Below are 96,617 nucleotides of genomic sequence, written 5' to 3' on the forward strand. Positions count from 1 at the left end.
GCGGCGTCGTCGTCGGCCCCCGCGCCTCCGAGCTGATCCACCCGATCACCCTCGCGGTCTCCACCGGGCTGACCGTCGACCAGATCGCCAACACCTTCACCGTCTACCCGTCGATCTCCGGCTCCACCGCCGAGGCCGCCCGCCGCCTCCACCACGTCGAGTAGTCGCTCCCGTCGGCCGAGACGGCAGTTGCGTCGGCCGAGAGTGCAGTTGTGGGCGACGAAACTCCTGTTTCGTCGCTCACAACTGCGGATTCGGCGGGAGATACGCCGACCCAAAAACGGTGTGCGGGCGGGTTCGCGGCCTCGCTAACCTGACCGCCATGGGTAACTGCTGCATGACGATGATCGTTCGGATCCGCCGCCGCTGACGGCGCGGATCCCACCGAAGCACTCGTCGCATTCGCGCCGCCACCTGGCACCCTGCCGGGCGGCTCTCGAGTGCTACCCGCATGCCGCCCGGCTCCTTCTGTCTCGAGGAGCATCCATGTCCGACGTACGCCCTGGCCGGCACGAGCTCGGCCAGAACTTTCTCACCGACCGGTCGACGGTCGACCGCATCGTCCATCTCGTCTCGCAGCGGCACGGTCCGCTGGTCGAGTGGGGCACGGGCAACGGTGCCGTCACGCTGGCGCTGGCCGAGCTGGGCCGTCCGTTGCAGGGGGTCGAGATCGACCCGCGCCGCGCGGCCGACCTGCGCCGGCGGATCGGCCCGCACGTGTGCATCGCCGAGGGCGACATCCTGCGGCACGCGCCGCCGCAGGACGCGGTCGTCGTCTCCAACGTCCCGTTCCACCTGACCACACCGATCCTGAGGCACCTGCTCGCCTCGACGACGTGGCGCCATGCCGTACTCCTCACCCAGTGGGAGGTCGCCCGCAAGCGCGCGGGCGTCGGCGGCACCACCCAGCTCACCGCGCAGTGGTGGCCGTGGTTCACCTTCACGCTCGACCGGCGCGTCCCGGCGACCGCCTTCCGCCCCCGGCCCAGCGTCGACGGCGGGCTGCTGCTCGTCGACCGGCGCCGGGAGCCGCTGCTTCCCGAGTCCCGGCGCCGCGCCTTCCAGTCGTGGGTGGCGAGGGTCTTCAGCAGTCGCGGCCGAGGTGTCGCCGACATCCTGCGCCGCAACGGCGTCCCCGGTGCGCTCGCCGACCGGATCGCGCGGCGCCGCCGGCGCTCCTCGGCTCCCGTGCTGCCGCGGGATCTGCGTGCGGAGGACTGGGTCGAGGCGTACGCCGCCCGTCCCTGACCCGCCGAGGCGTCACATACGTCGGCCGAGATGGCACCAAGGTGCCGTCTCGGCCGACGCGGCTGACGCTTCGGCTCAGCCGAGCACGAGCACCAGGTCGCCGCCGTCGACCGCCTGGGTGCCGGAGAAGGCGAGGCGGGAGACGGTGCCGTCGACGGGGGCGGTGATGGCGGCCTCCATCTTCATGGCCTCGATGGTGGCGACGGTGTCGCCGGCCTTGACCGACTCGCCGGCCGCGACGGCGATGGTGACGACACCCTGGAACGGCGCCGCGACCTGGCCAGGGACCGACGGGTCGGCCTTCTCGGCCGCGGCGACCTCGGCCGCGACGGAGCGGTCGCGCACGCCGATCGGGCGCAGGTGGCCGTTGATCGTCGCCATGACCGTGCGGATGCCGCGCTCGTCGGGCTCGGAGACGGCGGTGAGCCCGAAGATGACCGTCTTGCCCTCGGAGATCTCGACGATGTGCTCCTCGCCCTCGCGCAGGCCGTAGAGGTAGTCGAGGGTGGAGATCACCGACACGTCGCCCCACTTCGAGCGGGCCTCGGCGAAGTCCTTCGTCGGGCCGGGGAAGAGCAGCCGGTTGAGCGTGCCGCGGCGGTCGGAGACGAGCCCGGCGGCGTCCTCGGCCGACAGCGTCGGCGAGGGCTCCTTCCAGGTGCGTCCGGCGATCGCCTTGCTGCGGAACGGCTCGGGCCAGCCGCCCGGCGGGTCACCGAGCTCACCGTTGAGGAAGCCGATGACCGAGGCCGGGATGTCGTACGCCGCCGGGTCGGCCTCGAACGCGGCCGGGTCGGCACCGGCCGCGACGAGCGAGAGGGCGAGGTCGCCGATGACCTTGGACGACGGCGTGACCTTCGGGACCCGGCCGAGGATGGAGTTGGCCGCGGCGTACATGTCCTCGATCTGCTCGAACTTCTCGCCCAGGCCGAGCGCGATCGCCTGCTGACGCAGGTTGGAGAGCTGACCGCCCGGGATCTCGTGGCGGTAGACCCGGCCGGTCGGCGCGGGCAGTCCGGACTCGAAGGGCGCGTAGACGCGGCGTACGGCCTCCCAGTAGGGCTCCAGGGAGTTGACCGCCGCCAGCGAGAGGCCGGTGGCACGCGGGGTGTGGTCGGTCGCCGCCACCAGCGAGGAGAGCGGGGGCTGGGAGGTGGTGCCGGCCATGGACGCGGTCGCGGCGTCGACGGCGTCGACACCGGCCTCGATCGCGGCCGTCAGGGTGGCCAGCTGGCCGCCCGCGGTGTCGTGGGTGTGCAGGTGGACCGGCAGGTCGAACCGCTCGCGAAGTGCGGTGACCAGCGTGCGTGCGGCAGGCGCCCGCAGCAGCCCGGCCATGTCCTTGATCGCCAGCACGTGCGCGCCGGCCGAGACGATCTCCTCGGCCAGCCGCAGGTAGTAGTCGAGCGTGTAGAGCTTCTCGTCCGGCGAGGAGAGGTCACCGGTGTAGCACAGCGCGACCTCGGCGACGGCGGTGCCGGTCGAACGCACCGCGTCGATCGCCGGCCGCATCTGGGAGACGTCGTTGAGCGCGTCGAAGATGCGGAAGACGTCGATCCCGGTCTCCGCGGCCTCCGAGACGAACGCGTCGGTGACCTCGGTCGGGTAGGGCGTGTAGCCCACCGTGTTGCGACCGCGCAGCAGCATCTGCAGGTTGATGTTCGGGATCGCCTCGCGCAGCTGCGCCAGCCGCTCCCACGGGTCCTCGGAGAGGAAGCGCAGGGCCACGTCGTACGTCGCCCCGCCCCAGGCCTCCATCGACCACAGCTGCGGCGTCAGCCGGGCGACATGGCCGGCGACGCCGAGCAGGTCGGTCGTGCGGACCCGGGTCGCGAGCAGGGACTGGTGGGCGTCGCGGAAGGTGGTGTCGGTGACCGCCACCGCCTCCTGGGCACGCAGCGCGGCCGCGAAGCCCTCCGGCCCGAGCTGGCGCAGGAGATCGCGAGAACCCGCCGGCGGCGCCGCCGTCAGGTCGACCGGCGGCAGCTTCTCGACCGGGTGCAGCGAGACCGGCGCGGCGCCGTACGGCTGGTTGACGGTCACGTCGGCCAGGTAGGTGAGCAGCTTGGTGCCGCGGTCGCCGGAGGCCCGCGCGGTCAGCAGCTGTGGGTGGGTCTCGATGAACGAGGTGGTGATGTTGCCCGCGATGAAGTCGGGGTCGTCGAGCAGCGCCTGCAGGAACGGGATGTTCGTCGCGACGCCACGGATCCGGAACTCCGCCACGGCCCGGCGGGCCCGGGTGACGGCGTCCTCGAAGGTGCGCCCGCGGCAGGTGAGCTTGGCGAGCATCGAGTCGAAGTGGGGCGAGACCTCGGCCCCGGCGTACGTCGTGCCGCCGTCGACCCGGATCCCGGCGCCGCCGGGGGAGCGGTAGGTGGTGATCATGCCCGTGTCCGGGCGGAAGTTGTTGGCCGGGTCCTCGGTGGTGATCCGGCACTGCATCGCGGCGCCGCGCAGCTGCACTGAGTCCTGGGACAGGCCGAGGTCGGCCAGCGTCTCGCCGGCGGCGATCCGCATCTGCGAGCGGACCAGGTCGACGTCGGTGACCTCCTCGGTCACGGTGTGCTCGACCTGGATGCGCGGGTTCATCTCGATGAAGACGTAGTTGCCCGCGGGGTCGAGCAGGAACTCGACGGTGCCGGCGCAGGAGTAGCCGATCTCCTTGGCGAACCGCACGGCGTCCGCGCAGATGCGTTCGCGCAGCTCAGGGTCGAGATTCGGGGCCGGCGCGATCTCCACGACCTTCTGGTGGCGGCGCTGCACGGAGCAGTCCCGCTCGAAGAGGTGGATGACGTTGCCCTCGCCGTCGGCGAGGATCTGCACCTCGATGTGGCGCGGCTCGACCACGGCCTGCTCGATGAAGACGGTCGGGTCGCCGAAGGCGGCCTCGCCCTCGCGCATACAGGTCTCGACGGCCTCGCGAAGCTTCTCCGGCGAGTCGACCCGCCGCATCCCGCGACCGCCACCGCCGGCGACCGCCTTCACGAACAGCGGGTAGGGAAGCGCGGAGGCGGCCGAGACGAGCGCGTCGACGTCGGTGGACGGCTCGACCGACTGCAGCGTGGGTACGCCGGCAGCCTTCGCCGCCGCGATGGCGGTGGCCTTGTTGCCGGTGAGCGTGAGGACCTCCGCGGACGGTCCGATGAACGTGATCCCCGCCTTGGCGCAGGCCTCGGCCAGCGCCGGGTTCTCCGAGAGGAACCCGTAGCCGGGGTAGATCGCGTCCGCGCCGCTCTGCTTGGCGACCTCGACGATCGCGTCGGGATCGAGATAGGCCCGGATCGGGTGACCGAGCTCTCCGATCTGGTAGGCCTCGTCGGCCTTCAGCCGGTGCTCAGAGCCCCGGTCCTCGTAGGGGAACACGGCGACCGTCTTGGCCCCGAGCTCGAAGCCGGCACGGAAAGCTCGGATCGCGATCTCGCCGCGGTTGGCAACCAACACCTTCTTGAACATGGCCGCCACGGTACCCATCAGAATCGGCTTGTCCAGGGTGTGGGACGTTACCGCCCGGTGGGTGGACGCATCATCGGCCGAGCAGGGCGTCCTGCTGCTCGGCCATCTGCTCCCGGAGCCCGCCCACGACCGCGGCGACGGCCGGCCGGCGCCACGACTCGGGATGCACGACCGCCCAGTAGGGCAGCCGCTGGTGCATCTCCTCGTGGAGCATCCGGACGAGGTCGGGGTGACGGTCGGCCATGAAGCAGGGCAGCAGGCCGAGACCGGCCCCGGCCCGGGTGGCCTCCACGTGCACGAACACGTTCGTCGAGGTGACGGCGTCGCGGATGCCGGGCAGCAGCCGTCGGGGGATGTCGAGGTCGTCGACCTGGAGCATCGAGTCGACGAAGTAGACCAGGCGGTGGCGTACGACGGCCTCCTCGATCGTGGCGGGGGCGCCGTGGCGTTCCAGATAGCCCGGCGAGGCGTACAGACCGAGCTCGTACTCACCCAGGCGCATCGCCCGGCCCCGGTTGACCGCGGGCTCGCCGACGACCACCTCGATGTCCACGCCGGAGCGGTGCTGTGCCGCCTGCCGGGTCACGGTGACGATCTCGACCGCGAGCTCGGGATGGTCCTGCCGCAGCGCCGCGACCGCCGGAGAGGCGATGTACGCCGCGAACCCGTCGGTCGTCGACATCCTGACCACACCGGCCACCGGGTCGGCGGGCTCGTCCGCGGCCAGCCGGGCCAGCGACTCGGCGACGCCCTCGGCGGCCCGGGCCGCACGCTCGCCCAGGGCGGTCAGTGCCCACCCGTCGGAGCCGCGCACCAGGACCCGGCCGCCGAGGGCGCGCTCGAGGGCGGAGATGTTGCGGCTGACCGTCGTGTGGGTCAGGCCCAGCGAGCGGGCGGCGGTGGTGAAACGCCCGCTGCGCGCCACCTCCAGCAGCACCAGCAGCTGGTCGGCGGAGGGCGGTGTCGGGGTGGAGGTGGCCATCAGTCCACCCTAGTCCTGAATGTGCATTTTCGTTCACAGCGTGTGCCAACATGCGCGTTGCAAGCACAATATGATCACTGTCACACTCCCAGCCATGTCCTCGACACAGCCGGGCGCCACCGCCGCCCCCACCGATCCCCCCGCCGACGAGCGGAGCCTGCTCCGCAGGACCGTGGCAGCCTCCATGGCCGGCACGGTCGTGGAGTGGTACGACTTCTTCCTCTACGCCACCGCCTCGGCGCTGGTCTTCGCGAAGGTGATCATGCCGGCCACCGGCAACGCCTACGACGCGATCATCGCCGCCTTCGTCACCTACGCCATCGGGTTCGTCGCCCGCCCGCTGGGCGGCGTCGTCTTCGGCCACATCGGCGACCGCCTCGGCCGCAAGTACACGCTCCAGCTGACCATCATGCTGATCGGCGTCGCCACCGTGCTGATGGGCTGCCTGCCGACGTACGGCCAGGTCGGTCTCGTCGCGCCGATCGCGCTGGTGCTGCTGCGGTTCGTGCAGGGGCTCGCGCTGGGTGGGGAGTGGGGCGGTGCCGTCCTGCTCGTCGCCGAGCACGCCCCGGACGCCAAGCGGGCGACCTGGGCCGCCTGGCCGCAGGCCGCGGTGCCGGTGGGCAACCTGCTCGCCACGCTGGTGCTCACGCTGATGACCATCACGCTCTCCGACGCCGCGTTCCTGGCCTGGGGCTGGCGGGTCGCGTTCTGGCTCTCGGCCGTCGTCGTCCTCGTCGGCTACTTCATCCGCCGCTCGGTGACCGACTCGCCGATCTTCGAGGAGGCGAAGGCGGAGCAGGCCGACGCCGCCTCGGCCGGCTACGGCGTCTTCGAGGTGCTGCGCCGCTACCCGGTGGGCGTGCTCAAGGGGATGGGCCTGCGGTTCGCGGAGAACATCATGTACTACCTGGTGGTCTCGTTCTCGATCGTCTACCTCGTCGAGGACCAGAAGATGGACCAGGGTGCGCTGCTCGGCCTGATCGCCATCGCCCACGCGTGCCACTTCTTCTTCATCCTCGCCGTCGGCCGGATCGCCGACGGTGTGGGCCGCAAGCCGGTCTATCTCGTCGGTGCGGTCCTGGGTGCCACCTGGGGGTTCTGGGCGTTCCCGATGCTCGACACCAAGAGCAACGTCGCGATCGTGGCGGCGCTGATCGCCGGCCTGGCGATCCACGCGCTGATGTACTCCACCCAGCCCGCGATCATGGCCGAGATGTTCCCGACCCGGATGCGCTACTCGGGCATCTCGATCTCCTACCAGGTGACCTCGATCTTCGCCGGCTCGCTCGCCCCGCTGCTGGCCATCGCCTGGCTCAAGGACACCGGCACCTGGACCAACACCGCGATCTACCTCGCCGTGGCCGGCATCATCACCGCGCTCGTCGTGCTGACCCTCAAGGAGACCAGGGGCACGTCGCTGCGGGCGCTGGACCGGGCCGACGCCGACCGTGAGGCCGCACGCGAGGTGAGCCCGGCGTGAAGTCGGATACGGCTGTCTCGGGCGCCGTCGATCCCGGACGTACGCTGCAGGGCCGGCGGGCCCTGGTCACCGGCGGCGCCTCGGGGATCGGCGCGGCGGTCGCCCGCGAGCTCGCCGCCCGCGGCGCGCGGGTCGTCGTCGCCGACGTGGCCGGGGACGCCGCCCGCGCCCTCGCCGAGGAGATCGGCGGCGAGGCGTGGGTGGTGGACCTGACCGCCACCGAGGAGCTCGACGACCTCAGCCTCGAGGTCGACGTCCTGGTCAACAACGCCGGCATCCAGCGGGTCAGCCCGATCGAGGAGTTCGACCCCGACGACTTCCGCCGGATCCACTCGATCATGCTCGTCGCGCCGTTCCTGCTGGTCAGGGCCGCCCTGCCGCACATGTACGCCAACGGCTGGGGCCGCATCATCAACATCTCCTCCGTGCACGGCCTGGTCGCCTCGCCCTTCAAGAGCGCCTACGTCTCGGCCAAGCACGGCCTGGAGGGACTCTCCAAGGTCACCGCCCTCGAGGGCGGGCCGCACGGCGTGACCAGCGTCTGTGTCAACCCGGGCTACGTGCGTACGCCGCTGGTGGAGAAGCAGATCGCCGACCAGGCCGCGGTGCACGGCATCGAGGAGTCCGAGGTCGTCGAGCGGGTGCTGCTGCAGGATGCGGCGGTGAAGCGGCTGGTCGAGCCGGCCGAGGTCGGCTCGCTGGTCGGCTGGCTGACCGGTCCGGACGCCTCGATGGTCTCAGGCGCCTCGTGGGCCATGGACGGTGGCTGGAGCGCCCGGTAGCCCCAGCCCGTCCCCGCTCAGGCCTGCGTACGCCACCAGTCCACCGTCGCCTTGGCCCCGGTCTCGAGCGGGGTGGGGGACAGGCCGAGCAGCGACTCGCTGGCCGAGGAGTCCAGCACGAACGGCTTGTCGAACTGGTAGACCATCTCGGCCAGCTCCCGGGTGCCGGCGTGCACCGCACCGATCGCCTTGAGCGTCCAGGTCGGGATGCGGCCGACCCGCGGGGCGGCGACCCCGGCCACGTCGGCGTAGAGCTCGACCATGGCCCGCTGCGAGATCGCCGGCGCGGTGGGGGCGTGCAGGAAGGTGTTCCACAGGCTCTCCTCGTCGGCCGCCCGGATCATCGCGGCGCCCAGGTCCGGGACGTACGTCCAGGAGTGCGGTGCGTCCGGGTCGCCGAGGACGCGCATGGTGCGGCCGGCGAGGACCGTCGGCACCATCCGCTCTCCGGCGTGCGCGTTGCGCACCAGCGGGCCGTAGAAGTCCGAGGCCGCGACGCTGACCGTCGGTGTCGGGGAGGCGTCGCGGGCGCGGAGCAGCTCGACCCGCACGGCGGGCTTGCCGAAGTCGGCGTTCCGCGGGGTCTGCTCGGTCATCGGCCCGGTGACGTGGCCGTAGGCGTAGAGGCTCTCGGGGAAGACGACCACGGCGCCCGCCTTCCCGGCGGCCTCGAGCACGACCTTCTCGGCCCGCGGGAGCTCGGCACGCCAGGTGTCGGCGGCGTAGGCGCTGCCGTGCATGCAGTGGAAGACGGCGCGGGTCCCGTCAGCGGCGTGGGTGAGGGTGTCGAGGTCCGAGGCGTCGCCGCGGAGCCGCTCGATGCTCGCGTGCACCGGGCCGCTGCCGGAGCGGGTGAGGAGGCGAACCCGATCACCGCGGGCGGCGAGCTGCTGGGCGATGGTCGCGCCGACGGGGCCGGCGCCGATGACGAGGTAGGTGCTGTTCATGGCTGTGTCCTTTGGTTTCTGGGGTCGAGCCTGTCGAGACTCCGAGAGCAGTGCTCTCGGAAAGAGTCTGACGGTTGCCGACGGCAAAAGCAAGAGCAGTGCTCACTTTTGTTGACAGCGCTCTCCGGGACGGGTCACGATGACGCCATGACAGCCACCTCACGAGACGGCACCCCACGCGAACGGGCGCGGGCGCAGACCATGGACGAGATCGTCCGGATCGGCCGCGAGCACCTGGCGGTCCACGGCGCCGCCGCGCTCTCGCTGCGCGCGGTCGCCCGCGATCTCGGCGTGGTCTCCTCGGCGGTCTACCGCTACGTGAAGAGCCGCGACGAGCTGCTGACGCTGCTCCTCGTCTCCGGGTACGACGAGCTCGGCGACGCCGTCGACGCGGCCGTCGCGGCCGCCCCCGAGGACGACCACCGCGCCCAGTTCCTGGCCCTCGGCCGCGCGGTCAGGACCTGGGCGCTCGCCGAGCCGGCGACGTACGCGCTGCTCTTCGGATCGCCCGTCCCCGGCTACGCCGCGCCGGATGAGCGCACCAGCGTGCCGGGCACCCGGGTGCCGGCCGCGATGCTGCGGATATGTGCGGGCGCTCTCGCCGCGGGCAGGCTGACCCTCCCCGAAACGTCGGAGGAGATCTCGCCCGCGCTCGCCGTGGGTCTCCAGGGCATCCGCGACCAGCTCGGCCTCGACATCCCGGACGCCGGGCTCACCCGCGGCGTACTCGTCTGGACCAGCCTCTTCGGCCGGGTCAGCTTCGAGATCTTCGGCCAGTTCGGCCCCGATGCGTTCGGTGACCCCGCCACCCTCTTCGAACTCCACCTGGCAGTCCTGGCCGACACCCTAGGACTCGCCGAGTAGTCAGTTCCTGGTGTCGAGAGGTCAAAAACTGACGGCGAGAGGTCACCGGAGTGACCTCTCGCCGTCAGAAACCGACTAGTCGCCGTCAGAAATCGACGTCTCGGCGAGCTACTTGATCTCGGCGATGACTGCGCCGTTGGCGACCGTCTCGCCCACCGTCGCATTCAGGCCGGTGATGACGCCGGCCTTGTGGGCCTTGAGGGGCTGCTCCATCTTCATCGCCTCGATGACCACGACGACGTCGCCCTCGGCGACCTCCTGGCCCTCCTCGACGGCGATCTTGACGATGGTGCCCTGCATCGGCGAGGTGACGGAGTCGCCGGAGGCGGCCGCGCCGGCCTTCTTCGCCGAGCGCTTCGGCTTCTTGGCGGCACCGGTGCCGCCGCCGACCGCGAGGCCACCGAGCCCGGCGGGCAGCGAGACCGAGAGCCGCTTGCCGCCGACCTCGACCACGACGGTCTGACGCTCGACGTCTTCGGCCGGCTCGCCGGCAGCACCGGCGTACGGCGTGATCTGGTTGTCGAAGTCGGTCTCGATCCAGGTCGTGTAGACGTCGAAGGAGCCGTTCTCGGCGGTGTAGGCCGGGTCGCTGACGACGGCCTGGTGGAACGGGATGACGGTGGGCATGCCGTCGACCTTGAACTCGTCCAGGGCGCGACGCGAGCGCTCGAGTGCCTGGGTGCGGTCGCGGCCGGAGACGATCAGCTTGGCGATCAGCGAGTCGAACGAGCCCGGGATGGTCTCGCCCTTCTCGTAGCCGCCGTCGAGGCGTACGCCCGGGCCGGCCGGGGGCGCCCACTCGGTCAGGGTGCCGGGGGCGGGCATGAAGTTGTTGCCGCCGTCCTCGGCGTTGATGCGGAACTCGATGGAGTGGCCGCGGACCTCGGGGTCGTCGTAACCCAGCTCCTCGCCTGCGGCGATGCGGAACATCTCGCGGACGAGGTCGATGCCGGTGACCTCCTCGGAGACGCAGTGCTCGACCTGGAGGCGGGTGTTGACCTCGAGGAAGGAGATGGTGCCGTCGGCGGCGACGAGGAACTCACAGGTGCCCGCGCCGACGTAGCCGGCCTCGCGCAGGATCGCCTTGGACGACTCGTAGAGGCGCTTGTTCTGCTCGTCGGTCAGGAACGGCGCGGGGGCCTCCTCGACCAGCTTCTGGTGGCGACGCTGCAGGGAGCAGTCGCGGGTGGAGACGACGACGACGTTGCCGTGCTTGTCGGCCAGGCACTGGGTCTCGACGTGGCGCGGCTTGTCGAGGAACTTCTCGACCAGGCACTCGCCACGACCGAAGGCACCGACGGCCTCGCGCACGGCCGACTCGTAGAGCTCGGGGATCTCCTCGAGGGTGCGGGCGACCTTCAGGCCGCGACCGCCACCACCGAAGACCGCCTTGATGGCGACCGGGAGGCCGTACTCCTCGGCGAAGGAGACGATCTCGGAGGCGTCCTTGACCGGGTCCTTGAGGCCCGGGGCCAGCGGCGCACCGGCCTTCAGCGCGATCTGCTTGGCCTTCGCCTTGTCGCCCAGCGCGTCGATCGCCTCGGGCGAGGGGCCGATCCAGGTCAGGCCGGCGTCGATCACGGCCTGGGCGAAGTCGGCGTTCTCCGCCAGGAAGCCGTAGCCCGGGTGGACCGAGTCAGCACCGGACTGGCGCGCCACATCGATGATCTTCTCGATGGACAGGTAGGACTCCGCCGGCGTGGCTCCGCCGAGTGAGTAGGACTCATCGGCCAGGCGCACGAAGAGCGCGTCACGGTCGGGGTCCGCGTAGATCGCTACGGAGCCGATTCCGGCGTCCTTGCACGCGCGGATCACTCGGACGGCGATCTCACCGCGGTTGGCGATCAGGACCTTTGTCAGTGGCTTGCTCAACGAGAACTCCTCCATCGTGAATGCAAGGACATGCTAGGGGAGGCCTTCCGGCCTGGCTTCAGACAGCCGTAGTAACGATTGTCACACTCCGGTGAGCTGAGCGAGCGACGAGGTTACCCGTGCGTAGACCTCGTCGTCGACGAGCTCACCTCCGTGACGCAGCGCCAGCACCGCCGCTCCGGCCAGTCCGTCGGTGGCGAGAACCGCCCCGGGAGCGACCCGTGCGGCGAAGTCCGGCTGCCGGGCCAGGACGCTCCCGGCAGCGACCAGCGGCCCCTCGACATCAGACGTACGCACCGCCGCCAGCGTCTCTGCCAACCCGGCCGCGGCCCGGTCGAGGATGCCCGCGGCGACCTGGTCGCCGGCGCCCGCCGCGGTGAAGACGAGCGCTGCGAAGTCGGCCAGTCGCAGCGGCGGCATCGCGTAGAGGGCAGCGGTCGCCGCGACCAGGGTCGCGGTCCGGCCGCCCTGTCGACGGTCGTCGACGGCGATCCCGAGCCGGTCCAGCAGCAGGCCGGTCAGCGACGTGGTCGCGCCCCGCCCGTCGAGGGGCGCCAGCCCGGCACGTACGACCTCACGGCCCAGCCAGAAGCCGGAGCCGACGTCGCCGAGCAGCCAGCCCAGCCCGTCCGAGATACCCGCCAGCCGGCCGTCCTCGACCCGCACCGCCGACGCCCCCGTGCCGGAGAGCAGCACATAGCCGTCCGGCGCCGCCGTCCCCGAGAAGTACGCCGCCAGCACATCGAAGTCGAAGACCGGCTCGCTCGCGACCAGCCCGGAGAGAGCGGACACGATCGCCGCCCGGTGCCCGGGGTCGGCCGCACCGGCGACCGCCAGCGCGGCGCCGGCGACCGGACCGGCGTTCGCGGAGGTCACGGCCTGGGTGACCGCGTCCCTGATCGCCGCGGTGGCGGCGTCGACGCCGGCGGAGGTCGGGTTGCCGCTGCCGGCCTTCCCGACGCCTCTGCAGAGCCCGTCGGAGGAGACGACGACGGCCCGAGTGCTGGTGCCTCCAGCGTCGAGGCCCAAGTAGTTGTTATTCATTGACACCTTTTCGTAACAGAAAACCATTGCCAGGCGTACTCTCTCCAAATAGTTTTCGAGCGCAGGCCTCGGCATACAGTCGCGGCGCGAGTTTGCTAGGTGGGTGGACTAATTGACCAGAGACGTGTTCGGAGCCTTCGACGAGCAGGTTCGCACACGCCTGTCCGAGCTGCAGTCGATTGCGCAGTCCGGGGGTCTCGACGAGGCGGTCGAGGCGATGGTGACCAGCATCCGCAACGGCGGCGTGCTCCAGGCCTTCGGCACCGGCCACTCCCAGGCGTTCGCGATGGAGATCGCCGGACGGGCCGGTGGTCTGATCCCCACCCACGCCATCGCGCTGCGCGACACGGTCCTCCAGGGGGACCGGCCGGCGAGCGACCTCAAGGGCGGTCTCCTCGAGCGTGACACCAACATCGCCGACGAGCTCTGGGAGCTCCACGAGTTCCACCCCGAGGACGTCTTCCTGATCGCGTCCAACTCCGGCGTCAACGGCTCGATCGTCGGCATCGCGCTGCGCGCGAAGCAGGAGGGCCACACGGTGATCGCGGTGACCAGCCTCGAGCACACCAACGCGGTCACCCCCAAGCACCCCAGCGGCAAGCGCCTGGCCGAGATCGCCGACGTGGTGATCGACAACCTGGCCCCGTTCGGCGACGCGACCGTCCCGGTCGGCGACGGCGGCATCCTCGCCGGTGCCGTCTCCTCCATCACGGCGGCCTACATCGCCCAGCTCCTGACCCTCGGCACCGCCGCGCGGATCCAGGAAGCGGGCGAGACCCCGCCCCTCTATCTCTCCGCCAATATCCCGGGTGGCGATGAGCACAACGATGCGTTGAAGGCTCGCTACGGCGAGCGCATCGGAAGCATGGCCTGAACACCCGTAAGAAGAAGTAAAGAGGAACCCACCCGAAAGAAGGCAGCACGATGTCCCAGCAGCTTCACCGGCTCGACCGCCGGACTCTTCTGCGCGGCACCCTCGCCGGCGCGGCGCTCGTGTCGTTCTCCGGAGCGCTCGCAGCGTGTGGCGCGCCCGGTAGCGACACCGACAAGTCCGGCGGTGGCACCAAGTCCGCGTCCAACCCGTTCGGCATGGCCAAGGACGGCACCGTCGACGCGGTGATCTTCGACGGTGGCTACGGCTACGACTACGTCGAGTTCGCCGCAGGTGTGGTCGCCAAGGAGTTCCCGAAGGCCGACCTCAAGGTCAGCGCGACCACGAAGATCGCCACGGAGCTGCAGCCGCGCTTCGTCGGCGGCACGCCCCCGGACCTGATCGACAACTCGGGTGCGGACCTGATCGGCTTCAGCTCGATCGCCGCCCAGCTCGAGGAGCTCGACGACGTCTTCGAGGCCGACAGCTACGAAGGCGTCAAGATCGAGGACACCCTCTACCCGAACGTCAAGGTGCCCGGCACCTACAGCGACCGGTTCGTGGCGATCAACTACGTCATGACCCTCTACGGCGTGTGGTACTCCGCCTCCCTCTTCGAGGAGAACGGCTGGACCCCGCCGAAGACCTGGGACGAGGCGCTCGACCTCGGTGCCAAGGCCAAGGCCAAGAAGAAGTACCTGTGGACCTGGGGCAAGGAGGCGGCGACCTACTACCGCACCCTGGTGATCGACTCTGCGGCCAAGGAGGGCGGCGACGAGGTGCGTCTCGGCCTCGAGAACCTCGAGAAGGGCATCTGGTCCCACAAGGTCATCCAGGACATCCTGGGCAAGCTCGGCGAGATGGTCAGCAAGGACATGTTCATCCCGGGCGGCGCCGGCACCCAGTTCACCGCCGCGCAGGCCAAGTGGTCCAACGACCAGCAGGCGCTGCTCTACCCGAGCGGTGGCTGGATCGAGAACGAGATGAAGGACGCCACCAAGGACGGCTTCGAGATGACCGGCATCCCGGAGTTCGTGCTCAGCGACAGCTCGGCGCTGCCGTACGAGGCCGTTCGTGCCGCGGCCGGTGAGGCCTTCATCGTCCCGAGCAAGGCGAAGAACCCCGCCGGCGGCAAGGAGATCCTCCGCGCCATGCTGTCGAAGGAGGCCGCGACCAACTTCGCCAAGACGAAGCTCGCGCCGACCATCGTCAAGGACACCATCCCTGCCGACGGGTTCGGCTCCGCGGCGCTGAAGTCGCAGAGCGCGATGCTCGACGCCGCCGGTGAGAACACCTTCAACTTCCAGTTCTACGACTACTACGGCACCAACGCCGACGAGCTGGTCGTGTGGAACTCGTTCCTCTCCGGTGACCTGGACGTGAAGGGCCTGACCAAGGCCGTCCAGGGCATCTTCGACAAGGTCGCGGACGACTCCTCGATCGAGAAGCTCAAGGTTTCCTGACACCATGCCGGACCCATCCACCACGATGGCCGTGACGGCAGGCGGCCCCACCGAGGAGAATCCTTGGGGGGCCGCCCCCGGCCGGCGTCGCCGCAAGCTCACCCTCGACCGGGCACTGTTCATGACAGTCTTCCTCGGCCTTCCGGTCGCGGTCTTCGTCATCTTCGTCGTGGTCCCGATCGGGCAGGCACTCTTCTACTCGCTGACCGACTGGACCGGCTTCTCCCCGGTCATGAACTTCGTCGGCCTGGACAACTACGCCAAGCTGCTCCACGACGAGACCTTCCTCAAGGCGCTGCGCAACAACGTACTGCTGACGATCGTGGTGCCGCTGGTGACGCTGGTCGCGGCCCTGGCGATAGCGGTGGTGGTGACCACCGCCGGTCCCAGCACCGGTCAGGTACGCGGTCTCAACGGCTCCGCCTTCTACCGGGTCGTCTCGTTCTTCCCCTACGCCGTCCCGGCCGTCGTCATCGGCCTGCTCTGGGCGCAGGTCTACGACCCGGCCGCCGGCCTGCTCAACGGGATGCTCACCGGCATCGGGCTCGACGGCTTCAAGGACTACGCCTGGCTCGGGGAGGTGCGCGCGGCGATGCCGGCGTCGATGTTCGTGATGATCTGGGCCAACATCGGCTTCTACACCGTGCTCTTCGTGGCCGCGATCAAGGGCGTACCGGCGGAGATCTACGAGGCCGCCCGCATCGACGGGGCCGGCCGCTTCCGCACCGCCATCTCGATCACGCTCCCCTCGATCCGTGACAACGTGCAGACGGCCTACATCTACCTGGGCATCCTGACCCTCGACGCCTTCGTCTTCATGGCCGCGCTCAACCCTGGCGGCGGCCCCGCCAACAGCACGCTGACGATGAGCCAGCACCTGTTGAACATCGCCTTCAAGAAGAGCCAGTTCGGCTACGCCACTGCCATGGGCGTCGTGCTCGCCCTGGTCACGCTGCTCTTCGCCGCCCTGGTCTTCGCCGTCTTCCACTTCGCCGGTGGACGGGACAAGAAGGGAGACGTACGCCGATGAGCACCGTCACTCTGGACAAGCCTGTCGCTGCCCGCTCCGGCGGCCAGCGGCGCACGCCCGGCGACGCGCTGGTCGCCGGCACCTCGCACACGATGCTGATCATCTGGTCGGTGATCGTCATCGTCCCGTTCTGCTGGGTGGTGCTCTCCTCGTTCAAGACGTCGAAGGAGATCCTGTCCTCGCCGTTCTCGCTGCCGGCCGAGTGGAGCTTCGAGAACTACACCAGCGCCTGGACCAAGGCCGGCATCGGGACGTACTTCTTCAACACCGTCATCGTCGTCGGCACCGCACTGGTGCTGGTGATGCTGCTGGGGGCGATGTGCGCCTACGTGCTGGCGCGGTTCGAGTTCTTCGGGCGCAACTTCATCTACTACACGATGCTCGGCGGGCTGACCTTCCCGGTCTTCCTGGTCATCGTCCCGCTGTTCTTCGTGCTCCAGGGCTTCGGGCTGCTCAACACGCTGCCCGGGCTGATCCTGACCTACGTGGCGTACGCGCTGCCGTTCACCGTCTTCTTCCTCTACGCCTTCTTCAAGACGTTGCCCGACGACGTCTACGAGGCCGCGATGATGGACGGTGCGGGGGAGTGGCGCACGTTCTTCCAGATCATGCTGCCGATGGCCGCACCCGGGATGGCCGGCGTGGCGATCTTCAACTTCCTGGGGCTGTGGAACCAGTTCCTGCTCCCGGTGGCGCTCAACACGCAGCGGGAGAACTGGGTGCTCACCCAGGGGATGGCGTCGTTCTCCTCCCAGGCGGGCTACAACGTCGACTTCGGCGCGCTCTTCGCCGGGGTTGTGATGACCGTGCTTCCGGTGCTGGTCGTCTACCTGATCTTCCAGCGGCGGATCTCCGGGACGGTCTCGACCGGCACGTTCCGCTGAGCTCGATCTGACCGGATGTGATGCGGGTCTCGCGCCCTAGGTTAATAAGCGCTAACCTAGGGCGCGTGACCGCATTTCTCCAGCCCGAGCACGAAGAGTTGCGTGCTGTCGTCCGTGACTTCGCCCAGAAGGAGATCGCGCCCCACGCCTCGCAGTGGGACCGCGACCACCACTTCCCCGTCGACGTGGTCCACAAGATGGGTGAGCTGGGCCTCTTCGGCCTGACCGCTCCCGAGGCGTACGGCGGGGGTGAGGGTGACCTCGTCGCGCTCTGCGTCGCGATCGAGGAGCTCGGCCGCGTCGACCAGTCGATCGGGATCACGCTCGAGGCCGCCGTCGGGCTGGGCATCAACCCGATCCTCACCTACGGCACCGACGAGCAGAAGGAGCGCTGGCTCCCCGACCTCGTCGCGGGCAGGAAGCTGGCCGGGTTCGGGCTGACCGAGCCGGGTGCCGGCTCCGACGCCGGTGCGACCGCCACCAAGGCCGTCCTGGACGGCGACGAGTGGGTCGTCGACGGGTCCAAGCAGTTCATCACCAACTCAGGCTCCTCGATCACCTCGGTCGTCACCGTCACCGCGCGCACCGGCACCCGCGAGAACGGCAAGCCCGAGATCAGCACCATCATGATCCCCTCGGGCACGCCCGGGTTCACCGCCGAGAAGGCGTACGACAAGCTCGGCTGGCACGCCTCCGACACCCACCCGCTCTCCTTCGACGGCGCCCGGGTCCCGGCCGACCACCTTCTCGGCGAGCGTGGCCGCGGCTACGCCCAGTTCCTCGCCACCCTCGACGACGGCCGTGTCGCGATCGCCGCCCTCGCGGTCGGCTGCATCCAGGCCTGCCTCGACATGGCGCTCGAGTACGCCGGGGAGCGGCAGACCTTCGGCGGCCCGATCGGCCGCAAGCAGGGCGTCGCGTTCCAGATCGCCGACCTGGAGGTCATGCTGCGGGCCTCGCGCCTGCTGACGTACGAGGCCGCCGCGATGAAGTCGGGGCTCGACTCGGGTGCGGTGACGATGAAGGAGTTCAAGCAGGCGGCCGCCGCCGCGAAGCTGTATGCCACGGAGTCGGCCGTCACCGCGACCCGGATCGCCACCCAGATCTTCGGCGGCTACGGCTTCATGGAGGAGTATCCGGTGGCCCGTTTCTACCGCGACGCGAAGATCCTGGAGATCGGCGAGGGCACCTCCGAGGTCCAGCGCATGCTCATCGCGAGGGGTCTCGGCCTGCCCGTCGAGTGAGGGCGGATCCTACTGCGTACTGAACAAACCGCGGGAAGTAATCAAGAGCCATCTCACCATTGACCGTTTACTGTGGCTCCATGGTGTTCGGGGGACAGCTGCTGGGACGGCTGCGTCGCACCCGCCTCTTCGGTGAGGTGGTCCGCTTCATGATGGTGGGCGGGATCGCGACTGCAGTCGCCTTCGTGCTGTTCAACGGACTCGTCCACGGGTTCTTCCTGGGGGCGGGTCCGATGAACGGCCAGCCGATCCCGGCCTACATCATCGCTAACACGGTCGGCATGCTGATCAGCTACGACCTGAGCCGCCGCTGGACCTTCCGCCACCGCGTCTCCGACCATCCCGACGGCGGCTTCACCGCCTACGTCGTGATCAACGCGGTCACCATGCTGCTACCGATCGCCTGCCTCTACGTCACCCGCAGCGTGATCGGCTGGGACAGCGCCATCGCCGACAACCTCTCGGCGAACGTGGTCGGTGTGCTGATGGGTCAGGTGGCGCGATTCTTCCTGTTCCGGACGTTCGTCTTCGGCCGCCCGATCCGCTACACGCAGGTCTATGGCAGCGTCGACGAGGAGGCGGCCGCGCTCGAGGCCGCCGCCGGACCGCTCCTGGTGGCCCCTGACCGTCGCGAGCCGATCAGCGGTTCCACAGATCAGGCCACGCATGACCGAGCCGGCTGAGCAGATGGCGTAGCAGCGGCAGGCTCAGCCCGACCACGTTGTGGTGGTCGCCCTCGATCCCGGTGATGAAAGCACCGCCGAGCCCGTCGATCGTGAACGCGCCGGCCACGTGCAGCGGCTCGCCGGTCGCGACGTACGCCGCGATCTCCTCGTCGCTCACCTCGGCGAAGTGCACCGTCGTGGCGGCGGTCTGCGACACCTGCCGACCTGTCGCGGTGTCGGTCAGCGCATGCCCGGAGACGAGTACGCCGCTGCGTCCCCGCATCTCCCGCCAGCGCTGGATCGCCTCGTCGGGGTCGTGCGGCTTGCCGAGCGCCTTGCCGTCGAGCTCGAGCACGCTGTCACAGCCGAGCACGAGCGCTCCTTCGGGGACGTCCGACCGGTCGGCGACGGCGTCGCGCTTGAGCTCGGCGAGCCCCAGCGCGAGCTCGGTCGGCGCGAGGCCGTCCAGGACGCTCTCGTCGACGCCGGAGACGATCACCACAGGCTCCACACCTGCGCTGCGCAGCGTCTGGAGCCGAGCGGGGGACTGGGAGGCGAGGACCAGCGTGGTCATGGCTCCACCCTAGGGGGTCGCGGTCCTTTACCTCGGTGCCCGTCCCGACTAGGTTTCGCACATCCAATTCATCTCGACGAGGAGATATCCGACGTGACGGATTACCCGCCGCCCCCGCCCCCGCAGCAGCCGTACGGCGCTGGCCCCGTGGGGGAAGTTTCACTGAGCCAGCCGCTCCGCGGCGCTGCGCCGCGCGACGCCATCGTGCGCTTCTTCAAGAAGTACGCCACGTTCGAGGGGCGCGCCAGCCGCTCCGAGTTCTGGTGGCCCTGGGGTGCCGCTGTGGTCGTCAACATGGCGATCAACCTGCTCCTCGGTTCCGACTCGACGGCCGGGTCCATCGTCGGTGGCCTCTTCTCGCTCGCCATCCTGGTCCCGTCCCTCGCCGTGGGTGCCCGCCGGCTGCACGACACCGGCCGCTCCGGCTGGTGGCAGCTGCTCTGGCTGCTCCCGTGCATCGGCTGGATCGTGCTGATCGTCTTCTGGGCTCTTCCGGAGAAGCCCGAGGGTGACAAGTACAACGTCGCCTGATCGGCGGCTAACCACGAGCGCCGATCAGTCTCTAGACTGATCGGCGCTCGGCCGAAGTGGTGGAATTGGCAGACACGCAGGATTTAGGTTCCTGTGTCTTAGGACGTGCGGGTTCAAGTCCCGCCTTCGGCACCCAGAATCCGGGTCGGACCCGGGGCGCACCAGGGTCGATCCCCATGGACAACAGAGACCTGACCCCCAAGGATGGAAGAACAACACCCCATCCAGAGAGGGATGAAGTCATGTCGTTCAAGGACAACGCGTCCAACTGGCGCGATGGCGTCCAGAAGGGCGTCGAAGGCGCCAAGCCCGCAGTCGAGGACGCCAAGGTGAAGTCGGCACCTCACCTTGTCACCGGCGGCGAGAAGACCATCGAAAAGGCCGGCGAGTTCAAGGCGCAGATCGAGGCCAAGCGGGCCGAGATGGCGTCGGCCCCCGACGCCGACTCGCCGCGCAACCAGGCGATCTCCGGTCTGCTCCAGGTCGGCGCCGCCGCCACCGAGGTCGCCGCCCACGCGGGCGAGTGGCTGAAGGAGACCGGCGCCAAGTGGAGCGCCGGCACCGGCCCCGTGGTCGTCGAGCCTCCCAAGGAGATCCCGGGGGACGTACCTCCTCCGCCGGACTTCAAGAAGCCCGACGACCAGCAGTAGACCCTACGAAGCCAGACCGAGGTCGCGGCGGAGCTTGGCGACGTGACCGGTCGCCTTGACGTTGTACTGCGCGACCTCGATCTTGCCGTCCTCGTCGACCACGAACGTCGAGCGGATCACGCCCTCGACGACCTTGCCGTAGAGCTTCTTCTCGCCGTAGGCGCCGTACGCCTGGTGCACCGCCAGGTCCTCGTCGGAGGCCAGGGTGATGGTGAGCCCGTCGCGCTCGCGGAACTTCGCGAGCTTGGCGGGCTTGTCCTTCGAGATGCCGACGACCTCATAGCCGGCGGCCTTGAGCGAGTCGATCGAGTCGGTGAAGTCGCAGGCCTGCTTGGTGCAGCCGGGGGTCATCGCGGCGGGGTAGAAGTAGACGATCACCTTGCGGCCACGGAGGCTGCTGAGCGAGACCTCCGCTCCGGTGTCGTCGGGAAGAGTGAAGTCAGGGGCAACATCGCCCGGCTCGAGACGCGTCATGTCGACAACCTACCCAACTGATCCGGCGAACCGCAGCGGTGGAGCACGCAGTGGACGTACGCCGGTTGCTAAGGTCTGCGCATGTCCAAGGACCAGACTTCCTCGCTCGAGTCCGAGATCGAAGAGATCCGCGAGCGGCTCGCAGGCACCATCGACGAGCTGATCTACCGGGGCAGCCCGAAGACGATCGTTCAGCGCCAGGTGGCGGCCGTCAAGGCGGTCTACGTCGACCCGGTCTCCGGCGAGCCGAAGATGGGCAACATCGCCAAGACCGTCGGCGGGGTGGTGGGCACCGTCCTGCTCATGGCGACGCTGCGTAAGATCACCAAGGTCAACTGACCACCCCCACCGGCAAGGCAAGACGGAAGTGACCGACAAGACCCCCATCAAGATGCTCCACGACCGGGTGCTGGTCGAGGTGGGTTCCGACGCAGGTGAGCGCCGCTCCTCGGGCGGCATCGTCATCCCGGCGACGGCCGCCATGGGCGCGGCCCGGCGGCTCACCTGGTCGCGTGTGGTCGCGGTCGGCCCGCACGCGCGGGCCGTCGAGATCGGTGACCGGGTGCTCTTCGACGCCGATGACAAGCCCGAGGTCGAGGTCGCCGGAGAGGTCTACATCCTCATGCGCGAGCGCGACGTGCACGCCGTCGCCGCCGAGCGGATCGCGGATGAGTCCACGGGGTTGTATCTCTGAATTTACTGCCGAGTCGGCGCATCCGACCCCTCTGGCTCGCTTCGCTTCGCCAGGCACGGGGTCAGATGCGCCGACTCGGCATCACGAAGGTAGCGCGTTGAACCGGTGCGCCATCACGACGATGTTGCTGTCGTAGCTCGACCCGTTCCAGTCGGTGCAGGTGATGATCACCAGCCGGCCGTCGCCGTGGTCCTGGCCGAAGATGCGCTGGGCCTGCTCGGCCAGCTCCTTGCGGCTGAGCACCTCGACGGAGTCGACCTGGTGCTGGAAGGTCCCGTCCTTGGTGACGACGTCGACCTCCTGCCCCTCCTTGATGTGGTCGAGCTTGTTGAGGCTGCCGCCGCCGGTGTGCACGGTGTGGCCGGTGACCACGGTCTGACCCTGCGCCGAGCCCGGCTTGGCGCTGCCGACCCACCAGCCGATCTCGCGCGGGTTGCGCGGCGGGTCGAGCACCTGACCGTCGAGCCGGATCGGCACGACCTTGGCCCTCGTGTGCAGCCCGGGCAGCTCGAGGCGCTTCGGGGCACCGGGCGGCACCTCCACCGCGGCGCTGCCGGCGGGCCACACCAGCCCGGCCAGCACCATCGCCACGGCGAGCACGACCAAGCCGGTCCACAGGCTGCTCGCCGCCGCGGCGAGCCGCGACGGCGAGTCAGCAGTGGTTTCAGCCACGCCGCAGCATGCGGACGTACGTCGCCGCACCGGCGCCCGCGGCCGCGAGGAGCAGCAGGGTGACGAGGGCGATACGTCCGGCGCTGCCGTCGTCGTAGCTCTCCATGCCGGCGGTCACCACGGTCGGGACCGAGGCCGGAGGGTTGTTCTTCGGCGGGTTGTTGACGACCGTCTTGGTGATCGGGCTGTTCGGGCCGCAGTGGCTCGTGCCGATCGTCAGGTGCGCGAGGCTGCCGCCGACGAACCCCTCGGCTGCCGGCAGGACCTTCGCGTCCAGCGCGGTCACCGTGATCTCGCCGGGCGCGGTGTCCTGCTTGTTGAGGGTGATGTCGAGGACGTTCTCCTCCAGCGGCGCGAGCTGCGACTGGATCTGGCCGAGGGCCGTGTCGAGCACCTGCTTCTGGAGCTGGTCGAGCCCGCCGTTGGCCGGTGCCAGGGCGCCGTTCAGGGCCTTGCTGAACTGGGTGCGCAGAGCATCCAGGATCGCGTCGGTCACGCCGGTCAGGTCGGTGACGACCTTCTGGTTGACGGCGGGGTCGACCGGAAGGTCGACCAGGGTGACGTCGCCGACGGTCGGAACGGTGATGTAGGCCCGGCTGTTCGCCAGGCTGCTGTCGCCGGAGGCGGTGTCCTTGTCGGCGGTGCAGCTGCTCTGCACGGCGCCGAGGTCCAGGTGCAGACCGGGATCGCCCATGGCCGCGAGGAGATCCCCGAGCGCCTTCGACAGCGGGTCGGTGACCGCGGTCTGACTGAGCCCGGCATCCTTCAACGCGGTGATCAGCTGCTGGTCGACGCCCTGGAACAGCCCCGACGAGACGAGCTCGACGTCGCTGAAGTCGAGGCTGGCCGCGTCGAGCGAGATGTTGTCGCCGCCGCTGAGGCAGTTGCCGGACCCGACGGCGACCACGGTCGCGCCGTCTCCGGCGAGACCGGAGCAGGCAGCCGAGGTCGCGTTCTTCTTGGCCACCGCGTCCTGGGCCAGCGTGCCCGCCTGGATCGCTTCCTGCCCACCGAGCGCCGTGATGAGCGGCTCGTTGGTGCCGGTGGCGGACTCTGTGGAGCCGTCATTGGTGACGGCATATGTGCCTGTGTCCCTCGCCCCGGTGCCGGCGAGCTCCAGGCTCAGCGCGGTTGCGGACGCCTGCGACACCGTTGCGGCGCTTGCAGGTGCGGCTGACAAGGCAACCATGGCGGCCGCAGCCGCGACTGCGGCTCCCCGCGCGATGAGTGTTGTGCGCACGTACTTCTCCCCTCCCTTTGACCTTCGTCACACACAACGGTCGAGGAACGCCGGGGGTTACGGGCAGGTAACCCGTTCTGTGCAGCGGAATCAGCTGTCGCAGACCGTGCCGTCCTTGTCGCCGTCTCGATACCACTCGTACTCGGCGTCGCGTCCCTTCCGGTAGGGCCCGTAGCCCTTCGCGGTCGCCTTGGCGCAGGTGTCGAAGCGCGGGTCCTCGCCGGAGCCGCCGGCGGGGGTGCCGCTCTGGCCGGTGCCGGCCTCGGGTGGTCCGGCCTGGGCCAGCCGTACGGTGATCTCGGGGTCGTCGCAGCCCGCGGCGGTCCTCTTCAGCGCGGCCTTCTCGGCACGGTCGACGAAGAGGCTCCAGCGGATCTTCACGGCGACCCAGTCGGCGACGTACGTGCAGTGGTAGCTCGTGGCGTCGGGCATCCAGTCGGCCGGGTCCTGGTCGCCCTTGCTGCGGTTGGTCGCGGCGGTGACGGCGATGAGGGTGCGCGGGTCGCCGAGGTCGTTGGCGTACGCCTCCCGCTCCTCGGCGTTCCATGCGTCGGCGCCGGACTCCCAGACCTCCTTGAGCGGGACCATGTGGTCGATGTCGAGTCCGCCGGGGCGCTTGAGGGTGACGCCGTCGTACGCAGAGAGCCATACGCCCTTGGTGGCCTCGCACCTGCCGCGTGCCTTCTTCCTCGACTCCTCCAGGAGCACCTCGGTGCGGGCGTCCTGGCAGTCGCCGTCGGCGTCGACCCAGTGGTGGAACTTCTCGCGCTCGTAGCCGGAGGTGACCTCCTTGGCCACCGGCAGCCTCGCGATGGCCTCGGTCAGCGGAAGGCTGACCTCTTCGCCGCTGTCGGCGCCGTACCCGGCTTGGACGGCGGTGTCGGGTTCGGCGATCTCGGCGCAGCCGGAGCAGAGGAGTACGACGGCGCACAGGGTCGCCAACGGGCGCAGCATGGGGGACTCCAGAGAATTGGGGAAGAGCTCTGGGGAGCATCGGGGGCGGCGTAACTTTGTCGGATCCTGCGGCGGTCGGCACGCAGGCGCGCCGCCGATCGCTTACCGCAAAAGGAATCCCGGGCCAAGGCTGAGAGCCTTGGCCCGGGACCGGGTGCTGATCGGTGGATCAGGCGTGTGCGCGACGCAGCAGGAACCACCGGGTGGCGGCGGCCGCGGCGACGAGCAGCACGAGCGCGCCGGCGGCGACCCCACCCTTGCCGGCCGGGGACGAGAGCAGGTTCAGCTCGGCGTTGGCCGGGGCGTTGTCGGGCTTGGCCGCGACGCCGGCCTCCGGGTCGGACTTGTCACCGGAGGCGACGACGTCGACGTTCGTCTTCTTGCCGGTGGTGACGGCCTTCTCCTCCGACGCGGTGAGACCGTTGGTGCCGCAGGTGCTGGTGCCGATGGCGACCTTGGCGGCGGTCGGGGCGCCGACCTTCTTGACCGCGTCGAGGACCTTGACGTCCAGAGCGGACACCTCGAGGGCGTGAGCGGACTTGTCCTGCTTGTTCAGGGTGAGCTTGACCAGGTCGGTCTCGAGACCCTTGAGGACGGTGGCGAGCTGCTGCTTGACCAGCTCGATCAGGTTGGTCCGGATCGAGATGTCCAGGACGCCCGGCGCGATCTCGCTCTTCAGGCCCGACCGGAGCAGGGTGTCGACCCGGCCGAGGACGGCGTCGGTTACCGGGGAGAGGTCGGGGACGACCGTCGTGTTCTTCTTCGGGTTCACCGGCAGGTCGGCGACCTGGACGTCACCCTTGCCGGGGACGGTCACGGTGACGGCGGCGTTCTTGAGGCGGGTCGTGCCCTTGAACGAGCTGTCCTTCGCCATGCAGGTGCTCTCGGCGGCATCGAGGTTGATGCCGACCGACAGCCCGCTGACCTTCTTGAGGACGTTGGCGACGACGGTCTGGACCAGGTCGTTCACCGGGCCGAGCTTGACGTGGACGTCCTTGCTCTCGTCGGTGAGCAGGTAGTCGGTGGTTGCGCCCAGCTTCTGGAGGTCGAGCTCGGCGAGGTTCACCCTGACGGCCTCGCCCGGCTTGACGCAGCTGTCGCCGTCACCGATCGCGACCAGGGTCGCACCCTCGCCGGCCAGCGCCGAGCAGGCGCCGGAGTAGACGGTGCCGTTCCGGAGCGCAGCGGCGGCGTCCTGCGCGAAGACGCCGACGGAGATCAGCTGCTGCTCGCCCTTGAGGAGTGGCAGGGCCGGCTTGTTGGTGCCGGAGTTGACGGTCTTCTTGCCGTTGTAGGTGGCGGTGTAGCGGCCGGTGTCCATCTTGACCTTGTCGGACACGTCGACGGTCAGAGCGACCGACGAGGCCTTGGCCTGCGGCTTCTTCTCCGCCGCCGTCGCCGGGGCCGCGGTCACGCAGAGACCGATCATCGCGGTCGCCGCGACAACGGCGGCTCCGCGGACCGAGAGTGGGGAGCGCAAGTGACTTCTCCAATGATGTTGATAACTGTCGATGACAGGGCACGACGAGTAGAAGTCAGCTGCTGCAGCCCCCCGGTTGCTGTGACTCGCCGTGACGAAGCGGGGAGTCTAACCACGTCGATTCGCCGTCGCCCAGCGCTCGACCGCCGCCGTAATTCGCAAAATTTCGCCGTAACTTCGCCGGTAACAGGTCGTGTTCGCGGTCGAGATCCGGACGGAAATGACGAAGGTCCCGGAAGCCGCCTCCGATATGGACCGGGCGTATGGATCTTGTGCCCCGGTTGTTCTTTTCGGTCGCGATGGCAAAAAGTCGTGCTCAATCCCCCGTGCGGGAACTTAGGGTAACCTAAATTAGATCTTGAGAACTTTTTGACAGTGTGTCAGTATCTTTGTCCGGAACGCCGATCGCCCGACGCCCCGACCTCACTGGAGCACACATGTCCGCCCAACTCGTCGACGAGACCACCGAGGCTCCGCTCTCCGCACTGATGCGCGAGGGGTCCCGCGCCGAGCACACCGCCGCCGAGACCTCCTCGTTCATGGGGGAGCTGTTGGCGGGCCGGGTCAACGAGCAGGGGTACGCCGACTACCTGCTGCGTCTGCGCAAGGTATATCTCGCGCTCGAGTCGGTGGGCCGTGACCTGGCGGCCACCGACGCCATCGCGGCCGCCGTCCATGACGTGGCTCTGGAGCGCCTGGCCGCGATCGACGCCGACCTGGCCGTATGGGCGCCGGGCGTCGACACCGATGCCGTGGAGTCGGCGGCCGCCGATGCGTACGTCGCCCGGATCGAGGCCACCCGCGCCTGGGGTGGTCTCTACGCCGCCCACCACTACACCCGCTACCTCGGCGACCTCTCCGGCGGCCAGGCGATCGGCCGGCTGCTCGACCGGTTCTTCGAGCTCGGCGGGGACGGGGTGGACTTCTACGAGTTCGCCGAGATCCCCAAGCCGAAGCCCTACAAGGACGGCTACCGCGCTCGCCTCGACGCGCTGGACCTCGATCCCGCGGAGAAGATCCGCATCGTCGAGGAGGTCCGGGTCGCCTTCGGGCTCAACCAGGCACTCTTCGAGGAGCTCGGCGCTCGCCTCGACGACTATCGCCTGTGAACTATGGTTCGTCCTCGTGCCCCGTATCGCCGCCGAGAACGTCCCCGAGCACCGCAAGCTGGTGCGCGAGCGGATCTTCACGGCGTTCGCGGAGCTGATGGCGGAGGGCAGCTATGACGCTGTCACCATGTCGAAGCTGGCGCAGCGCGCCGACATCGGGCGCACCGCGATCTACCACCACTTCAAGGACCGCGATGCGGTGATGGTCGCCTTCGCGACCCACGAGACCGCCGAGTACGTCGCCTCCCTGCAGGCTCAGCTCGCCGCGAGCGACCAGCCGGCGGAGCGGCTGCGGATCTACGTACGCAACCACCTCACGCTCGGCGAGAGGTTCCACATGGGCTTCGGCCCTCAGGTCTACGGCGGGCTCCCCGAGGAGGCCCGGCAGGAGATCCGCGAGCACGTCGTCGCCGTCGAGCGGGTCCTCGCCGAGATCCTCGAGCAGGGCGCCGAGCAGGGCATCTTCGCCGTCACCGACATCGACGCCACGCTCGCCCTCATCCACGCCGTCCTCGGCACCCGTCACCTTCCCGCCGAACGGATCGAGGAGTTCGTGCTCCGCGCCGTCGGCGCCTGGTGAGCTGCGCGCGCAGGTCGGCTAGCCCTGCGGCAGGCCGACACTGTTCCGCTGGAAGTCCAGCAGCCGCTCGTTCTCGTACGTGATGCGGTCGGCGGTGCCCTCGAGCTCGCGAAACATCTTCTTCAGGGTGCGGACCCCGTCGGACGACTGACGCGCGACGAGCCCTGCCAGCTCGAGAGCGATCGCCTCGGCTTCGTCGGCAGGAGCCCTCCGCTGGGCCAGGCCCAGCGCGACAGCCTCGTCCGCCCCGACAGGGCGCCCGGTGTAGATCAGCTCCTTGGCGCGCGAGAGGCCGACGAGCTGGGTCAGTCGGGCCGGTCCGACCGGAACGCCCAGCCGAGCCCCCGCCCATGCCAGCTTCAGATTCTCCCCGGCCACGCGCAGGTCGCAGCCGGCGATGATCTCGGCGCCGGCGCCCACGCAGTTGCCGACGCAGACGGCGATCGTCGGCACGGGCACCTGCTCGACGAGCCGGTAGAGCTCCGCGAACGCCTCCATCCGTGCGACTCCGCCGGCCGCGTCCAGGGCCTCGGTGACGTCCGCGCCTGCGCAGAAGGCCTCGGGAGACGTCGTCGAGAGGACGACGGCACGAACGTCGCCGTCATCGGACAGCTCCCTCAACACGTCGTTGAGCAGGCGCAGCGTCGGGGTGTCGAGAGCGTTTCGCTTCTCGGGACGGTTGAGCCGGAGGATCTCGACCTCTCCGCGCCGCTCTCTGACCAGGCTCGTCATGGCCGGTCCACGAAGATGTCGTACTCCAGGTCGCCGGTGCCGCCGTACTTCGAGAAGTCCGTGACTCCGGCATCCCGAAGCACGTCCACATCCAGGAACGCGTTGCCGGTGCACTCGCGCGAGGGGCGCCCCAGGATCTCCATCGCGGCGTCGGCGACGATCTCGGGCGTACGCGACCTCTCCACCGCTGCGTCTCCGCCGAGGAGGTTCTGCACCGCGGCGGTGGCGATGAGGGTCTCCGGCCACAGGCAGTTGGCGGCGATGCCGTGCTCGGCATATTCCGCCGCCCAGCCGAGCGTCAGCAGACTCATCCCGTACTTCGCCAGGGTGTACGCCGGGTGCTTGCCCAGCCACTGCGGCGACAGGTTGACCGGCGGCGACAGCGACAGGATGTGCGGGTTGGCCGACGCGCGCAGGTGGGGGAGCGACTTGCTGGTGAGCAGGTACGTGCCGCGCAGCTGGATCTGGGTCATCAGGTCGAACCGCTTCATCGGCAGGTCCTCCGTGCCGTCGAGCGCGATCGCGGAGGCGTTGTTGAGCACGATGTCGATGCCGCCGAACCGCTCGACGGTCTGCGCGACCGCGTTCTCCACCGAGGCCTCGTCGCGGACATCGCCCACGACCGCCAGCGCCTGCCCGCCTGCTTCCTCGATCTCGGCGGCGGCGGTGTGAACGGTGCCGGGGAGTCGCGGGTCGGGTTTGTCCGTCTTCGCCAGCAGCGTGACGTTGGCTCCCAGTCGCGCCGCGGCGATGCCCACGGCCAGGCCGATGCCGCGGCTGCCGCCCGACATGATGATGGTGCGTCCAGTAAGGCTCATGCCTGGGAACGTTACAGATCCCCTGCGGTTGTGGCAATGACGTAAATAACACATCGTCTGCGGACGTGGGATTGATGTAAGGTCGCAGCGATGTCATCGAACAACGCCGCCGCGAGCGCCCTTCGCCCTGTGTCCGCCCGTTCGGCGCTCCTGGGCCTGCTCATGGGTGCCGAGGTGCCCACGCTGTCCGCTCGCGAGCTCGTCGCAGGCGGCGGTCTGGTCGGCTTCTCGGAGACGACGGTCCGGGTCGCGCTCTCCCGCATGGTCGCCGCCGAGGACCTGGTCCGAACGGTGGACGGGAGATATCGGCTCTCCGAGAGGTTGAGCCACCGCCAGCGCCGTCAGGAGGCGGCGATCCACGTGCAGACCAGCGCGTGGGACGGCGAGTGGGACATGGTCGTCATCACCGCTACCGGCCGCTCCGCCGCCGACCGCGCGAGCCTCCGCGCGACGCTCACCGACCTCCGGCTGGCCGAGCTGCGTGAGGGTGTCTGGGTACGCCCGGCCAACCTCGACCTCGCCTGGTCCGATCACCTCGCCGGTCTGTGCGAGCGGCTGACGATGCGCCCCACGACCGACCCTGCCGCGCTCGCCGGCAGGCTGTGGGACCTGACCGGCTGGGCCGACCGGGCGCGCGAGCTGCTGGCGGCCACCGACACCGACGACCCCGTACTCCGGTTCACCGCCTGCGCGACGTCCGTTCGCCACCTGCTCGAGGATCCCGCCCTGCCCGACGAGCTGCTCCCCGCGGACTGGCCCGGTGCCGCGCTGCGCAAGGCGCACCTCGACTACAAGGACTGGCTGATCGAGACTCGTCGAGCGCTCATCGAGCGCGTCTCCTGAATGTGCGGATGAGCAGACGGGCTGGTGACCGCATTCCTTGCGCGATTCCTTACGCACGCAGTATCGGGTCCCTGAAATGCAAGAAACTCCTGACCGTCTATCCAGGTCAGGAGCCTTGTTTGGTACGCCATGTAGGACTTGAACCTACAACCCGCTGATTAAGAGTCAGCTGCTCTGCCAATTGAGCTAATGGCGCATGTCCTTCGCGCGTCAGGCGCGCTCGGCGACGAGAAGAACATTAGCAGCGGGCGCGGATGCGGCCCAAATCGAGGAGGGGGTCAGCGGAGCTCCAGAACCGCCTGGGCGGCGTTGTGGCCGCCGAGGCCGGAGACGGCGCCGCCGCGGCGGGCGCCGGAGCCGCACAGCAGGACCGATCCGAGGTCGGTGGCGACGCCCCAGCGGGCGGCCGGAGTGGTCAGGTCGGCGTCGTCGGGAGCCCAGGGCCAGGCGAGGTCGCCGTGGAAGATGTGGCCGCCGGGCATGGCGAGGTCGGCCTCGATCTCCTGGGGGATCTTGGCCTCGATGCACGGCTCCCCGTCCGCGGAACGGGCGACGACGGAGGAGATCGGGTCGAGCAGGTGCCGGTCGAGGGAGGCGATGGCGCGCTCGACCGCAAGGGCCTTGCGCTCCTCGCGGGTGGCCGGGTCCTCGAAGAGGGTCGCCGGGGCGTGCAGGCCGAAGTAGGTGAGGGTCTGGGTGCCGGGCGGCACGTCGCCGAGGATGGAGGGGTCGGTCAGCGAGTGGCAGTAGACCTCGCCGGGCATCTCGGTCGGCACCGAGCCGGCGGCGGCCTCGGCGTACGCCTTCTCCAGTTCCGAGTAGGACTCGCCGAGGTGGAGGGTGCCGGCGAAGGCGACCTTCGGGTCCTCGCCGGAGCGCAGCCGGGGGAGCCGCTCGAGGAGCATGTTGATCTTGAGCTGGGCGCCCACCGGCTTGGTCGCGGGGGACGGGGTGCGGCCGAGGAGGCCGTCGAGGACGTACGGGGCCAGGCCGGAGAGCACGTAGTCGGCGGCCGCGGTGTGGGACCCGGAGCCGTCGGTCCAGGTGACCTCGGCGCCCTCGCCGGCCGCACCGCCCCGGATCGAGGTGACGGTCGCGCCGGTGAGGACCTGCGCCCCGCCGGCGTACGCCGCCTTGGCGATCGCGCCGGTGACCGCACCCATGCCGCCGACCGGGACCCGCCACTCGCCGGTGCCGTTGCCGATCAGGTGGTAGAGGAAGCAGCGGTTCTGGATCAGGGTCTCGTCGCCGAGGCCGGCGAAGGTGCCGATCAGGGCGTCGGTGGCGACCACGCCACGGACGAGGTCGTTGCCGAACCGGCGCTCGATCGCCTCGCCCAGAGGCCGCTCGACGAGGTCGCGCCAGATCGGCGCGCCCACCTGCGACCTGATCGCGGTGGCCGTGGACAGCGGGGAGGTGAGGGTGGGGGCGACGACCCGGGCCAGATCGGCGACCTCCGCGTAGAACGACTGCCACGCGGCGTACTCCTCCTCCGACCCGGTCACCGCGCGGAAGCTGGCCGCGGTGGCCTCGCCCTCGGGCGTCTCGACGAGAAGGCCGGTGGCCCGGGAGCCGTCCAGATAGGGCGAGTACGACGCGGTCTGCCGCGACGCGAGCTCGATGTCGAGCCCGAGGTCGGTGCGGATCTGCTCGGGGAGCAGGGAGACCAGGTAGGAGTAGCGCGAGAGCCGGGTCGGGAATCCCTCGAACGCCTGCGCCGAGATGGCCGCGCCGCCGACATGGTCGAGCCGCTCCAGCACCAGGACCGAGAGGCCCGCCCGGCTCAGATAGGCCGCGGCGGTGAGGCCGTTGTGACCGCCGCCGGCCACCACTACGTCGTACGTCTCCTGTGCCATGGGCCGATCTTAGGAGGTGGCCAGAGCGGCGTTGGCCCGTTCGGTGAGGGTGGCCAGGACGCGTGCGGTCGCGGCGAGGTCCTCGGCCGGGATGTCGGCGAAGAACGTCCTGGTCAGCGGCTGGCTGCGCTCCGTGATCTGCTGCTGGAGGCGCTCGCCCGCAGAGGTGAGGGTGAGGCCGTCGGCGATCAGACCGCGGGCGATCGCGGCGTCGAGGTGGGACTCGACCTCGGCCGCGGAGACCTTGATGTTGCCGGCGGTCGTCGTGATCAGTTCGGCCCGCGTCGCATCGCCCCGGCTCAGGTAGTTGAGCAGGAGCGACTGCTCGAAGGTCAGGTCGTAGTCGTCGAGCACGTCGAGGAGGTTCTTGCGGATCGCGAAGTAGGCGACGCCCAGGTTGGCGCCGGTGACGGGAGGAGTTGCGGTGGTCATGATCGTTCTCCAGGTGTGGGGTCGGTGTCGATGGGTGCGGTGAGCATCGCCTCGAGCGCTGCCTGCGCCTCGGCGGCACGGCGGCTGGTGCGGCCGCCGAGCGGTGCGGTGAGCTGGTCGAGCAGTCGGCTGGTCACCGTGATCGCCTCGCGGGTCACCTCGGTGCCCTCGGGTGTGATGGCGAGACGTACGGCTCGGGTGTCCTTGGCGTCGCGGACGCGCTCGACCCAGCCCTTCGTCTCGAGCTGGCGGGCGAGCTTGGAGACGTACATCGGCTCGAGTCCGGTGAGGTCGGCCAGCTGTTTCTGGGTGGGGGCCTCCGAGGCGCGGAGGCCGTAGAGGGAGGCGATGAGCGAGTACTGCGCGTGGGTGAGCCCCAGGGGCGCGAGCGCTCGGTCCATCGACACCCGCAGACGCATGGCGAGCCGCCACACGACGTATCCGATCGTCTGCTTCTCCATGCCAGAAACCGTACATGTTGATCATAAACATGTATAGCAATTAAGGATGTCGGTGCTCCCTGGCAGGATCGGAGGCATGGCTGAGCGTCCAGAGGTTCCCGAGGCGATGGTGGCGCGGCTGCGGGAGATCCTCGGCGCGTTCCCGAAGTGCCTCGAGGACGACGCCTGGGTGGGGGTGCGCTGGCGGGTCGGCCAGGCGACGATCGCGCACGTCTTCGGCGGTGAGGACCAGCTCTTCCGGATCGTGTTCCGGGGCGAGCCTGACGAGGTGGTGGCCTTCGAGCATCTGGGCCACCCCTACTTCAAGGCCGGCTGGGGCGGCAATGTGGTCGGGATGATCCTCGACGACGACACCGACTGGGACGAGGTCGCTGAGCTTCTCACCGATTCCTACTGTATCCAGGCTCCGGCGAAGCTGGCCGCTCTCGTGGAACGCCCGGCGGTGGGGTCCGAGTAGGGTCCGCGCGAAGGTCTCGCTGGTCACGCCCTGATTTCTCGTGGTGGCGCTGATTTCGACGCTCGTCCACGGCGTCTGCCTGTGGAAGAAGTTGCGAAGAGTAGAGGCTTCGATTGGGACCTTAGACCCTAGGCTGACCGCTTGGACTCCGGCATGTTGCCATGGTAAATCCAGGGGAACAATTTCCTATCCACGGCAACAAATTTCATAAGGAGTGCGTGTGCGTCGTTTGGCCATGCTGATCCTCGGGGGAGCCGTTGCGGCGGCCGGGGTCGGCTGCGGTTCGGACAGTTCCGTCGACTACGGGTTGTACAGCAACAACCACGGTGAGAACCCGGCGATGGAGAAGAAGGTGATCACCGTCGACAGCACCGAGAGGATCCAGCAGAACCAGCAGCTGGGGCTGACGGGCGAGGGCACCATCAAGGGCGAAGCACCCGGAATCCTGTTGCGGGTGATCGTGCAGGACGTCTTCGAGACGTCGTTCACCGACGGCACCGTGACTCCGCCGGGGTCGCGCGTGATGGCCGTCGAGATCCAGGTCATCAACGCCGGGTCGAGGGTCTTCAACGACACCCCGGCCACCGGTACGACGGTGATCGATGCCTCGGGCAAGAAGTACAAGAGCCAGCCCAGCACGGTGAAGGTCGACGGCGGCGAGGTGTTCCCGAACCCGTTCGGGCTGCAGCCGCGTGACCAGCGGACGGCCCTGGTGCCGTTCGTCGTCCCGGTCGGGGCGACCATCAAGCAGGTCGCGTTCCAGATCGACAAGGGCGGCGAGAGCGGCCTGTGGCGGGTTCCGTAGACCTGAAGCCCTAAATCTGGGCTCAGTACGTCCTCCAGGCAACCTTCTGGCGGCATTCCGCGTCACCATCGGTGTGGTGATGAGACGATGGTTCGTCTCGGACGTAATGCTGCGTGGTCAACTGGAGGTGTGGTGCGGGTCCGGGTCCTTGGCGCCGTCGAGCTGATCTGTGACGACGGCACGGTGCAGAGGCTGTCGCGTACGCGACGGACCCTGCTTGCCCTGCTGGCCGCCGCGCGTGGAGCGCCGGTCTCCTCCGACCTGTTGGTCGACGAGCTGTGGAGAGGTTCACCTCCGGCGACGGGGGTGAACCTCCTTCACCAGCGCGTCCGCGACCTGCGCCGTGCGCTCGGCGAGGATCGTCACCGCCTGGAGAGCCGGGCGAACGGCTACGCGCTCGTCGGCGCGGACATCGACCAGGCCCGCTTCGAGGACCTGGTCGAGCAGGGCCGTGCCTCCGCCGAGGCCGGTGACCACGAGCGGGCCAGCATGCTCTTCGACGCCGCGCTGGGGTTGTGGACCGGAGGCGCCTACGGCGCGGTCGGTGAGTCCCGCATGATCGCGACCGAGGCCGCGCGTCTCGAGGAGCTGCGCCTGGTCGCCGTCGAGTCGCGAGCCGCCGCCGACCTGGCGCTCGGCCGTCAGGCCGCGGTGGTGGGCGACCTGGGGCCGGTCGTGCAGGCCAACCCGCTCCGGGAGGGCCTGTGGCTCTTGCTGATGACGGCGCTGTGGCACTCCGGCCGTACGGCCGAGGCCCTGGACGCCTACCAGCGTCTCTTCCGTGTCCTCCGCGACGAGCTCGGGGTCGAGCCGTCCAAGGACGTACGCGACCTGCACCTGCGCATCCTCGACGGCGACGATCCCGAGCCCGCGCCGGCCCGGACCCACGAGGAGATCGTGCCGCGCCAGCTGCCGCCGGTCGTCGCCACCTTCGCCGGTCGCGAGGACCAGCTGACGAAGCTGGACCAGCTGGTCACGGAGGACGACGGCCGGGCCGTGGTGATCTCGGCGATCGCGGGCACCGCGGGGATCGGCAAGACGACGCTGGCGCTCTACTGGGCGCACCGGAGCGCCCCGCGCTTCCCGGACGGGCAGGTGTTCGTGAACCTGCGTGGCTTCGACCCGCGCGACGCGCTCGACCCGCTGGACGCGCTCGGCGTGGTGCTCGAGGCGTTCGGGGTGGAGCGGTCCCGCCAGCCCCAGGACATCGACGGCCGGGCCGGGCTGCTGCGCAGCAAGCTCGCCGGCAAGCGGGTGCTGCTCGTGCTCGACAACGCCCGCGACAGCGAGCAGGTCCGCAGCCTGCTCCCCGGCAGTCCCGGGTGCGTGACCCTGGTGACCAGCCGGAACAGGCTCTCCGGCCTGGTCGCGGAGGCCGGCGCGAGACCGATGGAGCTGGGGCTGCTCGACGACGCCGAGGCCTACGAGCTGCTGGCCGGGCGGCTCGGGAAGGAGCGCCTCCTGGCCGAGCCGGAGGCCGTCGACCGGATCATCGAGCTGTGCGCCTCGTTGCCGCTGGCGCTGTCGGTCGTGGCCGCCCGGGCGGCGACCAGGCCCGCCTACGCCCTCGCCGACCTGGCCGAGGAGCTCGGCGAGTCCCGCCTGGACGGGTTCGGCGGTGGTCGCGGGGACATCCGGGCGACCTTCTCGTGGTCGGTGCGGCACCTGTCCGAGGAGGCGGCCCGGCTGTTCCGGCTGATCGGGCTGCATCCCGGGCCGACGCTCACCGTCCTGGCCGCGGCCAGTCTCGCCGGGATCTCCCGGGTGCGGGTGCGCCGCCTGCTCGACGAGCTCACCGAGGCCAACCTGCTGACCGAGGTCGCGCCCGGCCGGTTCGTGCTGCACGACCTGCTCCGGGAGTACGCCGCCGACCTCGCCACGGGCGAGCCGGACCCGGTGCGCGAGGAGGCCGAGCTGCGGATGATCGACCACTACGTCTTCAGCGCTCGGGCCGTGCACAGCGCCTACGACCCTCATCAGAGCCACCTCGGCACCACCGAGCCGATGCGCGACGGGGTCACCATCGAGGTCGTCGGCGACAGCGGCGAGGCGCTCGCCTGGATCGCCACGCAGCTGCCGGTGATCTCCCGGGTGATCGACGTCGCCGTGGGCCGGGGTATCGCGCCCGATCGGATCGTGCTGCTCGTCGGAGCCCTCGAGCGCCTGCTCGACCTCCAGGGGCGCTGGATCGAGCTCGCGGCGCTGGCCGAGGCGGCGCTCCCGGGCGTGCGACGCAGCGTCTCGCAGGGCGGCGACCCGGCCGGGCTCGGCGTCATGCACCGCGCCGCCGGGGCGGCCTGCGGGCGCCTGGGCCGGGTCGAGGACGCCCTCGACCACCTCGGCCGGGCACTCGACCTGGCGATGGAGTCCGCCGACCTGGTGGCGGAGGGCAAGACCCTGCACCGGCTGGCCACCGTGGCCACGGCCTCCGGCGACCACGCCGGGGCTGCTGCGTACGCGGCTCGGGCGGCGGACGTCTTCGCGCGCGGGGGCGACCCGATCCGGGCGGCCTGGACGACCGGCCGGCTCGGCCTCTACGAGGCCCTCGACGGGGCGTACGAGTCGGGGCTGCGGCACTGCGAGGCGGCGCTCGCCGAGCTGCGCCGGGTGGCCCCCGGCTACCGCAGCGAGGGCAACGTCGTGGCCACCATCGGCTGGATCCACCAGCAGCTCGGCGCGGTCGACGAGGCGGCCGGCCACTTCGACGAGGCGGTCACCAAGCTGCGTGCCGCCGGCGACCTGCCCGGTCTGGCCGACGCGCTCGGCCACCTGGCCGAGACCCGCGCCGCCCTGGGCAAGCACGAGGACGCCCGCTGCGCGAGGGTCGAGCGCGACTCGATCCTCGCGCAGCTGGGCTGAGCTCGGGCTACGCCGTGGGCAGCTTGTAGTCGGCGTACTCCTCGCGCAGGGTCTTCTTGGAGAACTTCCCGACCGAGGTCTTGGGCACCTCGTCGATGAAGACCACGTCGTCGGGCACCTGCCACTTGCCCAGGTTGTCGGCGAGGTAGCCGAGCAGCTCCTCCTTGGTCACCGACTCACCGTCCTTGACCACCGCGAACGCCAGCGGCCGCTCGCCCCACTTGGGGTGCGGCACCGCGACGACCGCGGCCTCGGCGATGCTCGGGTGGCCCATGATGAGGTTCTCGATCGCGACGGTCGAGATCCACTCGCCACCGGACTTCACCAGGTCCTTGGTGCGGTCGACGATGCGTACGTAGCCCAGCGGCTCGATCGCGGCGATGTCACCGGTGCGCAGCCAGCCGTCGGGGGAGAAGGAGGTCGGTGCGTCGACCTTGTAGTAGCCCGAGGCGATCCACGGGCCGCGGCACTCGAGCTCGCCGGTCGTCTCCCCGTCCCAGGGGAGCTCGTCGGTGGTGCCGGGCTCGACGATGCGGAGCTCGACGCCGACCGCCGGGATGCCCGGCGACGTACGGAAGTCGGCCTTCTCCTCCTCGGAGAGGTCGGCGATCTCGGCGCGCTCGTTGAAGACGCTGCCGAGCGGCGACATCTCGGTCATGCCCCAGGCCTGGGTGATCGGCAGGCCGATCGCCTCGCGCCAGGCCTCCGAGAGCGACTTCGGCACCGCGGAGCCGCCGCAGATGACCACGCGCAGCGAGGAGAGGTCGGCGTCCTTCAGGAGCGGGACCATGCCCATCCAAATGGTGGGTACGCCGGCCGCGATCGTCACCTTCTCGGCCTCGAGCAGCTTGATGATGCCGGCGGGCGAGAGGTCGGGGCCGGGCAGGATCAGGTTGGCGCCGGCGAGCAGCGAGGAGTGGGCGAAGCCCCAGCCGTTGGCGTGGAAGAACGGCACCACCGGCAGCACCCGGTCACGGTCGTTGGTGCCGAAGAGGGTGCCGGACAGGGAGGCCAGCGCGTGCAGGTACTGCGAGCGGTGGGTGTAGACGACGCCCTTCGGGTTGCCGGTGGTGCCCGAGGTGTAGCAGATCCCGGCGGCGGTGCGCTCGTCGGTGACCCGTCCGTCGATGTGCCCCTCCTCGGCGTCGGCCATCAGCTCCTCGTAGGAGACGACCCGCGGGTCGTCGGGGAGCGGCGTCGGCGCCCCGTCGTCCATCACGACGACGTGCTCGAGCGTGGTCAGCTGGGGGAGCAGCGGAGCCAGCAGGCCGAGCAGCGACCGGTCGATGAAGACCGCCTCGTCCTCGGCGTGGTTGAACGTGTAGACGAGCTGCTCGGGGAAGTAGCGGATGTTGCCGGTGTGCAGCACCCGGCCGGTGCAGGGGACGGAGTAGTAGAGCGCCAGGTGGCGCAGGGTGTTCCACGCGAAGCTCGCCACCCGGCCGTCCTCGGAGATGCCCAGCCGGTCGAGCACGGCGGCCTGCTTGCGCACCTCCACGGCCAGGTCCTTGAACGTGTGGCGCTCCAGACCGGTGGCGGTCTTGGTGACGATCTCCCGCGTCGGGAAGACGCGCTCGGCGCGCCGGATGATCGTGTCGATGGTCAGCGGTGCGTCCTGGATCAGTCCTTGCATGCCCCACATCCTGACGGAATGTGGCACGGGTCACAACAGATTCGCCGAGTCGGCTCGGTCAGACGACGGCTTCCGAGGTGGTGAGGGCCAGGGCGGGGGTGGAGGCGGCGCGCGGCCATACCTCAGCGAGGATCTCGACACCGCGCCGGACCAGGTCGGGGCGGGGCGTGATCGCCAGCCGCAGGTGACGCTCGTAGGCGCCGTCGACCCCGAACCGCGGCCCGGCCGTGACGAGCAGTCCGTGGGGCCGGGCGGCCAGGGTGAGCTGGGAGCTGACCGGTGCCGGCAGGCCGACCCAGGCGGAGAGACCGCCGTCGATACGTGGCGGCAGCTCCCAGTCGGGCAGGTGCTCGCGCATCGCGTGGTAGAGCGCGGCACGGCCGGCGGCGAGCTGGGCGGCGCGCTCCTCGAGGATCTCGGGGAGGTGCTGGAACAGGATCGTGGTGACCAGCTGCTCCCAGATCGGGGTGCCGAGGTCGGTCGCCGAGCGCCCGCTGGCGATCTGGGTCAGCAGCACCGGGTCGGCCCGGATCCAGCCGACGCGCAGCCCGCCCCACAGCATCTTGCTCGCCGAGCCGATGTGGACGACACGGGCCTGGTGCTCACCGGCCATCGCGGCCAACGGTGGGTAGGTGTGCGGGCGGTCGATGTTCAGCTCGGCGGTGGTGTCGTCGGCCACCACGAGGGTGTCGACCTTCGCGGCGGCGTGCAGCAGCCGGAGCCGGTCCTCGGTCGACATCGATCGGGACGTCGGGTTGTGGAAGTCGGGCATGACGTACGCCATCACGGGGGTGGTGCGGGCGATCGCCGCCGCCATCGCCGGCATGTCCCAGCCGGCGTCGGTGGTGACCGGGCTCGTGATGATCCGGGCGCCGGCGAGGCTCAGGGCGTCGTACGCGTTGGGGTAGGACGGGCTCTCCGCGTAGGCCCGGTCGCCGCGGCTGATCACGGTGCGGGCGAGCAGGGCGATCGCGCTCTGGCCGCCGGTGGTCACCATGATCTGATCGGGATCGGTCGGCAGGCCGCGCGCGGTGTAGCGCGCCGCGATCTCCGCGCGGAGCTCCTCGATGCCCCACAGCGTGTAGCCGGGGCCGGTCATGTGGTCGGCCAGTCGCCGGGTCGCCTCGACGGCGGCCTCGGGGAGCCGTCGGGTGGCCGGCAGGGTGGCCCTGACCAGGTCGATCTCACCGCCCTCGGTGAACGAGTCGGGTGCGGTGGGCGGGAGCTTGGTCGTGGTGCCCGACCCCTGCACGCTCAGCGCGTAGCCGTGCTCCCGCAGGCGCCGGTAGGCGGCGGTGATCGTGGTGCGGCTCAGAGTCAGCCGCTCGGAGAGCTCGCGCTCGGAGGGGAGGCGTACGTCGGCGGAGAGCCGTCCGTCGATCAGCAGCAGCTGGATCCGTTCGGCCAGGTTCTCGTACGCCGGGCCTTCTCCCTGCCACTGACCGAGCAGGCCGGCGAGCGCAGTGGCTCCGATTCTTCCGCGAGGCATGAGGCCACCTTACGCTGATTGGCTCCTTTACCTTCGATTGGACCCGTGATTGGCTTTGCAATCGTGAAGGATCTCTCTGTGAAGTCGCTCTCCTGGTTGATAACTGGACTCTTCCTCTATGGCATCGCACTCGCTCTGCTCTTGCGTGCCTCGCTCGGCGTCGGGCCGTGGAACGTGCTGACCTCGGGTCTGGTCGAGGTCACCGGCATCTCGTTCGGCCTGATGACCAACCTGATCGGGCTCGGCGTGCTGCTGGTGTGGATCCCGCTGCGCCAGCGGCCCGGGATCGGGACGGTGCTCAACGTGCTCCTGGTCGGGACCTCGGCGGACATCGGTCTGTGGCTCATCCCGCCCGTCTCCGGTCCGGTCGCACAGGTCGCGGTCTTCGCGGGCGGGCTGTCGCTGCTCGCTGCCGCGACCGGGATCTACATCGCTCCGGGCCTCGGCCCCGGCCCGCGTGACGGCCTGATGACCGGGCTGCACGAGCGGACCGGTGCCCCGGTCTGGCTCTGCCGCGCGGGCGTCGAGATCACCGTGCTCGCCATCGGCTGGCTCCTCGGCGGACTGGTCGGGATCGGCACGGTCGCCGAGGCGCTGCTGATCGGTCCGATGGTGCACCGCACCCTGCCGTTCTTCCGGGCGATGTACGCCGGGAGGACCGCCGCGACCGCCGTCGCCGCAGAAACACGCGCGGGCGCATGATTTAACCCACACGAATTTCCGGTGGCGCCCCCGACAGGATTCGAACCTGTGACCGTCGGATTAGAAGGCCGATGCTCTATCCAGCTGAGCTACGGAGGCGTGGCCCGCGTGAGCACCCCACCGGAAGGGGGTTTGCGCAGGCCGCGCCCGATCTTACCGGTGCCCGTATCCCATGTGTGCATCGGAAACCGAAACGCTGACCGGAGTGTTACCAAGGTGTGGGGGGTATTTGGGCGCACTGTCCCCACACTGTCGACCAACGTGTCCGGGTGGTGGACCACGAGGGTTCGAGACTCGACCGGATCATCGGTAAGGTCCCCGGACATGACTATGGAGTCCATGTGCACCTCGTGCGGTGCAGCCGTCACCGGTATGCGCTTCTGCACAGGTTGTGGGACCCCCGTCAGAAGCGCTCATCAGCCGCCGTCGCAGGGTGCACCGGAGCCGGTCGCACCGCCGCGACTGCCGCAGCGGGGTGCCGATCCTGACCAGGGTGGTCTGTCGTTGCCGAGGCGTGGGCAGGAAGCTGCGAGGCCCGCGCCGCAGGCCGACGCGGAGCCGGCGCCGTTGCCCCTCGGGCAGGTCCGGCGTACGCCCGGGGCGTCGATGGCGCCCCAGCTGAACATCACCGCCCCGAGCGGTGAGCAGCCGGCCTTCGGCGGTGGCATGGCGCCGCCGCCGGCAGGTTCGGAGGGCGGTGGCCTGTTCGGGCTGGCGGCGCGTACGCCGAAGTTCGAGCCGGAGCTCGCCTCCGAGTCCCAGTCGCTCTTCCTGCCGAAGCGCAAGCGCGTGGCGGAGGAGCCCGAGCCCGAGCCGGCTCCGCAGGAGCCGCAGCCGCAGGCCGATGCGCCGTCGCCGGCCTCGGGGCTGCCGACGAGGTCGCCCGTGCACGAGCGCGCCCCCGAGCCGCCCGCGCCTGCGCCCGAGCCGCAGCCGCGGGAGCCGCAGACGCCCGAGCCGCAGGCGTTCGAGGCCCAGACGTTCGAGGCTCGGACCCCCGAGCCCCAGCGGCCGGAGCCGCAGGCGCCACCGGCGCCGGAGCCCGAACCGGAGCCCGCGGCCATGCCGCCGCTGCCCACGCGTCCGGCCGCGGCCCACAACCAGAGCGCGGAGCACCCGGCCTTCGCCGAGCCCGCGCCGCGGCCGGATGGTCCGGCGTACGAGGCGACCCAGGAGGCGATGCCGCCGGTCGAGCGACGCCAGCCCGAGCCGGTCCGCCCCGAGGAGACCACCGTCGCGATGAGCCCTCGCTTCGACACCGTCGAGGAGGAGGCCACCGGCGGCACCCGTCCGCGCGACGAGTTCGAGCAGTTCGCGCCGCCGCAGCAGCAGTCGTTCGACGCCCCGGCGCCCGAGGCACGCTACGACGGCGGCCAGCAGGACTTCGGCCAGCAGGACTTCGGCCAGCAGGACTTCGCCCAGCAGGACTTCGGCCAGCCCGACCAGGGGCAGCAGCCCCCGGCGTACGGCGACCCGGCCTATGCCCCGCTCGCGCCGCAGCTGGAGCCGGACCAGGCCCAGTGGTCCCCGAGCTACGACCAGCCCCATGAGCAGGCGTACGACCAGGGTTACGAGCAGCCTTTCGGTCAGCCGCAGAACTCGTCCCCGGACCAGTTCGGCCAGCCGTACGGTGACCCCTACGGCCAGAACACCTACACCGACGCCACCCTCGTCGGGCAGCCGCCGGTCGGCGGTGGGCCCAACACCCCGGCGCCGCCGCCGATGGCGCCGCAGGGCTACGACCCGTACGGGAACGCCTATGACGCCCGCTACGAGCCGCAGCGCGGTCAGGGTGGTCAGGGCAAGGGGCAGGGCTTCGACCGCAAGCGCTGGGTCCTGATCGTCCTGGTGCTGGCCGTCGTGGTCGCGATCATCGCCTTCGTCATCGGCCTGGTGAACAACAGCGACGACGCCAACGCGAAGACCGGCACCGCCGAGGGCACCACCACGAGCGCAGGTGGAGCCGCGGCGGAGGCGAAGAAGATCGACGACCTCATCAAGACCTCTGCGGAGGACAAGGCGGCCATCGGCGCCGCTCAGGCGGACCTCGAGGCCTGCGAGAACATCGACGAGGCGGTGCAGACCTTCCAAGACGCCGCGGCCTCCCGCAAGGAGCTGGCGACGAAGGTCGCGTCGATCGACACGGCCGTCCTCCCCGGATCGCAGAAGCTCGTCAAGAACCTCGAGTCCGCATGGATGACCTCGCAGAACGCAGACCTGGCCTTCGCCGCCTGGGGCGAGAAGCGCAAGCTCAACGCCGACGGCGAGTGCGTCGGCGGCAAGCGCAAGCTGGAGAAGGCGACCACGCTCAGCCTGGCCAGCCATGACCCGAAGAAGGCGGCCGCCAAGGCGTGGGGGCCGATCGCGGAGGAGTACGGCCTCGAGCCCGTCGAGTGGACGAAGCTCTGAGACGACTGGAGCGAGGCCGAGCGAAGGAGTGACCGCGCGAAGCGCGGATCGGAGCCTGAGCTCGGCCTGAGCTCAGCGTGAGCGGAGGTACGCCGCCATCGCCCGTTCGATGGCGGCGGCCACCTTCGCCTGGAACCGGTCGGACTTGAGCAGGCGCGCGTCCGCGGCGTTGCGCATGTTGCCCGTCTCGAGCAGCACCTGCGGCACCGTGGTCAGGTTGAGCCCGGCCAGGTCGTCGCGCTCCACGAAACCGCCCTTGCCGAGGTAGGAGGCCAGCGGCATCCCGGTCTTCCCCATCTCGGTACGCAGCAGCTCGGCGTAGCGCCGCGAGGGCTGGACGATCTCGTCGTTCGTGCCCGACGGCACCGGGATCAGCAGCGAGTAGCCCCGCTCGGAGGCGGCCGCGCCGTCGGCGTGGATGTCGATCGCGACGTCGGCCTTCGCGTCGTTGATGATCTTCGCCCGCTCGTCGATGCACGGTCCGACCCCGTCGTTGCTGTCCCGGGTCATGACCACCTTCGCGCCCGACTCGCGCAGGTCGGCGGCGAGCTTGGTGGCCACGGCCCAGGTGAAGTCGGTCTCCGGGTAGCCGTCGTTCGTCGCGGTGCCGGTGGTGTTGCACGGGCTCTTCGAGCGCCCGTTCCACACCGGCTCGTCGATCACCTCGGGTGCGCCCGCGTTGCCGCCGTTGTGACCCGGGTCGATGCCGACCACGGTGCCCTCGAAGACGTCGCCCGGGACCGGTGCCGCCGATGTCGAGGCGCTCGGGGTCGCCGACGCGGCGGGCTGCTGTCGTGGCGTACGTCCGGGGCTGCAGGCCGTCAGGGCCGCGGCCAGCGCGAGGCAGCCGGCGACGGCGGCCGCTGACCGAGGTACCTCGGTGAGCAGTCGCTGCCCTCGTGGAACTCCACGAAGGCAGCGCGGCTCGACTGAGTCACCTCGGTCAGTATTCACGTCACAGATACTGGCCCATCCAGGCTTCGACGTCGTCGGCGGTGCGGGGCAGGCCGGAGGAGAGGTTCACGGCGCCGTCGGCGGTGACCACGATGTCGTCCTCGATGCGGATGCCGATGCCGCGCAGCTCCTCGGGGACGAGCTTGTCCTCCTTCTGGAAGTAGAGGCCCGGCTCGACGGTGAGGACCATGCCCTCCTGCAGCGGCCCCTCGACGTAGGTCTCCTTCGACGCGGACGCGCAGTCGTGCACGTCGAGGCCGAGCATGTGGGAGACGCCGTGGAGGGTCCAGCGGGAGTAGGTCTTGTTGTCCTCGGAGAGCGCCTCGTCGACGGAGACGGGCAGCAGCCCCAGGTCGTCGAGGCCGTGGGCGAGGATCTCCATCGCGGCGAAGTGGCCGGCCCGGAAGGTCACGCCGGGGCGAATCGCCTCGATGCCCGCCTGCTGCGCCTTGTAGACGAGCTCGTAGAGGTTGCGCTGCAGCGGCGTGAACGTCCCGGAGATGGGGAGCGTGCGGGTGATGTCGGCGGTGTAGAGGTTGTGGCCCTCCACACCCATGTCGAGCAGAACCAGCTCGCCGGGGACGATCGGGCCGTCGTTGTCGATCCAGTGGAGCGTGGTGGCGTGGGAGCCACCGCCGACGATCGAGTCGTAGCCGAGGTCGTTGCCCTCGGCACGCGCGCGGCGGAAGAAGGTGCCCTCGATCCAGCGCTCGCCGTGCTTCAGCACCTGGTCCCACTCGCGGACCGCGTCGGTGAAGCCGCGCACGGTGATGTCGCAGGCCTCCTTGAGCTCGCCGAGCTCCCACTCGTCCTTGATCAGGCGCAGCTCGGAGAGCGCCTTGGTGAACTCCTCGTCGCGGCCGCCCTCGGCCGGGGTGACCAGCTTGTCGACGTCGGCCGAGACCCCGCGGAGGACGCGGGTCGGGGTGTTGGCGGAGAGCCCGGACGCGAGCTGGTCGACGTGGCGTACCTCGATGCCGAGCGAGTCGGAGAGCTCACGGGCCGAGGGACGCGCACCGGCCCAGAGCGCGCCGTACTGACGGTCGCGGAAGAACTCGTCGGTGTCGCGACCGCTGCGCGGGCGGGCGTACAGGACCGAGCTGCCGTCGGGCTCGATCACGACGACGGCGTCGGAGGTCTGGTTGCCGGTCAGGTGCACGTGCGCGGTGTCGGCACGGAAGCGGTAGTCGGTGTCGTTGGCGCGGACCTTGTAGGTGCCGGCCGGGACGACCAGGCGCTCGCCCGGGAAGATGCTCGCCAGGCGCTCCCGGCGGGCGGCCGCCCACGGGGTGATCGGATGCTCGGGAACCTCGGCCTCGCGGTCGTCCCAGCCCTCCCTCATGAAGTTGGACCACGCCTCCGGAACCGACTGGTCATGGCTCTCGGTGTGGTCGTCTGCAGGAGTGGGGGCGCCGTTGTCCGTCATACCGGAATCGTACGCCGCGCCGTGACGACGACGCTCGTGAGTTCCCAGGCCACGGGGCCACGAGCGTGTCTCGATCGGTGTCTGGTGGCACGTCCGGTCCGCGCGCCCGATAGTCTGGCGCGCATGGGGGCGATCCCGAAGGATCCGACGAGAAGCAACCGCACGTTCACCATCGTGGTGGGCGTGCTTGTCGTGCTGGCCTCGTTGCCGGTGCTGGGCATCGTTCTGTTGAGCACCAGCGTCGTCAACGACCATCTCGCACCGACCGGCGCGATCCTCGGGGTGCTCTTCGCGGCCGTTCCGGTGGCGCCCCTCGTCTACGCGTATCTCTGGCTGGACCGCTATGAGCCGGAGCCGAAGTCGCTGCTGGCCCTCGGTCTGGGCTGGGGTGCCTTCGTCGCGGTCGCGGCCGCGCTGATCGTGCAGAGCGTCGGGGCGCTGCTCGCCGGGTGGAGCCAGCCGACCCAGCTCGCGATCGTCGCGCCGGTCACCGAGGAGGCGGCCAAGGGGCTGTTCCTCTTCGTGCTGCTGGTCTGGCGACGCCACCTCCTCGACGGCGTGCTCGACGGCATCGTCTACGCCGGCATGGTCGGCATCGGCTTCGCGTTCACGGAGAACATCCTCTATCTCGGCGGCACCTACAACGGCACGCCCGGCATGGGCGACAGCTCGGCCGGACACATCGGTGAGTTCACCGTCGTCTTCGTGATGCGCTGCCTGTTCAGCCCGTTCGCGCACCCGCTCTTCACCGCCTTCACCGGTATCGGCATCGGGGTCGCGGTGGTGACCCGCAAGCGCTGGCTGAAGGTGGTCGCGCCGGTGCTGGGCTACAGCATCGCGGTGCTGGCCCACGGCACCTGGAACGGCTCGACGCTGCTCTTCGACGGGGCCGGCTTCCTGCTGGCGTACGTCGTGGTGATGGTGCCCGCGTTCGTCTCGATGGTGGCCTTCGCGATCTGGCGGCGGAAGTCCGAGCGGATCGTGCTGACCCGGTCGCTGACCGACGCCGCCCAGCGCGGGCTGATCCCCTACACCGACATCGGCTGGGTGGTCGATCTGCGGCGGCGGGAGCAGGCGCGGAAGTTCGCGTCGACCCATGGTGGGGCTCAGGGGGTTGCGGCGATGCGTGAATACCAGCAGGCTGCGATCGAGCTCGGATACTTGCACTGGCGATTTCTGCGCGGCAACCCGCCGCCGGACTTCGCCGCCCGGGGGAGGGCATACGTTGACCGCATCAGTGAGGTACGTCCACACATCGCGTTCCCGAGCGGACAGGTGATGACCGGATGAGCGAGTATCCGCACAACTCTGGGGCTCCGGGCGAGGAGTCGAAGGCATACGAGGCGCTCACGGCGGGGATGCTCGCCGAGAAGCCGACCACGGAGTTCGAGGCCGCCAGGGCCCAGATCCTCGCGGGGGGCGGCGAGAGCAACCGGATGGTGACCTCCCTCATCCAGCTCCATCAGGCGCTGACCGAGGTCACCCTGCCGCTGGACCTGCCCGGTGCCGACGAGCAGCGAGCCGCGCGGCAGACCATGGTCGAGCAGCTCGAGGACTACATCATCCCGCGGATGATGACGATCGACGCGCCCATGCTGGCGGTGGTCGGTGGCTCGACCGGCGCCGGCAAGTCGACGCTGGTCAACTCGCTGGTCGGCACCAAGGTGACCACGCCGGGCCTGCTGCGGCCGACGACCCGCTCGCCGGTGCTGGTGCACAACCCCGAGGACGGCCACTGGTTCGGCCAGGACCGCCTGCTCCCCGAGCTGGAGCGGGTCGATCACCCGACCAACGACCCGGGTGCGCTGCAGCTGGTCGCCAGCGACCGGCTCCACCCCGGACTGGCGATCCTGGACGCCCCCGACGTCGACTCCGTCGAGGAGGCCAACCGGGTGCTCGCGGCCGAGCTGCTCGCCGCGGCCGACCTGTGGATCTTCGTCACCTCGGCCGCGCGCTACGCCGACCAGGTGCCCTGGGAGTTCCTCCAGCTCGCGGCCAACCGTTCCACGGCGGTGGCCGTGGTGCTCGACCGCACCCCGACCGACGCGGTCCAGACGGTGGCCGGCCACCTGGCCCGGATGCTCGCCTCGCGCGGGCTCAAGGACTCCCCGCTCTTCATCGTCCACGAGGGCGAGGTCTCCGAGCACGGGCTGCTGCCGCCCGAGCACGTCGCCGAGGTACGCGCCTGGCTCGACATGCTCGCCGACGACGCCACCGCGCGTCACCAGGTCGTCACCCAGACCCTCGACGGTGCGGTGCGGGCGCTGACCCTGGAGGTGCACCCGATCGCCGACACCGCGGACGGTCAGGGCGAGGCCGCGCAGCGGCTGCGTACGGATGCGGACATGGCCTACGACGAGGCGCTGAAGTCGATCATGGCGGCGACCGCCGACGGCACGCTGCTGCGTGGCGAGGTGCTCGCCCGCTGGCAGGAGTTCGTCGGCACCGGCGAGATCCTCAAGGCGCTCGAGACGCGGGTCGGGATGATCCGCGACCGGATCCTCGGCTCGATCAAGGGCAAGCCCCAGCAGGCCGAGCGGGTGACCGCGGCCGTGCAGGGTGGCCTGGAGATGCTCATCCTGGAGCAGTGCGAGGCGGCCGCCGAGAAGGCAGAGGCCGCCTGGCAGATGAGCCCGGCGGGTCGTGGGCTGCTGGCAGCCGGCCCCTCCGACCTCGGCCGCGCCTCGCGCGCGCTGCGGCCCAAGGCCGAGCGAGCGGTGCGCGACTGGCAGCAGGACGTGCTCGAGATGGTGCGCAGCGAGGGTCAGGACAAGCGTACGACCGCGAAGTTCCTCTCCTACGGGGTCAACGGCCTCGGTGTCGCGCTGATGGTGGTGGTCTTCGCCTCGACCGGAGGAGCGCTCGTCGGTGCCGAGGTGGGCATCGCCGGCGGCACCCTCCTGCTCGGCCAGAAGCTGCTCGAGGCGGTCTTCGGTGACCAGGCCGTACGCGGGCTGGCCGCCAAGGCGCGCAAGGCGCTTGAGGTACGCATCGTGGGGCTCGTCGACGAGGAGCGTGCGCGCTACACGGGGCAGGTCGACGCGCTGCAGATCGACCAGGGTGCACCGGAGCGACTGCGGCACGCCGCGCGTAAGGTCGGCGACGCCAGGTTCGCCAGCCAGCGCGGCGATGACTGAGACTTGTCAGACCGAGACATTCCAGGAAGGGACGGGGGAGCATTGAGCGGCCTGCTCGAAGGTGCAAAGAACCTGGTCGGCCGAGGTGGAGACCTCGGTGACCGGCTGGACGGACTCACCGCTGCGACCGCCGCCGCGACCGGACGTCTCGACGACGGCCTCGTCGAGAACGCACGCAGCGTGGTCACCAAGGCCCAGGGGCGGCTCAAGCTCTCCGCCGACCACACGGTCGTCGGTGTCGCGGGGGCGACCGGGTCGGGCAAGTCCTCCACGTTCAACGCCCTGACCGGGCTGGAGCTCTCCGCCGTCGGGGTCCGCCGGCCGACCACGTCGTGGGCCACCGCCTGCGTGTGGGGCTCGGAGGGCGCCCAGGAGCTGCTCGAGTGGCTCGGCATCCCCGAGCGCCACCAGACCACCCGCGACTCGATGCTCGACACCCGTCGTGAGGGTCACGAGCTCGACGGGGTCGTGCTGCTGGACCTGCCCGACCACGACTCCACCGAGGTCTCCCACCATCTCGAGGTCGACCGGCTGGTCGAGCTCGCCGACATGCTGGTGTGGGTGCTCGACCCGCAGAAGTACGCCGACGCCGCCATCCACGACCGCTACCTGCAGCCGCTGCGCACCCACTCAGAGATCATGGTCGTGGTGCTCAACCACATCGACCGGGTTCCCGAGGACCGCCGTGAGTCGATGCTGGCCGACGTACGCCGCCTGCTCGACCAGGACGGGCTGCGCAACGTCCCGGTGATCCCGGTCTCGGCCAAGCTCGGCTGGGGGATCCCGCAGCTCAAGACGGAGATCGCCCAGCGGGCCGCGGCCAAGCGGGCCAACAAGTCCCGGCTCGCCGCCGACATCAAGACCGCGGCCGTGAAGCTCGCCAAGGCGTCCGGCGACGCCAAGCCCCGCTCGCTGGCCAAGCCGCGGGTGGAGGCGTTGGAGGACGCCATCGCGGAAGCCGCGGGGGTGCCGACCGTGGTCGACGCCGTCGAGCGGTCCGTACGCACCCGTGCCCGGGCGGCGACCGGCTGGCCGCTGATCTCGTGGGTCTCCCGGCTGAAGCCGGATCCGCTGAAGCGGCTTCACCTCTCGCTCGGCGAGGAGGCGACCCAGCTCGCGGGGCGGGCACGGACCTCGCTGCCGCAGACCACCGCCGTCGAGCGAGCCCGGGTCGACACCGAGGTGCGGCAGCTGGCCGACGAGGCCGGTGCCGGGCTCGCCTCGCCGTGGCGCGACGCGATCCGCCGGGCCTCGGTCTCGCGGATGGGCGACCTCGCCGACAGGCTCGACTCCTCGGTCGGCGGCGTCGACCTCAACGCCGAACGGCTGCCGCTGTGGACCGGGGTGGTGAAGGCGCTCCAGTGGCTGCTGATCGTCGTCGCCGGTGTCGGCCTGGTGTGGTCGGTGGCGCTGCTCCTCTCCGGAGCGGCTCAGGTCGGGGACATGACGCCCTCGGTGGCCGGGGTCGAGCTGCCCTACGTGCTGTTCATCGGAGGTGTCGGGCTCGGGCTGCTGCTGTGGTGCGTGTGTCATCTGCTGGTGATCAGCACCGCTCGGCGGCGGGCGCGGGTGGCCGATGCGCGGCTGCGTACGGCGGTCGCCGAGGTCTCTCGTGAGCTCGTCGTCGACCCGATCGAGACCGAGCTCGCGGCCTACTCCGCGCTCCGCCACGGGGTGGCCAAGGCGCTGCGCTAAGCGATCGCCGGGCCGATCACTGTCCACAGGGACGGTTCGATCCGGGGTTGTCCACAGGCAGACGTACGCCGCCCGGAACTGTCGGCGGTCGAGCGCAGGGTTGTCTCCGAGGGCCCGCACCAGGCGGGCGCGAACACTGAGGAGACAACGATGAACGACTCGATCATCACCCTGCGCGGCTACGTCGGCGCCGACCCTGTCGTGCGGAGCGTCGGTGAGGTCTCGGTGGCGAACTTCCGGATGGCGTGCACACCGCGGAAGCTCAACCGGACGACCGGGGAGTGGAGCGACGGCGTGACGCAATGGTTCACGGTCAGCGCCTGGCGCCAGCTGGGGGAGAACGTCGGGCGCTCGCTGCGCAAGGGAGACCCGGTGGTCGTCCAGGGACGGCTATCGGCCCGCAGCTACGTCAACAAGGACGGCCTCGAGGTCAACACCTTCGAGGTGGAGGCGACCGTCGTCGGCCACGACCTCAACCGTGGAATGACGAGCCTCTCGCGCAACCCGCGCTCGTTGGCCGCGGCCGCTGCCCCGGCCCCCGACCCGCGCGACGACGACCCCGAGCGCGACCCGATCGCCGACTGGCGGGCTCCGGGCGCGGACCCGTGGGAGGAGAAGCCGGCGACCGCCGACGATGTCGATGCGGCTGCCGAGACGGAGACGTCCGCGGCGGCCTGAGGTGGATCGGGCGCTCGCCGGGTCGGCGGCGGGGTGCGCCGGTTGTACCGGCGTGCCTCTCCCTCATTAGGGTGGACCCCATGGCCGACTACATCCTCTCCCTGCGCAACGTGCGCAAGGCCCATGGCGACAAGGTCGTCCTCGACAACGTCACCCTCTCGTTCCTGCACGGTGCCAAGATCGGCGTCGTCGGCCCGAACGGCATGGGTAAGTCCTCGCTGCTCAAGCTGATGGCGGGGCTCGACCATCCCAACAACGGTGACATCGTCCGCGACCAGGACGCGACCGTCGGGATGCTCCAGCAGGAGCCGCCGCTGACCGAGGGCAAGACCGTCCTCGAGAACGTCGAGGAGGCGGTCGGCGAGATCAAGACGAAGATGAAGCGCCTCGAGGACGCCTACATGGAGATGGGCGACCCCGACGCCGACCAGGACGCCCTGATGGCCGAGACGGGTGAGCTCCAGACCTACCTGGACAACATCAACGCGTGGGACATCGACTCCAAGCTGGAGCAGGCGATGGACGCCCTGCGCTGCCCTCCGGGCGACGCGATCGTCGACAACCTCTCCGGTGGTGAGCGCCGCCGGGTCGCGCTGTGCAAGCTGCTCCTGCAGGAGCCCGACCTGCTGCTGCTCGACGAGCCCACCAACCACCTCGACGCCGAGTCGGTGCAGTGGCTGGAGGGTCACCTCAAGTCCTACAAGGGCGCCGTCCTGGCCGTCACCCACGACCGTTACTTCCTCGACAACGTCGCCGAGTGGATCGCCGAGGTCGACCGCGGCTCGATCCACGGCTACGAGGGCAACTACTCCACCTACCTCGAGACCAAGAAGGAGCGTCTCAAGGTCGAGGGCCTCAAGGACGCCAAGCGCGCCAAGATGCTCGAGAAGGAGCTGGAGTGGGTCCGCTCCAACGCCAAGGCTCGCCAGACCAAGTCGAAGTCGCGTCTGGCTCGCTACGAGGAGCTCGCCGCCGAGGCCGACAAGGCCCGCAAGATCGACACCGCCGACATCAACATCCCGCCGGGCCCGCGCCTGGGCGACGTGGTGATGGAGGCCAAGGGTCTGACCAAGGGCTTCGAGGGCCGCACGCTGTGGGACGACATCTCCTTCTCGCTCCCGCGTGCCGGCATCGTCGGCGTCGTCGGCCCCAACGGTGTCGGCAAGACCACCCTGTTCCGGATGATCACCGGCTCCGAGGCGCCCGACGCCGGTGAGCTCAACGTCGGCCAGACGGTGAAGATCTCCTACGTCGACCAGAGCCGTGGCGGCATCGACCCCAACAAGAACGTCTGGGAGGTCGTCTCCGACGGCCTGGACTTCATCAAGGTCGCCAACTTCGAGATGAACTCGCGGGCCTACGTCGCCTCGTTCGGCTTCAAGGGTCCCGACCAGCAGAAGAAGGCCGGCGTGCTCTCCGGTGGTGAGCGCAACCGCCTCAACCTGGCGCTCACCCTGAAGCAGGGCGGCAACATGCTGCTGCTCGACGAGCCGACCAACGACCTGGACGTCGAGACGCTCTCCTCGCTGGAGGACGCCCTGCTCGACTTCCCGGGTTGCGCCGTGGTCACCTCCCACGACCGGTGGTTCCTCGACCGCGTCGCCACCCACATCCTCGCCTGGGAAGGCACCGAGGAGAAGGAGGGCGAGTGGTTCTGGTTCGAGGGCAACTTCGAGTCCTACGAGGCCAACAAGATCGAGCGCCTCGGTCCGGAGGCCGCCCGCCCCCACCGCGTCACCCACCGTCGCCTCACCCGCGACTGATCGAACCCCTGCCGACTCGGCGCGTCTGTCTCGTACGGACGCGCCGAGTCGGCGCATCCTGACCGAGAACCACGCCGAGCCGGCTCGTCATGACGAGCCGGCTCGGCGGGCGGTGGCGTCAGTTCGAGCCGACTCGCTCGGCGGTCAGGGCGGGACGTACGCCGTTGACGGCGGGGGTGATCCGACGCTCGAGTCGCATCGCGCCGGCGACGATGCCGACGCAGCCGACCACCATCAGCGCGATGAACACCGTCGACTGGTCGTGCTCGAGCAGGAACCCGGCCAGGATCGGGCCGATGATCGCGCCGGTCTGGAACGAGGCCGAGTTGATCGCGTTGTAGCGCCCACGCAGGTGGTCGGGGGCCATGTCGTTGGTCAGGGCGGGGAAGGCCGACTGCATCAGCGTCTCGCCGAGGGCGAAGAAGAGCCCCTGGAAGGCGACCACGCCGACGATGGCCGCGACGGAGCCCGGCACCAGACCGGTCGCCCCGAAGACCACCCAGGCGAAGGCCCAGATCCCCGCGGTGGCGATCAGGACCCGGGTGCGCCGCCGGCCGCTGACCCGGTTCATCACCCAGAACTGGGCGAGAACGATCACCGCGCAGTTCACCACGAACGCGAACCCGACGACGCGGGTGGAGACCTCGGAGATCTGCCGGGAGTAGGCCGGGAACCCGCTCTCGATCTGGCCGTAGCCGAGGGTGGAGAGCAGCACACCGATCACCACCAGCCAGACGACCTCGGGGCGGCGCAGGATCGTGGCGTACGACGCGGTCGCGTCGGGCTCGTCGGCGGCGGGACGCGCGGCGCGGCCGTGCAGATGCCGCAGCGGGCCGAGCATGACGAGGGCCGGGATCGTGAAGGTGGCGGCGTTGGCCAGGAAGGCGTAGGTGAACGTCTCCGGCCGGGTGACGTCGATGAAGAGGCCGCCGATGACACCACCGACGCCGATGCCGAGGTTGATCAGCGCGAAGTTCACCCCGTAGTAGCGCTGTCGCAGCTCGCCCTCGACGACGGTGGCGACCAGCGCGTTGGCGGCCGGCCAGGAGACCCCGGCCTGGACACCCAGGAGGCAGAGCGCCGCACCGGCGAGCACCGGGGTGGTGCCGAAGGCGAGCGTGACGTCGCCGGCGATCGCACAGACCAGGCCGCCGAGGATCACCGGACGTGCTCCGTACCTGTCGATCAGCGTGCCCGCCGGGCCGGTGACGACGAAGCCGACGATGGCGATCAGACCCATCAGGGTGCCGGCGAGACCGAGGTCGAAGCCGCGTACCTCATGCAGGTAGATGATCGTGAACGGCAGCGTCATGCCGCGACCGAGGAGCTGGATCGTGACCGTCGCGAGAAGCCAGCGGCCCTCGCGGGGCAGCGCGGCCAGGAAGTCACGGAGACCGAGAGCAGGGGGAGTCGACACCGCATAATCTTCGCCTTTACCTGGAGCCGTGGCGAATTGTTTCTCGGGCCCTGAAGCCGGCCATCCCGGGCTAAGGTCCCGCCCTATTTCTGCCGTTGGTCCCGACTTCGTCGCTCCAAAATGCGTGCCCGTGCGCGGAACAGGCTGGCGGGAGGTCTAACGTAATGCCCCGTGGGTGATGAGACTCGGTGGCTGGACGAAGAGCAGCAGCGCTCCTGGCGTGCGCTGATGATGGGGATGACCCTGCTCGATGACCGCCTGGACGCCGATCTGCGCGCCGGTTTCGACATCTCGCTCCCGGAGTACGAGATCCTCGTGCGGCTCTCCGAGAACGACGGCGCCATGCGGATGGCCCAGCTCGCCGACTCCCTGGCCCACTCGCGCTCCCGGGTCACCCACACCATCACCCGGATGGAGCGCTCCGGGCTCGTCGAGCGCCGCAACTCGGCCGAGGACGGCCGTGGTGTCGTCGCGACGCTCAGCGAGCGCGGCTTCGAGCTGTTGCAGGAGGCAGCCCCTGTGCACGTCAAAGGCGTACGCGACTACCTCATCGATCTGGTCAGCGCGGAGGACTTCGCGGCTCTGGGGCGCGTGATGAACGCCGTCTCCGACCACCTCATCAGCGACCGCCCCGGCATCGAGATGCGCTGAAATCCGCCGAGTCGGCGCGTTAGAACGCGCCGACTCGGCAGGAATTTCGGTCAGAACGCGCCGACTCGGCGTGGTCAGATGCGCTCGAGGATCATCGCCATGCCCTGGCCGCCGCCGACGCACATGGTGATCAGACCGGTGGTCTTGTCGTGCCAGTCGAGGCTGTTGAGCATGGTGTTCTGCAGGCGCGCGCCGGTCATGCCGAAGGGGTGACCGACGGCGATGGCGCCACCGTTGATGTTGAGGCGGTCGATGTCGATGCCGAGGTCCTGGTAGGACGGGATCACCTGGGCCGCGAAGGCCTCGTTGATCTCGACCAGGTCGATGTCGCCGATCGACATGCCGGCGTACTTGAGGGCGTTCCGGGTCGCCTCGACCGGGCCGAGGCCCATGATCTCGGGGGAGAGGCCGGAGACGCCGGTGGACACGATCCGCGCCAGCGGGGTGGCGCCGAGCTCGGCGGCCTTGGTGTCGGACATGATCACCACGGCGGCCGCGCCGTCGTTGAGTGCGCAGCAGTTGCCGGCGGTGACGGTGCCGTCCTCGCGGAAGACCGGCTTGAGGCCGGAGATGGCCTCCAGGGTCACGCCGGCGCGGGGGCCGTCGTCGGCCGAGACGACGGTGCCGTCGGGCGTGGTGACCGGGGTGATCTCGCGGGCCCAGAAGCCGTCGGCGATGGCCTTCTCGGCGAGGTTCTGGGAGCGTACGCCGAACTCGTCCATCTCCTGGCGGGAGATGCCACGCGAGGTGGCGAGGTTCTCGGCGGTCTGACCCATCGCGATGTAGACGTCGGGCAGCAGGCCGTCCTCGCGCGGGTCGTGCCACTTGTCGTTGGAGGCGGCGGTCGCGGCCGTCCGGGACTGGGCGTCGTCGAAGAGGTGGTTCACGGTGTCGGGCAGGTGGTCGGAGGTGCCCTTGAAGAAGCGGGAAACCGTCTCGACGCCGGCCGAGACGATGATGTCGGCCTCGCCGGCCTTGATCGCGTGCAGCGCCATCCGCGAGGTCTGCACCGAGGACGAGCAGTAGCGGGTGATGGTCGCGCCGGGGACCTTGTCCCAGCCGTTCAGCACCGAGACGACGCGGCCCATGTTGTTGCCGGACTCGCCGCCCGGCAGGCCACAGCCCAGCAGCAGGTCGTCGATGTCGTTGGGGTCGAGACCCTCGACCTTCCCGACGGCCTCCTTGGTGATGAGGGCCGCAAGGTCGTCCGGACGGAAGTCCTTCAGAGATCCCTTGTTGGCTCGCCCGATCGGGGTACGGGCGGCGGCGACGATGACTGCCTCAGGCATGAACACTCCCGGGTTACTGGTGAGTAGAAAGCGATGTGGTCGACACCATACTCGCCCGCGCCCGGCGTTGAGACCAGGCCCAGTGCCCAAGATCATCTCGACAAGCTCGATACAGGGATCTGGAAGGATCGGTCGCGTGCGCCACCTCTACGAATGCCCCATGCGATGGGCCGACCTCGACATGCTCGGTCACGTCAACAACGTCGTCTACGTCGACTACCTCCAAGAGGCGCGTGTGGACATGCTGCGCACGCATGCCCGCAGCCCGCAGACCCAGGGTCTGGCCGAGGGGGTCGTGGTGGCCAGCCACCAGGTCACGTACGTCGAGCCGCTGCTCTTCGACTTCACACCGGTCTACGTCGAGTCCTGGGTGACCGACATCCGGGCGGCGAGCTTCACGATGGCCTACGAGATCTTCCGCGATCAGCCCGACGGCAGCCGGAAGGTCTTCCTGCGGGCGAGCACCGTCCTGGCGCCGTACGTCTTCGCCACCGAGTCGCCGCGCCGGCTCAAGCCGGAGGAGAAGGCCAACCTCCAGCCCTACCTCGAGGCCTATCCGGAGGGATGGTCGCCGAAGCCGCTCGCGCTGGGTGAGCCGAAGCGGCTCGAGGCCGGACGCTTCCCGCTCTACGTCCGCTTCTCCGACGTCGACGCCTACGGGCACGTGAACAACGTGAAGTACTTCGAGTACTTCCAGGAGTCGCGGGTGGCGCTGATGCAGCGGCTCAGGTCGCACCACGGCCTCGAGGCCTGGCCGTCCGTCGTCGTGGCCCAGACCGACGTCTCCTACCACGCGCCGATCCTCGCCCGCTCCGAGCCGTACGACGTGTGGAGCCACGTCTCCCGGCTGGGCACCAAGTCGATGACGATCGAGTCCGAGATCGCCGACGGGGACCTCAGGCTCGCCCGCGGGCAGGTCACGCTGGTCTTCTGGGACCTGGCGTCCGGGAAGTCCGTCGAGCCGACGCCGGAGGTGCGTGCGGCCATCGAGAGCGTGCTCTAGCGAGCCCCGGTCTCAGTCGCGCCGGTCGAGATCGTCGCAGGCGTCCCGGCGGTCGTAGCGGTCGTAGCGGCTGTCGCGCCGGCAGTCGTCACGGTCGTCGCTGTCGCGGTCGCCGTACCACCCGTCTCCGTCGGTCCACCCGCTCCAGTCCCAGCCGTCCTGGGTCACGGTGAAGTCCTGCTCGGGCATGGCGGGGAGCTGGTCCGAGGGCTTCTTCCCGGGGCGGCTCTTCCGCGCGCTCAGCGTGTTGCCCTCGGCGGGCTGCCCCGCCTTCGACGGCGGGCCGGACGGCGCGAGCAGGTCCCGCGAGGCGAGCTGGGTGGCGAGCGACGCGTCGGGCGGCGGGGGCAGCGTGCCGACGGAGGTGTCCTCGGCGGCGTCGACCGGCTCGGGCGGACCCGTCGGGCCATCGAGCACGCTCTGCGGACCTGTCGCCTGGTGGGCGGGCTGGCTCGCCTGGTCCGGTCCGATCGACCGTAGACCCCCGATGAGCAGTGCCATCGCGACGGTGGCGACGACGGCAAGTCCGACTCCGACGATGGCCCGCTGAGATGCCCGCATGCGTCCTCCGAGATGGCGCTGATCCACTGTTTGTTGTGCTTGAGTCCAGTAGCCTCTCAGTGCTTGCGTCGGTTGTCGAGAAGCGGGACCTTTGTCAGCGTTTCCTGAGTCGGGCCGCCAGCAGCGCGCGGCGCTCGGAGATGCGCTGCCACAGGAACTGCTGGACGACGAGGGTCAGCCAGCCGGCGAGCGCCATGCCGGAGATGTTGACGACGAGCTGCAGCGTGCTGCCCCAGATCTCGTCGCCGAGCCCGAAGGCGAGCCCGAGGGCCACGTTGGCGGCCGCCGGGATCGTGGTGACCGAGATGAACACCCCGGAGAGGTTGCCGGCGCGCGCCGAGGTGAGCGCGAGCACTCCGGCGGCGGCCGCGATCAGCGCGACGATGAAGGACCACTTGTCGGGGGTGTAGATGAAGGCCGTACCCGGTCGCTCGGCGGTGATGTCCGCGGCCGTGATCCAGCCCAGCCCGCGGGCGACGAGCGCGGCCAGCGTCGTCATGGCGATGCCGACCGCGAACCCCACCACCAACGTACGCAGCGACTGACCCAGCAACCCGAAGCGGCGGCGGACCAAGGCGACTCCGAGGGCCGCGATCGCGCCGAACTCGGGCCCGATGACCATCGCCCCGATGACGAGGATCTGGGAGTCGAGGACGATCGCGATGCCGGCCAGGATCGTGGCCAGGCTGATCAGGCTCATGAAGGACCAGTTGCTCTCGGAGTCCTCGTAGGCCCGCTGGGTCACGTCGGCCCACACCACCGAGTCGGCGCTGCTGCCCGGCGCCAAGTGGTCTGCGGCGAGGCCGGCCGCGGACATCCACGTCTGCACGGGCTCGACGTGGAGGCTCCCCTCCCGGGGTATGCCGAGCCCGCGGAGGCGGTCGATGATGTCGTTGGCCGCCTCCCGGGCCACCGCGGCGAGGACGACGTCGCCCTCGGGACGCAGCGAAGCCCCCGGCATGGACGAGAGCTCGCTGACCGCGGGATCGGCGGTGAGGACCTCGAGGACCGACGGTGTCAGGTGCTTCGGCGAGGTGATCCGTAGCTGCAGCATGGGCACATTGTTGCGGACGGGCTCCTCGCCGATCCCGGGCCCGTCCTCACCACGCCGCCGCCGGGGTCTCAGATCCAGTTGCGGCGGCGGAAGAGGATGTAGAGCACGACGTTGACGGTCAGCATCAGCCCGAGCGCCATGAAGTAGCCGTAGCGCCACTGCAGCTCGGGCATGAAGTCGAAGTTCATCCCGTAGACGGTGCCGACCAGGGTGGGCGCGAACAGGATCGCCGCCCAGCCGGAGATCTTCTTGACCTCGTCGTTCTGCTGCACGCTGAGCTCGCTGAGCGCCTTCATCTCCTCGTTCTGCTGCTGGGCGACGAGCGTGGCGTTGACGGTGAGGATGTCGCGCAGCAGGTTGCGGAACTCGTCGATCTGCTCGACGGTGCCGATCACGTGGTCCTCGACGTCGCGCAGGTAGCGCTGGAGCTCCTCATCGGTGCGGTACTTGGAGAACCCGGCGGCGAGGGAGCGTACGACGCCCAGCAGGGGACGGGTCGCCCGCTGGAACTCGACCACCTCGCGGGAGAGCTCGTAGATGCGGCGGGACACCTGGGTGTCGCCGCGGAACATCTCGGTCTCGATCTCGTCGATGTCGTTGGCGAGACCGGCCACGACCGGCGCGTAGCCGTCGACGACGCGGTCGAGGATGGCGTACAGCACCGCCTCCGGGCCGAGGCGGAGCAGATCCGGGTTGCTCTCCATGCGGCGGCGTACGGGGGAGAGGTCGGGCTGGGCACCGTGGCGCACGGTGAGCACGAAGTCGGGGCCGACGAAGAGGTGCAGCTCACCGAAGTCGATGTCCTCGGTCTCGTCGACGTACCAGGCCGCCCGCAGCACCACGAACAGGGTGTCGTCGTAGCGCTCGATCTTCGGCCGCTGGTGGGCCAGGATCGCGTCCTCCACGGCCAGCTCGTGCAGGCCGAACTCCTCGGCCAGCGAGGCCAGCTCATGCTGGTTTGGCTGGTAGAGGCCGATCCAGGCCATCGCGTCGGCGTGCTCGTGGAGCGAGCGGTAGGTGTCGGCCAGCGTCGAGGGTGAGTCGACGCGGTCGCCGCCGACGTAGACGGCGCTGTCGATCATGCTGCCGCGCGTCACCGGCGTCGGCATCGAGGACCGACCGCCTCCGCCCTGCGGTGAGGTCGTCGGCGGAATCTTCGGCGGGTCGGAGCGGCGCTGCTTGGTGAGGGCGCGCAGGGACTTGAACGGGCGCTCGGACATGGTGGCCTCCTGGATGCTGCGAGCGAGCGGGACGGCGACGAACAGACGCGTCGCGCCGGCCCGGGCACGTTCTCCAGGTGTCCGGACCGGTCAGGGCGAGGTGGTACTCGGAGGTTGACCGTCCATGCCGGCCACCTCCTCTCTTCCTCGCTCGCGGGGCTGCAGCCCGGATGCCTCGTTCGTACGGATCCACGTCCGCACCGGGACATCGTAGGTCCAGCGCGCTCGGCTCAGGTAGTCGTGGCGGCAGAGCGGTGTGAGCGTGGTCTGCGGCTCGCCGTCCTCTGGGCGCTCAGGCATCCGGGACGGCCGGGTCAAGGATGCGTCAAGCGCGCGACGTACGTCGTCAGGAAACCGTCAAGGCGGGCGGTCCGCGCCCGCGCACGGGCATGCAATGGAGCCGTGCTAGATCTCGTCTACATCCTCATCACGCTGGTGTCCTTCGCCGGGCTCGCCGCGTTGGTCGGAGTCATCGACCGACGTCTGGACGACCCGTCGGACACCGACGTCGCCCCCACTGAGACCGAGACGCGGACGGTGAGCCGATGAACACCGTCGTCGCCGCCGTCCTTCAGGTTGCCGTCCTGATCGCCGCGCTGGCTCTTGCGGTCCCGTTCCTGGGCCGATACCTCGCCCACATCTACACCACCGAGAAGCACCTGCGCGTCGAGAAGGTGGTCTACCGGGTGCTGCGCGTCGACCCCGACGCGGACCAGCGCTGGCGCTCGTATGCGCTCGCGGTGCTCGGGTTCTCCCTGGTCGGGATCCTGTTCCTCTACCTCCTCGCGCGGGTGCAGCAGTGGCTGCCGCTGAGCCTCGGCTTCGACCCGTTCCCCAGCGACGGCGCCTGGAACACCGCGGTGTCGTTCGTGACCAACACCAACTGGCAGTGGTACTCGGGCGAGGCCGCCGCGGGGAACCTGCTCCAGATGGCCGGCCTGACCGTGCAGAACTTCGTCTCCGCCGCGGTCGGCATGTCGGTCGCGGCAGCCTTCGCGCGCGGGCTCGCCCGTGGGCGCGGCAACGGTCGCGTCGGCAACTTCTGGGCAGACCTCGTCCGCACCACCCTGCGCGTCCTGCTGCCGATCTCGTTCGTCGGCGCGCTGGTGCTCGTGGGCTTCGGCGCGATCCAGAACCTCCGGGCCGACCTGGCGATGACCACACTGGACGGCGGACAGCAGATCCTCACCTCCGGGGCGATCGCCAGCCAGGAGGTGATCAAGGAGCTCGGCACCAACGGCGGCGGCCCCTACAACGTGAACTCGGCGCACCCGTTCGAGAACCCGACCCCGTTCACGAACCTCCTGGAGATCTTCCTGCTCCTGGTGATCCCGTTCGCGATGGCCTGGGCGTTCGGGCTCATCGTGAAGGACCGGCGCCAGGGTGGCGCCGTGCTCGCCACGATGGCGACCCTGTGGCTCGGCGCGGTCGGCCTGCTGACCTGGGCCGAGATCGCCGGGCCCGGCACCGCTCCGCAGCTCGCCGGTGGCGCGATGGAGGGCAAGGAGGCCCGCTTCGGCGAGGCCGCCTCGGCGCTCTTCGCATCGTCGACGACCGGCACCTCGACCGGTGCCGTCAACGCGATGCACGACAGCCTCACCGCCCCGGGCGGTGGGATCGCGATGTTCAACATGATGCTCGGGGAGGTGGCGCCGGGCGGCGTCGGCTCCGGGCTCTACGGGATGCTCATGCTGGCCATCGTCACGGTCTTCCTGTGCGGCCTGATGGTGGGGCGTACGCCGGAGTACCTGGGCAAGAAGATCGGCCAGCGCGAGATCGTCCTGGTCGCCCTCTACATCCTGGCCACGCCGATCCTGGTGCTGGTCGGTGCCGCGGTCGCGGTGAGCTTCCCGGCCGGACCGGCAGGGATGCTCAACTCGGGCGCCCACGGCTTCTCCGAGGCGTTGTACGCCGTGACGTCGGCCGCCAACAACAACGGCTCCGCCTTCGGCGGGCTGACCGCGGGCACTCCGTTCTGGAACACCCTGCTCGGTGTGCTCATGCTCTTCGGGCGGTTCCTGCCGATCGTCTTCGTGCTCGGCCTGGCCGGTCGTTTCGCGACGACGCAGCACCTGCCCGCCGGCGCCGGCACCCTGCCCACCCATCGGCCGCTCTTCGTCGTGCTGCTCACCGGCGTCGCGCTGGTCGTGGTCGGCCTGACGTACGTCCCTGCTCTTGCCCTCGGTCCGATCGTGGAGTCGCTGTCATGACCCAGTTCAACGTCCTTTCCCCCACTCCTGACACCGACGCGGCCCAGGAGCACCACCACGAGCGGCACCCGGTGCCGGCGGCGAGCGGCGTGCTCTCGCTCGCCCAGATCCGGGAGGCCCTACCGGGCGCCTTCCGCAAGCTCGACCCGCGGCTGTTGGTCGCCACCCCGGTCATGCTGGTGGTCGAGGCCGGCGCGGTGGTGACCACCGTGCTGTCGATCCTCGACCCGAGCGTGATGGGCTGGCTGGTCACGGCCTGGCTGTGGCTGACCGTGATCTTCGGCAACCTGGCCGAGTCGGTCGCGGAGGGCCGAGGCAAGGCCCAGGCGGCCAGCCTGCGCGCGCTGCAGACCGAGACCTCCGCCCGGCGGCTGCGCCCGGACGGCAGCGAGGAGGCGGTCGCCTCCACGTCGCTGCGGGCGGGTGACACGGTGGTGGTCACCGCGGGGGAGCGGATCCCCGGCGACGGTGACATCATCGAGGGCGTCGCCTCGGTCGACGAGTCGGCGGTCACCGGCGAGAGCGCACCCGTGATCCGGGAGTCGGGCGGTGACCGGTCCGCGGTTACCGGAGGCACGACGGTGCTCTCCGACCGGATCGTGGTGCGGATCACCTCCGATCCCGGCCACTCCTTCGTCGACCGGATGATCGCGCTGGTCGAGGGGTCCGAGCGGCAGCGTACGCCCAACGAGATGGCCCTCAACGTGCTGCTCTCGACCCTGACGGTCATCTTCGTGGTCGTCTGCGGGACGCTCTACTTCCTCGCCGACCACTCCGGCGCCCACCAGTCGTGGCTGGTGCTCATCGCACTGCTGGTCTGCCTGATCCCGACCACCATCGGCGCTCTGCTGAGTGCGATCGGCATCGCCGGCATGGACCGGCTCGTACGCCGCAACGTCCTGGCGATGTCGGGAAGGGCGGTCGAGGCGGCCGGTGACGTCGACGTGCTCCTGCTCGACAAGACGGGCACGATCACCTACGGCAACCGGCAGGCCACCGAGATCATCCCGGTCACCGGAGTCACCCTGACCGCGGTCGAGAACGCCGCGGTGCAGGCGAGCCTGGCCGACCTGACGCCGGAGGGACGCAGCATCCTGCACCTCGTCGGACGCAGCGCCGCCGGCCCGTCCGGTGCGACCATGGTCGAGTTCTCCGCGACGACCAGGATGAGCGGCCTGGACGCGCCCGACCTGATGATCCGCAAGGGCGCTGCGTCCGCGGTGGCCGCCTGGGTGGAGGAGAACGGCGGCACCGTTCCGCCCGAGACGTACGTGATCGCCGGGGACATCAGCGCCGAGGGCGGTACGCCGCTCGTCGTCGCCGAGCAGCGAGACCGCGAGCGCGCGCGGGTGCTGGGCGTCGTGCACCTCAAGGACGTCGTCAAGGACGGCATCCGGGAGCGGTTCGACGAGATGCGCGCCATGGGCATCCGTACGGTGATGATCACCGGCGACAACGCCGTCACGGCCGCGGCCATCGCCAAGGAGGCAGGGGTCGACGACTTCCTCGCCGAGGCGACACCGGAGGACAAGCTGGCGCTGATCCGGAAGGAGCAGCGTGGTGGCCGGATGGTCGCGATGTGCGGCGACGGCACCAACGACGCTCCCGCGCTGGCCCAGGCCGACGTCGGGGTGGCGATGAACACCGGCACCACCGCGGCCAAGGAGGCCGGCAACATGGTGGACCTCGACTCCGACCCGACCAAGCTCATCGACGTGGTCGAGATCGGCAAGCAGCTGCTCATCACCCGTGGTGCCCTGACCACCTTCTCGGTGGCCAACGACATCGCGAAGTACTTCGCGATCCTGCCGGCGATGTTCGTGGTCGCCTTCCCGCAGCTCGAGGTGCTCAACATCATGCGGCTCTCGACGCCGGAGTCCGCCATCGTCTCGGCGGTCGTCTTCAACGCGCTGATCATCGTCGCGCTGATCCCGCTGGCGCTCCGCGGCGTGCGCTACCGGCCCGCCTCGGCCGTCGAGCTGCTGCGCCGCAACATCCTCCTCTACGGCGTCGGCGGCCTGATCGCTCCCTTCGTGGGCATCAAGCTCCTCGACCTCGTCATCTCTCTCATCCCAGGACTGTGATCACTGCCATGAACGACATCTACGCCCTCATGCGGCACTCCTGGGCAGGGCTCCGGGTGCTCATCGCCGCCACCCTCCTGCTCGGTCTCGGCTATCCGCTCCTCGTCACCGGCGTCGCCCAGGTCGCCTTCCCCTGGCAGGCCAACGGCTCGCTGGTGACGGCCGACGGGAGCCGCACCACCGACCCGTCCGAGGCCGCGGGGTCCGTCCTACTCGGGCAGGTCAGCGACGACTCTGCGCTGTTCTACCCGCGGCCCTCCGCCGCCGGTGACGGCTACGACACGATGTCCACCTACGGCTCCAACCTCGGTCCCGAGGAGCCGGCGCTGATCAAGGCGATCAAGGAGCGCAAGGCCGAGGTCGCCGCCCGCGAGGGCGTCACGGCCGACGAGGTGCCCGCCGACGCGGTCACCGCCTCCGCCTCCGGCCTCGACCCGCACATCTCCCCGGCCTACGCCTCGCTCCAGGTCGCTCGGGTGGCCGAGGCCAACGGCCTCCCGGAGGCGAAGGTGCGTGAGCTGGTCGAGGAGAGCACCGAGGGACGTACGGCGGGAGTGCTCGGAGAGGCGCGCGTCAACGTGCTCCTGCTCAACATCGCTGTGAAGCAGGCGGCACACTGATCCTCGTGAGCATCAGTCGCAGGGCGGAGACGCCGGCCGCGCCCAGGCGCGGCCGGCTCACCGTCTACCTCGGCGCGGCGCCGGGGGTGGGAAAGACGTACGCGATGCTGGGCGAGGCGAGACGGCGAGCGGCACGCGGGACGGACGTGGTCATCGGGTACGTGGAGACCCACGACCGCGTGCACACCACCGAGATGCTGGAGGGACTCGAGGTGATCCCGCGCCGGGAGATCGGCTACCGCGGGACGACGTTCACCGAACTCGACGTCGAGGCTGTGATCGCCCGCGACCCGAAGGTGGTCTGCATCGACGAGCTCGCGCACACCAACGTGCCCGGCAGCCGCCACACCAAACGGGCCCAGGACGTCGAGCAGATCCGGGCGGCCGGCATCGACGTGATCACCACCGTCAACATCCAGCACCTGGAGTCGCTCAACGACGAGGTCGAGCGGATCACCGGCGTACGTCAGCGGGAGACCGTGCCGGACGAGGTGGTCCGCACCGCCGACCAGATCCAGCTCGTCGACATGGCGCCCGACGCGCTGCGGCGGCGGATGGCGCACGGCAACATCTACAAGCCCGACAACATCGACGCGAGCCTGACCTCCTACTTCCGGGTCGGCAACCTGACCGCGCTGCGCGAGCTGGCGCTGCTGTGGCTGGCCGACCGGGTCGACGACGCTCTCGGCGACTACCGGCGCGAGCACCGGATCGAGCACCCGTGGCCGACCAAGGAGCGGATCGTGGTGGCGGTCACCGGTGGACCGGAGTCGGAGACGCTGCTGCGGCGGGCGGCCCGGCTCTGCCAGCGCGCGAAGGGGTCCGAGCTGCTGGCGGTGCATGTGGTCACCGCCGACGGACTGGCCCGTCCGGAGGCCGGGTCGATCGAGCGCGTCCAGGCGCTGACCGCGTCGCTCGGCGGCACCTTCCACAGCGTCGTCGGCGAGGACGCGGCCGCCGCCGTCGTCGACTTCGCCACCGGCGCCAACGCCACCATGATCATCGTCGGCGTCTCCCGTCACGGGCGGCTGCGCCGGCTCTTCACCGGCACCACCGGAGACCGGATCGCGGCCGCGGCCGGGTCGATCGACGTACACCTCGTCACCCACGACGAGATCGCCCGTGGGTCGCGGGTCCGTGGTGGCCTCGGCTCACCGCTCAGCCGCACCCGGCAGGTCCTGGGCTGGCTGTGCGCCGTGCTGGTGCCGCTCGGCCTGGTGTGGCTGCTCCACCACGACGGCATCGAGGGCCCGATCTCCGGCCAGCTTCCGCTGGCCAGCATGCTGCTGCTGGCCGCGACGGTCCTGGTCGCCATGATCGGTGGGAGGTGGCCGGCGGTGGTCGCCGCGCTCGCCGGGTTCGGACATCTGAACTGGTGGTTCACCCCGCCGGTGCACAAGGTCACCATCGCCGAGCCGCGCAACCTGGTGATGCTGGTGATCTTCGTGGCGGTCGCGGTCGGCGTCGCCACGGTCGTCGACCGCGCCTCGCGGCGCGCGGACGAGGCCCGCCAGGCCAGGGGAGAGGCGGCGACCATGGGGGCGCTGTCGCGCTCCGTGCTCACCGGCCAGGACACCGCCGAGGCGATCGTGAGCCGGGTGCGCGAGACGTTCGCCCAGCAGGCGGTGGTGCTGCTGGAGGAGACCCCGCAGGGGTGGGTGCGGATGGCGGGTGCCGGGATCGGCTATCCCGCGGAACCGGACCAGGGCGACGCCCAGGTCGCGGTCGACGAGACCCACGTGATCGTCCTGCGTGGCACCCCGCTGCGGGCACGCGACCGACGCGTCCTGGAGGCCTTCGCGCTCCAGACGTCGCTGGTCCTGGAGCATCGGCGGCTGCGTGACCAGGCCGATCGCGCGCTCGCCCTGGAGCGTGCGGAGCAGACCTCGACGGCGCTCCTCCGAGCGGTCTCCCACGACCTGCGTACGCCGCTGGCGACGATGCGCGCCGCCCTCGACGGCCTGCTCGTGGGCCGGGTGCCGGAGGAGGACCGCAAGGAGCTCGTCGAGTCGGCCGCCTCCTCCGCCGACCAGCTGGAGTCGCTGATCGACAACCTCCTCGACCTCTCCCGGGTCGAAGCGGGGCTGGTCCACCCCGCGATGCGGGACGTCAGCCTGGAGGAGTCGCTGCCGATGGCCGTCGCCGGCCTGCCCCCGGGCTCGATCGCCTTCGAGGTCGGCGAGGACACCCCGCTCGTACGCACCGACTCCGGCCTCCTGGAGCGCATCGTCGCCAACCTGGTGAGCAACGCCGTCCGGGTGTCGACCGGCGAGCCGGTGCGGGTCCTGGCGCACGAGACCCCGGAGACTGTGGAGGTGATGATCGTCGATCGTGGACCGGGCGTGCCCGAGGAGCAGCGGGAGCGGATGTTCGAGCCGTTCCAGCGGCTCGACGACACCTCGGCCGGCGGGCTGGGACTCGGCCTGGCGGTCGCCCGCGGACTCAGCGAGGCGCTCGGGATCAGGCTCACGGCCGAGGACACCCCGGGTGGGGGACTGACCATGGTCGTCGCGGTGCCGCGGGCGAGGAGCGCCCGATGAGCCGCGTACTCGTCGTCGATGACGAGCCTGCTCTGCTGCGGGCGCTCGCCATCAACCTTCGTGCCGCCGGCTGGGAGGTCGAGACCGCGACCGACGGGCGCTCGGCGCTCGCCGCCGTGGCGGCAACCCATCCCGATGTCGTGCTTCTCGACCTCGGGCTCCCCGACCTGGACGGCACCGAGGTGATCGAGGGGCTGCGGGGCTGGACCCAGGTGCCGGTGGTCGTGCTCTCCGCGCGCCAGCACGGTGACGACAAGGTCGAGGCGCTCGACCTGGGCGCCGACGACTACGTCACCAAGCCGTTCGCGATGAACGAGCTGATGGCGCGTCTGCGGGCGGCGGTCAGGCGCTCCCAGGAGTCCGCGCCGCCGGCCGCGACCACCCTGACCGTCGGTGACCTGGAGATCGACTTCGCCCGCAAGCGGGTGCACAAGGCGGGCTCGGACGTACGACTGACGCCGACCGAGTGGTCCTTCCTGGAGCTGCTCGCCCGCAACGTCGGCCGGCTGGTCCCACGCGACCAGATCCTCAAGGAGGTCTGGGGCCCCGCCTACGCGAAGGAGACCCACTACCTGCGCGTCTATGCCGCCCAGCTGCGCCGCAAGCTCGAGGACGACCCCTCGCACCCGCGCTACCTGGTCACCACCCCGGGGGTGGGTTACACCCTGGATCCGGGGGAGTAGAGCGAGGCCACGATCCCCAGGGCCAGGAGCAGCGCCAGGTGGCGCAGGTCGCTGGCGGCGAAGGTCAGCTGACCGCCGGTGTTGACCGCGAACCCGGTGACCAGGCCCCAGCCGGTCAACGCCAGCAGCAGGGCGTACGGCACGGTCAGGGTCAGCGCGGCACCGGTGCTCAGCGCGACCATGGTGATCAGCCAGGCCGAGGAGCCGACGCCGACGACGGTGAGGACCGCAGTGGCGACCAGCAGGACGGCGGCTGCCGCTGCGGCGCGTACCGCCGTGACCTTCTCCAGCAGCTCCATACCGCCAGCCTGCGCTCGTCATCAGGCTCCGGCGGGCGTCCGCACGCTTCCCTGACACCCGGCCCGCGGAATCTTGACGGAATCCTTACGCCTTCCCGCGGGGCTCGGATGACGCATCGGGGTCGATCGGGCTGAAGAATTGAAGCGTGACCGCAGTGACCACGGCGAGCAGCCTCCCGGGCGCTGCCGAACCCGCCGAGACCCACGAGAAGAAGCACCCGTGGTGGCGGGTGATGTGCCTGACCGGGGTCGACTACTTCTCGACGCTGGGCTACCAGCCGGGCATCGCGGCGCTCGCCGCCGGGCTACTCTCCCCGATCGCGACCCTGGTCCTGGTCGCGCTGACCCTGTTCGGCGCGCTTCCGGTCTACCGACGCGTCGCGGAGGAGAGCCCGCACGGCCAGGGCTCGATCGCGATGCTGGAACGGCTGCTGTCCCGCTGGGGCGGCAAGGCATTCGTGCTCGCCCTGCTCGGCTTCGCCGCGACCGACTTCATCATCACCATGACCCTCTCGGCCGCCGACGGCGCGGCGCACGTGGTGGAGAACCCGCTCTTCCCGTCCACCTGGGACGGGCACAACATGGTGATCACCCTGGTGCTGCTGGCCGCCCTGGCCGCGGTCTTCCTGAAGGGCTTCAGGGAGGCGATCGGCATCGCGGTCGCCCTGGTGGTCATCTACCTGACCCTCAACGCCATCGTGATCGTCGTCGGCCTCGTGCACGTGCTCAGCGACCCGAGCGTCTTCGCCCGCTGGAACGACGCGCTCTTCGTCGAGCACGGCGACATCACCACGATGATCGCCGTCTCGCTGCTGGTCTTCCCCAAGCTCGCCCTCGGGATGAGCGGTTTCGAGACCGGCGTCGCGGTGATGCCGCAGGTCAAGGGCGACGCGGGTGACACCGAGGAGGACCCCGCCGGCCGGATCCGGGGCACGAGGAAGCTGCTCACCACCGCCGCCCTGACGATGAGCGTGTTCCTCATCTCCTCCTCCTGGGTGACCACGCTGCTCATCCCGGCCGAGAAGTTCGAGGAGGGCGGCGAGGCCAACGGCCGGGCGCTGGCCTACCTCGCGCACGACTTTCTGGGCAGCGCGTTCGGGACGGCGTACGACATCTCGACGATCCTCATCCTGTGGTTCGCCGGAGCCTCGGCGATGGCCGGTCTGCTCAACCTGATCCCGCGCTACCTGCCGCGCTACGGGATGTCGCCGGAGTGGGCCGCCGCGACCCGGCCGCTGGTCGTCACGATCTCGGCGGCAGCGTTCCTGATCACCTGGATCTTCGACGCCGACGTGGACGCCCAGGGCGGGGCGTACGCGACGGGTGTGCTCGTGCTGATGCTGTCGGCCGCGGTGGCCGTGACCCTGGCCGCGCGCAAGGCCGGCCAGCGGGTCCGGGCGGTCCTGTTCGGCCTGATCGCGGCAGTGTTCGCCTACACCACGGTCTCCAACGTGATCGAGCGGCCCGACGGCGTCAAGATCGCCGCCTGCTTCATCGCCGCGATCATCGCGGTCTCGCTGATCTCCCGGATCATGCGCTCCTTCGAGCTGCGCGTGACCGGCGTCGAGCTGGACAAGAAGGCCAAGACGTTCCTGCGCGAGTGCGCTCGCCGCCAGATCCGGCTGATCGCCAACGAGCACGAGGGCACCGAGGGGCCGGAGGAGTACGAGGACAAGCTGACCCAGATCGTCGCCGACAACGACCTCGCCGACGAGACCGACCTCATCTTCGTCGAGGTGCTCGTGACCGACCCGTCCGACTTCGAAGGCACCCTGACGGTACGCGGCGAGGTGATCGGACGCCGCCGCGTGCTGCGCCTGGAGGCGCCGTCCGTGCCCAACGCGCTGGCCGCGACGCTGCTCCACGTTCGCGACGTCACCGGTGTGGTGCCGCACATCTACTTCGAGTGGACCGAGGGCAACCCGGTCACCAACCTGCTGCGGTTCCTGTTCATCGGGGTCGGCGAGGTCGCCCCGACCACCCGGGAGATCCTGCGGCGCGCCGAGCCGGACCGGACCCGGCGGCCGCACGTGCACGTGGGCTGAGTGGTCGGTCCGGGCTCAGCTCGGGGTGTTGATCATGAAGTTCGCCGCATGCTCGGCGTACGCCCAGAACTGTGCGTCCTGCTCGGGGGTGAGCCCGGCGGCGTCGAGGCCCTCGCGGAAGTGCTGGAGCCAGCGGTCGCGGGCCTCCGAGGTGACCTCGAACGGGGCGTGGCGCATCCTCAGCCGCGGGTGGCCGCGCTGCTCGGAGTAGGTCGTCGGGCCGCCCCAGTACTGGGCCAGGAAGAGCGTCAGCCGCTCCTGGGCCGGGCCGAGGTCCTCCTCGGGATACATCGGCCGCATCAGCTCGTCGGTCGCCACGCCCTCGTAGAACTTCGCCACGATCGTGCGGATGGTGTCCATCCCGCCGATCTCCTCATAGAACGTCACTTGAACCATTGTTCCACGCGGCCTTCCACGCTGCGTCCTCCGTGGGGCCGTGGCAGGATCGGGGGCGTACGCACACACACGATCTTTGGGAGATGAAGATGGCCACCACCCGCACCGCCACCACCGTCTGGGAGGGCTCCCTCTTCGAGGGCGCCGGCAAGGTGACGCTGGACTCCTCGGGCCTGGGGACGTACGACGTCACCTGGGTGGCCCGCTCGCAGGAGCCCAGCGGCAAGACCAGCCCGGAGGAGCTCATCGCCGCCGCTCACTCGTCCTGCTTCTCGATGGCCTTCTCGAACGGTCTCGCCGAGAACGGCACCCCGCCGACCAGCCTGGAGACCAGCGCCGAGGTCGAGTTCACCCCCGGCAAGGGCATCACTGGCATCAAGCTCACCACCCGCGGTGTGGTCGACGGCCTCGACAACGAGACCTTCGTCAGCCTCGCCGAGGCCGCCAAGGCCGGCTGCCCGGTCAGCCAGGCCCTCGCCGGCACCACGATCACCCTGGACGCCGCGCTCGCCTGAGCCCGCGACGACTCTGACGAAAGATGGTTGATGCCCGGCCTCGGCCGGGCATCAACCATCTCGTACGTCAGGCGTTGGCCTTCTGCTCCTGGGCAGCGGCGTCCTTCTCCTCGCGGTGCCAGATGACCCGCTGCGGGAAGGGGATCTCGATGCCCTCGTAGTCGAGACGGGCCTTGATCCGCTGCCGCATCTCGCGGGCGATCGCCCACTGCTTGAGCGGCAGGGTCTTGACGAGCACCCGCACGGTGATCGCATCGGCGGCGAGCGCCTCGACACCGGTGACCTCGGGCTCCTCGATGATCTGGCCCTTGAACTCCTCGTCGATCCACAGGTCGTGGGAGACCTCGCGGAGGACGCGCTGGACCTTGTTGAGGTCCTCGTTGTAGCCGACACCGACGTCGATGACGGCGCGGGCCCAGTTCTGGCTGTGGTTGCCGACGGTGAGGATCTCGCCGTTGGGGATGTACCAGACGGTGCCGTCGAGCGAGCGCAGCCGGGTGATCCGCAGGGTCACGGCCTCGACCGTGCCGCTGATGTTGTTGACCTCGATGCTGTCGCCGACGCCGTACTGGTCCTCGATGATCATGAAGATGCCGGACAGGTAGTCCCGCACCAGCGACTGGGCGCCGAAGCCGAGCGCCAGACCGACGATCCCGGCGGAGGCGATGATCGGGGCGATGTTGATGCCGAGCTCGGACAGGATCATGGTGGCGAAGACCGCGACCAGGACGCCGGTGACGACGCTCTTGAAGAGCGAGCCGATCGCCTGGGCGCGCTGGCTGCGGCGGGAGCTCGCGTGGATCTCCTCGCCCGCCTCGTGCATCCTGGTGATCTTCCCGGCCAGCGCCGGTGCCTCGACCGCGCGGTGGACGACCTTGTCGATCACCCGGTGAAGCACCCAGCGGAGCACGATGGCCAGCACGATCAGGCCGAGGATGCGCAGCGGGATGCCGATCACCCACTCGCCGAGCTTCGACCAGGAGACCGAGAGCAATGGAGGGTTCGGGGGAATGGACATGCGCTCCAGTATCCAACGCGGTCAAGGGCAGGTGCGAATCTCTGGGTGGGGATGGGGGCACACAGGTACGCCGGTTAGTATCTGCCCGTGAGCAACCAGATCCTGCGCCGCGCCGGCCTGCTCGGCGCCTCCGCCACCGCCGCCGTCGTCGCCTCTGTTGCTACCGCCGGCCCCGCCAGCGCCGAGGTTCCCAACGGCTGGCCGATCGCCGAGGACATGACCGCCTCCGGTCTGCTCCTGCTCATCCTGCTCATCCCGGTGATCCTGATGGTGGTCATCTCGCTCCTGGTGCTCCTGCCCGGCGTGCTCCGCGGCGAGGGGCTGCTCCCCAAGCCCCACAAGGCCGAGGACGACAACCTCCCCGCCGCGACGCACTGACCCTCGGGTCGCTCAGCTGAGACTGTTCACCTGAGGATGGCGAGCTTCTGGGTCGCCCGCGTCATCGCGACGTAGCGGTCCACCGCACCCTCGATCCCGGTCCCGTACGTCTCGGGCTCGATCAGCACGACCAGGTCGAACTCGAGCCCCTTGGCGTGCTCGGGGCTCAGGCGGCGTACCCGGCCCTCGTCGGTGTCGGGTGAGCCCGCGGCGATGACGCAGGCGATGCCTTCCGCGTTCTCGGCGAGCCAGGTGTCGAGGATCTCGTCGAGATCCGCCACGGGACCGTGGAGGACCGGGATGCCGGAGGCACGGATCGACGTGGGCACGTTGGCGTCGGGGAGCGCGGCCCGGATGACCGGCTCGGCCTCGGCCATCACCTCCTCGGGCGTGCGGTAGTTGATGCTCAGGCCGGCCATCTCGATCCGGTCCAGACCGACCCGCTCGAGCCGCTCCTGCCACGACTCGGTGAACCCGTGCCTCGCCTGGGCCCGGTCACCGACGATCGTGAAGCTGCGCGAGGGGCAGCGGCTGATCAGCATCTGCCACTCGGCGTCGGTCAGCTCCTGGGCCTCGTCGACGACGATGTGCGCGAACGGTCCGGCGTACGGGTCGAGCTCGTCGGGCTCGCGGACCGAGTCGTCCAGGAGCGCGGTGCGCACGTCCTGGCCGCGCAGCATCGACATCACCTTCATCTCGGAGTCGTCGTGGCTGATCAGGTCCGAGACGACCTCGGCCTTCGCCTTGCGGTCGGCCGCCGCGGCCGCCTTCTTGGCGCTCCGGCGCCGCGACGCGTCCGGGTCGCCGAGCCGGCGGTGGGCGGCGTCGAGCAGCGGCAGGTCCGCCTCGGTCCACGCCTGCCCGGCCTGAACAACCTGGTCGCGCTGCAGGTGCTTCACCTCCTCGGGCGTGAGCCACGGCGCGCACATCCGCAGGAACGCCGGCACCTCCCAGAGGTCCCCGACGATGTCGGCCGGCCGCAGCCGCGGCCAGACCTCGCCGAAGACGTCGAGGAGGCCTGCGTTGGTCTCCAGCGAGGCGCGAAGGGCGTCGACCGCGTCCTCGTCGACGAGCCCGTACGCGTCGAACTCGTCCTCCTCCTGGTCGGAGTCGCCCCAGTCGTCGAGATCGACGTCGGCGTCGTAGTCGCGGTCCGGGTCGCCGGCGCCGTTCGCCTGGATCTTGTCGGTCACGATCCTCAGCAGCGCGTCCCAGACCTGGTCGCGGGCGTCGTTGTGCGGCGTACCCTGCTCCGCCGCCGCGATCGCCTCGGCCCAGTCGCCGACGCTGATCACCGCGTCACCGTAGGGCGTCTCGACCAGCGTCGGCTTCGACGGCGGCTTCTCGTAGAGCGCGACCGCCGGCTCGATCGCCGCGACCATCCGGGCGTCGGCCTTGAGCCGGGCGACCTCCTGGTCGGTCTCCGGCAGCAGCGAGGCACCCTCCGGGATCATCCGCCGCAGCGTGGTGGTGCGTACGCCCTCCTCACCCAGGCTCGGCAGCACGTCCGCGACGTAGGAGAGATAGGGCTCGTGCGGTCCCACGAACAGCACCCCGCCCTTGCCCTCGCCCAGCCGCGGGTCGGAGTAGAGGAGGTACGCCGTGCGGTGCAGCGCCACCACGGTCTTCCCCGTCCCCGGGCCGCCGTCGACGACCAGGGCGCCTCGCGAGGACGCACGGATGATCGCGTCCTGGTCGGACTGGATCGTGCCGAGCACGTCGCGCATCCGCGGGGAGCGGCTGCTGCCGAGGGTGGCGATGAAGGCCGACTGGTCATCCAGCGCCGCATGCCCCTCGAGCCCCTCGGCGGTGAAGACCTCGTCCCAGTAGTCGGTGACCCGCCCGTTGGTCCAGCGGTAGCGACGCCGGCTCAGCAGCCCGCGCGGGTCGGCGTGCGTCGCGGCGAAGAACGGCGCCGCGGCCGGCGAGCGCCAGTCGACCAGCAGCCGCCTTCCGTCGCTGGCGGTCAGCCCGAGGCGCCCGATGTAGATCGTGTCGCCCGACTCGGTGACGATCCGGCCCAGACACAGGTCCAGGCTGAACCTGCGCAACATCCGTAGCTGCCCACCGATCCGGTGCACCTCCAGATCGCGGTCCATCGCCTCCTGCCCGTGACCGCCCGGCCGGCGGCGTACGTCGTCCAGCCGCTCGTTGAGCTCGGCGATCTGCTCCTCGAGGCTCTGCCCGATGGCGGCGAAGTGCCGCTCGTCATCGGCGATCAGTGCCGGGTCCGCCTTCGCATCGTGACGGCCCGCGAGATCGAATGCTTGCAACGTTGAATCCCCTGTCTGAACAGGCGCTTTACCTGTTCGAGGAGGAGATTCTGCCCCCATCCGGGGGGCTTGTTTCAAGCCCCTGGGTGCGCTATAAAGTTGTTAGTGGAAGGGAGAGTTTCTCCCTTCCATTCGTCGTTTTCAGGCGCCGAGCCGGCGCATCTTGACGCAAAACCCCGCCGAGTCGGCGCGTTCGAACGCGCCGACTCGGCGGGGATTGTGGTCAGGACGAGCCGACTCGGCGGCAGGCCTACTGCGCGTCGCGCTCCTGAGCGGCGAGGGCGCGGGCGACCTCGTCACGTCCCTCGCGCACGAACCGCTTGGCGGCGGGCTCGGCGGGGGAGGTCTCCAGCCACTTGTCGGCCTTCTCCAGGAGCTCGGGGGAGGCGGCCGGCTTCGGGAAGATGAACTCCAGCACCGTCGAGGCGCGGTGGGTGCCGAGGTGGTCCCAGAGGGTGTCGGCGGCCTCGAAGTAGCGGTCGACGTAGGGCGCCAGCACCTCGTCCTGTCCGCTGCGCTGGAACGAGAGCACGATCGAGCGGGCGGTCTCGTTGGCGACGTCGGTGCGGACGACGACCGCGTCCCAGGCCGCCGCCTTGGCCTCGGCGGTGGGCTGCGCGGCGCGGGCCGCAGCCGCCTTCTCCTGGCCGGAGATGGTGTTGTCGCGCTCGAGCTCGGCGTCGATCTCGGCCTCACCGAAGGTGCCCGAGGCGGCCAGGCCGGTGACCAGCGCCCAGCGCAGGTCCTGGTCGATCTCGAGACCGTCGTAGGCCAGGTCGCCGGAGAGCAGCGCCTGGAGGTCGGCGATCGCGGCCTCGGAGCGGGCAGCCGCGGCGTACGTCCGGGCGAAGGTCAGCTGGTGGTCGCTGCCCGGGGCGGCGCCCTCCAGCAGGCTCTTGAGCCCGCTCTCCCAGCGCGCCTTGAGGGCGTCGCGGTTGGCCGGGGCCGAGAACGAGTTGACCGCCTGGGCGGCGAAGACCGGGATCCGGGTGACGCCCCAGGCGTCGGTCTCCTGGCCGATGTTGGCGAGCACGAGCTCGACGAAGTCGCTGGCCCGCATCTCCGCGTCGCGGGTCATGTCCCAGGCCGCGCCCCAGATCAGCGCGCGCGAGAGCGAGTCGTCCAGCACCGACAGCGAGGACAGCGCGGTGGCCAGCGAGCGCTCGTCGAGCCGGATCTTGGCGTACGTCAGGTCGCCCTCGTTCAGCAGCAGCAGGTCGGGCTGCTTGACGCCGGCCAGCTGCGGGACCTCGGTCAGCTCACCGGTGACGTCGATCTCGAACGCGTCCCGGCGGACGAGCGAGCCGTCGACCAGGTCGTAGAGGCCGAGGCCGATGCGGTGGCGGCGGAGCGTCGGATAGTCGGCGGCAGCGCTCTGCTTGACCGCGAAGGCGGCGTAGGAGCCGTCCTCGGCGAGCGTGAACTCGGGGGCGAGGGTGTTGACGCCGGCGGTCTGCAGCCACTCCTGGGCCCAGCCCTGCAGCTCACGGCCGGAGGCGGCCTCGAGGTGGCGCAGCAGGTCCTTGAACTCGGAGTTCCCGTAGGCGAACTCCTTGAAGTAGGCCTTCAGGCCCTCCAGGAACGGCTCCAGCCCGACCCACGCCACCAGCTGCTTCAGGACGGAGGCGCCCTTGGCGTAGGTGATCATGTCGAAGTTGACCTCGACGGCCTGCAGGTCGTAGTTGTCCGCGGCGATCGGGTGGGTGGTGGGCAGCTGGTCCTGGCGGTAGCCGGTCTGCTTGCGCGCGTTGGTGAAGCCGGTCCAGGCGTCGGTGAACTCGGTCGCGTTGGCCTGGGCGTGGTAGCAGGCCCACTCGGCGAAGGACTCGTTGAGCCACAGGTCGTCCCACCACTTCATGGTGACCAGGTCGCCGAACCACATGTGCGCCATCTCGTGGAGGATCACCGAGGCGCGGAAGTCGTAGAAGGAGCGCGGCTGCTTGGAGCGCGGCAGGTATTCGTCGCGCAGCGTGATGGCGCCGGCGTTCTCCATCGCGCCCATGTTGTATTCCGGCACGTAGAGCTGGTCGTACTTCCCGAACGGGTAGGGGAAGTCGAAGGCGTCCTCGAAGAACTCGAAGCCCTGCTTGGTGATCTTCACGACCTCGTCGCGGTCGAGGTAGGGGACCAGCGACTGGCGGCAGTAGTGGCCCAGCGGGATCGTGCCGAACTTGCCCTCGTAGACGTCCTGGACCTCGTGGTACTCACCGGCGATCAGCGCGGTGATGTAGGTCGACATCTTCTTGGTGGGCTCGAAGTCCCAGGTCGCGCGGCCGTCGCCCAGCGGCTTCGGCTCGGGGGTGGCGGCGTTGGAGACGACCTTCCAGCCCTCGGGGGCGGTCACGTGGAAGGTGAAGACGGACTTGAGGTCGGGCTGCTCGAAGGTGGTGTAGACACGGCGGGCGTCGGGGACCTCGAACTGGGAGTAGAGGTAGACGCGGTCGTCGGCGGGGTCGACGAAGCGGTGCAGGCCCTCGCCGGTGTGGGAGTAGGTGCAGTCGGCCTTGACGACCAGCACGTTCTCGGCGGCGAGGCCGTCGAGCTGGATCCGGGAGTCCTGGTACGCAACCGCGGGGTCGAGCGCGACGCCGTTGAGGGTGATCTCGTGGACGGTCGCGTCGACGAGATCGGCGAAGGTCGAGGCGCCGGCCTCGGTGGAGGTGAAGGTGATCGTCGTCGTCGAGGCGAAGGTCTCGGGGCCCGTGGTGAGGTCGAGATCGATGTCGTACGAGAGGACGTCGAGCAGTGCGGCCCTAGCGGTGGCTTCGGCGCGCGTCAGATTGGTTCCAGGCATGCCTGGATCCTCTCATTCTGCCCGGATTTCGAGACATTTATATCGCGCTTGTTGCCCGTTCTTGGGAGTCGTTGAGCGTGGAAAGTAAAAATACAGTGTTGTAATTCCGACACACCGGTATCAATGGTTGACAACTTTCTCTAGGGTGCTCTTGTGCCCCTCAAGTCACAGAAACACCAGTATTCACAGGAGTCGCGCCGGGTGGGGAAGCCTGGCGGGGCGCTGCGCCGGACCTTGGTCACCGGCGCGGTTCTGCTGCTCGTCGGCCTCGGTGTACAAGTCATCCCTAAGTTGGCATCACCGGCGCACGCGGGCTCGATCACGCTCTGCTCCGGCTTCTCGGACTGCCGCAGCAAGGGCTATTCCACCGGTGGCTACGAGAGTGCGTGGGGAAGCATGTACTGGCGGATGTACGCCGGCCGGAACTGCACCAACTACGTCGCGTACCGGCTGATCCAGACCGGCCTGCCGAACTCCCGCCCCTGGTCGGGCGAGGGCAACGCGACCAACTGGGGCGTGGCGCTGAGCAACCTGACGAACCGGACGCCCACGGTCGGCTCCGTCGCCTGGTGGCACTCCTCGCACCCGAGCGCGAGCCGTTTCGGGCACGTCGCGATCGTCGAGCGGGTCGACTCGGACTCGATCACCATCTCGGAGTCCAACTACGGCAGCGACATCAGCTGGCGCCGGATCGGCAAGGGCTCGGTGAACTACCCGACCGGGTTCATCCACTTCAACGACAAGCGCCTCTCGGTCACCGAGCGGCCCACGGTCGAAGGGACCGCGCAGGTCGGCAAGGCGGTCACCGTCAACACCGGCTCGTGGAGCCCGAACCCGAACAAGATCCGCTACCAGTGGATCGTCGACAAGAAGCCGATCCCGGGTGCGACCAACAAGACCTTCCGCATCCCCGGCAACCTCGCCGGCAAGCAGATCGCGGCCGTGCTCACCGGCACCCGCCGCGACTACAGCCAGGCCAAGACGATGAGCGAGATCCTGCCGCCGATCAAGCAGGGCACGTTCAAGGTGCTGAAGCAACCGACGATCAGCGGCACCCAGAAGGTCGGCGCCACGATCTCCGTCGGCGGAGCGGACTACGAGCCGTCGGCCAAGATCGGCGAGGTCAGGTGGTACGCCGACAAGACCCTGATCACGCGCACCAAGTCCCGCTTCCTGAAGGTGCCCGCATCGGCCTCGGGGAAGAGGATCGGCGCGGTCGTCGTCGGTGTCCAGGAGGGCTACCGCTCGAAGGGGTCCTACGCCTTCGCCGACACCCTCGTCGGTGGCGGCAAGGCTCCGGAGCAGCCGGCCGAGCCGCCGCCCGGCGGCACGCTCGCTCAGACGGCAGCCGGCTTCGTGAAGGGCGGCACCCGTCTCGGCGGCCTGATGCAGGTCGACCCGGGCAGCTTCAGCGAGGACGTCGACCTCTCCTACCAGTGGACCCGTGAGGACACGCCGATCTCCGGGGCGACGACCGAGAAGTACCATCCGACGGAGGCCGACGTCGGCCACCGCCTCAGCGTCACCGTGGTGGCCCGGTCCGGCAGCGGCGAGACGCTGACCAAGACGTACGGCCCCAGCGGCCGCGTCCGGGTCAAGCCGAACGTCCAGGTCACCGCGACCGGAGGCGACGGGCAGGCGGAGGTCGCCGTCAAGGTCACCGCCCCCGGCTACCTGCCGACCGGGACGGTCAAGATCACGACCAACGGCGGACGTACGGTCACCAAGACGCTCAGCGGTGGAGCGGCCGGGGTCACGTTCGTCAAGCTCCCCGAGGGGGAGTACGCCGTCACCGCCGCCTACGGCGGCGACGAGGTCGCCTACTGGGCCAGCGGGGGTGACTTCACCACCGTCAGGTGACGGCAGGAACAGATTCACGGCGGGGGTGGTTCAGTGTGGATATGACACAGACCACCCCCGCTGCGCCGTCCGAGAAGACCTCCGAGAAGACCGCCGCCGACTTCTGGTTCGACCCCGCCTGTCCGTTCGCCTGGATCACCTCGCGCTGGATCCTCGAGGTCGAGAAGGTGCGTGATGTCGAGGTGACCTGGCACATCATGAGCCTGGCGTACCTCAACCAGGACAAGGACATCCCGCAGGAGTACCGCGACTTCCTCTCCACCGCGTGGGGCCCGGTGCGGGTCTGCATGGCGGTGCAGAACGAGTACGGCCAGGAGAAGCTGGCCGAGATCTACACCGCGCTGGGCACCCGTCGTCACGTCGAGGGCCGCGACTTCGACCGCGCGCTGATCGAGGAGGCGCTGGCCTCGGTCGGGCTGCCGATCGAGCTGGCCGACGCGATGGACGACTCCGGCTACGACGAGGCGATCGCGAAGTCCCACCACGAGGGCATGGACCAGGTCGGCAACGACGTCGGCACCCCGACGATCGCGATGAACGGCTCGGCCTTCTTCGGCCCGGTCATCTCCAAGGCGCCGAAGGGCGAGGAGGCCGGGAAGCTCTGGGACGGGTTCCAGCTGATCACCGCCTACCCCTACGTCTACGAGCTCAAGCGCGCCCGGGTCCACGACCTCGACTTCAGCTGAGGACGCTGCCTACCGAGGACGCTCGATTTGAGGTCGCCGGCGGGTTCGGGCGGTGGGACCATCGCATATGACCCTGACCGTATTGCGTCGCCCGCTGGCGCTGACTCTGTCGCTGGCCGCCCTCGTGGCCGGCTCGGCCGCCTGCGGCGGCACTGCATCCTCGGGCAAGGACACGTCGTACGCCGACGAGTCCCCCAAGAAGATCCTCGCCGACGCGAAGGCGTCGATGAGCTCGCTGGAGTCGGTCCATCTCTCGGGGACCGGCCTCGACGACGGCGCCGAGATGACGATCGACATGACCGTCTCCACGGCGGGCGACTGCACCGGCACCATCGGTACGCCCGACGGGGAGATGACGCTGCTCGTCGTCGGAGGCAAGGCCTGGTTCAAGGCCGACCGGGCGTTCTGGAAGGCCAACGCCGGTAGCGACGCCGATGCCGTCCTCGCGATGGTGGGGAAGAAGTGGGTCGTCGGTGGCGACGACCTCGGCGACCTCACCGGGCTGTGCGACTGGGACGAGCTCTCCGACGAGTTCCTCGAGCTGCTGGTCCCGAGCACCATCGAGGGCCTGACGATCAAGAAGTCGAAGGACCAGGTCGACGGGCAGCCGGTGATCAAGCTCGAGGACCGCAGCAGCGAGCAGGGCACGATCTATGTCCGGGCCGAGGAGCCCCACTACGTCGTCAAGGTGTCCAACACCGGCAAGGACGCCGCCGACGTGGTCTTCAGCGCCTTCGACGAGCCCACCGAGATCGTCGCGCCGAAGCCCCGTCAGCAGATCGACTTCGACAACATGGAGTAGTCGGGGATCGGGTGGTGACGGGTCGGCAGCCGAAGACGTACGTTGGCTTCATGGCGACTGACGAGGCAGGAATCCTCTCGAGGGCGCTCGACCAGACCGGCGACCTGCTCGACCGGGTGCACGCCGAGAGCGTCTCGCGGCCGACGCCGTGCGAGCAGTGGGACGTCGGCGCGCTGGCGGACCACGTGATCGCCGACGCGACCAATTTCGTCACGATGCTGCACGGTGGGGAGCCCGACTGGGGCGCGCCGTCACCGCACGTCAGCGAGAGCTGGGGGCCGAGGTTCCGGGTCGGCGCCGACGACGTGCTCCACGCCTGGGACCAGGGGCCCGGCGCGACCGACGGGGAGGGCGGCCCGGCGGTGCCGGTCGGCCTGCTCGTCGCCGAGTACGCCACCCACTCCTGGGACCTCGCCACGGCGCTCGGCGTCCCGTCCACCGAGCTCGATCCGGAGCTGGCCGAGGTCGCGCTGGACTTCATGAAGGCGACCCTGAAGCCGGAGATGCGCACGGGCGCCTTCCAGCCCGAGGTGGCTGCGCCCGAGGGCGCCGGGGCCTACGAGCGGCTGGCTGCTTTCGCGGGACGCAGGCCCGCCTGAGACCATGGTCGTGTGGTTGACCAGATGGGAGTGTTCGCGCTGCAGCGGGCACTGACGCAGGCAGCAGAGCTTCTCGACACCGTCACGGCGGACGACCTGACCCGGCCGACACCGTGTCCGGAGTGGGATCTGCGCAAGCTCGCCAACCACATGATCGCCCAGCCGCGCGTCTTCGTGACGATGCTCCAGGGCTCCCCGCCCGGATGGGACGGGCGTGAGGACTATGCGGTCAACCTCGGCGAGGAGCTGCGCACCCGGGGCAACGCGCTGATCAACCTGTGGCGCGAGGTGGGCCCTGACGACATGGTGATGGTCGACCCCGACTGGCAGTCGGCCGAGATCGCGGTCCACACCTGGGACCTGTGCGCCGCGCTCGACCGGCCGACCGACGGCCTCGACGAGGCGGTCGCCCAGCGGGCGGTCGTCGCGATGGACCGCATCCTCGGGCCGGAGCGCAAGGGGCGGGCCTTCGTCAACGCGCTCTCGGCCCCGGAGGGGGCGGGTGCGTACGAGCACCTGGCTGCGTACGCCGGACGGCCGGTGCCGTTCGTCGTGAGCTCCTGAACGGGCGCGGCCTCAGTAGTCACAGAGGTCCCAGACGACACACCGAACACAGGGGTTTGCGGCATGTCGGGCCGTTGATTCTCCAAAATCAAGGGTATGGCCCGCTTCCCCCGCGTCATCACCGTGACCCTGACCGCTGTCGTTCTCGGCGCGTCGATGCTCGTCCCTGCCATCGGGTCGTCGATGGATCCTGCGGCCGCCCAGAACGACGACCAGCTGATCAAGCTGCCGCGTCTCGAGGACGGCATCGCCACCCGTGACGTGAAGCTGCCGCCGAGGCTGACCGAGCGGTCGGCCGGCGCGGCTGCGACGGAGAAGCTGCGGACCACGACCTTCTCGATGGTCGGGGTGTCCTGGTCCGGGGCGGAGACGCCCACGGTCGAGATGCGGGTGAGCAAGTCCGACACGTGGCGCGACTGGCAGGAGCTGCCGCTGCAGGAGGACCTCCCCGACGGAGCCGAGGAGACCTTCGCCGCGCGCGGCAAGGTCGAGCGCCGGGGCACCCAGCCGGTGTGGACCGGCCGGGCCAGCGGTGTCCAGGTGCGGGTCGCGGGCGCGCAGCCCAAGGACCTGAAGCTGACCCTGATCAACACCGGGCCGCAGGAGGACGTCAAGGCTCCGAAGAACGCCGACGAGGACCCGGGCTACGGCAGCGCGTCCGACGGCAGTGCCGCGAACGGCCGGGTCGCGCGATCGCGACCGCGGTGGGCGCCCAAGCCGACGATCTTCACCCGGGCGCAGTGGGGCGCCAACAACTCCTGGCGCAACGGCCGCCCGGAGTACAACTCCTCGCTCAAGCAGGTCCACATCCACCACACCGCCACGAGCAACAACTACTCCAAGGGCGACGTGCCGGGGATCATCCGCGGCATCTACAGCTATCACACCAGGTCACTGGGGTGGTTCGACATCGCCTACAACTTCCTCATCGACAAGTACGGCCGCGCCTGGGAGGGCCGCTCCGGCGGCATCGACCGGCTGGTCAAGGGTGCCCACACGCGCGGCTTCAACCACCAGTCGATGGGCATCGCCCTGATCGGCAACTTCGAGCACGTACGTCCCACCGACGACGCCCTCATCAAGACCGAGCGGATGGCGGCCTGGAAGCTCGACATGGCCGGCCGCGACGAGCGCGGCACGCTCGAGACGATCTCCCAGGGCAGCGACCGGTTCCCGTCGGGGCGGCGGGTGCGGGTCTGGGTCATCGACGGCCACTTCCACACCAACGAGACCTCCTGCCCGGGCGCCCAGCTCGCCAAGTGGCTGCCGTGGATCCGGAAGTACGCCTACAAGCGCGACCAGATGTTCAACTGAGGCGGCGGCGAATAAAACAAGTGGCACCTGCTCACTAGGATGCTGCCCATGAGCAATGTTCTGTCCGCAGTCGCCTGGCCGTACGCAAACGGCCCGCGCCACATCGGCCACGTGGCCGGTTTCGGCGTGCCCTCCGACGTCTTCAGTCGGTACATGCGGATGGCGGGTCACGACGTGCTCATGGTCTCCGGCTCCGACGAGCACGGCACCCCGATCCTGATCGCCGCCGACGAGGCCGGCGTGACCCCCCAGGAGCTCGTCGACAAGAACCACCGGATCATCGTCGAGGACCTGACCTCGCTCGGCCTGACCTACGACCTCTACACCCGCACCACCTCGGCCAACCACCACTCGGTGGTGCAGGAGCTGTTCCTCGGGGTCTACAACAACGGCTACTTCGTCGAGCAGACCTCCAAGGGCGCGATCTCGCCGTCGACCGGCCGGACCCTGCCGGACCGCTACATCGAGGGCACCTGCCCGATCTGTGGGTACGACGGTGCCCGCGGTGACCAGTGCGACAACTGCGGCAACCAGCTCGACCCGGACCAGCTGATCAACCCCGTCTCCAAGATCAACGGCGAGACCCCGGAGTTCATCGAGACCCAGCACTACTTCCTCGACCTGCCGGCACTCGCCGAGGCGCTGCACGCCTACCTCGACGAGCGCGAGCAGACCGGTCTGTGGCGTCCCAACGTCATCCGGTTCAGCCAGAACATCCTCAAGGAGATCCGCCCGCGCGCGATGACGCGCGACATCGACTGGGGCATCCGGATCCCGCTCGACGGGTGGCGCGAGAACCCGACCAAGCGGATGTACGTCTGGTTCGACGCGGTCATCGGCTACCTGTCCGCCTCGATCGAGTGGGCCCGGCGCTCCGGGAACCCCGAGGCCTGGCGAGCCTGGTGGAACGACCCGGAGGCGCTGTCCTACTACTTCATGGGCAAGGACAACATCGTCTTCCACGCCCAGATCTGGCCGGCCGAGCTGCTCGCCTACAACGGTCAGGGTTCGAAGGGCGGCCAGCCGGGGGCGTACGACACCCTCAACCTGCCGACCGAGGTCGTCTCCAGCGAGTTCCTGACGATGGAGGGCAAGAAGTTCTCCTCCTCGAAGAAGATCGTGATCTACGTGCGCGACCTGCTCTCGCGCTACCAGCCCGACGCGTTCCGCTACTTCGTGGCCGCCGCCGGCCCCGAGTCGAACGACTCCGACTTCACCTGGGCCGAGTTCGTGCGGCGTACGAACGACGAGCTCGTCGCCGGCTGGGGCAACCTGGTCAACCGCACCGCCACCCTGATCGCGAAGAACTTCGGCGAGCTGCCCGCTGCCGGGACGCTGACCGAGGCGGACCAGGCGATCCTGGACACCGTCGGTGGCGCGTTCGCCACGGTCGGTGACCTGATCGGCCGCCACCGGCAGAAGCAGGCGATCGGCGAGGCGATGCGGGCCGTCGGCGAGGTCAACAAGTACGTCACCGACCTCGAGCCGTGGAAGCTCGCCAAGGCTCCCGAGGACCGCGAGCGGCTCGGCACCGTGCTGCACGTGATGGCGCAGTGCGTCGCCGACCTCAACCTGATCCTGTCGCCGTTCCTGCCGTTCTCCGCCAACGAGATCGACAAGGCCCTCGGCGGCAAGGGTGAGGTGGCCCCGATGCCCCACATCGAAGAGGTCGAGGACCTCGACACCGGCAAGGCCTACCCGATCATCACCGGCGACTACTCCGGCGCGCCCTCGTGGCAGCGCCACCCGATCGTCGTCGGCACCCCGGTCTCGAAGCCCACGCCGGTCTTCCAGAAGCTGGACACCGCGATCGTCGACGAGGAGCTCGACCGCCTCGGCATCGAGCCGTGACCCGGGTCGTTGCGCTCCTCGGCGACGACCGAGGACACCGCAGCCATCAGGAGCTCAACGCGCTGCGGCCGCAGCTGGCCGAGCTCGGGGTCGAGACGGAGTGGGTGCCGACCGACTCCGGGTTCGAGATCTCGACCTACGACGGGGTCTGGCTGGTTCCCGGCTCGCCCTACGCCTCCGACGCCGCGGTGATGGCTGCCCTCACCGTGGTGCGGGAGCGGGGGATCCCGTTCCTCGGGGTGTGCGGCGGGATGCAGTACGCGGTGCTGGAGTGGACCCGCAACGTACTCGGCTCCGCGGCGACCCACGCCGAGTCCGACGGCGCCGGCGACGACAACGCGGTCGCCGCGCTCGCCTGCTCGCTCTACGGCGAGGAGCGGCTGGTGACGCCCGTGCCCGGCACGCGGTTCGACGGTTGGCAGCCGGAGCCGTTCGTCGGGATGCACTTCTGCAACTACGCCCCGACCGCCGAGGCGATCGCCGCGCTGGAGAAGGCCGGCGTCGTGATCGGCGCCACCGCGGACGACGCCGGCGCGGAGGTCCTGGAGTTCCCGGACCACCCGTTCTACGTCACCAGCATGTTCCAGCCCCACATCGGTGCCCTCGCCGGCGCCCCGGTCCACCCGCTCGTGCGCGCGTTCGTGAGCGCGGTCGCCGCACGACGATGAGCGTCACGCTCCAGTTCCACCCCGACTGGCCGTACGCGGGCGGGCTGGTGATCGAGTCGCTGGCACGAGACGGAACGTACCGCTCGCAGTTCGAGACCGGGACGTCGAACGGCGGCTTGACCGCGCATCCGGGCGGGGACCGGTGGTGGTGGGAGAGCCGACTCTTCGGCGGGCGCTACGACGAGGCGCCGGCCGCCGACCGCCCGGTCTACGGAGCCTGGAACCGCCGTCGGGATCCGTACGGCGGCGCGATCCGGTTCGGGTCGGCCCACCTCCGGCTTCGTGCCGAGGTGCTGGAGCGGTGCACCTTCTGCTTCCCCGACTCGGTCCTCGAGCCGACGGACTTCGGCGGTCAGGAGATGCTGCCGCACCTGTCCGCGATGGCCGACGCCTCCGGTTTCGACGCCCTCGACGAGTGCGTCGAGGCGCACGTGCACGGCGGCGTCGTCATCGAGCGGGACGTCGAGGCGGTCGTGCTCGACCCCTGCTTCCGGAACACGTCGGTCGAGGCCGCGGCCGCCGACCTCGGCTGCGCGGTGGAGTGGCATCCCGGGTTCCGGGTCGCCACCGATGGCCTCGATCCGAGCTACCGCGGTCAGGAGTACGTCGACCTGGCACGGTCGCTGGGTGACGTACTCACGCCCGATGTTCTCGGGGACGCCGCGCGGTCGGGCGACCATGACCCGCAGTCCGTCAAGCGGGTCTGGCACTACCTGGCGAGGTTCGGAAGGTCCACGGCGGCGGCGTAGCGCTTCGCGAGGATCTCGAGGTGGTCGCGGAGCTCCGGGGGTGACTCGACGGTGAAGTCGAGGCCGAGCATGCCGATCCAGACGGCCACGACCTCGAGGCTGTCGCCGCCGGTGACCAGGACGCTGCGGTCGGGAGCGATCGGCTCGACGGTGCCGACGGCGGGGTTGATGCGGGAGATGACCTCCTCGGCGGAGGCGGCGATGACCAGGCGGGCGTGGACGGCCCAGCCGGTGCGGGCGACCTCGCGTACGACGAACTCGGTGAGGTCGAACCCCGGGGCAGCCGGACGGAACGGGCGGCCGCCGGGGACCTTGAGCCGCAGCCAGTCGACCCGCAGCGGCGTCCAGGTGTCGGTGCGCGGGTCACGGGCGACGAGATACCAGCGGCGCTGCCAGGAGACCAGCCGGTAGGGCTCGACCTCGATCGGCTCGTCGCGGTAGTCGGCGCGTACGCCCTGACCGTCGCGGATCGCGGTGGCCAGAGCCTGCAGTGTGCCGGCGTCGACGTCCGGGTCGGGGACGTTGCTGTCGGTGTTGACCGGACCGGCCTCCATGGCGTCGACCACCGCGGCCAGCTTGCGGCGCAGGTGGTCGGGGAGCACCTGGTCGAGCTTGGCGAGCGCCCGGGCGCTGGTCTCGGCCACACCGGCGATGCCGGTGGCGGCCCGGAGCCCGACGGCCACCGCGACCGCCTCCTCGTCGTCGAGGAGGAGAGGCGGGAGGTTGCCACCGGTGCCGAGCCGGTAGCGCCCGCCGGGGCCGCGCACCGACTCCACCGGGTAGCCGAGGTCGCGGAGCTTGGTCATGTCGTTGCGCACGGTGCGCTCGGAGACGTCGAGCCGGGTGGCCAGGTCGGCGCCGGTCCAGCCGGCCGAGGACTGCAGCAGGCCGAGCAGCGCCAGGAGTCGCGCGGAGGTTTCCAGCACGGGCTCAGCGTGCTTCAAAAAAGATTCTCGGGCCAGCGAAATTGCGGAATCAGGCTTGCCGGAACCCTTCCTAACGTGGGTCTCACAAGGTCGGAAACCACCAAGGAGAAGTCATGAACACGCAGGTCAGCACCGAGATCAGCAACAAGATCAGCACCGTCACCGTCGAGTTCCCGCAGGCCGATCTCGACGACCTCCGCGCCCGCCTGGACCGCACCCGGTTCGCCCCGAGCGTGCCCGGTGACTCCTGGGACTACGGCACCCCGACTGCCTACCTCGCCGACATGGTCGAGCGCTGGAAGAGCTTCGACTGGCGGGCGGTCGAGGAGCGCATCAACGCGGTCCCCAACCACCTGACCGAGATCGACGGCCAGGTCATCCACTTCGTCCACGTACCCTCCTCGAACCCGGACGCCAAGGCGCTCCTGCTCGCCCACACCTACCCGGGCTCGTTCCTGGAGTTCCTCCCGATGATCGACTCCCTGACCGACGAGTTCCACCTGGTGATCCCGGAGATGCCGGGCTTCGGGCTCTCGACGCCAGTCGTCGACACCGGCTGGACGATGAAGCGGGTCGCCGAGGCGTACGACGTCCTCATGCGCCGGCTCGGCTACGACTCCTACGGGGTGCACGGCAGCGACGGCGGGGCGATGGTCGGCCGCGAGCTGGCGATCCTGAACCCGGAGGGATTCCTGGGCGCCCACGTCCTGCAGCTGTTCTCGTTCCCGTCCGGTGACCCGAGCGAGTTCGAGGGCTTCGGGCCGAAGGAGTACGCAGCCCTGGCGCACATGCAGTGGTTCCAGTCGGTCGGCGGCTACAACGCCATGAACGGCTCCCGCCCGCAGACGGTCGGGGCGGCGCTGGCCGACTCACCCGTCGGGACGCTGGCCTACAGCGAGCTCTTCGAGTCCTTCGGCAACGGCACCTCGCTGGTCACCCCCGAGCAGGTGATCGAGCAGGCGACCTACTACTGGCTCACCAACTCCTACGCCTCGGCGGCGCGCTACCACTACGAGGAGGGGCACGCCGAGCGCGAGCCGGAGGTCTCCCAGGGGCGGATCGGGGTCGCGGTCTTCAAGGACGACTTCCAGACCATCCGGTCGCTGGCCGAGCGGGACAACGCCAACATCCAGCACTGGTCGGAGTTCCCCGAGGGCGGCCACTTCGCCGCCCTGGAGCGCCCCGGCGACATCGTCACGGACCTGAAGGCCTTCTTCGCCTGAGAGCTGGGGTGTAGCTCGAGGATCGCAGTCCCCCCACGGCTGCGATCCTCGAGCACGTTTTCAGGTGGCCGTCGTGGTGACGGTGGTGGCGACCATCACCGCCGTCATGACCGCGGTGACCTCGTCGATCGCATCCTTGACGCCCTTGGCCGCCCAGTCGCCCCGGGCGATCTCCTTCGCCCGCTTCTTGACCGCTCCGGCGCCGACCGCGCGGGCGTCGACCACCTTGTGGGCGAGGTCGATCGAGGAGAGGAGCGCGATCAGCGGCCCGGTCCGGGCGTCGGGGGTGGCGCCCTGGACGAGGACGGCGGCCAGCTGCCCGCGTACGGCGTTCTCGTGGGTCGAGTCGCGGGCCGGCCAGGTGGTGCGCGGGAAGAGGCCGAGGATCTTCTCGTCGCGACGCTTGAGGATGTTGCGGTCGCACAGCCGGGCCGCCAGCGCCTCGTGCAGGCCCTTGCCGAGGCCGGTCACGGCGTTCTTGGCCGTCAGCGGCTTGGCCGCCAACGAGTCGTACGCAGCAGCCAGGACCGGCTCGTCCGGCCGCCGGCCCGGCACCGCCACGGCCGTGGCCGGTGTGAGTCCCGACTTGGGTATCACCTGGGCCGAGCCCGTCATGACGAGCTCGGTCAGGATCGCGCCGCCAAGCGCCTGCTGGACCCACGACGAGGCGAGCGTGCCCTTCTCGTCGTCGAGCACGAGCAGCAGCAGGTCTTCGGCGATGAGCATGCCCTCGACGTTACGGCGGCGCGGCCGTCCGCACCTCCTACGAAAGGACCAACTTCACCCGACCTTGGTCTGGTCAGGCGTTCTCCGACTCGGGCCCGGCGACGTCGAACATCCAGCTCACGCCGTACTTGTCGTCGAACTGGCCGAAGTAGTCTCCCCACGGCGCCTGCGCGAACGGCATCCCGGCGGTGCCACCCTCGGAGAGCTTGGCGTAGTAGTCCGCGAAGCGCGGCTGGTCGGCCGGGTCGGTGCTGGTCATCGCGACGGTGACGCCGGCCGTGGGGGCGACGTAGTCCATCCCCGGAGGTGTGTCGGCCGCCATCAGGACGAGGCCGTCGTCGAGGGTGAGCGAGCCGTGCATGACCAGATCCTTCGCCTCGGGCGGCACCGGACCCATCGCGTCACCCATGGATTCGAAGGTCATCGTCTCCACGGTGCCGCCGAGCACCGACCGGTAGAACTCGAGCGCCTCGGCGGCCTCGGTCCTGAAGCTGATGTAGGGGTTGAGCGTTGCCATCCGGATCGTCTCCTCTGATCGATTTCCGACCCCTTCGCCCACACAGTAAGCGCGCAGGAAGGGCCGGAGAAGAGCGATTCGGGTCGTTGCCCAGATTTCGGGTCTGGTCCGCGGCTCGGTCAGGGACGGACGATCTCGACGCCCAGCCAGCCGGCCAGCGCCTCGATCTCGGCCTCCACCGCGTCGCCGATCTCCGCCGTCCAGGGGAAGTCCTCGTGGACGGCGAAGACGTTCAGAAGCCCCGACTTGTGGTCGACCTTGGCGTCGAGCTTCCCGACCAGCCGCTCCCCGTGCAGGATCGGCAGCGCGAAGTAGCCCCATCGTCGCTTGGCCGCCGGCTTGTACATCTCCAGCACGTAGTCGAACCCGAACAGGTCCAGCGCCCGGTCGCGGTCGTAGACGAGACGGTCGAAGGGGGAGAGCAGGGCCGTACGCGGGGCGAACTCGTCCTCGAGGGCGGCCAGCGCCTCGGGGTCGACCCGCCACTCGCCGTCGACGCCCGTCACGGTGCACGGGACGCCGGCGTCCCCGGCGCCGAGCACCTCACCGCCCGAGGAGTCCTTCCGTCCCGGACGGGCGATCCCGAGCGACGCCAGCCGGCGCACCGTCTCGACCTTCAGCGCCTCCGCGGGCGAGGGCAGTCGCAGGTCGGGTGGGTAGACGCGCTCGGCCAGGTCCCAGGTGCGCAGCTTGCCGCGCCGCCCCGCGACGGCGACCTCGCCCATCCGGTTGAGCAGCTCGATCATGCGCAGGACGTTCTTGTCGTTGGTCCAGCCGGACGACGCCCAGGGCACCTCCGAGGCGTCCTCGATCTCGCCGGCCACGAGCGGGCCGTCGGCTCGCAGACGATCGAGGATCTGCGTACGGAATCGCTTGTTGGCCTCGACCCACTCGACGGCCGGGGTGGATCCGGCCGGGGGAGAGGGCGAGGACGGTCTCGATCTCGTCCATGGGAAAGATGAAGCTGGAGAACTCCACCAGCGAACGCTCCTGCTCGAGCGCGAAGGTGAGATCCGAATGGTCGTACGCATCCCCCAACCGTGACCACGCCACCAGATCGGCGCTCGGCGCGATCGCCCTGGTCGGGTCGATCTGCAGAAGCGTCAGCTGGTCGACGGTCGCCACCAGCGAGACGGGCCGGCGCGCGTCGAGGAGCTGGGCGCGGACCGCGATCCGGCGGGCCTGTTCCGGGGCCAGGGTGAGCGTCATGGTCGCCACATTAGGGGGAGTTCCGGACGACCTGCTGCCGATTCGAACCGATCTTCCGATTCCGCTTGACCGCGCGAATGTTAACGCTCACACTTGAGCGCATCGTGACGACGGTCACACTGGCCGCCGCAGCAGTGGAACCCCTGGAGGACGACCGTGAAGAAGACCCTCATCGCCCTGTGTGCGCTCGCCGTCGGCGGGATGTCGCTCAGCGCGTGCGGTAGCAGCGAAGGCGCCGACGACGGCTCGATCACGATGGGCTTCGCCCAGGTCGGGGCGGAGAGCGGCTGGCGCACCGCCAACACCACCTCGATCCAGGAGTCGGCCAAGGAGGCCGGGATCGACCTGAAGTTCTCGGATGCGCAGCAGAAGCAGGAGAACCAGATCAAGTCGATCCGGTCCTACATCCAGCAGAAGGTGGACGTGATCGCGTTCAGCCCGGTCGTCGAGACCGGCTGGGACGCGGTGCTCCAGGAGGCCAAGCGCGCCAAGATCCCCGTGGTGCTGACCGACCGGGCCGTGGACACCGAGGACACCTCGCTCTACGTCACCTTCATCGGCTCCGACTTCGTCGAGGAGGGTGAGAAGGCAGGGCAGTGGCTGGTCGACAACGCCGACGCCTCCGACGTCGACAAGGACGGCGCGATCAACGTCGTCGAGCTCCAGGGCACCACCGGATCGGCTCCGGCGATCGACCGCAAGAAGGGGTTCGAGGACAAGATCTCCGCGGACTCCAAGATCAAGATCACGGCCTCCCAGACCGGTGACTTCACTCGTGACGGCGGCAAGCAGGTCATGGAGGCCTTCCTGCAGTCCAACCCGAAGATCGACGTCGTCTACGCGCACAACGACGACATGGGCCTGGGCGCGATCGAGGCGATCAAGGCAGCCGGCAAGAAGCCCGGCACCGACATCAAGATCATCACCGTCGACGCGGTCAAGGACGGCATGACCGCACTCGCCGCCGGCGAGATCAACTACATCGTCGAGTGCAGCCCGCTGCTCGGACCGCAGCTGATGGACGTCGCCAAGAAGGTCGCTGCCGGCGAGGAGGTCCCCGACCGCATCGTCACCGAGGAGACCACCTTCACCCCGGAGCAGGCCGCTGAGGCGCTGCCCGACCGGAAGTACTGACGCCCGCTGACCGAGGTACCTCGGCGAGGCGCCGCTTCCCTCGCGGAACTCCGCGAAGGAAGCGCGCGCCCACCGAGTGACCTCGGTGAGCATCCGACCAGCCGCAGCCGCCCCCAGGAGCCAGCACGACATGAGTCAGGCAGAAGTGAAGTCACCCGAACCGGTGGTGGAGATGCTCGACGTCTCCATCACGTTCGGGGCGGTGCGAGCGCTCGACGGCGTCTCGCTTCGTCTCCTCCCGGGGGAGGTGCACGCGCTCATGGGGGAGAACGGGGCGGGGAAGTCGACGCTGATCAAGGCGCTGACGGGCGTCTACACGATCGACTCCGGCCGGGTGGAGATCGCCGGGGTCGAGACGCAGTTCGCCACCCCGGCGGCGGCGCAGCACGCCGGGATCAGCACGGTCTACCAGGAGGTCAACCTGGTGCCCAACCTCACCGTGGCCGAGAACATGCTCCTCGGCCGCGAGCCGCGCCGGCTCGGGCGGATCGACCGGCGTGAGATGAACCGGCGAGCGGCGACCTCGCTCCTGGCCCTGGGCATCGACATCGATCCGGGCTCCGAGCTCGGCGGCCATCCGATCGCCGTGCAGCAGCTGGTCGCGATCGCGCGCGCCGTCGACACCGATGCCCGGGTGCTGATCCTCGACGAGCCCACCTCCAGCCTCGACGCCGACGAGGTGGCCAGGCTCTTCGAGGTGATGCACAGGCTGCGTGACCAGGGCACGGCCATCGTCTTCGTCTCCCATTTCCTCGACCAGGTCTTCGAGATCTCCGACCGGATGACGATCCTGCGCAACGGTCGCGTGGTGGGCGAGCGGCTGGTCGCGGAGACCACGCAGCTCGAGCTGGTGCAGCTGATGATCGGCCGCGATCTCCAGGTCCTCGACCGGCTCGACCATGCCGTGCAGGAGGCCGCGGACGACGCGCCCGCCGAGCAGCGTCTCCCGGTGCTGAGCGCGGTCGGGTTGGGGCGGAAGGGGAGCCTCGAGGCCACCGACCTGAACCTGTACGCCGGGGAGGTCGTCGGCATCGCCGGCCTGCTCGGCTCGGGGCGTACGGAGCTGGCTCGGCTGCTCTTCGGCGCCGACGCCCCCGACACCGGGGAGCTCACGGTCAGGGGTTCGAGCCGCCGCAGGCTCCGGAGCCCCCGGCACGCGATCGACCGCAAGCTCGCCTTCTGCAGCGAGGACCGCAAGGCCGAGGGAGTCTTCGAGGAGCTCTCCGTGGCCGACAACATGCTGCTCGGGCTGCAGGCCAGCCGAGGGTGGCTCCGGCCGATCCCGACCTCGACTCGCGACAAGCTGGTCGGGGAGTTCATGACCGCTCTCGACATCCGGCCCGCCGACCCTAGTCTGCCGATGCGAAGCCTGTCCGGTGGCAATCAGCAGAAGGTCCTGCTGGCGCGCTGGCTGATCACGGAGCCGGACGTACTCCTTCTCGACGAGCCCACCCGTGGCATCGACATCGGTGCCAAGACCCAGATCCAGCAGCTCGTCGCCGACCTCGCCGAGAAGGGGATGAGCGTGGTGTTCATCTCCGCCGAGCTCGAGGAGGTGCTGCGGCTGAGCCACCGGCTGGTGGTCCTCAAGGACCGTCGCAAGATCGCCGAGCGGCCCAACCGGGGCATCGACGTCAACGACGTACTCGAGATCATCACCGGCGAACGCGGTGGCCTGGCCGAGAAGGAGCGGGCAGATGCCTGAGACAGTCAGCAAGGGCAAGGCGCTCGGGGCCCGCGCGATGGCCCACCACCTCTTCTGGCCGCTGGTCGCGCTCGGCGCGCTGCTGGTGGTCAACCTGATCGCGACCCCGACGTTCTTCAACGTACGCATCCAGGACGGTCACCTCTTCGGCAGCCTCGTCGACATCGTGCGCAACGGTGCCCCGGTGCTGCTGGTTGCGATCGGGATGACGCTGGTCATCGCGACGCGCGGGATCGACCTCTCCGTAGGGGCGGTCGCGGCGATCGCGGGTGCGGTCGCCTGCGTCTACATCGTCAAGAGCCCGGCCGACGGCGCCGCGGCCACGGCCGTCGTGGCGATCACGATGGGGCTCGCGGTCTCCGTCGCGCTGGGGCTGTGGAACGGCTTCCTGGTCTCGGTGGTCGGTATCCAGCCGATCATCGCCACGCTGGTCCTGATGGTCGCCGGCCGCGGGATCGCGATGCTGGTGACCGGTGGCCAGATCACCACGGTCAACAACGACACGTTCGCCGCGCTGGCCTCGGGTCACCTGCTCACCCTCCCGGTCGCCGCGCTGATCGCGCTCGGCGTCTTCGCGGCCACCCAGGTCGTCGTACGCCGCACCGCACTCGGCCTGCTCATCGAGTCGGTCGGGATCAACCCGGAGGCGAGCCGGCTGGTGGGGGTGAGGTCGAGGACGATCATCTGGACCGTGTACGTCTTCGCGGCGCTGTGTGCCGGGACGGCCGGCCTGATCATCGCCGCCAACACCCACTCGGTGAACGCCAACAGCCTCGGGCTGTGGATCGAGCTGGACGCGATCCTGGCCGTCGTCATCGGAGGCACGTCGCTGGCCGGCGGCCGCTTCTCGCTGACCGGCACCCTGGTCGGGGCGATGCTGATCGCCACCCTCACCCGGACCATCCCGAACATCGGCATCCCGGCCGAGGCCAACTATCTGTTCAAGGCGCTGGTAGTGGTGATCGTGTGCCTGCTGCAGTCGCCGAAGGCGCGGGCGGTGCTGCAGCGGCGTGGTGACCGCACGCCGACCGGCCCGAGCACCCCGAGCCGCGAGGAGGCGGTCGCATGAGTGTCACGGTTGCTGAGGAAGGGCTCCTGGCCCGGGTCGGGCGGTTCAGCCCGCCGCGGCGCTATCTTCCGGTGCTCGGTACGTTCGCCCTGTTCATCGGCATGTTCGGGGTCGGCGGGCTCCGCTACGAAGGATTCGCCGACCCGCAGGTCTTCCTGACCCTGCTGCTCGACAACGCGTTCCTGATCGTGCTCGCGGTGGGGATGACGTTCGTGATCCTCACCGGCGGGATCGATCTCTCGGTCGGCTCCAACGTGGCGCTCTCGACGCTGATCGCGGCGAGGACGCTCGAGCTCGGCTGGCCGGTGGTCGCGGTGATCGCGGTCGTGCTCGTGGCCGGGTCCCTGCTCGGCACCGCGATGGGGCTGCTGATCCACTACTTCGACATCCAGCCGTTCATCGCGACCCTGGCCGGCATGTTCCTGGCCCGCGGGCTCTGCTACCTGATCAGCGTCGACTCGATCCCGATCAAGGACGAGACCTTCTCGGCCATCGCGTTCGGCTCGATCACCCTGCCTGGTGGCTACTACCTCGGCTGGACGGCCGTCTTCGCTCTGGTGATCGTCGCGATCGCTGCGTACGTCCTCTCCTCGACACGCTTCGGCCGCACCGTCTACGCGCTCGGCGGCAGCGAGCCGTCGGCGCTGCTGATGGGGTTGCCGGTGGCGGCGACCAAGGTCGGGGTGTACGCGATCAGCGGGCTGTGCGCGGCGCTGGGCGGACTGCTGTTCGCGCTCTACACGCTCTCGGGCTACTCCTTGCACGCGGTCGGGATGGAGCTCGACGCGATCGCCGCCGTCGTCATCGGCGGCACGCTGCTCACCGGCGGCCGCGGGTTCGTGATCGGGTCGCTGCTCGGGGTGCTCGTGCTCGGGACGATCCAGACGTTCATCTCGTTCGACGGGACGCTGTCGTCGTGGTGGACCAGGATTTCGATCGGGGTTCTGGTGCTGGTCTTCGTCGTCGCGCAGCGGGTGTTGACTCGGCGCTAGGGCGGGTTTCCGGCCTGTCGGGTGCTGTGTTCTT

87 protein-coding genes and 3 tRNA genes (1 of these 90 only partly in view) are annotated in these 96,617 nt (G+C 69.8%); 54 read left to right on the top strand and 36 right to left on the bottom strand.

What is annotated here, in order from left to right:
• Window positions 1-164, top strand: partial view of an NAD(P)H-quinone dehydrogenase gene (locus tag UG56_RS10200; protein WP_218145185.1) — the 3' end only. The gene continues 1,237 nt to the left of window position 1, outside the view; 164 of the gene's 1,401 nt are visible here — the last part of the coding sequence; its start codon lies beyond the left edge, outside the window; its stop codon occupies window positions 162-164.
• A 322-nt stretch (window positions 165-486) separates the two neighbouring features.
• Window positions 487-1,248 (top strand): 23S ribosomal RNA methyltransferase Erm, encoded by a 762-nt coding sequence (gene erm, locus UG56_RS10205; protein WP_071327007.1) that lies wholly within the window; start codon window positions 487-489, stop codon window positions 1,246-1,248.
• A 75-nt stretch (window positions 1,249-1,323) separates the two neighbouring features.
• Here erm and UG56_RS10210 read toward each other — a convergent pair whose 3' ends face one another.
• Together UG56_RS10210 and UG56_RS10215 are read right to left on the bottom strand one after the other, a co-directional pair.
• Window positions 1,324-4,701, bottom strand: a complete 3,378-nt coding sequence (locus UG56_RS10210) for a pyruvate carboxylase (protein ID WP_045551897.1) — start codon at window positions 4,699-4,701, stop codon at window positions 1,324-1,326.
• Window positions 4,702-4,771: 70 nt separating this feature from the next.
• The gene (locus UG56_RS10215) at window positions 4,772-5,683 is read right to left on the bottom strand and encodes a LysR family transcriptional regulator (RefSeq protein ID WP_071327008.1); all 912 of its coding nucleotides are present in this window, start codon (window positions 5,681-5,683) and stop codon (window positions 4,772-4,774) included.
• A gap of 94 nt (window positions 5,684-5,777) precedes the next feature.
• On the opposite strand from UG56_RS10215, the gene UG56_RS10220 reads away from it, so the two are divergent.
• Together UG56_RS10220 and UG56_RS10225 are read left to right on the top strand one after the other, a co-directional pair.
• Window positions 5,778-7,166 carry an MFS transporter gene (locus UG56_RS10220; RefSeq protein WP_045552139.1) on the top strand — a complete coding sequence of 463 codons (1,389 nt, stop codon included), beginning with the start codon at window positions 5,778-5,780 and terminating at the stop codon, window positions 7,164-7,166.
• Entirely contained in the window at window positions 7,163-7,948 is a 786-nt protein-coding gene (locus tag UG56_RS10225; protein WP_071327009.1) for a 3-hydroxybutyrate dehydrogenase, read from the top strand. Before UG56_RS10220 ends, UG56_RS10225 begins: the two co-directional genes overlap by 4 nt.
• A gap of 17 nt (window positions 7,949-7,965) precedes the next feature.
• Here the strand turns inward: UG56_RS10225 and UG56_RS10230 are convergent, their stop codons facing one another.
• On the bottom strand, window positions 7,966-8,895 hold the full coding sequence (locus UG56_RS10230; RefSeq protein ID WP_045551855.1) for an NAD-dependent epimerase/dehydratase family protein: 930 nt from the start codon (window positions 8,893-8,895) through the stop codon (window positions 7,966-7,968).
• A 147-nt stretch (window positions 8,896-9,042) separates the two neighbouring features.
• Between UG56_RS10230 and UG56_RS10235 the strand changes: the two genes are divergently transcribed.
• Entirely contained in the window at window positions 9,043-9,759 is a 717-nt protein-coding gene (locus tag UG56_RS10235; RefSeq protein ID WP_045551854.1) for a TetR/AcrR family transcriptional regulator, read from the top strand.
• 108 nt (window positions 9,760-9,867) lie between these two features.
• Here UG56_RS10235 and UG56_RS10240 read toward each other — a convergent pair whose 3' ends face one another.
• Both UG56_RS10240 and UG56_RS10245 read right to left on the bottom strand, forming a co-directional pair.
• Window positions 9,868-11,646 (bottom strand): acetyl/propionyl/methylcrotonyl-CoA carboxylase subunit alpha, encoded by a 1,779-nt coding sequence (locus UG56_RS10240; RefSeq protein WP_045551853.1) that lies wholly within the window; start codon window positions 11,644-11,646, stop codon window positions 9,868-9,870.
• 66 nt (window positions 11,647-11,712) lie between these two features.
• Entirely contained in the window at window positions 11,713-12,675 is a 963-nt protein-coding gene (locus UG56_RS10245; RefSeq protein ID WP_071327010.1) for an N-acetylglucosamine kinase, read from the bottom strand.
• Window positions 12,676-12,787: 112 nt separating this feature from the next.
• On the opposite strand from UG56_RS10245, the gene UG56_RS10250 reads away from it, so the two are divergent.
• The 6 genes from UG56_RS10250 to UG56_RS10275 all read left to right on the top strand — a co-directional run bounded on the left by UG56_RS10250 (window position 12,788) and on the right by UG56_RS10275 (window position 18,850).
• On the top strand, window positions 12,788-13,549 hold the full coding sequence (locus tag UG56_RS10250) for a sugar isomerase domain-containing protein (protein WP_256206540.1): 762 nt from the start codon (window positions 12,788-12,790) through the stop codon (window positions 13,547-13,549).
• 50 nt (window positions 13,550-13,599) lie between these two features.
• Complete coding sequence (ngcE, locus tag UG56_RS10255) at window positions 13,600-15,009, top strand: N-acetylglucosamine/diacetylchitobiose ABC transporter substrate-binding protein (protein ID WP_045549519.1); 1,410 nt, start codon at window positions 13,600-13,602, stop codon at window positions 15,007-15,009.
• A 4-nt stretch (window positions 15,010-15,013) separates the two neighbouring features.
• A complete protein-coding gene (locus UG56_RS10260) occupies window positions 15,014-16,039 on the top strand; it encodes a carbohydrate ABC transporter permease (RefSeq protein WP_052693717.1) in 1,026 nt (341 codons plus the stop codon).
• Window positions 16,036-16,923, top strand: a complete 888-nt coding sequence (locus UG56_RS10265) for a carbohydrate ABC transporter permease (protein WP_045549517.1) — start codon at window positions 16,036-16,038, stop codon at window positions 16,921-16,923. The genes UG56_RS10260 and UG56_RS10265 overlap by 4 nt, the downstream gene beginning before the upstream one ends.
• A 65-nt stretch (window positions 16,924-16,988) precedes the next feature.
• Complete coding sequence (locus UG56_RS10270) at window positions 16,989-18,167, top strand: acyl-CoA dehydrogenase family protein (protein WP_045549516.1); 1,179 nt, start codon at window positions 16,989-16,991, stop codon at window positions 18,165-18,167.
• Between the two features lie 80 nt (window positions 18,168-18,247).
• Window positions 18,248-18,850, top strand: coding sequence for a GtrA family protein (locus UG56_RS10275; RefSeq protein WP_045549515.1), 603 nt, complete (start codon window positions 18,248-18,250; stop codon window positions 18,848-18,850).
• Here UG56_RS10275 and UG56_RS10280 read toward each other — a convergent pair.
• On the bottom strand, window positions 18,807-19,406 hold the full coding sequence (locus tag UG56_RS10280; protein ID WP_045549514.1) for a Maf family protein: 600 nt from the start codon (window positions 19,404-19,406) through the stop codon (window positions 18,807-18,809). The genes UG56_RS10275 and UG56_RS10280 overlap by 44 nt on opposite strands.
• A 93-nt stretch (window positions 19,407-19,499) precedes the next feature.
• On the opposite strand from UG56_RS10280, the gene UG56_RS10285 reads away from it, so the two are divergent.
• The 3 genes from UG56_RS10285 (at window position 19,500) to UG56_RS10295 (ending at window position 20,587) form a co-directional block, all read left to right on the top strand.
• The gene (locus tag UG56_RS10285; RefSeq protein WP_256206541.1) at window positions 19,500-19,937 is read left to right on the top strand and encodes a DUF805 domain-containing protein; all 438 of its coding nucleotides are present in this window, start codon (window positions 19,500-19,502) and stop codon (window positions 19,935-19,937) included.
• 50 nt (window positions 19,938-19,987) lie between these two features.
• A tRNA-Leu gene (locus UG56_RS10290) sits at window positions 19,988-20,069 on the top strand.
• 110 nt (window positions 20,070-20,179) lie between these two features.
• On the top strand, window positions 20,180-20,587 hold the full coding sequence (locus tag UG56_RS10295) for a hypothetical protein (protein WP_045549513.1): 408 nt from the start codon (window positions 20,180-20,182) through the stop codon (window positions 20,585-20,587).
• Window positions 20,588-20,590: 3 nt separating this feature from the next.
• Here UG56_RS10295 and bcp read toward each other — a convergent pair whose 3' ends face one another.
• Window positions 20,591-21,061 (bottom strand): thioredoxin-dependent thiol peroxidase, encoded by a 471-nt coding sequence (gene bcp, locus UG56_RS10300; protein ID WP_045549512.1) that lies wholly within the window; start codon window positions 21,059-21,061, stop codon window positions 20,591-20,593.
• A gap of 81 nt (window positions 21,062-21,142) precedes the next feature.
• On the opposite strand from bcp, the gene UG56_RS10305 reads away from it, so the two are divergent.
• Both UG56_RS10305 and UG56_RS10310 read left to right on the top strand, forming a co-directional pair.
• On the top strand, window positions 21,143-21,400 hold the full coding sequence (locus UG56_RS10305; RefSeq protein ID WP_045549511.1) for a DUF3618 domain-containing protein: 258 nt from the start codon (window positions 21,143-21,145) through the stop codon (window positions 21,398-21,400).
• Window positions 21,401-21,428: 28 nt separating this feature from the next.
• Window positions 21,429-21,755, top strand: a complete 327-nt coding sequence (locus UG56_RS10310; protein ID WP_084100871.1) for a GroES family chaperonin — start codon at window positions 21,429-21,431, stop codon at window positions 21,753-21,755.
• A gap of 81 nt (window positions 21,756-21,836) precedes the next feature.
• On the opposite strand, the gene UG56_RS10315 is transcribed toward UG56_RS10310, so the two are convergent.
• The 4 genes from UG56_RS10315 to UG56_RS10330 form a co-directional block, all read right to left on the bottom strand.
• Window positions 21,837-22,427 (bottom strand): class F sortase, encoded by a 591-nt coding sequence (locus UG56_RS10315; RefSeq protein ID WP_143054989.1) that lies wholly within the window; start codon window positions 22,425-22,427, stop codon window positions 21,837-21,839.
• A complete protein-coding gene (locus UG56_RS10320) occupies window positions 22,420-23,577 on the bottom strand; it encodes a hypothetical protein (RefSeq protein ID WP_045549510.1) in 1,158 nt (385 codons plus the stop codon). Before UG56_RS10320 ends, UG56_RS10315 begins: the two co-directional genes overlap by 8 nt.
• 180 nt (window positions 23,578-23,757) lie before the next feature.
• Window positions 23,758-24,621 (bottom strand): GmrSD restriction endonuclease domain-containing protein, encoded by an 864-nt coding sequence (locus UG56_RS10325; protein WP_071327011.1) that lies wholly within the window; start codon window positions 24,619-24,621, stop codon window positions 23,758-23,760.
• A gap of 169 nt (window positions 24,622-24,790) precedes the next feature.
• Window positions 24,791-26,101: a hypothetical protein gene (locus tag UG56_RS10330; protein WP_143054990.1), complete on the bottom strand. Its 1,311-nt coding sequence runs from the start codon at window positions 26,099-26,101 to the stop codon at window positions 24,791-24,793.
• Window positions 26,102-26,538: 437 nt separating this feature from the next.
• Between UG56_RS10330 and UG56_RS10335 the strand changes: the two genes are divergently transcribed.
• Window positions 26,539-27,210 (top strand): biliverdin-producing heme oxygenase, encoded by a 672-nt coding sequence (locus UG56_RS10335; protein WP_045549508.1) that lies wholly within the window; start codon window positions 26,539-26,541, stop codon window positions 27,208-27,210.
• A 16-nt stretch (window positions 27,211-27,226) separates the two neighbouring features.
• Window positions 27,227-27,790, top strand: coding sequence for a TetR/AcrR family transcriptional regulator (locus UG56_RS10340; RefSeq protein WP_045549507.1), 564 nt, complete (start codon window positions 27,227-27,229; stop codon window positions 27,788-27,790).
• 18 nt (window positions 27,791-27,808) lie between these two features.
• Here UG56_RS10340 and UG56_RS10345 read toward each other — a convergent pair whose 3' ends face one another.
• Together UG56_RS10345 and UG56_RS10350 are read right to left on the bottom strand one after the other, a co-directional pair.
• Window positions 27,809-28,522 (bottom strand): enoyl-CoA hydratase/isomerase family protein, encoded by a 714-nt coding sequence (locus tag UG56_RS10345; protein WP_052693714.1) that lies wholly within the window; start codon window positions 28,520-28,522, stop codon window positions 27,809-27,811.
• Window positions 28,519-29,340 carry an SDR family oxidoreductase gene (locus tag UG56_RS10350; RefSeq protein ID WP_045549506.1) on the bottom strand — a complete coding sequence of 274 codons (822 nt, stop codon included), beginning with the start codon at window positions 29,338-29,340 and terminating at the stop codon, window positions 28,519-28,521. The genes UG56_RS10345 and UG56_RS10350 overlap by 4 nt, the downstream gene beginning before the upstream one ends.
• Window positions 29,341-29,430: 90 nt before the next feature.
• Between UG56_RS10350 and UG56_RS10355 the strand changes: the two genes are divergently transcribed.
• Entirely contained in the window at window positions 29,431-30,183 is a 753-nt protein-coding gene (locus UG56_RS10355; RefSeq protein ID WP_045549505.1) for a PaaX family transcriptional regulator C-terminal domain-containing protein, read from the top strand.
• Window positions 30,184-30,303: 120 nt separating this feature from the next.
• Here UG56_RS10355 and UG56_RS10360 read toward each other — a convergent pair.
• The 4 genes from UG56_RS10360 to UG56_RS10375 form a co-directional block, all read right to left on the bottom strand.
• Window positions 30,304-30,379, bottom strand: a tRNA-Lys gene (locus UG56_RS10360).
• An 82-nt stretch (window positions 30,380-30,461) separates the two neighbouring features.
• Window positions 30,462-32,039 (bottom strand): phytoene desaturase family protein, encoded by a 1,578-nt coding sequence (locus tag UG56_RS10365; RefSeq protein ID WP_045549504.1) that lies wholly within the window; start codon window positions 32,037-32,039, stop codon window positions 30,462-30,464.
• 9 nt (window positions 32,040-32,048) lie between these two features.
• Window positions 32,049-32,471 (bottom strand): hypothetical protein, encoded by a 423-nt coding sequence (locus UG56_RS10370; protein ID WP_045549503.1) that lies wholly within the window; start codon window positions 32,469-32,471, stop codon window positions 32,049-32,051.
• Window positions 32,468-32,932: a MarR family winged helix-turn-helix transcriptional regulator gene (locus tag UG56_RS10375; RefSeq protein WP_045549502.1), complete on the bottom strand. Its 465-nt coding sequence runs from the start codon at window positions 32,930-32,932 to the stop codon at window positions 32,468-32,470. Before UG56_RS10375 ends, UG56_RS10370 begins: the two co-directional genes overlap by 4 nt.
• Window positions 32,933-33,008: 76 nt before the next feature.
• Here UG56_RS10375 and UG56_RS10380 point away from each other — a divergent pair, with 76 nt between their 5' ends.
• From UG56_RS10380 to UG56_RS28335, 3 genes are all read left to right on the top strand, one after another.
• On the top strand, window positions 33,009-33,389 hold the full coding sequence (locus UG56_RS10380) for an MmcQ/YjbR family DNA-binding protein (RefSeq protein ID WP_045549501.1): 381 nt from the start codon (window positions 33,009-33,011) through the stop codon (window positions 33,387-33,389).
• Between the two features lie 220 nt (window positions 33,390-33,609).
• Complete coding sequence (locus UG56_RS10385; RefSeq protein ID WP_143054991.1) at window positions 33,610-34,194, top strand: hypothetical protein; 585 nt, start codon at window positions 33,610-33,612, stop codon at window positions 34,192-34,194.
• Between the two features lie 132 nt (window positions 34,195-34,326).
• Window positions 34,327-37,053, top strand: coding sequence for an AfsR/SARP family transcriptional regulator (locus tag UG56_RS28335; protein WP_071327012.1), 2,727 nt, complete (start codon window positions 34,327-34,329; stop codon window positions 37,051-37,053).
• Window positions 37,054-37,060: 7 nt separating this feature from the next.
• On the opposite strand, the gene UG56_RS10395 is transcribed toward UG56_RS28335, so the two are convergent.
• Both UG56_RS10395 and yczR read right to left on the bottom strand, forming a co-directional pair.
• Entirely contained in the window at window positions 37,061-38,686 is a 1,626-nt protein-coding gene (locus UG56_RS10395) for a long-chain fatty acid--CoA ligase (RefSeq protein WP_045551818.1), read from the bottom strand.
• A gap of 58 nt (window positions 38,687-38,744) precedes the next feature.
• Window positions 38,745-40,175: a MocR-like transcription factor YczR gene (yczR, locus tag UG56_RS10400; RefSeq protein WP_045551819.1), complete on the bottom strand. Its 1,431-nt coding sequence runs from the start codon at window positions 40,173-40,175 to the stop codon at window positions 38,745-38,747.
• 78 nt (window positions 40,176-40,253) lie between these two features.
• Here yczR and yczE point away from each other — a divergent pair, with 78 nt between their 5' ends.
• Window positions 40,254-40,877: a membrane protein YczE gene (gene yczE, locus UG56_RS10405; RefSeq protein WP_071327013.1), complete on the top strand. Its 624-nt coding sequence runs from the start codon at window positions 40,254-40,256 to the stop codon at window positions 40,875-40,877.
• A gap of 22 nt (window positions 40,878-40,899) precedes the next feature.
• On the opposite strand, the gene UG56_RS10410 is transcribed toward yczE, so the two are convergent.
• Window positions 40,900-40,976 (bottom strand) — tRNA-Arg (locus tag UG56_RS10410).
• A 468-nt stretch (window positions 40,977-41,444) separates the two neighbouring features.
• Between UG56_RS10410 and UG56_RS10415 the strand changes: the two genes are divergently transcribed.
• Window positions 41,445-43,286 (top strand): hypothetical protein, encoded by a 1,842-nt coding sequence (locus tag UG56_RS10415; RefSeq protein WP_143054992.1) that lies wholly within the window; start codon window positions 41,445-41,447, stop codon window positions 43,284-43,286.
• Window positions 43,287-43,358: 72 nt separating this feature from the next.
• Here UG56_RS10415 and UG56_RS10420 read toward each other — a convergent pair whose 3' ends face one another.
• Window positions 43,359-44,240, bottom strand: a complete 882-nt coding sequence (locus UG56_RS10420) for an N-acetylmuramoyl-L-alanine amidase (protein ID WP_177191456.1) — start codon at window positions 44,238-44,240, stop codon at window positions 43,359-43,361.
• A 1-nt stretch (window position 44,241) separates the two neighbouring features.
• Window positions 44,242-45,666, bottom strand: a complete 1,425-nt coding sequence (locus UG56_RS10425) for an aminopeptidase P family protein (RefSeq protein WP_045551609.1) — start codon at window positions 45,664-45,666, stop codon at window positions 44,242-44,244.
• A gap of 123 nt (window positions 45,667-45,789) precedes the next feature.
• On the opposite strand from UG56_RS10425, the gene UG56_RS10430 reads away from it, so the two are divergent.
• The 5 genes from UG56_RS10430 (at window position 45,790) to ettA (ending at window position 52,939) form a co-directional block, all read left to right on the top strand.
• A complete protein-coding gene (locus tag UG56_RS10430; protein ID WP_045551608.1) occupies window positions 45,790-46,956 on the top strand; it encodes a PrsW family intramembrane metalloprotease in 1,167 nt (388 codons plus the stop codon).
• Window positions 46,953-48,803 carry an ABC transporter gene (locus UG56_RS10435; RefSeq protein ID WP_084100880.1) on the top strand — a complete coding sequence of 617 codons (1,851 nt, stop codon included), beginning with the start codon at window positions 46,953-46,955 and terminating at the stop codon, window positions 48,801-48,803. The genes UG56_RS10430 and UG56_RS10435 overlap by 4 nt, the downstream gene beginning before the upstream one ends.
• A 42-nt stretch (window positions 48,804-48,845) precedes the next feature.
• Window positions 48,846-50,498, top strand: coding sequence for a GTPase family protein (locus UG56_RS10440; protein ID WP_045551607.1), 1,653 nt, complete (start codon window positions 48,846-48,848; stop codon window positions 50,496-50,498).
• 150 nt (window positions 50,499-50,648) lie between these two features.
• Entirely contained in the window at window positions 50,649-51,176 is a 528-nt protein-coding gene (gene ssb, locus UG56_RS10445) for a single-stranded DNA-binding protein (RefSeq protein ID WP_071327015.1), read from the top strand.
• A gap of 80 nt (window positions 51,177-51,256) precedes the next feature.
• Window positions 51,257-52,939, top strand: coding sequence for an energy-dependent translational throttle protein EttA (gene ettA, locus UG56_RS10450; protein ID WP_045551655.1), 1,683 nt, complete (start codon window positions 51,257-51,259; stop codon window positions 52,937-52,939).
• Window positions 52,940-53,057: 118 nt separating this feature from the next.
• Here the strand turns inward: ettA and UG56_RS10455 are convergent, their stop codons facing one another.
• Window positions 53,058-54,356: an MFS transporter gene (locus UG56_RS10455; RefSeq protein ID WP_045551654.1), complete on the bottom strand. Its 1,299-nt coding sequence runs from the start codon at window positions 54,354-54,356 to the stop codon at window positions 53,058-53,060.
• A gap of 171 nt (window positions 54,357-54,527) precedes the next feature.
• On the opposite strand from UG56_RS10455, the gene UG56_RS10460 reads away from it, so the two are divergent.
• On the top strand, window positions 54,528-55,007 hold the full coding sequence (locus UG56_RS10460) for a MarR family winged helix-turn-helix transcriptional regulator (protein ID WP_143054993.1): 480 nt from the start codon (window positions 54,528-54,530) through the stop codon (window positions 55,005-55,007).
• Window positions 55,008-55,081: 74 nt separating this feature from the next.
• Here UG56_RS10460 and UG56_RS10465 read toward each other — a convergent pair whose 3' ends face one another.
• On the bottom strand, window positions 55,082-56,296 hold the full coding sequence (locus UG56_RS10465) for an acetyl-CoA C-acetyltransferase (protein ID WP_045551656.1): 1,215 nt from the start codon (window positions 56,294-56,296) through the stop codon (window positions 55,082-55,084).
• Between the two features lie 136 nt (window positions 56,297-56,432).
• Here UG56_RS10465 and UG56_RS10470 point away from each other — a divergent pair, with 136 nt between their 5' ends.
• Complete coding sequence (locus UG56_RS10470) at window positions 56,433-57,299, top strand: acyl-CoA thioesterase (protein WP_071327016.1); 867 nt, start codon at window positions 56,433-56,435, stop codon at window positions 57,297-57,299.
• A 12-nt stretch (window positions 57,300-57,311) separates the two neighbouring features.
• On the opposite strand, the gene UG56_RS10475 is transcribed toward UG56_RS10470, so the two are convergent.
• The 3 genes from UG56_RS10475 to corA all read right to left on the bottom strand — a co-directional run bounded on the left by UG56_RS10475 (window position 57,312) and on the right by corA (window position 60,134).
• A complete protein-coding gene (locus tag UG56_RS10475; protein WP_071327017.1) occupies window positions 57,312-57,860 on the bottom strand; it encodes a hypothetical protein in 549 nt (182 codons plus the stop codon).
• Window positions 57,861-57,954: 94 nt separating this feature from the next.
• The gene (locus tag UG56_RS10480) at window positions 57,955-58,914 is read right to left on the bottom strand and encodes a DUF389 domain-containing protein (protein WP_045547317.1); all 960 of its coding nucleotides are present in this window, start codon (window positions 58,912-58,914) and stop codon (window positions 57,955-57,957) included.
• A gap of 68 nt (window positions 58,915-58,982) precedes the next feature.
• Window positions 58,983-60,134 (bottom strand): magnesium/cobalt transporter CorA, encoded by a 1,152-nt coding sequence (gene corA / locus UG56_RS10485; protein WP_045547318.1) that lies wholly within the window; start codon window positions 60,132-60,134, stop codon window positions 58,983-58,985.
• Between the two features lie 402 nt (window positions 60,135-60,536).
• Between corA and UG56_RS28340 the strand changes: the two genes are divergently transcribed.
• From UG56_RS28340 to UG56_RS10510, 6 genes are read left to right on the top strand one after another with little or no spacing between them, the layout of a single operon-like run.
• Entirely contained in the window at window positions 60,537-60,683 is a 147-nt protein-coding gene (locus tag UG56_RS28340) for a hypothetical protein (RefSeq protein WP_177191457.1), read from the top strand.
• On the top strand, window positions 60,680-62,344 hold the full coding sequence (kdpA, locus tag UG56_RS10490) for a potassium-transporting ATPase subunit KdpA (protein ID WP_045547319.1): 1,665 nt from the start codon (window positions 60,680-60,682) through the stop codon (window positions 62,342-62,344). Before UG56_RS28340 ends, kdpA begins: the two co-directional genes overlap by 4 nt.
• Window positions 62,341-64,428 carry a potassium-transporting ATPase subunit KdpB gene (kdpB, locus tag UG56_RS10495; RefSeq protein WP_084100883.1) on the top strand — a complete coding sequence of 696 codons (2,088 nt, stop codon included), beginning with the start codon at window positions 62,341-62,343 and terminating at the stop codon, window positions 64,426-64,428. Before kdpA ends, kdpB begins: the two co-directional genes overlap by 4 nt.
• 8 nt (window positions 64,429-64,436) lie before the next feature.
• Complete coding sequence (gene kdpC / locus UG56_RS10500; protein WP_045547320.1) at window positions 64,437-65,048, top strand: potassium-transporting ATPase subunit KdpC; 612 nt, start codon at window positions 64,437-64,439, stop codon at window positions 65,046-65,048.
• A 5-nt stretch (window positions 65,049-65,053) separates the two neighbouring features.
• Window positions 65,054-67,588, top strand: coding sequence for a DUF4118 domain-containing protein (locus UG56_RS10505; RefSeq protein WP_071327018.1), 2,535 nt, complete (start codon window positions 65,054-65,056; stop codon window positions 67,586-67,588).
• Entirely contained in the window at window positions 67,585-68,271 is a 687-nt protein-coding gene (locus UG56_RS10510) for a response regulator transcription factor (RefSeq protein WP_045547321.1), read from the top strand. The genes UG56_RS10505 and UG56_RS10510 overlap by 4 nt, the downstream gene beginning before the upstream one ends.
• Here the strand turns inward: UG56_RS10510 and UG56_RS10515 are convergent.
• Window positions 68,247-68,570, bottom strand: a complete 324-nt coding sequence (locus UG56_RS10515) for a hypothetical protein (protein WP_045547322.1) — start codon at window positions 68,568-68,570, stop codon at window positions 68,247-68,249. The genes UG56_RS10510 and UG56_RS10515 overlap by 25 nt on opposite strands.
• A 146-nt stretch (window positions 68,571-68,716) precedes the next feature.
• Between UG56_RS10515 and UG56_RS10520 the strand changes: the two genes are divergently transcribed.
• The gene (locus UG56_RS10520; protein WP_045547323.1) at window positions 68,717-70,615 is read left to right on the top strand and encodes an amino acid transporter; all 1,899 of its coding nucleotides are present in this window, start codon (window positions 68,717-68,719) and stop codon (window positions 70,613-70,615) included.
• A gap of 15 nt (window positions 70,616-70,630) precedes the next feature.
• On the opposite strand, the gene UG56_RS10525 is transcribed toward UG56_RS10520, so the two are convergent.
• Complete coding sequence (locus UG56_RS10525) at window positions 70,631-71,011, bottom strand: globin (RefSeq protein WP_008363455.1); 381 nt, start codon at window positions 71,009-71,011, stop codon at window positions 70,631-70,633.
• An 89-nt stretch (window positions 71,012-71,100) separates the two neighbouring features.
• Between UG56_RS10525 and UG56_RS10530 the strand changes: the two genes are divergently transcribed.
• Window positions 71,101-71,526 (top strand): OsmC family peroxiredoxin, encoded by a 426-nt coding sequence (locus UG56_RS10530; RefSeq protein WP_045547355.1) that lies wholly within the window; start codon window positions 71,101-71,103, stop codon window positions 71,524-71,526.
• 67 nt (window positions 71,527-71,593) lie between these two features.
• Here the strand turns inward: UG56_RS10530 and UG56_RS10535 are convergent, their stop codons facing one another.
• Window positions 71,594-72,544: a mechanosensitive ion channel family protein gene (locus UG56_RS10535; protein WP_045547324.1), complete on the bottom strand. Its 951-nt coding sequence runs from the start codon at window positions 72,542-72,544 to the stop codon at window positions 71,594-71,596.
• 87 nt (window positions 72,545-72,631) lie between these two features.
• Here UG56_RS10535 and UG56_RS10540 point away from each other — a divergent pair, with 87 nt between their 5' ends.
• Window positions 72,632-72,922: a hypothetical protein gene (locus UG56_RS10540; protein ID WP_045547325.1), complete on the top strand. Its 291-nt coding sequence runs from the start codon at window positions 72,632-72,634 to the stop codon at window positions 72,920-72,922.
• Between the two features lie 26 nt (window positions 72,923-72,948).
• On the opposite strand, the gene helR is transcribed toward UG56_RS10540, so the two are convergent.
• On the bottom strand, window positions 72,949-75,195 hold the full coding sequence (helR, locus tag UG56_RS10545) for an RNA polymerase recycling motor ATPase HelR (protein WP_045547326.1): 2,247 nt from the start codon (window positions 75,193-75,195) through the stop codon (window positions 72,949-72,951).
• Between the two features lie 250 nt (window positions 75,196-75,445).
• A complete protein-coding gene (gene pepN, locus UG56_RS10550; RefSeq protein ID WP_045547327.1) occupies window positions 75,446-77,989 on the bottom strand; it encodes an aminopeptidase N in 2,544 nt (847 codons plus the stop codon).
• A gap of 201 nt (window positions 77,990-78,190) precedes the next feature.
• Here pepN and UG56_RS10555 point away from each other — a divergent pair, with 201 nt between their 5' ends.
• The 9 genes from UG56_RS10555 (at window position 78,191) to UG56_RS10595 (ending at window position 87,082) form a co-directional block, all read left to right on the top strand.
• Window positions 78,191-79,849, top strand: coding sequence for a CHAP domain-containing protein (locus UG56_RS10555; RefSeq protein ID WP_045547328.1), 1,659 nt, complete (start codon window positions 78,191-78,193; stop codon window positions 79,847-79,849).
• A gap of 41 nt (window positions 79,850-79,890) precedes the next feature.
• On the top strand, window positions 79,891-80,535 hold the full coding sequence (locus tag UG56_RS10560) for a mycothiol-dependent nitroreductase Rv2466c family protein (RefSeq protein ID WP_045547329.1): 645 nt from the start codon (window positions 79,891-79,893) through the stop codon (window positions 80,533-80,535).
• A 67-nt stretch (window positions 80,536-80,602) separates the two neighbouring features.
• Window positions 80,603-81,337, top strand: a complete 735-nt coding sequence (locus tag UG56_RS10565; protein ID WP_052693206.1) for a hypothetical protein — start codon at window positions 80,603-80,605, stop codon at window positions 81,335-81,337.
• 50 nt (window positions 81,338-81,387) lie between these two features.
• Window positions 81,388-81,936, top strand: coding sequence for a TIGR03086 family metal-binding protein (locus UG56_RS10570; RefSeq protein WP_045547357.1), 549 nt, complete (start codon window positions 81,388-81,390; stop codon window positions 81,934-81,936).
• 12 nt (window positions 81,937-81,948) lie between these two features.
• On the top strand, window positions 81,949-82,500 hold the full coding sequence (locus UG56_RS10575; protein ID WP_256206547.1) for a maleylpyruvate isomerase family mycothiol-dependent enzyme: 552 nt from the start codon (window positions 81,949-81,951) through the stop codon (window positions 82,498-82,500).
• Window positions 82,501-82,596: 96 nt separating this feature from the next.
• On the top strand, window positions 82,597-83,814 hold the full coding sequence (locus UG56_RS10580; RefSeq protein WP_052693208.1) for a peptidoglycan recognition protein family protein: 1,218 nt from the start codon (window positions 82,597-82,599) through the stop codon (window positions 83,812-83,814).
• A 48-nt stretch (window positions 83,815-83,862) separates the two neighbouring features.
• Window positions 83,863-85,665 carry a methionine--tRNA ligase gene (gene metG / locus UG56_RS10585; RefSeq protein ID WP_045547331.1) on the top strand — a complete coding sequence of 601 codons (1,803 nt, stop codon included), beginning with the start codon at window positions 83,863-83,865 and terminating at the stop codon, window positions 85,663-85,665.
• Window positions 85,662-86,333: a glutamine amidotransferase-related protein gene (locus UG56_RS10590; RefSeq protein ID WP_045547332.1), complete on the top strand. Its 672-nt coding sequence runs from the start codon at window positions 85,662-85,664 to the stop codon at window positions 86,331-86,333. The genes metG and UG56_RS10590 overlap by 4 nt, the downstream gene beginning before the upstream one ends.
• Window positions 86,330-87,082, top strand: a complete 753-nt coding sequence (locus UG56_RS10595) for a DUF3626 domain-containing protein (RefSeq protein WP_045547333.1) — start codon at window positions 86,330-86,332, stop codon at window positions 87,080-87,082. Before UG56_RS10590 ends, UG56_RS10595 begins: the two co-directional genes overlap by 4 nt.
• On the opposite strand, the gene UG56_RS10600 is transcribed toward UG56_RS10595, so the two are convergent.
• On the bottom strand, window positions 87,043-88,008 hold the full coding sequence (locus UG56_RS10600; protein WP_045547359.1) for a helix-turn-helix transcriptional regulator: 966 nt from the start codon (window positions 88,006-88,008) through the stop codon (window positions 87,043-87,045). The genes UG56_RS10595 and UG56_RS10600 overlap by 40 nt on opposite strands.
• 113 nt (window positions 88,009-88,121) lie before the next feature.
• Between UG56_RS10600 and UG56_RS10605 the strand changes: the two genes are divergently transcribed.
• Entirely contained in the window at window positions 88,122-89,231 is a 1,110-nt protein-coding gene (locus UG56_RS10605) for an epoxide hydrolase family protein (RefSeq protein WP_045547334.1), read from the top strand.
• Window positions 89,232-89,291: 60 nt separating this feature from the next.
• Here UG56_RS10605 and UG56_RS10610 read toward each other — a convergent pair whose 3' ends face one another.
• The 3 genes from UG56_RS10610 to UG56_RS10620 all read right to left on the bottom strand — a co-directional run bounded on the left by UG56_RS10610 (window position 89,292) and on the right by UG56_RS10620 (window position 91,505).
• Window positions 89,292-89,957: a GOLPH3/VPS74 family protein gene (locus UG56_RS10610; RefSeq protein WP_045547335.1), complete on the bottom strand. Its 666-nt coding sequence runs from the start codon at window positions 89,955-89,957 to the stop codon at window positions 89,292-89,294.
• Window positions 89,958-90,030: 73 nt separating this feature from the next.
• Complete coding sequence (locus UG56_RS10615) at window positions 90,031-90,474, bottom strand: VOC family protein (protein WP_045547336.1); 444 nt, start codon at window positions 90,472-90,474, stop codon at window positions 90,031-90,033.
• Between the two features lie 119 nt (window positions 90,475-90,593).
• On the bottom strand, window positions 90,594-91,505 hold the full coding sequence (locus tag UG56_RS10620; protein ID WP_084100886.1) for a DNA glycosylase AlkZ-like family protein: 912 nt from the start codon (window positions 91,503-91,505) through the stop codon (window positions 90,594-90,596).
• Between the two features lie 334 nt (window positions 91,506-91,839).
• Between UG56_RS10620 and UG56_RS10625 the strand changes: the two genes are divergently transcribed.
• The 4 genes from UG56_RS10625 (at window position 91,840) to yjfF (ending at window position 96,583) form a co-directional block, all read left to right on the top strand.
• Window positions 91,840-92,817 carry an ABC transporter substrate-binding protein gene (locus UG56_RS10625; protein ID WP_218145186.1) on the top strand — a complete coding sequence of 326 codons (978 nt, stop codon included), beginning with the start codon at window positions 91,840-91,842 and terminating at the stop codon, window positions 92,815-92,817.
• Window positions 92,818-92,947: 130 nt separating this feature from the next.
• Window positions 92,948-94,522 carry a sugar ABC transporter ATP-binding protein gene (locus UG56_RS10630; RefSeq protein ID WP_045547338.1) on the top strand — a complete coding sequence of 525 codons (1,575 nt, stop codon included), beginning with the start codon at window positions 92,948-92,950 and terminating at the stop codon, window positions 94,520-94,522.
• On the top strand, window positions 94,515-95,591 hold the full coding sequence (locus UG56_RS10635; RefSeq protein ID WP_045547339.1) for an ABC transporter permease: 1,077 nt from the start codon (window positions 94,515-94,517) through the stop codon (window positions 95,589-95,591). The genes UG56_RS10630 and UG56_RS10635 overlap by 8 nt, the downstream gene beginning before the upstream one ends.
• Entirely contained in the window at window positions 95,588-96,583 is a 996-nt protein-coding gene (gene yjfF / locus UG56_RS10640) for a galactofuranose ABC transporter, permease protein YjfF (RefSeq protein WP_045547340.1), read from the top strand. Before UG56_RS10635 ends, yjfF begins: the two co-directional genes overlap by 4 nt.
• Window positions 96,584-96,617: the final 34 nt, after the last annotated feature.

This window comes from Nocardioides luteus, assembly GCF_000960475.2.
Classification (GTDB): Bacteria; Actinomycetota; Actinomycetes; order Propionibacteriales; family Nocardioidaceae; genus Nocardioides; species Nocardioides luteus_A.

Coding starts and splice junctions, on each gene's coding strand:
- UG56_RS10425 (WP_045551609.1), bottom strand. CDS start 45,666: ATGACGGACAACGGCGCCCCCACTCCTGCAGACGACCACACCGAGAGC.
- UG56_RS10220 (WP_045552139.1), top strand. CDS start 5,778: ATGTCCTCGACACAGCCGGGCGCCACCGCCGCCCCCACCGATCCCCCC.
- UG56_RS10280 (WP_045549514.1), bottom strand. CDS start 19,406: ATGACCACGCTGGTCCTCGCCTCCCAGTCCCCCGCTCGGCTCCAGACG.
- UG56_RS10265 (WP_045549517.1), top strand. CDS start 16,036: ATGAGCACCGTCACTCTGGACAAGCCTGTCGCTGCCCGCTCCGGCGGC.
- UG56_RS10565 (WP_052693206.1), top strand. CDS start 80,603: ATGACCCTGACCGTATTGCGTCGCCCGCTGGCGCTGACTCTGTCGCTG.
- yjfF (WP_045547340.1), top strand. CDS start 95,588: ATGAGTGTCACGGTTGCTGAGGAAGGGCTCCTGGCCCGGGTCGGGCGG.
- metG (WP_045547331.1), top strand. CDS start 83,863: ATGAGCAATGTTCTGTCCGCAGTCGCCTGGCCGTACGCAAACGGCCCG.
- UG56_RS10515 (WP_045547322.1), bottom strand. CDS start 68,570: ATGGAGCTGCTGGAGAAGGTCACGGCGGTACGCGCCGCAGCGGCAGCC.
- ngcE (WP_045549519.1), top strand. CDS start 13,600: ATGTCCCAGCAGCTTCACCGGCTCGACCGCCGGACTCTTCTGCGCGGC.
- UG56_RS10570 (WP_045547357.1), top strand. CDS start 81,388: ATGGCGACTGACGAGGCAGGAATCCTCTCGAGGGCGCTCGACCAGACC.
- UG56_RS10305 (WP_045549511.1), top strand. CDS start 21,143: ATGTCCAAGGACCAGACTTCCTCGCTCGAGTCCGAGATCGAAGAGATC.
- UG56_RS10480 (WP_045547317.1), bottom strand. CDS start 58,914: ATGCTGCAGCTACGGATCACCTCGCCGAAGCACCTGACACCGTCGGTC.
- UG56_RS10525 (WP_008363455.1), bottom strand. CDS start 71,011: ATGGTTCAAGTGACGTTCTATGAGGAGATCGGCGGGATGGACACCATC.
- UG56_RS10395 (WP_045551818.1), bottom strand. CDS start 38,686: ATGCAAGGACTGATCCAGGACGCACCGCTGACCATCGACACGATCATC.
- UG56_RS10235 (WP_045551854.1), top strand. CDS start 9,043: ATGACAGCCACCTCACGAGACGGCACCCCACGCGAACGGGCGCGGGCG.
- UG56_RS10355 (WP_045549505.1), top strand. CDS start 29,431: ATGTCATCGAACAACGCCGCCGCGAGCGCCCTTCGCCCTGTGTCCGCC.
- UG56_RS10350 (WP_045549506.1), bottom strand. CDS start 29,340: ATGAGCCTTACTGGACGCACCATCATCATGTCGGGCGGCAGCCGCGGC.
- UG56_RS10595 (WP_045547333.1), top strand. CDS start 86,330: ATGAGCGTCACGCTCCAGTTCCACCCCGACTGGCCGTACGCGGGCGGG.
- UG56_RS10380 (WP_045549501.1), top strand. CDS start 33,009: ATGGCTGAGCGTCCAGAGGTTCCCGAGGCGATGGTGGCGCGGCTGCGG.
- UG56_RS10435 (WP_084100880.1), top strand. CDS start 46,953: ATGAGCGAGTATCCGCACAACTCTGGGGCTCCGGGCGAGGAGTCGAAG.
- UG56_RS10530 (WP_045547355.1), top strand. CDS start 71,101: ATGGCCACCACCCGCACCGCCACCACCGTCTGGGAGGGCTCCCTCTTC.
- UG56_RS10230 (WP_045551855.1), bottom strand. CDS start 8,895: ATGAACAGCACCTACCTCGTCATCGGCGCCGGCCCCGTCGGCGCGACC.
- kdpC (WP_045547320.1), top strand. CDS start 64,437: ATGAACGACATCTACGCCCTCATGCGGCACTCCTGGGCAGGGCTCCGG.
- UG56_RS10245 (WP_071327010.1), bottom strand. CDS start 12,675: ATGAATAACAACTACTTGGGCCTCGACGCTGGAGGCACCAGCACTCGG.
- UG56_RS10240 (WP_045551853.1), bottom strand. CDS start 11,646: ATGGAGGAGTTCTCGTTGAGCAAGCCACTGACAAAGGTCCTGATCGCC.
- UG56_RS10630 (WP_045547338.1), top strand. CDS start 92,948: ATGAGTCAGGCAGAAGTGAAGTCACCCGAACCGGTGGTGGAGATGCTC.
- UG56_RS10465 (WP_045551656.1), bottom strand. CDS start 56,296: ATGCCTGAGGCAGTCATCGTCGCCGCCGCCCGTACCCCGATCGGGCGA.
- pepN (WP_045547327.1), bottom strand. CDS start 77,989: ATGCCTGGAACCAATCTGACGCGCGCCGAAGCCACCGCTAGGGCCGCA.
- UG56_RS10475 (WP_071327017.1), bottom strand. CDS start 57,860: ATGCGGGCATCTCAGCGGGCCATCGTCGGAGTCGGACTTGCCGTCGTC.
- UG56_RS10610 (WP_045547335.1), bottom strand. CDS start 89,957: ATGCTCATCGCCGAAGACCTGCTGCTGCTCGTGCTCGACGACGAGAAG.
- UG56_RS10620 (WP_084100886.1), bottom strand. CDS start 91,505: ATGCGTACGACCATTCGGATCTCACCTTCGCGCTCGAGCAGGAGCGTT.
- bcp (WP_045549512.1), bottom strand. CDS start 21,061: ATGACGCGTCTCGAGCCGGGCGATGTTGCCCCTGACTTCACTCTTCCC.
- kdpA (WP_045547319.1), top strand. CDS start 60,680: ATGAACACCGTCGTCGCCGCCGTCCTTCAGGTTGCCGTCCTGATCGCC.
- kdpB (WP_084100883.1), top strand. CDS start 62,341: ATGACCCAGTTCAACGTCCTTTCCCCCACTCCTGACACCGACGCGGCC.
- UG56_RS10275 (WP_045549515.1), top strand. CDS start 18,248: ATGGTGTTCGGGGGACAGCTGCTGGGACGGCTGCGTCGCACCCGCCTC.
- UG56_RS10375 (WP_045549502.1), bottom strand. CDS start 32,932: ATGGAGAAGCAGACGATCGGATACGTCGTGTGGCGGCTCGCCATGCGT.
- yczR (WP_045551819.1), bottom strand. CDS start 40,175: ATGCCTCGCGGAAGAATCGGAGCCACTGCGCTCGCCGGCCTGCTCGGT.
- UG56_RS10295 (WP_045549513.1), top strand. CDS start 20,180: ATGTCGTTCAAGGACAACGCGTCCAACTGGCGCGATGGCGTCCAGAAG.
- erm (WP_071327007.1), top strand. CDS start 487: ATGTCCGACGTACGCCCTGGCCGGCACGAGCTCGGCCAGAACTTTCTC.
- UG56_RS10560 (WP_045547329.1), top strand. CDS start 79,891: ATGACACAGACCACCCCCGCTGCGCCGTCCGAGAAGACCTCCGAGAAG.
- ettA (WP_045551655.1), top strand. CDS start 51,257: ATGGCCGACTACATCCTCTCCCTGCGCAACGTGCGCAAGGCCCATGGC.
- UG56_RS10210 (WP_045551897.1), bottom strand. CDS start 4,701: ATGTTCAAGAAGGTGTTGGTTGCCAACCGCGGCGAGATCGCGATCCGA.
- UG56_RS10605 (WP_045547334.1), top strand. CDS start 88,122: ATGAACACGCAGGTCAGCACCGAGATCAGCAACAAGATCAGCACCGTC.
- UG56_RS10510 (WP_045547321.1), top strand. CDS start 67,585: ATGAGCCGCGTACTCGTCGTCGATGACGAGCCTGCTCTGCTGCGGGCG.
- UG56_RS10215 (WP_071327008.1), bottom strand. CDS start 5,683: ATGGCCACCTCCACCCCGACACCGCCCTCCGCCGACCAGCTGCTGGTG.
- corA (WP_045547318.1), bottom strand. CDS start 60,134: ATGTCCGAGCGCCCGTTCAAGTCCCTGCGCGCCCTCACCAAGCAGCGC.
- UG56_RS10635 (WP_045547339.1), top strand. CDS start 94,515: ATGCCTGAGACAGTCAGCAAGGGCAAGGCGCTCGGGGCCCGCGCGATG.
- UG56_RS10615 (WP_045547336.1), bottom strand. CDS start 90,474: ATGGCAACGCTCAACCCCTACATCAGCTTCAGGACCGAGGCCGCCGAG.
- UG56_RS10580 (WP_052693208.1), top strand. CDS start 82,597: ATGGCCCGCTTCCCCCGCGTCATCACCGTGACCCTGACCGCTGTCGTT.
- UG56_RS10535 (WP_045547324.1), bottom strand. CDS start 72,544: ATGTCCATTCCCCCGAACCCTCCATTGCTCTCGGTCTCCTGGTCGAAG.
- UG56_RS10370 (WP_045549503.1), bottom strand. CDS start 32,471: ATGACCACCGCAACTCCTCCCGTCACCGGCGCCAACCTGGGCGTCGCC.
- UG56_RS10325 (WP_071327011.1), bottom strand. CDS start 24,621: ATGCTGCGCCCGTTGGCGACCCTGTGCGCCGTCGTACTCCTCTGCTCC.
- UG56_RS10260 (WP_052693717.1), top strand. CDS start 15,014: ATGCCGGACCCATCCACCACGATGGCCGTGACGGCAGGCGGCCCCACC.
- UG56_RS10430 (WP_045551608.1), top strand. CDS start 45,790: ATGGGGGCGATCCCGAAGGATCCGACGAGAAGCAACCGCACGTTCACC.
- UG56_RS10335 (WP_045549508.1), top strand. CDS start 26,539: ATGTCCGCCCAACTCGTCGACGAGACCACCGAGGCTCCGCTCTCCGCA.
- ssb (WP_071327015.1), top strand. CDS start 50,649: ATGAACGACTCGATCATCACCCTGCGCGGCTACGTCGGCGCCGACCCT.
- UG56_RS10345 (WP_052693714.1), bottom strand. CDS start 28,522: ATGACGAGCCTGGTCAGAGAGCGGCGCGGAGAGGTCGAGATCCTCCGG.
- UG56_RS10365 (WP_045549504.1), bottom strand. CDS start 32,039: ATGGCACAGGAGACGTACGACGTAGTGGTGGCCGGCGGCGGTCACAAC.